The organism is Pseudotabrizicola sp. L79, from assembly GCF_036553525.1.
Lineage (GTDB): Bacteria > Pseudomonadota > Alphaproteobacteria > Rhodobacterales > Rhodobacteraceae > Pseudotabrizicola.
The window spans coordinates 113,029-224,743 of record NZ_JAZHDA010000057.1 but is presented as its reverse complement, the minus strand read 5'-3'; the positions used below and the strand labels follow the sequence as shown (position 1 = coordinate 224,743).

General features: G+C 62.4%; 109 protein-coding genes, 3 tRNA genes and 1 pseudogene (2 of these 113 running past the window's edge). 68 read left to right on the top strand and 45 right to left on the bottom strand.

The window, feature by feature from the left end:
• Positions 1-126: the 5' end (the start) of a hypothetical protein gene (locus V3C85_RS19325; RefSeq protein ID WP_331797217.1), read on the bottom strand. The gene continues 222 nt to the left of window position 1, outside the view; the window shows 126 of its 348 coding nt (coding positions 1-126); the start codon lies at positions 124-126; its stop codon lies beyond the left edge, outside the window.
• A 333-nt stretch (positions 127-459) separates the two neighbouring features.
• Between V3C85_RS19325 and V3C85_RS19320 the strand changes: the two genes are divergently transcribed.
• Positions 460-2,046, top strand: coding sequence for an adenylosuccinate synthetase (locus tag V3C85_RS19320; protein ID WP_331797215.1), 1,587 nt, complete (start codon positions 460-462; stop codon positions 2,044-2,046).
• Entirely contained in the window at positions 2,043-2,735 is a 693-nt protein-coding gene (locus V3C85_RS19315) for a DUF7002 family protein (RefSeq protein ID WP_331797213.1), read from the top strand. Before V3C85_RS19320 ends, V3C85_RS19315 begins: the two co-directional genes overlap by 4 nt.
• Before the next feature lie 4 nt (positions 2,736-2,739).
• Here V3C85_RS19315 and V3C85_RS19310 read toward each other — a convergent pair whose 3' ends face one another.
• The 4 genes from V3C85_RS19310 to V3C85_RS19295 all read right to left on the bottom strand — a co-directional run bounded on the left by V3C85_RS19310 (position 2,740) and on the right by V3C85_RS19295 (position 8,178).
• Entirely contained in the window at positions 2,740-4,119 is a 1,380-nt protein-coding gene (locus V3C85_RS19310; RefSeq protein ID WP_331797211.1) for a hypothetical protein, read from the bottom strand.
• A 341-nt stretch (positions 4,120-4,460) separates the two neighbouring features.
• Complete coding sequence (locus V3C85_RS19305; protein ID WP_331797210.1) at positions 4,461-5,675, bottom strand: hypothetical protein; 1,215 nt, start codon at positions 5,673-5,675, stop codon at positions 4,461-4,463.
• A gap of 200 nt (positions 5,676-5,875) precedes the next feature.
• Complete coding sequence (locus V3C85_RS19300) at positions 5,876-6,076, bottom strand: helix-turn-helix transcriptional regulator (protein WP_331797209.1); 201 nt, start codon at positions 6,074-6,076, stop codon at positions 5,876-5,878.
• Positions 6,077-6,510: 434 nt separating this feature from the next.
• Positions 6,511-8,178 (bottom strand): type I restriction enzyme endonuclease domain-containing protein, encoded by a 1,668-nt coding sequence (locus tag V3C85_RS19295; RefSeq protein ID WP_331797208.1) that lies wholly within the window; start codon positions 8,176-8,178, stop codon positions 6,511-6,513.
• A 23-nt stretch (positions 8,179-8,201) separates the two neighbouring features.
• On the opposite strand from V3C85_RS19295, the gene V3C85_RS19290 reads away from it, so the two are divergent.
• The gene (locus V3C85_RS19290) at positions 8,202-8,420 is read left to right on the top strand and encodes a hypothetical protein (RefSeq protein WP_331797207.1); all 219 of its coding nucleotides are present in this window, start codon (positions 8,202-8,204) and stop codon (positions 8,418-8,420) included.
• Between the two features lie 29 nt (positions 8,421-8,449).
• Entirely contained in the window at positions 8,450-8,665 is a 216-nt protein-coding gene (locus V3C85_RS19465) for a DNA/RNA helicase domain-containing protein (RefSeq protein WP_445942044.1), read from the top strand.
• Between the two features lie 48 nt (positions 8,666-8,713).
• Here the strand turns inward: V3C85_RS19465 and V3C85_RS19285 are convergent, their stop codons facing one another.
• Both V3C85_RS19285 and V3C85_RS19280 read right to left on the bottom strand, forming a co-directional pair.
• The gene (locus tag V3C85_RS19285) at positions 8,714-9,379 is read right to left on the bottom strand and encodes a HEPN domain-containing protein (RefSeq protein ID WP_165905395.1); all 666 of its coding nucleotides are present in this window, start codon (positions 9,377-9,379) and stop codon (positions 8,714-8,716) included.
• A 26-nt stretch (positions 9,380-9,405) separates the two neighbouring features.
• Positions 9,406-10,380 (bottom strand): helix-turn-helix transcriptional regulator, encoded by a 975-nt coding sequence (locus tag V3C85_RS19280; protein ID WP_331797206.1) that lies wholly within the window; start codon positions 10,378-10,380, stop codon positions 9,406-9,408.
• A 962-nt stretch (positions 10,381-11,342) separates the two neighbouring features.
• On the opposite strand from V3C85_RS19280, the pseudogene V3C85_RS19460 reads away from it, so the two are divergent.
• A pseudogene (locus tag V3C85_RS19460) lies at positions 11,343-11,546 on the top strand (hypothetical protein); the annotation flags it as partial.
• A 565-nt stretch (positions 11,547-12,111) separates the two neighbouring features.
• On the opposite strand, the gene V3C85_RS19270 reads toward V3C85_RS19460, so the two are convergent.
• The 3 genes from V3C85_RS19270 to V3C85_RS19260 form a co-directional block, all read right to left on the bottom strand.
• Entirely contained in the window at positions 12,112-13,362 is a 1,251-nt protein-coding gene (locus tag V3C85_RS19270) for an ABC transporter permease (protein WP_331797204.1), read from the bottom strand.
• Positions 13,359-14,165, bottom strand: a complete 807-nt coding sequence (locus V3C85_RS19265; protein WP_331797203.1) for a taurine ABC transporter ATP-binding protein — start codon at positions 14,163-14,165, stop codon at positions 13,359-13,361. Before V3C85_RS19265 ends, V3C85_RS19270 begins: the two co-directional genes overlap by 4 nt.
• A 73-nt stretch (positions 14,166-14,238) precedes the next feature.
• Positions 14,239-15,240: a taurine ABC transporter substrate-binding protein gene (locus V3C85_RS19260; protein WP_331797202.1), complete on the bottom strand. Its 1,002-nt coding sequence runs from the start codon at positions 15,238-15,240 to the stop codon at positions 14,239-14,241.
• Positions 15,241-15,569: 329 nt separating this feature from the next.
• Here V3C85_RS19260 and tpa point away from each other — a divergent pair, with 329 nt between their 5' ends.
• From tpa to V3C85_RS19220, 8 genes are all read left to right on the top strand, one after another.
• Positions 15,570-16,949 (top strand): hypotaurine--pyruvate aminotransferase Tpa, encoded by a 1,380-nt coding sequence (gene tpa / locus V3C85_RS19255; protein WP_331797200.1) that lies wholly within the window; start codon positions 15,570-15,572, stop codon positions 16,947-16,949.
• Positions 16,950-17,080: 131 nt separating this feature from the next.
• Complete coding sequence (gene pdxR / locus V3C85_RS19250) at positions 17,081-18,637, top strand: MocR-like pyridoxine biosynthesis transcription factor PdxR (protein ID WP_331797199.1); 1,557 nt, start codon at positions 17,081-17,083, stop codon at positions 18,635-18,637.
• 127 nt (positions 18,638-18,764) lie between these two features.
• The gene (gene xsc, locus V3C85_RS19245) at positions 18,765-20,537 is read left to right on the top strand and encodes a sulfoacetaldehyde acetyltransferase (protein WP_331797198.1); all 1,773 of its coding nucleotides are present in this window, start codon (positions 18,765-18,767) and stop codon (positions 20,535-20,537) included.
• Positions 20,537-21,274 carry a sulfite exporter TauE/SafE family protein gene (locus V3C85_RS19240; protein ID WP_331797197.1) on the top strand — a complete coding sequence of 246 codons (738 nt, stop codon included), beginning with the start codon at positions 20,537-20,539 and terminating at the stop codon, positions 21,272-21,274. Before xsc ends, V3C85_RS19240 begins: the two co-directional genes overlap by 1 nt.
• A 303-nt stretch (positions 21,275-21,577) precedes the next feature.
• Positions 21,578-24,355: a molybdopterin oxidoreductase family protein gene (locus V3C85_RS19235; RefSeq protein ID WP_331797196.1), complete on the top strand. Its 2,778-nt coding sequence runs from the start codon at positions 21,578-21,580 to the stop codon at positions 24,353-24,355.
• Positions 24,352-25,089 (top strand): 4Fe-4S dicluster domain-containing protein, encoded by a 738-nt coding sequence (locus tag V3C85_RS19230; RefSeq protein ID WP_331797195.1) that lies wholly within the window; start codon positions 24,352-24,354, stop codon positions 25,087-25,089. The genes V3C85_RS19235 and V3C85_RS19230 overlap by 4 nt, the downstream gene beginning before the upstream one ends.
• On the top strand, positions 25,090-25,959 hold the full coding sequence (locus tag V3C85_RS19225; RefSeq protein ID WP_331797194.1) for a dimethyl sulfoxide reductase anchor subunit family protein: 870 nt from the start codon (positions 25,090-25,092) through the stop codon (positions 25,957-25,959).
• A gap of 166 nt (positions 25,960-26,125) precedes the next feature.
• On the top strand, positions 26,126-29,506 hold the full coding sequence (locus V3C85_RS19220; RefSeq protein ID WP_331797251.1) for a PAS domain-containing protein: 3,381 nt from the start codon (positions 26,126-26,128) through the stop codon (positions 29,504-29,506).
• Here V3C85_RS19220 and V3C85_RS19215 read toward each other — a convergent pair.
• From V3C85_RS19215 to V3C85_RS19200, 4 genes are all read right to left on the bottom strand, one after another.
• Entirely contained in the window at positions 29,503-30,555 is a 1,053-nt protein-coding gene (locus V3C85_RS19215) for an ABC transporter ATP-binding protein (RefSeq protein WP_331797193.1), read from the bottom strand. The two genes, V3C85_RS19220 and V3C85_RS19215, sit on opposite strands and share 4 nt — an antisense overlap.
• Positions 30,555-31,337, bottom strand: coding sequence for an ABC transporter permease (locus tag V3C85_RS19210; RefSeq protein ID WP_331797192.1), 783 nt, complete (start codon positions 31,335-31,337; stop codon positions 30,555-30,557). The genes V3C85_RS19215 and V3C85_RS19210 overlap by 1 nt, the downstream gene beginning before the upstream one ends.
• Positions 31,334-32,206 carry an ABC transporter permease gene (locus V3C85_RS19205; RefSeq protein ID WP_331797191.1) on the bottom strand — a complete coding sequence of 291 codons (873 nt, stop codon included), beginning with the start codon at positions 32,204-32,206 and terminating at the stop codon, positions 31,334-31,336. The genes V3C85_RS19210 and V3C85_RS19205 overlap by 4 nt, the downstream gene beginning before the upstream one ends.
• 96 nt (positions 32,207-32,302) lie before the next feature.
• Positions 32,303-33,418 carry an ABC transporter substrate-binding protein gene (locus V3C85_RS19200; protein WP_331797190.1) on the bottom strand — a complete coding sequence of 372 codons (1,116 nt, stop codon included), beginning with the start codon at positions 33,416-33,418 and terminating at the stop codon, positions 32,303-32,305.
• A 341-nt stretch (positions 33,419-33,759) separates the two neighbouring features.
• Between V3C85_RS19200 and V3C85_RS19195 the strand changes: the two genes are divergently transcribed.
• The 16 genes from V3C85_RS19195 (at position 33,760) to ureC (ending at position 47,666) form a co-directional block, all read left to right on the top strand.
• A complete protein-coding gene (locus V3C85_RS19195; RefSeq protein WP_445942048.1) occupies positions 33,760-34,779 on the top strand; it encodes a BMP family protein in 1,020 nt (339 codons plus the stop codon).
• Entirely contained in the window at positions 34,776-36,290 is a 1,515-nt protein-coding gene (locus V3C85_RS19190; RefSeq protein WP_331797189.1) for an ABC transporter ATP-binding protein, read from the top strand. The genes V3C85_RS19195 and V3C85_RS19190 overlap by 4 nt, the downstream gene beginning before the upstream one ends.
• A complete protein-coding gene (locus V3C85_RS19185) occupies positions 36,280-37,323 on the top strand; it encodes an ABC transporter permease (RefSeq protein WP_331797188.1) in 1,044 nt (347 codons plus the stop codon). Before V3C85_RS19190 ends, V3C85_RS19185 begins: the two co-directional genes overlap by 11 nt.
• Before the next feature lie 88 nt (positions 37,324-37,411).
• Positions 37,412-38,359 carry an ABC transporter permease gene (locus V3C85_RS19180; RefSeq protein ID WP_331797187.1) on the top strand — a complete coding sequence of 316 codons (948 nt, stop codon included), beginning with the start codon at positions 37,412-37,414 and terminating at the stop codon, positions 38,357-38,359.
• Positions 38,359-39,630: a cytosine deaminase gene (locus V3C85_RS19175; RefSeq protein WP_331797186.1), complete on the top strand. Its 1,272-nt coding sequence runs from the start codon at positions 38,359-38,361 to the stop codon at positions 39,628-39,630. The genes V3C85_RS19180 and V3C85_RS19175 overlap by 1 nt, the downstream gene beginning before the upstream one ends.
• A 68-nt stretch (positions 39,631-39,698) precedes the next feature.
• Complete coding sequence (locus V3C85_RS19170) at positions 39,699-39,878, top strand: hypothetical protein (protein WP_331797184.1); 180 nt, start codon at positions 39,699-39,701, stop codon at positions 39,876-39,878.
• Positions 39,879-39,886: 8 nt separating this feature from the next.
• Positions 39,887-41,515, top strand: coding sequence for a cation:proton antiporter family protein (locus V3C85_RS19165; RefSeq protein WP_331797183.1), 1,629 nt, complete (start codon positions 39,887-39,889; stop codon positions 41,513-41,515).
• A gap of 105 nt (positions 41,516-41,620) precedes the next feature.
• Positions 41,621-42,544 (top strand): ribokinase, encoded by a 924-nt coding sequence (gene rbsK, locus V3C85_RS19160; protein WP_331797182.1) that lies wholly within the window; start codon positions 41,621-41,623, stop codon positions 42,542-42,544.
• 45 nt (positions 42,545-42,589) lie between these two features.
• Positions 42,590-43,018, top strand: coding sequence for an acyl-CoA thioesterase (locus V3C85_RS19155; protein ID WP_331797181.1), 429 nt, complete (start codon positions 42,590-42,592; stop codon positions 43,016-43,018).
• A gap of 127 nt (positions 43,019-43,145) precedes the next feature.
• Positions 43,146-43,799, top strand: coding sequence for a sugar transferase (locus tag V3C85_RS19150; protein ID WP_331797179.1), 654 nt, complete (start codon positions 43,146-43,148; stop codon positions 43,797-43,799).
• Positions 43,800-43,960: 161 nt separating this feature from the next.
• On the top strand, positions 43,961-44,779 hold the full coding sequence (locus V3C85_RS19145) for an urease accessory protein UreD (RefSeq protein WP_331797177.1): 819 nt from the start codon (positions 43,961-43,963) through the stop codon (positions 44,777-44,779).
• Positions 44,780-44,789: 10 nt separating this feature from the next.
• Positions 44,790-45,092 carry an urease subunit gamma gene (locus V3C85_RS19140; protein WP_331797176.1) on the top strand — a complete coding sequence of 101 codons (303 nt, stop codon included), beginning with the start codon at positions 44,790-44,792 and terminating at the stop codon, positions 45,090-45,092.
• Positions 45,093-45,102: 10 nt separating this feature from the next.
• The gene (locus V3C85_RS19135) at positions 45,103-45,267 is read left to right on the top strand and encodes a hypothetical protein (protein WP_331797175.1); all 165 of its coding nucleotides are present in this window, start codon (positions 45,103-45,105) and stop codon (positions 45,265-45,267) included.
• Positions 45,264-45,584 carry an urease subunit beta gene (locus tag V3C85_RS19130; protein ID WP_331797173.1) on the top strand — a complete coding sequence of 107 codons (321 nt, stop codon included), beginning with the start codon at positions 45,264-45,266 and terminating at the stop codon, positions 45,582-45,584. Before V3C85_RS19135 ends, V3C85_RS19130 begins: the two co-directional genes overlap by 4 nt.
• Positions 45,584-45,904 (top strand): antifreeze protein, encoded by a 321-nt coding sequence (locus V3C85_RS19125; protein ID WP_331797171.1) that lies wholly within the window; start codon positions 45,584-45,586, stop codon positions 45,902-45,904. The genes V3C85_RS19130 and V3C85_RS19125 overlap by 1 nt, the downstream gene beginning before the upstream one ends.
• A 40-nt stretch (positions 45,905-45,944) precedes the next feature.
• Positions 45,945-47,666, top strand: coding sequence for an urease subunit alpha (ureC, locus tag V3C85_RS19120; protein ID WP_331797169.1), 1,722 nt, complete (start codon positions 45,945-45,947; stop codon positions 47,664-47,666).
• Positions 47,667-47,673: 7 nt separating this feature from the next.
• Here ureC and V3C85_RS19115 read toward each other — a convergent pair whose 3' ends face one another.
• On the bottom strand, positions 47,674-47,859 hold the full coding sequence (locus V3C85_RS19115; RefSeq protein ID WP_331797168.1) for a hypothetical protein: 186 nt from the start codon (positions 47,857-47,859) through the stop codon (positions 47,674-47,676).
• 69 nt (positions 47,860-47,928) lie between these two features.
• Between V3C85_RS19115 and V3C85_RS19110 the strand changes: the two genes are divergently transcribed.
• From V3C85_RS19110 to V3C85_RS19035, 16 genes are all read left to right on the top strand, one after another.
• Positions 47,929-48,297 (top strand): hypothetical protein, encoded by a 369-nt coding sequence (locus V3C85_RS19110; RefSeq protein ID WP_331797166.1) that lies wholly within the window; start codon positions 47,929-47,931, stop codon positions 48,295-48,297.
• Positions 48,298-48,304: 7 nt separating this feature from the next.
• Positions 48,305-48,886, top strand: a complete 582-nt coding sequence (locus tag V3C85_RS19105) for an urease accessory protein UreE (protein ID WP_331797164.1) — start codon at positions 48,305-48,307, stop codon at positions 48,884-48,886.
• Positions 48,883-49,518 (top strand): urease accessory protein UreF, encoded by a 636-nt coding sequence (locus tag V3C85_RS19100; RefSeq protein ID WP_331797162.1) that lies wholly within the window; start codon positions 48,883-48,885, stop codon positions 49,516-49,518. The genes V3C85_RS19105 and V3C85_RS19100 overlap by 4 nt, the downstream gene beginning before the upstream one ends.
• On the top strand, positions 49,515-50,135 hold the full coding sequence (ureG, locus tag V3C85_RS19095; protein WP_331797161.1) for an urease accessory protein UreG: 621 nt from the start codon (positions 49,515-49,517) through the stop codon (positions 50,133-50,135). Before V3C85_RS19100 ends, ureG begins: the two co-directional genes overlap by 4 nt.
• Positions 50,136-50,530: 395 nt before the next feature.
• The gene (gene urtA, locus V3C85_RS19090) at positions 50,531-51,808 is read left to right on the top strand and encodes an urea ABC transporter substrate-binding protein (protein ID WP_445942043.1); all 1,278 of its coding nucleotides are present in this window, start codon (positions 50,531-50,533) and stop codon (positions 51,806-51,808) included.
• 114 nt (positions 51,809-51,922) lie between these two features.
• Complete coding sequence (urtB, locus tag V3C85_RS19085) at positions 51,923-53,818, top strand: urea ABC transporter permease subunit UrtB (RefSeq protein WP_445942047.1); 1,896 nt, start codon at positions 51,923-51,925, stop codon at positions 53,816-53,818.
• Positions 53,819-53,921: 103 nt separating this feature from the next.
• Entirely contained in the window at positions 53,922-55,154 is a 1,233-nt protein-coding gene (urtC, locus tag V3C85_RS19080) for an urea ABC transporter permease subunit UrtC (RefSeq protein ID WP_331797158.1), read from the top strand.
• Positions 55,151-55,891, top strand: a complete 741-nt coding sequence (gene urtD, locus V3C85_RS19075) for an urea ABC transporter ATP-binding protein UrtD (protein WP_331797157.1) — start codon at positions 55,151-55,153, stop codon at positions 55,889-55,891. Before urtC ends, urtD begins: the two co-directional genes overlap by 4 nt.
• Before the next feature lie 3 nt (positions 55,892-55,894).
• Positions 55,895-56,590: an urea ABC transporter ATP-binding subunit UrtE gene (gene urtE, locus V3C85_RS19070; RefSeq protein WP_331797155.1), complete on the top strand. Its 696-nt coding sequence runs from the start codon at positions 55,895-55,897 to the stop codon at positions 56,588-56,590.
• A 179-nt stretch (positions 56,591-56,769) separates the two neighbouring features.
• A complete protein-coding gene (idi, locus tag V3C85_RS19065; protein ID WP_331797153.1) occupies positions 56,770-57,312 on the top strand; it encodes an isopentenyl-diphosphate Delta-isomerase in 543 nt (180 codons plus the stop codon).
• Positions 57,313-57,376: 64 nt separating this feature from the next.
• On the top strand, positions 57,377-57,844 hold the full coding sequence (gene tspO, locus V3C85_RS19060) for a tryptophan-rich sensory protein TspO (protein ID WP_331797152.1): 468 nt from the start codon (positions 57,377-57,379) through the stop codon (positions 57,842-57,844).
• A gap of 103 nt (positions 57,845-57,947) precedes the next feature.
• Positions 57,948-58,943 carry a hypothetical protein gene (locus tag V3C85_RS19055; RefSeq protein WP_331797150.1) on the top strand — a complete coding sequence of 332 codons (996 nt, stop codon included), beginning with the start codon at positions 57,948-57,950 and terminating at the stop codon, positions 58,941-58,943.
• 3 nt (positions 58,944-58,946) lie between these two features.
• Positions 58,947-59,621 carry a hypothetical protein gene (locus tag V3C85_RS19050; RefSeq protein WP_331797148.1) on the top strand — a complete coding sequence of 225 codons (675 nt, stop codon included), beginning with the start codon at positions 58,947-58,949 and terminating at the stop codon, positions 59,619-59,621.
• A 144-nt stretch (positions 59,622-59,765) separates the two neighbouring features.
• Positions 59,766-60,419: a protein-L-isoaspartate O-methyltransferase family protein gene (locus tag V3C85_RS19045; protein ID WP_331797146.1), complete on the top strand. Its 654-nt coding sequence runs from the start codon at positions 59,766-59,768 to the stop codon at positions 60,417-60,419.
• Between the two features lie 92 nt (positions 60,420-60,511).
• Positions 60,512-61,876, top strand: coding sequence for a TolC family outer membrane protein (locus V3C85_RS19040; RefSeq protein ID WP_331797145.1), 1,365 nt, complete (start codon positions 60,512-60,514; stop codon positions 61,874-61,876).
• A gap of 149 nt (positions 61,877-62,025) precedes the next feature.
• A complete protein-coding gene (locus tag V3C85_RS19035; RefSeq protein ID WP_331797143.1) occupies positions 62,026-62,871 on the top strand; it encodes a hypothetical protein in 846 nt (281 codons plus the stop codon).
• Positions 62,872-62,954: 83 nt separating this feature from the next.
• Here the strand turns inward: V3C85_RS19035 and V3C85_RS19030 are convergent, their stop codons facing one another.
• The 3 genes from V3C85_RS19030 to V3C85_RS19020 all read right to left on the bottom strand — a co-directional run bounded on the left by V3C85_RS19030 (position 62,955) and on the right by V3C85_RS19020 (position 65,953).
• On the bottom strand, positions 62,955-63,281 hold the full coding sequence (locus V3C85_RS19030) for a DUF6280 family protein (RefSeq protein WP_331797142.1): 327 nt from the start codon (positions 63,279-63,281) through the stop codon (positions 62,955-62,957).
• 225 nt (positions 63,282-63,506) lie between these two features.
• A complete protein-coding gene (gene ygfZ, locus V3C85_RS19025; RefSeq protein WP_331797141.1) occupies positions 63,507-64,292 on the bottom strand; it encodes a CAF17-like 4Fe-4S cluster assembly/insertion protein YgfZ in 786 nt (261 codons plus the stop codon).
• Positions 64,289-65,953: an ABC transporter ATP-binding protein gene (locus tag V3C85_RS19020; RefSeq protein WP_445942046.1), complete on the bottom strand. Its 1,665-nt coding sequence runs from the start codon at positions 65,951-65,953 to the stop codon at positions 64,289-64,291. Before V3C85_RS19020 ends, ygfZ begins: the two co-directional genes overlap by 4 nt.
• Positions 65,954-66,220: 267 nt before the next feature.
• On the opposite strand from V3C85_RS19020, the gene V3C85_RS19015 reads away from it, so the two are divergent.
• A complete protein-coding gene (locus V3C85_RS19015) occupies positions 66,221-67,453 on the top strand; it encodes a pyridoxal-phosphate-dependent aminotransferase family protein (protein WP_331797137.1) in 1,233 nt (410 codons plus the stop codon).
• Here the strand turns inward: V3C85_RS19015 and V3C85_RS19010 are convergent.
• Both V3C85_RS19010 and copM read right to left on the bottom strand, forming a co-directional pair.
• Positions 67,450-68,106 carry an exopolysaccharide biosynthesis protein gene (locus tag V3C85_RS19010; RefSeq protein WP_331797135.1) on the bottom strand — a complete coding sequence of 219 codons (657 nt, stop codon included), beginning with the start codon at positions 68,104-68,106 and terminating at the stop codon, positions 67,450-67,452. The two genes, V3C85_RS19015 and V3C85_RS19010, sit on opposite strands and share 4 nt — an antisense overlap.
• A 117-nt stretch (positions 68,107-68,223) precedes the next feature.
• Positions 68,224-68,601, bottom strand: coding sequence for a CopM family metallochaperone (copM, locus tag V3C85_RS19005; RefSeq protein ID WP_331797133.1), 378 nt, complete (start codon positions 68,599-68,601; stop codon positions 68,224-68,226).
• A 217-nt stretch (positions 68,602-68,818) separates the two neighbouring features.
• On the opposite strand from copM, the gene V3C85_RS19000 reads away from it, so the two are divergent.
• Positions 68,819-69,607 carry a gamma-glutamyl-gamma-aminobutyrate hydrolase family protein gene (locus tag V3C85_RS19000; RefSeq protein ID WP_331797131.1) on the top strand — a complete coding sequence of 263 codons (789 nt, stop codon included), beginning with the start codon at positions 68,819-68,821 and terminating at the stop codon, positions 69,605-69,607.
• A gap of 62 nt (positions 69,608-69,669) precedes the next feature.
• Entirely contained in the window at positions 69,670-70,038 is a 369-nt protein-coding gene (locus V3C85_RS18995; RefSeq protein ID WP_331797129.1) for a c-type cytochrome, read from the top strand.
• A gap of 87 nt (positions 70,039-70,125) precedes the next feature.
• Here V3C85_RS18995 and V3C85_RS18990 read toward each other — a convergent pair whose 3' ends face one another.
• The 3 genes from V3C85_RS18990 to kynU form a co-directional block, all read right to left on the bottom strand.
• Positions 70,126-71,208, bottom strand: a complete 1,083-nt coding sequence (locus V3C85_RS18990) for a L,D-transpeptidase (protein WP_331797127.1) — start codon at positions 71,206-71,208, stop codon at positions 70,126-70,128.
• A gap of 355 nt (positions 71,209-71,563) precedes the next feature.
• The gene (locus tag V3C85_RS18985; RefSeq protein WP_331797125.1) at positions 71,564-72,031 is read right to left on the bottom strand and encodes a GNAT family N-acetyltransferase; all 468 of its coding nucleotides are present in this window, start codon (positions 72,029-72,031) and stop codon (positions 71,564-71,566) included.
• The gene (gene kynU / locus V3C85_RS18980; RefSeq protein WP_331797124.1) at positions 72,028-73,224 is read right to left on the bottom strand and encodes a kynureninase; all 1,197 of its coding nucleotides are present in this window, start codon (positions 73,222-73,224) and stop codon (positions 72,028-72,030) included. The genes V3C85_RS18985 and kynU overlap by 4 nt, the downstream gene beginning before the upstream one ends.
• 183 nt (positions 73,225-73,407) lie before the next feature.
• Here kynU and V3C85_RS18975 point away from each other — a divergent pair, with 183 nt between their 5' ends.
• The 3 genes from V3C85_RS18975 to V3C85_RS18965 all read left to right on the top strand — a co-directional run bounded on the left by V3C85_RS18975 (position 73,408) and on the right by V3C85_RS18965 (position 77,037).
• Complete coding sequence (locus V3C85_RS18975) at positions 73,408-73,869, top strand: methyltransferase family protein (protein ID WP_331797123.1); 462 nt, start codon at positions 73,408-73,410, stop codon at positions 73,867-73,869.
• Positions 73,870-74,003: 134 nt separating this feature from the next.
• Entirely contained in the window at positions 74,004-75,578 is a 1,575-nt protein-coding gene (locus V3C85_RS18970; protein ID WP_331797121.1) for a Re/Si-specific NAD(P)(+) transhydrogenase subunit alpha, read from the top strand.
• A 13-nt stretch (positions 75,579-75,591) separates the two neighbouring features.
• The gene (locus tag V3C85_RS18965) at positions 75,592-77,037 is read left to right on the top strand and encodes an NAD(P)(+) transhydrogenase (Re/Si-specific) subunit beta (protein ID WP_331797119.1); all 1,446 of its coding nucleotides are present in this window, start codon (positions 75,592-75,594) and stop codon (positions 77,035-77,037) included.
• Positions 77,038-77,089: 52 nt separating this feature from the next.
• Here the strand turns inward: V3C85_RS18965 and V3C85_RS18960 are convergent, their stop codons facing one another.
• Complete coding sequence (locus V3C85_RS18960) at positions 77,090-77,578, bottom strand: GFA family protein (RefSeq protein ID WP_331797117.1); 489 nt, start codon at positions 77,576-77,578, stop codon at positions 77,090-77,092.
• A gap of 155 nt (positions 77,579-77,733) precedes the next feature.
• Between V3C85_RS18960 and V3C85_RS18955 the strand changes: the two genes are divergently transcribed.
• Positions 77,734-79,023 carry a DUF3422 family protein gene (locus V3C85_RS18955; RefSeq protein WP_331797115.1) on the top strand — a complete coding sequence of 430 codons (1,290 nt, stop codon included), beginning with the start codon at positions 77,734-77,736 and terminating at the stop codon, positions 79,021-79,023.
• 199 nt (positions 79,024-79,222) lie between these two features.
• On the opposite strand, the gene V3C85_RS18950 is transcribed toward V3C85_RS18955, so the two are convergent.
• From V3C85_RS18950 to V3C85_RS18935, 4 genes are all read right to left on the bottom strand, one after another.
• Entirely contained in the window at positions 79,223-80,200 is a 978-nt protein-coding gene (locus V3C85_RS18950; protein ID WP_331797113.1) for an ABC transporter substrate-binding protein, read from the bottom strand.
• Positions 80,201-80,242: 42 nt separating this feature from the next.
• Positions 80,243-81,088, bottom strand: coding sequence for an ABC transporter permease (locus V3C85_RS18945; RefSeq protein ID WP_331797111.1), 846 nt, complete (start codon positions 81,086-81,088; stop codon positions 80,243-80,245).
• Positions 81,085-81,951: an ABC transporter permease gene (locus V3C85_RS18940; RefSeq protein ID WP_331797109.1), complete on the bottom strand. Its 867-nt coding sequence runs from the start codon at positions 81,949-81,951 to the stop codon at positions 81,085-81,087. Before V3C85_RS18940 ends, V3C85_RS18945 begins: the two co-directional genes overlap by 4 nt.
• A 66-nt stretch (positions 81,952-82,017) precedes the next feature.
• A complete protein-coding gene (locus tag V3C85_RS18935) occupies positions 82,018-82,815 on the bottom strand; it encodes an ABC transporter ATP-binding protein (RefSeq protein ID WP_331797108.1) in 798 nt (265 codons plus the stop codon).
• 62 nt (positions 82,816-82,877) lie between these two features.
• Here V3C85_RS18935 and V3C85_RS18930 point away from each other — a divergent pair, with 62 nt between their 5' ends.
• Complete coding sequence (locus V3C85_RS18930) at positions 82,878-83,030, top strand: hypothetical protein (protein WP_331797107.1); 153 nt, start codon at positions 82,878-82,880, stop codon at positions 83,028-83,030.
• A 3-nt stretch (positions 83,031-83,033) separates the two neighbouring features.
• Here V3C85_RS18930 and hydA read toward each other — a convergent pair whose 3' ends face one another.
• The 3 genes from hydA to V3C85_RS18915 are packed head-to-tail and all read right to left on the bottom strand — an operon-like array spanning position 83,034 to position 86,304.
• Positions 83,034-84,488 (bottom strand): dihydropyrimidinase, encoded by a 1,455-nt coding sequence (hydA, locus tag V3C85_RS18925; protein WP_331797106.1) that lies wholly within the window; start codon positions 84,486-84,488, stop codon positions 83,034-83,036.
• Between the two features lie 11 nt (positions 84,489-84,499).
• Positions 84,500-85,057, bottom strand: coding sequence for a hypothetical protein (locus V3C85_RS18920; protein WP_331797104.1), 558 nt, complete (start codon positions 85,055-85,057; stop codon positions 84,500-84,502).
• Entirely contained in the window at positions 85,054-86,304 is a 1,251-nt protein-coding gene (locus V3C85_RS18915) for a Zn-dependent hydrolase (protein ID WP_331797103.1), read from the bottom strand. The genes V3C85_RS18920 and V3C85_RS18915 overlap by 4 nt, the downstream gene beginning before the upstream one ends.
• A 138-nt stretch (positions 86,305-86,442) precedes the next feature.
• On the opposite strand from V3C85_RS18915, the gene V3C85_RS18910 reads away from it, so the two are divergent.
• Positions 86,443-87,090: a TetR family transcriptional regulator C-terminal domain-containing protein gene (locus V3C85_RS18910; protein ID WP_331797102.1), complete on the top strand. Its 648-nt coding sequence runs from the start codon at positions 86,443-86,445 to the stop codon at positions 87,088-87,090.
• A gap of 4 nt (positions 87,091-87,094) precedes the next feature.
• Here the strand turns inward: V3C85_RS18910 and epmA are convergent, their stop codons facing one another.
• Positions 87,095-88,138, bottom strand: coding sequence for an EF-P lysine aminoacylase EpmA (gene epmA / locus V3C85_RS18905; protein ID WP_331797101.1), 1,044 nt, complete (start codon positions 88,136-88,138; stop codon positions 87,095-87,097).
• Positions 88,139-88,247: 109 nt separating this feature from the next.
• Here epmA and efp point away from each other — a divergent pair, with 109 nt between their 5' ends.
• From efp to V3C85_RS18875, 6 genes are all read left to right on the top strand, one after another.
• A complete protein-coding gene (efp, locus tag V3C85_RS18900) occupies positions 88,248-88,817 on the top strand; it encodes an elongation factor P (RefSeq protein WP_331797100.1) in 570 nt (189 codons plus the stop codon).
• 95 nt (positions 88,818-88,912) lie between these two features.
• Positions 88,913-90,043 (top strand): tRNA guanosine(34) transglycosylase Tgt, encoded by a 1,131-nt coding sequence (gene tgt / locus V3C85_RS18895; protein WP_331797097.1) that lies wholly within the window; start codon positions 88,913-88,915, stop codon positions 90,041-90,043.
• 223 nt (positions 90,044-90,266) lie between these two features.
• Positions 90,267-92,672, top strand: a complete 2,406-nt coding sequence (gene lon / locus V3C85_RS18890; RefSeq protein ID WP_331797096.1) for an endopeptidase La — start codon at positions 90,267-90,269, stop codon at positions 92,670-92,672.
• A 210-nt stretch (positions 92,673-92,882) separates the two neighbouring features.
• Positions 92,883-93,314, top strand: a complete 432-nt coding sequence (locus tag V3C85_RS18885) for an HU family DNA-binding protein (protein ID WP_331797095.1) — start codon at positions 92,883-92,885, stop codon at positions 93,312-93,314.
• Between the two features lie 13 nt (positions 93,315-93,327).
• Positions 93,328-93,402: transfer RNA gene (locus V3C85_RS18880), tRNA-Val, on the top strand.
• A gap of 100 nt (positions 93,403-93,502) precedes the next feature.
• Positions 93,503-93,578 (top strand) — tRNA-Val (locus V3C85_RS18875).
• A 235-nt stretch (positions 93,579-93,813) separates the two neighbouring features.
• Here V3C85_RS18875 and V3C85_RS18870 read toward each other — a convergent pair.
• Positions 93,814-93,889, bottom strand: a tRNA-Ile gene (locus V3C85_RS18870).
• A 134-nt stretch (positions 93,890-94,023) separates the two neighbouring features.
• On the opposite strand from V3C85_RS18870, the gene purM reads away from it, so the two are divergent.
• Positions 94,024-95,085, top strand: a complete 1,062-nt coding sequence (gene purM / locus V3C85_RS18865; RefSeq protein ID WP_331797094.1) for a phosphoribosylformylglycinamidine cyclo-ligase — start codon at positions 94,024-94,026, stop codon at positions 95,083-95,085.
• A complete protein-coding gene (purN, locus tag V3C85_RS18860) occupies positions 95,082-95,672 on the top strand; it encodes a phosphoribosylglycinamide formyltransferase (protein ID WP_331797093.1) in 591 nt (196 codons plus the stop codon). The genes purM and purN overlap by 4 nt, the downstream gene beginning before the upstream one ends.
• 3 nt (positions 95,673-95,675) lie before the next feature.
• Here purN and V3C85_RS18855 read toward each other — a convergent pair whose 3' ends face one another.
• Positions 95,676-96,674, bottom strand: coding sequence for a Hint domain-containing protein (locus tag V3C85_RS18855; RefSeq protein ID WP_331797091.1), 999 nt, complete (start codon positions 96,672-96,674; stop codon positions 95,676-95,678).
• Between the two features lie 108 nt (positions 96,675-96,782).
• Entirely contained in the window at positions 96,783-97,145 is a 363-nt protein-coding gene (locus V3C85_RS18850; protein WP_331797089.1) for a YbaN family protein, read from the bottom strand.
• A 175-nt stretch (positions 97,146-97,320) separates the two neighbouring features.
• Between V3C85_RS18850 and rnd the strand changes: the two genes are divergently transcribed.
• Positions 97,321-98,478, top strand: coding sequence for a ribonuclease D (gene rnd / locus V3C85_RS18845; RefSeq protein ID WP_331797246.1), 1,158 nt, complete (start codon positions 97,321-97,323; stop codon positions 98,476-98,478).
• Between the two features lie 9 nt (positions 98,479-98,487).
• On the opposite strand, the gene V3C85_RS18840 is transcribed toward rnd, so the two are convergent.
• Positions 98,488-98,949, bottom strand: a complete 462-nt coding sequence (locus V3C85_RS18840) for a hypothetical protein (protein WP_331797088.1) — start codon at positions 98,947-98,949, stop codon at positions 98,488-98,490.
• Between the two features lie 122 nt (positions 98,950-99,071).
• On the opposite strand from V3C85_RS18840, the gene V3C85_RS18835 reads away from it, so the two are divergent.
• Positions 99,072-99,482, top strand: coding sequence for a SufE family protein (locus tag V3C85_RS18835; RefSeq protein WP_331797086.1), 411 nt, complete (start codon positions 99,072-99,074; stop codon positions 99,480-99,482).
• 10 nt (positions 99,483-99,492) lie between these two features.
• Here V3C85_RS18835 and V3C85_RS18830 read toward each other — a convergent pair whose 3' ends face one another.
• The 3 genes from V3C85_RS18830 to cobS all read right to left on the bottom strand — a co-directional run bounded on the left by V3C85_RS18830 (position 99,493) and on the right by cobS (position 104,290).
• Entirely contained in the window at positions 99,493-101,286 is a 1,794-nt protein-coding gene (locus V3C85_RS18830; RefSeq protein WP_331797084.1) for an aminopeptidase P family protein, read from the bottom strand.
• Between the two features lie 85 nt (positions 101,287-101,371).
• On the bottom strand, positions 101,372-103,243 hold the full coding sequence (cobT, locus tag V3C85_RS18825) for a cobaltochelatase subunit CobT (protein ID WP_331797083.1): 1,872 nt from the start codon (positions 103,241-103,243) through the stop codon (positions 101,372-101,374).
• 72 nt (positions 103,244-103,315) lie between these two features.
• Entirely contained in the window at positions 103,316-104,290 is a 975-nt protein-coding gene (cobS, locus tag V3C85_RS18820; protein ID WP_331797245.1) for a cobaltochelatase subunit CobS, read from the bottom strand.
• A 175-nt stretch (positions 104,291-104,465) separates the two neighbouring features.
• Here cobS and msrB point away from each other — a divergent pair, with 175 nt between their 5' ends.
• Positions 104,466-104,939, top strand: a complete 474-nt coding sequence (msrB, locus tag V3C85_RS18815) for a peptide-methionine (R)-S-oxide reductase MsrB (protein WP_331797081.1) — start codon at positions 104,466-104,468, stop codon at positions 104,937-104,939.
• Between the two features lie 15 nt (positions 104,940-104,954).
• On the opposite strand, the gene V3C85_RS18810 is transcribed toward msrB, so the two are convergent.
• A complete protein-coding gene (locus tag V3C85_RS18810) occupies positions 104,955-105,587 on the bottom strand; it encodes a DnaJ domain-containing protein (RefSeq protein WP_331797080.1) in 633 nt (210 codons plus the stop codon).
• An 84-nt stretch (positions 105,588-105,671) separates the two neighbouring features.
• Here V3C85_RS18810 and V3C85_RS18805 point away from each other — a divergent pair, with 84 nt between their 5' ends.
• Complete coding sequence (locus V3C85_RS18805; RefSeq protein WP_331797078.1) at positions 105,672-105,923, top strand: BolA family protein; 252 nt, start codon at positions 105,672-105,674, stop codon at positions 105,921-105,923.
• A gap of 157 nt (positions 105,924-106,080) precedes the next feature.
• On the opposite strand, the gene V3C85_RS18800 is transcribed toward V3C85_RS18805, so the two are convergent.
• From V3C85_RS18800 to V3C85_RS18790, 3 genes are read right to left on the bottom strand one after another with little or no spacing between them, the layout of a single operon-like run.
• Positions 106,081-106,608, bottom strand: a complete 528-nt coding sequence (locus tag V3C85_RS18800; protein ID WP_331797076.1) for a peroxiredoxin — start codon at positions 106,606-106,608, stop codon at positions 106,081-106,083.
• Positions 106,609-106,624: 16 nt separating this feature from the next.
• Complete coding sequence (locus tag V3C85_RS18795; protein ID WP_331797075.1) at positions 106,625-107,050, bottom strand: GlcG/HbpS family heme-binding protein; 426 nt, start codon at positions 107,048-107,050, stop codon at positions 106,625-106,627.
• Positions 107,047-109,215 carry a malate synthase G gene (locus V3C85_RS18790; RefSeq protein ID WP_331797073.1) on the bottom strand — a complete coding sequence of 723 codons (2,169 nt, stop codon included), beginning with the start codon at positions 109,213-109,215 and terminating at the stop codon, positions 107,047-107,049. Before V3C85_RS18790 ends, V3C85_RS18795 begins: the two co-directional genes overlap by 4 nt.
• 238 nt (positions 109,216-109,453) lie before the next feature.
• Between V3C85_RS18790 and V3C85_RS18785 the strand changes: the two genes are divergently transcribed.
• Entirely contained in the window at positions 109,454-109,921 is a 468-nt protein-coding gene (locus tag V3C85_RS18785) for an SRPBCC family protein (protein ID WP_331797071.1), read from the top strand.
• Positions 109,918-110,364 (top strand): SRPBCC domain-containing protein, encoded by a 447-nt coding sequence (locus tag V3C85_RS18780; protein ID WP_331797069.1) that lies wholly within the window; start codon positions 109,918-109,920, stop codon positions 110,362-110,364. Before V3C85_RS18785 ends, V3C85_RS18780 begins: the two co-directional genes overlap by 4 nt.
• Before the next feature lie 86 nt (positions 110,365-110,450).
• Here the strand turns inward: V3C85_RS18780 and V3C85_RS18775 are convergent, their stop codons facing one another.
• Both V3C85_RS18775 and V3C85_RS18770 read right to left on the bottom strand, forming a co-directional pair.
• Entirely contained in the window at positions 110,451-110,615 is a 165-nt protein-coding gene (locus tag V3C85_RS18775) for a DUF2256 domain-containing protein (protein WP_331797067.1), read from the bottom strand.
• A 3-nt stretch (positions 110,616-110,618) separates the two neighbouring features.
• A protein-coding gene (locus V3C85_RS18770; protein WP_331797065.1) for an FAD-binding domain-containing protein crosses the window boundary here: on the bottom strand, positions 110,619-111,715 show its 3' portion. It continues 412 nt past the right edge of the window; only the last 1,097 of its 1,509 coding nucleotides appear in the window; the start codon falls outside the window, past its right edge — the gene reads right to left on this strand; the stop codon is at positions 110,619-110,621.

Here is a 111,715-nt window from a genome sequence, read left to right as displayed (position 1 = left end):
ATCTTCGACATCTGCCTCAATCCGTTTGAACTCTGGCATGAGCTGTTTCAGCGGCCGCGTTACGTCGCCGATAAACGCCTCAGCCGCGTCATGAAGCAGTGCCTCGTAGGCATAGTCTTTCACCATGTCGCATACCAACAGGCTATGCTCCGCGACTGAGTAAAAATCTCTGCATTGCCCTGCGTAACGACACACATGTGCGAGTCCATGAGCCACATCTTCGATGTCAAAATCGCTGGCGTGGGGGTCTAGGAAGTCAAACATCTTGCCGCTAGACAGCATAATGCTGGGTCCCTTAGCGTAAGAGACTGCCACCACAGGCCTGAGCATGTTCATCCCGACGAATCCTAACTGATGTCAGTATTTTGTTGCACACCTTGCAGCAGATGACAATATCTGGTGTGAGGTGGTCGCTACGCTCAACCAGTGGAGGTGGATTCGTTGAAGTGCATTCTGGTGATGTCAGGGCCGATCGGGGCCGGTAAGTCTGAGTTTTCGGCTGCGCTTGAGCGTGATTTGGGAGCTGTCCGGGTCTCAACCCGCAAGTACATTTTGCACGTGACGCGTTGCGAGAACGAACGACGTGCACTTCAAGAAGCTGGTGATCGGCTGGACGTTGAGACAGAAGGTCAATGGGTCGCAGATGCGGTGGGAAAGGCAATGTCAGAGGGCTTCTCGGCAGACATCGCTCTCTTAGACTCTGCTAGGATAGCCCCGCAGGTGGCTGCGCTGCGCCAAAAGTTCGGGGATGCTGTCTTCCACGTGCATCTGACAGCTGATCGAGGTGAGTTGGAGCGTCGGTACAAGATGCGGCAGTCCGAACTCCGAGAATTTGCCACATATGAAGAAGCAGCGAACCACGGAACAGAGCGCGAGGTTGGTAACCTAGCAAAGATCGCCGACTTGGTTCTTCATACAGACCATGAAGATGCGCAAACGCTTGCGCGAGCAGCCGCAGCGTGGCGCGGCCTCACAACTGCAAAAAAGTTGGCGACGGGCTTAGTTGATGTAATCGTTGGTGGTCAATACGGAAGCGAGGGGAAGGGGAATATTTGCTCCCATATCGCCAAGGACTACAATGCTTTGGTGAGAATTGGCGGACCCAATGCCGGTCACCGTGTTGCGGAGCCAGCATACAAATATGTTCAGCTTCCTTCAGGAACAGGTTCAAACAAAAGCGCCGAAGTTCTTATTGGTGCGGGTTCGACAATTTGGTTACCTCAGATTCTGAAAGAAATAGAAGATCATCCCCACCTGCATGGAGGAAACTTATCAATAGACCCACAAGCAATGATAATTGATGAATTTGACCGAAATACTGAGTCAAAGGGGTTAAAGAGCATTTCTACTACTGGGCAAGGCGTGGGTTCTGCAAATGCACGAAAAATTCTCAACCGTGGAAACCAGACTTTTGGCCCAGAGGTTAAGCTTGCCGGCGAAGTAGCCGAACTGAAACCATTCATTCGGAATGTGCGAAAGCGCCTTGCCAAGCTGATGGAGGATGGCAGTAGGGTGTTGCTCGAGGGAACACAAGGCACCATGCTGAGCCTCCACCATGGGCTATTTCCTCATGTTACTTCCCGCGAGACATCTGTCGCAGGCTGCCTTGCAGATGCTGGCCTAGCGCCACAGCATGTCAACAAAGTCATCATGGTTTTGCGTACATATCCAATTAGGGTTGGAGGACCATCGGGCTGGATCGGTACAGAGCTAACGTATGAAGAACTCAGTGCTAGATCTGGGATAACTATGGCAGAACTTGAAGCGACAGAGAAGGGAACGGTGTCCGGAAAGCAGCGGCGCTTGGCCGAGTTTGACTGGGGCCAATTGCGTCGATCTGTAGAGCTTAATGGTGCGACCGAGATTGCCGTAACTTTCGCAGACTACTTTGGTATCGAAAACCGGTCGGCGACTCACTTTGGCGCACTGAACACAGGCGCTTTAGAGTTTATAGGTCGCATCGAACGCATTACCGGTATCCCGGTGACATTAGTGTCCAAAGCATTTGCAGTGGGCGGCGTACTACAGCGCGAGGGTACACTGTGACTGAAGAAGAACTGATTGAACAATACCCACGACTTTGGCACATGGCTCACCAAGGCGCTTGGCCAGCGATCAGAGAAAGGGGGCTCATGAGCGTGGCTGCGCTCCTTGACGACTATATGGTCGAGGGTGAGGAAAGGGATCGCTTGCTTCGAATGCGCCGACCTGCTTCCGTTCCTTTGGCACATCCTGATCGGATCGGTGCCGTGATCCGCGATCAAAAGCCGATGTCAGACAGCGCATTGGAGAAGTGCTTGCAAGGCGGGCTCACGCCGGGCGATTGGTATTCAAGACTTAACTCATACAGTTTTTTTTGGCTCTCCCGAAAAAGAATTTGGCGTCTTCTGAAGGCGCGAGCGTACCGTGACCTACCACAGACTGTTTTGACGATCGACACTGCTGGTTTGCTGCAAGCCTGTCGAGATCGAGTCTGGCTAAGTCCGATAAACAGCGGATCAACGATATTCAAACCTCAACCTCGCGGGATTGAGACTTTCAAGCGTATTGAGGATTTTCCATTTGCCGAAAGGTCGGTAACCCGCTCGCCTGCAAACAACGTTGTGGAATTTCTAGTTGAATACTCAGTACCAAATCTTCGCGACCACGTTTTGGCCGTCCACCAAGTCGAAAATGACCAAGTTACAGGAGAACTATGGCGCTCACCGCATGCAGTTGACACTGATCGACCGTGAGACATCACACTGATGTCGCTTGAACAATTCTAGAAGGCCCCCCCCTCTTTCTGAGCAAATCGGCGATGTGGCTCGTCACGCCCACATTGCCGATCAGCAGGACACCATTTTCCTTTGACAGCGAAGCCAGTTGCTCACGGATAGCTGAAAGGCCTTCATCAGCGCGAATTTCGACCCAAGTCGCGGCCTCGCCAGGCACAATCGTTGAGCCTTGCGTGTATGTTTGGCCGATGTGGAGTTGTACGCACCAAGTGCGTACGCCGTCATGAACCCACTCGATCCGAACATGTCCCAGAGTTCGTCGAAGGTCGCAATACATGTTTTCGACGTCTGAAATGACATTGCTGGGTAGCTGACTTGGACTCTCGAGGCCCAGCATGAGTCGGTCCCCCTCGCCGGGCACGCCCTCAATGGCTATCGCGCCGTCAGGTCCCGCTATTGCCGCACCGCTCCAGGCAGCATGTACGGCATCCTGCCTCAAAACAGAGCTGATTCCGTTACCGCTCGGATCTTCGAGTGCAAGGAGTTTAAATGGGTCGAGCCAGCCCTTAGCCGTAGTATAGAGTCCTGGTTGTGGCTCCCTCGGGCAGGTGCGGATCCAGACCTCACTTGACCCGGTATGCAGCCCAAAAGTGAAGGGCGCTACACGCCTTGAGATTACTAGGGTGCGGGGCACAGGAATACCAAGTCCGTCTGCCACCAATAGGCCAAATGCTTTGTCGCCAATGAAGCGACTAAAATTGTTGGGCCAGAGCGTTTCTACCGAGGATGGCGCAACAGTATTCTCTTCGTGCTCCCACAGCACCGTGTGATTTGACTTCCAGCCACGAACCTTCGGGTGAATACTGAATTCCGTTCGCTCTCCAGAATTATTCAAAAGGTCCGGACTAAAACCATATACCTTCTTGATTAATTCAATGCCCTGCGCAAACGCCAGGGAAAGCACCCCTGGCTTTTCGACGCAACGAGGCGTGTCGTCAGGACTAAACTCCATCGTGTCGCCCTGGACTACTCCGGAAACTCCTCCATCCGTGACGTCAATTGTCTCATTCACAATTGTTGAAAGACCCTCCTGACTTAGACGTTGGACGGCTTCCATCGCGGCCTCTGCGGTCTTCAGTCCGTAAACAAACTCCTTGCTACGCGGGTCTTCTGGCAGATAGCTGCGCACATTAACGCTTTTTTCTCCGCTCGCTTTGATTAGTGCAGAGATTGCCTCGGGAGTATTTTCAAACCTGTGATTCCGCTCATACCCGGCCACCCGAGAATAGCTCTGCTGCGGAAGCCTATGACTATCCGGGCGGAAAGCTACGAACTGTGCGACGTTGCCGCGGTCCGCCAACTTGTCGAGTATCTCATCCTTCTGGATAGTCAAACTTTTCATCTCCACTCTGGGTCAACTCGGCATTCCGACGTCGCCCCTTCATTCGCTTACTTTCTCATACAGGGCTTACTGCGACTCATTGGAGCTGTGCCAGCCCCGGCGGCGCATGTGTATCCCGATGTGCTTCGATGTTGAACCGCAAATGCGAGGGCTGACCGTCAGCCTGATCGACCGGACCCAAATGAAGTCCGCCGGGTGGCTGGCCCGCTCCCGATCGGAACCGACCATACCGAGAAGTCAGGGAATATCAATCGGTTGATCCTGTTCGCGCCCAGATGGGAAGGTTTGCCCTCAACGGTAGATCTGCTCCAGATGCTGGCCAACACACTCCGTTCGGGCCTTTAGTGGTCCCATACCGAACCAGGAAGCGGATCGCCTTCTGGGTCATGCAGTTCATCCACCCCAGGGAACAAGCCGTTCGTTCCAGCGAAGGACTGAGCGGCTTCGATTCCGGTTTGCCGATCAATTTCAGCAAGACGACGGCCAACCCAAGTTATCATACGAGCAAGATCGCTTTCCTCTGTGGGATTGATCTCATGCGGCAAGCTTGCCAGCCAATCTCGAATATCTCGGGCCTCACGCCGCAGGTCTATAATGTGCCTCAGATGTGCAAGGCGTTTCTCCTCCCGATCTTTTCGGGCTTGGGCAAGTTTTCGTCGGCGCTGCAGTTCTTGCCATTTCCGTTCGCGATCTTCACGTTCTTCGCGGCGCACGCGGATAAATTCGAGGACCAGTTCGATCCCGGCGACGATGTCCGGCAACAGGCGCTCGATCCGCTGAATCTTTCCGTCACCCCAGGTCTTCCGGAGTCCGTCTGCCCAAACATCAATCGCGAAGACCAGTTCGCCAGTCCACTCGGTGACATACTCCGGCCACGGAGGGCTGTACCCAAAAGGCGAGCTATCCCAGTCGTTTCGCCGCCATGATCGCGCCTGCTTTTCTTTGCGACGGTCTTCCCGGGCAATTTCTTCGGGCGATGGAACATACTTCACCCGCTTCGTCCGCTCGAGCAGAGTGAAGTTCACAGCGTCCGTGCCGCGCTTCAGGGACATTTTGTCCCCCTCAGGTATCAGTGTAAGGCCACTCCCTTCGAGACCTCGGGCCAGCCCATCGAGGATGACGACGGCACGCTCGGTGCACGTTGAACTGACGATGACGCCGCAGTGCCCGGGACCGGTGGCGCTGACCACGCCATCGCTGTCCGGCTTTTTTGTGCGAAGTGCTTTTGCGGTCTTTGCGACGGTTGGATGGGGGATTGTGACCATAGACAGGGGAACGTCGGAAGCTTCCTTTTCCGAAGTTCCGCGGCCTTGACGCTCGGCCTTACGCTTCATGGCAAGTTCGGCGATGCTGTCGGGGAGCGATGAAATCGCACCGCGAACAATGACCTGATCAAGGCTGCGATCCTTCCATTCAAGAAAGGGTGGCACCTTCGGTCGTTCTCCGGCAGCCACCTTCGCCCAATAGCCTCGCGGCGGCACGGGAATGCGGTGTCGACCGCAGACCTTGGCCAGACCTCGGTCGGAGATGCCGAACTCAATGGCCAGCGTCGACATCGGCTTGCTCCAAACAAGATCATACAGATCACGGCGGGTAATTGTTCGCGGTTGCTGCATATGCTGGTCCACCCAAGAGAGGCGTCCGAGAAGATCAGCCCGCCAAGCCAAATTCAAGATCGGTGCAGAATCGGAACGCCGATTACTGAACGATAACGGTGGCTTATGAAGGCAGACCAGAATACGCAATCATGTGGTGCTCAATCCTTTCGATACTGTTCTGCGGCAGCACTCAGCGCGGCGCGCTCGAACGCTTCCACGTCTTCAATCCTGTAGATCACACGACCGCCGATTTTTAGGAACCGAGGCCCGTCCCCAATCCAGCGCCACCGTTCCAGCGTCCTCGGGCTGATTTTCCAGCGTGCTGCCAACTCTGTCTGGTTCAAACAAGTTTCACGCATCTTCGACTCCTTTCGCGCGCCCCCACCTGGGCGCAGGGAAACGAAGGTGTCAGCGAAAACGATATGCAAGTCAGATAGTTACAAGTCCTCTAGTGGGCTCTGCCTATTCGGCCGGGCTCAGAGAAGGTTCGACCGCAGTCCCGTTCCCTCCGCCACTTGCCCCAGCGAAAGTGTTCTTCCCATCCGGCTGCGGCCGGTTTTTTACGTTGTTTTCGAGGGTTATGCGGGACGGGCAGTTAACCGGCCCCGGTGCCAAGAGCCTCGGAAGCAGTCTCTCAGGGCCAATATTCTCCGGACCTATTAACCGCGCGCGGTTCGGTTCAGAGCGCCATGCTACTGAAATCATTAGGCTTAGAGTGGGGGCGCACTGGGCGGGGTTCGCAGTTCCGTTCGCCAAGCCGCTGGAACCCGGATCGAACGATCAGCGAACGGCCCTATGCCGCCTGCGCGAAGCCACCGTTCACGGCCTGCTGCCACACATGGGCGTAGACGCTTGCTGCAAGCGCTTTCTTTTCATCGGGCGTGAACGGCGGTGACGGCAAACTTGCGAAGACTTCGTCCAATATGAAGACCTCGACGTCTGCCTTGGTCTGTTCCTTCTCCCAGAAGCGATCGAGCTCAGCCAGGCGCGCCTTTATGGATGCCAAGAGGTCGCGGCTCGCCTGCTTCACCCGCTCACGAGACGTCTTGTCCAGGTTATCCTTGAGCAGCAGGTCGAAGAGCGCGAGTTCATCCTCGCCAAGCCCCTCCTTCGTTGCGCGCTTCTGTTCCTGGTCCAGACTGTTCACGAGCTCGACCAGTCGACGGAATGTCTCCTCGATGGTGGTTCGGTCTTTCTCCCGATTGTAGTCGGCGATGATTGCCTCGTACTTCACCTGATAGTCCATTCTTGCGGGATTGCGCGCCAGCATCTCGGCGAGTTTCTGTTCGACGATGTCTCGAATGTCCTGAAGCGCGGTCGCTTTGCGTCTGACCTTCTTTGCAAATTCATCGCGCAGCTTCTCAAGATCGATCTGACTGAGGTCGAAGGTCAGTCCTTCGGCTTGGTCGTCTCCTGGCGCCTGCGTCCGGATGGCCTCGTTGACTATCCGGTGTAACTCCTTCAACAGCTCTGTCACGTCAGCCGTGTCGCGCCGCTCGGTCAGCTTCTTGTAGATTGCTTCGATGTTGTCGTGTCGTTCAGCGTATGCCCAGGCGCTAGGCTCCATCAGCAGCGCCTTGAAGCGAATGAACACCTGCCGTGCGAGAATCTCGAAGCGCCGCTTGGACTCATCCGTCGAATAGACGGCTTCCACGGCGTCCTTCAGACCCCTGATGCGCACAAAGCCCTTCGAGCCGAGCAGAACGCTTGGGTCGAAGCCGAGGCTCCTCAGATGCGCCTCGGTCGCCTCGATAGCTTCGAGCAGTGCCTGCACCCTCTCCTCGATGGGGGCGATGATCTCTTCTCCGCCTGTGCCATCATCACCGAGCGCGTACTGCGCGAGCGCTGCTCGCAGGCTGGCGAGCATTCCATTGTAGTCGACAATCAGGCCGAAATCCTTTCCAGGATACACCCTGTTCGCGCGCGCTATGGCCTGCATCAGCGTGTGGGCCTTCATCGGCTTGTCGATATAGAGCGTCGACAGGCATTCCACGTCGAAGCCGGTCAGCCACATCGCACAGACGATTGCGACGCGGAACGGGTGCTTGGGGTTCTTAAATGCCGTCTCGACATCGATCCGTTCGCCATTCCCGGTATGCTGATGGTCGCCGCAACCCCGATCGGCGCCCGCGTAGCGAGGCCGCAGCTCACTGATGTTGAGCTCTACGCCTGGATCGCGCAGGCCGAGGCTGGGGCCAGGATAGAGTACCACTGCGGCTTTCTCGGGATCGATGTCACGCCGGTGATTTCGACCTTGCCCGAGCCTGAGCGCCGTCAGCTTGCCGATCTCGGTCAGGCCGCGCTGGGCGCCTTCGAGAAGGGCCTCGTCCACCTCGTGCAGGAGCGCGTGGGCCCCGACCGCTTCGCCTACATCGCCATCGCGCGACCCAGACCCAAGGCCGCCAACGCCTCGCTCTCGGCGCTGCTCCTCGAAGAACGCGCCGCGTGATGGCACTGCCATTCCCTTCCAACGGAGACCCTGCCATGCCGCACCCTGACAACGCCCCCCGCCTCATTGATCTCGAAGGGCTCGCCCTCAGCGACATCGCGGCGCTGCCGCCCGAGATGCTGCTGGATCTGCAGACCACGGCGCTCGCCGAAACCGCCCGCGTGAAGCGGCTGCGGGACCGGCTCGAGGCCGGGATTGCGCAACGCTACGAGGCCGCCGTCGCGGCCGAGCGGGCTGCGCAGGGCAAGACCTGATCTGGACTGATCAGGGTTGGCTGCCCAGGATGATGCGTGCGCCTCGATGGCAGATTGCACGAGACACTGAGAAACAGCGTTTTCGGCTGAATGGCTATCGCGTGTTGCTTACCCGGGCCCGGGCCGGTCTCGTGCTCTTCGTGCCGCGGGGCGAGGCTGATGATCCGACCCGTTCCCCGGATGAGATGGACGCCTGTGCCGACGCTCTGATTGCAGCGGGGTGTGCGGAACTCACGCAGAACTAGAGTCGCCGCTGATTGAACTATTGAGCGTATGAACTTTGGACAATCTGGCTACTCGACCACCGGGTAGAAGGGACGCCCCCAATCCTCCTTCGGGTTGTCCATCATCAGGTCCACGAAGACCGGGAGAAGGAAGCCGAGTATCGCGGCGCCGTCACGTACCTGTGCTCGGTTCACGCCGCTGTTCCACGTCGATCCGCCATGCACCAGCTGATTGCGCAGCACGTAGAGCCGGTCGAAGACGAAGCTGAGAACGCGAACGCTGTCGCCGGCCTGGAACGCCTGTGCAAAGCTGCGCGAGGAGGTCCGGAACCTTTCCTCCCAATCCTCGAACCCGTCTATGCCGTTCTGATGCTGCCAGAATGGGTTAAATACGAAGCGGTTCTCCATGAGCATCCGAACTGGACCTGAGAACCTTTGCCATAGCGCCTTGTAAACGCGTCGCTCTTCATCCCGCGCCACCAGCTTGCCAAAATAATCGACGATAGCAGCCCTTTCCCCGGGTGCAACCCACTGGAATTCGCGCTCGTCCGCATAGGCTGCGTTGAAAGCGATCCAGAGGAAGATGAAGCGTGCATCGTGATCGTCGCCGCACGACTCGGCTCGTCCGATCCAGCTGATGGAGCGGTGTACGCGCAGGCCCATCGTCTCGGGGAAGCCTGCACGGATCGCGCGTTGCTTCTCCTTTAAGGCGCTAAACGACAGGCTGTCCGTCATCGAATTCCTCCGTTTCTAATACTCGTTCACGGCATCGCGCCGAAATCGGACCGGCGGTATCCGTCCACCATCGCCCGAAGCGCCTCCGGGGCAATGACCTCGACCTTGTTCCCCCACTGGTAGAGGTGCCAGGTCATCTCCAGCCAGCCTGCTGCCTCGAAACGCACGACAATGCTGCCGTCGTCTTGCGGCTCAAGCACTTGCCGAGGATGAAAGCGAAAGCCGGCGGCGCGCTCGGCTGCCTCAGGCGCGAAGCGCCAGATCACCTCGCCGTATTGTTCGGGATCCTGCCAGACCCCGAAGGACCGTGCAGCGTAATCCACGATGCTGAAACCCTCCTGAAGCGGGAAGCTCTCGTCGAGGACTTCCGCCGTGCGGATCAGGTCGATGCGGAAATTGCGTACCTCGTCTGCTTTGGCGGGGTCGCGTGCCGCTAGGTATGTCCGGTGGCCGAGCAAGACGCCATGTGGTTCCAGGATGCGGTTTGCGTCGTCCTGGTTGTAGCGCACACTCAGGCGAAACGGGCCGCGCAGTGCCTCGATGATGGCATCGAGCACGTCCGTTTCGACGCTGACTTTCGGGCCGGGGCGCGTGACCTGCCCCATGGCGGCCAGGACCGCCTCTGCGTCGGTTTCGATACGGGATCGGGAGGGCGCCTGAGCCAGCAGCCCCTCGCGCAGATCAGCCAAGGCTCGTGCATGTCGTAGCCGACCCTCGGCCTCCGCCCCACGAACGGCGATCTCCAAGGCTTCCACACCTGTTTCATGGCGAAGTTGCAGGCGGTCGAGGCCGGGATCGATCAGGCGCCAGCGCCGTTTGCGGTCCTCGCCATCCTCTACCAAGACGTTTCCAAAGGCTTCTTCCAGCGCGTCGGTCATCCGCTGCGCTGTCCGGTGGGACACTCCGAATTCCAGCGCGATCTCCTCGAGGCTGATCCCGCAGCGTCTTGCCGCAGCCAACTGTGCGAGCCGGATCAGATCCTGAGCCTTGGAAAAGGACATGCGCGCCTCGCAGCCTGCCAATTTTTGACACCCTTGGAGGCTAAGAAGGTATCTGTTGCCTGTCGACCTGATTCTCTCACCGCTGCAGAGGAACTGGCGAAAGGCAGACAGAAGCTTCGAAAGGAAGATGGATGGCCATGAGTGGGCGTGTGATCAGGATCGAACGAGTTTCTCCACGTGAGGGCGTTGTGGAAGAACCAGACTTCACGTCGAAAGGTTACCGCCTTGGCGACCCTGCGGCTCGCCGACTACGCCCATTATGCACGCGGCGCGCGGGCACGGCTCGAGGCGTTCGTGGCTGCCCCTTCGCTCACGCGCCCCGTCCCCTGCGCCGACTGCGCGCTGTGCCGCTGGGCCGACCACTGCGCCGGCATCTGGGTCGCCGAGGGCAGCCAGACCGCGAGAAGACCGGTGCTGGCGCCAACCTGTTCCTGCTTCCGTAGGGGTGCAGGATGCTAGCCCAGAGCCCAAGCCCCCGGCCTCCACAGAAGCAGCCGCCGAGATTTTTTCCGACGGTGACGTCTATGACGAAGCCAAGAACCTTTATGGGGACGATATGCCTGATATCGCGCCTGGAACCACTGACCCAGATGCGGGTGACAATGTGCGCACTGGTTCTAGCGGCGGGAGCAAAGGGCCAGGAAAAGGCGATAAGCGCGGTAACGTCGATGCCAACGGTCGGGGCAATGGCGTCAGGGATGCCGCGAGCGGAGGTGGCGGCAGAAGCGCTGGTGGGGCTGGCAAGAGCTCTGCGGGGCACGCTGCCGGACGCCCGTTCATATCCTATGTCGGAGCACATGTAGATGACGAGGAGCAGGATCCAGATGGTCTTGACCAAGAGCAGCGCATGCAGCTCGAGGCGGATGCAATTGACCTGATACTCGCGGCAGAGCCCGCACTCTGCAGAACACCAGCAGGTAATCCAGGCTTCGATCTTTACGAGGTCGATGAGAACGGCATTCGGCACGCTCGACGCGGTGGACCTGAGCCGGATCGACAACCCCTTCGAGGGGGGCGCGACGGCGGCCGGCACGGCAGCGGCCGACGCGTTTTCGGCGGCGCTGGCCCGGGCCTATGTAGCACCGCCCGATCTTGGTCTCGGCGCCATGGCAGATGACGCGCGCGCCTGGGCCGATGCCTATCGCGAGGCCGCTGGCATGCTGGCGCGGCCGGATCTGCTCTTCGCTTCGTATCGGTCGCTTCATTGTCCGGCCTCCAATCGTAGATGGAGGAAAAATCGCGTGGCAGGTCACCTCAGACAAGAACGACACGCGCCTGATGGCCGTAGTACGATCCCTTGCTGCAACGCAGCTATTCGAGCTTCGCAATTGCAGAAATGTGTGAAGTTGGCTATCCGCATCCTGTGCTGTCACAAGGGGGCAAACATGGCTTTTTTTCGTTATCTCGCTGAAACTTGGTCTTTTGGGGTGCGGGTTGCTGCCCTGTCAGCCCGGATTGAAGAGGGCACGTTGACGCCCGCTGAACAGGCTAAGGCGGTTCGGGAAATCTTGGTCCCTCAGGCGTCGCAGTCCAGTTTCAAGAAAGCCGTCCATGGCTTAGTTGCTGTCTGAGGACAAGATCAAAGGGGCCACGACCCGGCGATTGCGGATCACATATGACTGATCGCGGGCAGCCCCTGAAAGCCAGCCCGCGTTTTTGTTTTTCTGTTTGGTAAGTGTGGTGCCTTGTCAATGCGCAAGGGACGGTGCCCCTTGCGCCTTTGGGTTTGCCTTAGCCGCGGCCCTTCCAGGGCACCAGCTTTTTTTCGGCCAGGCGCATCAGGATATCCATTCCATACCCGATGATGCCGATCAGGATGATGCCCATCACCACGATGTCGGTCAGCTGGAACTTTGACGCCGCGATGATCATCATGCCCGCGCCTTTTTGGGCGGCCACCAGTTCTGCGGCAACCACCGTGCCCCAGCACACCCCCATTGCCACCCGTGCCCCGGTAAAGATATCGGGCAGCGAGTTGGGGATGATCACATGGCGCATGATCTGCGCCTTGCTGGCGCCCAGTGAATAGGCGGCATGGATCTTTGACAGCTTGACCCCCGACACACCCGACCGCGCGGCGATGACCATGATCCACAGGGCGGCCAGGAACAGCAGCACGATCTTGCCGGTTTCCCAGATGCCGAACCAGATGATCACCAGCGGGATCAGCGCCAAGGGCGGCACGGGCCGCATGAATTCGACGATCGGGTCGAACCAGCCGCGGAACCAGCTGGACAGGCCCATGGCATAGCCCAGGGGGATGCCGACCAAAGACCCCAGAAAGAACCCGGCCAGAACCCGGCCCAACGAAGCCGCCAGATGGCCCCAAAGCGAGGTGTTCTGATAGCCGGTGCTGGAAATCTCGATCAGGCGGGCCACCACGGCTTCGGGTGCGGGCAGCCAGATCGGCTCCATCTGCCAGCCGCCATAGGGTTGAAAGTTCAGCGACCCGCGCGAGGTCAGCACCACCTGACCATTCTCGACCGCAAGGGGGGTGTCAACGCTGATCGGTTGGCCGTTGACGGCCACGATTTCAGCGCCCGGCGCATCATTCGCCGCCGGCCGCAACAGCACCGACCGCCATGCGGCAACCACGTCGGAATCGCCCTTGGCAATGCCATCGCCTTCGGCCACTGCGGGGGCGGCGGGTTTGGCGCTGTCTTTGTAAACCAGAACCTTGACCTCGGCATCGCCCTGCGCCCCGGTGGCATCACGGGCGGTGTAGGTAAAGGTGGTTTCCCCGACAAAAGGCCCCGGCACATGCAGCGGCACGATCTTTGATCCGGTGAAGGCCCCCCAGATCAGAAAGATGGCCAGAAGGGAAATGATGCTGGCGACGCGATCTGGCACGATCGCGCTTTCATCGCCAAAGGTGACCGTTTTCAGCGACGTATAGTCATGCCGTTCGCGATGTGCCTTGATGCGGCCCCAGACCAGCATCGAGGCGACGAAAATCGCCACATAAAAGACAAGCACCATCATGCTGCGGTCTCCGATCTGCCCATGATTTCTTCTTCCATGCCCCAGATCATCGACAGGATTTCCTCACGCGTTTCGGCAAAGCCTTCGGATTTCTTGACCGCCCGCAAATCGCCGCCCACGCCGCGTTCGGCAAAGGGCAGGCGGTATTCCTTGAAGATGCGGCCCGGACGGGGGGCCATGACCAGCAGGCGTTCGCCCAGAAGCAGCGCCTCTTCGACCGAATGGGTGATCAGAACCACGGTCTTGCCGGTTTCCTTCCACAGCTTCAGCACCAGGCCTTGCATCTTTTCACGCGTCAGCGCGTCAAGCGCGCCCAAGGGTTCGTCCATCAAGATGACATCAGGGTCATTGGCCAGACAGCGCGCAAGCGCCACGCGCTGCTGCATGCCGCCCGAAAGTTCATAGACCGCCTTGTCGCCGAAATCCTTCAGACCCACGGTGTTCAGCAGATGGGCCGTGATCTTGTCACGCTCGGCCTGTGGCATGCCCTTCATGCGGGGGCCGAAATCAATGTTCTTGCGCACGCTCATCCATTCGAACAGCGCGCCTTGCTGAAAGACCATCCCCCGCTCGGCCGCGGGGCCCGTGACTTTCTTGCCGCCCAGAAGGATCTGGCCTTCGGTTGGGGCCAGAAAGCCCGCAAGGATGTTGAGAAGTGTTGTCTTGCCACAGCCCGAGGGGCCAAGCACGGACAAAAGCTCTCCCTCTTTCAGGTTGAGAGAGACGTTTTGAAGCGCCTGAACAGAGCCGCCATTGGGCAGATCAAAGCGCATCGAGATATTGTCGATGATCAAGTTGGACATTCTGACCCCGGGTGAAAAGTCCCAGAAAAAACGGGCGGCCCAAGATCGGGCCACCCGCCGGTTCGATATTGGCTTACATGCCCTTGGCCGAGGTCAGCGGGCCGACATTCACCTGTGCGGAATAGTCAGGCAAGGCAGCCGGGATCGAATTTGCCGTCACAAAGACATCCGCGACGCCCTTCATAAATTCCTGCGCGCCGCCGCCCAGCCATTTGGCCGAAAGCTGATCCTCCACGCTGGGGAAGACGAAGGTGGCGATGGTTTCGCCTGCCGCGGCTTCATCCATGCCCGAATCCTTGGCGATCACGGGCAGCATTTCGGCCTTTTTCGCATCGTCTGCCCACATCGCATTGGCATCTGCGGTGACTTTCAGGAATTTCGACACGACATCGCTGTTTTCAGCCAAGAACGAGGCCGAGGCGGTGGTGGCGTCAAACACCAGAATGCCCAGTTCTTCCTTTTCAGCGCCGGTCAGCAGAACGTTGCCGCCCTCCAACGCGCGGCGCAGCGAACCGCCCCAGCCGCAGAACATATCGACCGAGCCTTGGGCAAAGGCGGCCGAGCCGTCTGGCGGGGCCATGTCCACCACCTCAAGGCTGGCCAGATCCACGCCGAAATGCGCCATTTGCTTAAGGAAGTTGTAATGCGCGGCGGTGCCGAGGGGCACGGCCACTTTCTTGCCAGCCAGATCAGCGGCATTGGTCTTGTCGATTTCCAGATCGCTGCGCACAACGCAGTTGTCGTTTTCCGAATAGGATACGGCCACATCCACGATTTGCAGATCTTGCCCGGCGCTGGTGGCGACAACAAAGGGCGGCACGCCCTGGCTGACCGACAGATGCACATCGCCCGCCGCCATGGCCGCCGACATTGCGGTGCCGGTGTCAAAGGCCACCCAGTTCACCTTCATGCCCAAGGCTTCATCGTAAGTGCCCATTGCTTTGGCATATTGGAAAGGCATCGGCCATTCGAGGAAGTAACCGACGGTCAGTTCATCCATGGCAAAGGCCGCGCCCGACCCTGCCAGCAGGGCGGTTCCGGCAACGGCGCTCATCAGGGTTTTGCGTAGAGTCATTGTCATTTCTCCTTGTTGGGTGGTTTTGTTCTTGCTTATGCCCTTATTGGTTGGGGCATTTTGTCACCTGTCCAGCCGCATGACCGTGGTTCAGGAAAATGGAAACCGATATTCCACCGAAATTCCCCAGACCATAAGGCCGGCACGGCGATCTTTGCCGTGCATTTCATGGCGGCCAACTGATTTTTGATCTGGCACTATGTGGCCGGATCGTCTGGACCTACGATTGCGCGGTGCAAAGGCAGATGCTGTCTTGATCAGGGCCGAAAGCTGGTTGATCATCTTTCGGCAGATCGGGTTCAGTCTCTCAGCTTTGAAAGGGCTTCGCAATGGAAGGCTATGCTTCCGTCAATGATATCTCTGAAGTGGTCGAGGCTGACCGCGTTCATGTCTGGCACCATCTGAGCCAGCACAAGGCCTATGAAACCGTCGATCCGCGGGTGATCGTCGAGGGCAAGGGGATGAAGGTCTGGGATGCCAAGGGCAAAGAGCGTCTGGATGCCGTGTCGGGCGGGGTCTGGACAGTCAATGTCGGCTATGGCCGCGAAAGCATTGCCAATGCCGTGCGCGATCAGCTGATCAAGATGAACTATTTTGCCGGGGCCGCCGGATCGGTGCCGGGGGCCTTGTTCGCGCAAAAGCTGGTTTCAAAGATGCCGGGCATGACGCGCGTCTATTATTCGAACTCGGGGTCCGAGGCGAATGAGAAGGTTTACAAGATGGTGCGCCAGATTGCGCATCGTCACCATGGCGGCAAGAAGTGGAAGATCCTGTATCGTGAACGCGATTACCACGGCACCACCATCGGCACGCTGGCCACCAGCGGTCAATTCCAGCGCGCCATGCAATATGGGCCCTATCCTGATGGTTTTGTGATCGTTCCGCATTGTCTGGAATACCGCAAGCAATGGGATGTCGAGAATTACGGCGAACGGGCGGCGGCGGCGATCGAAGAGGTAATCTTGCGCGAAGGCCCCGATACCGTGGGCTGTCTGGTGCTGGAGCCGATCACCGCAGGCGGCGGCGTGATCGTGCCGCCCAAGGGCTATTGGGAAAAGGTGCAAGAGATTTGCCAGAAATATGACATCTTGCTGCATATCGACGAGGTGGTGTGCGGCGTGGGCCGGACCGGCACCTGGTTCGGCTATCAGCACTACGGCATCAAGCCCGATTTCGTGACCATGGCCAAAGGCGTGGCCAGCGGCTATGCGGCGATTTCCTGCACCGTGACCACCGAGCGCGTGTTCGAGATGTTCAAGGATGATGCCAGCGATCCGATGAGCTATTTCCGCGACATCAGCACCTTTGGCGGCTGCACCGCCGGCCCGGCGGCGGCGCTGGAAAACATGCGGATCATCGAAGACGAAGGCCTGTTGGACAACACGCTGAAGATGGGCGAGCACTGCCTGAACAACCTTCATGCGCTGATGGACAAGCACAAGGTGATCGGTGATGTGCGCGGCAAGGGTCTGTTCCTGGGGGCCGAGCTGGTTTCGGATCGCGCAACCAAAGAGCCGATGGATGAAAAGCGCGTGCAGGCGGTGGTTGCCGATTGCATGGCGCAAGGGGTGATCATCGGGGCCACAAACCGCAGCATTCCGGGCATGAACAACACCCTGTGCCTGAGCCCGGCCTTGATCGCGACGGCGGATGACATTGACCATATCACTAATGCTATCGACGGCGCACTGACCCGCGTTTTCGGCTGATCTGCGCCGCGTGTTCTGAAAATCCCCTGCCATGATGGCGGGGGATTTTCTTTTGCTGCGGTGCCCAGCCGCGCGGTGGGAGCCTCCGGCGGGGATATTTAAGAACAGATGAAGTTCGGGCTTAGGTCCAGATGATCCGGTCTTGCGGCCCGGATTTGCGGCAGGTCTTGCACATGGCGCGCGAATGGCGCTTGATCTGGACTTATCCTGACCGCCAGTGGGGCCGTGCCATGTCCATTCCCGCCGAAGCCTTCTTTCTGCCCGCTGGCGCGGCGGGCAGTTTGCAAAGCCGGATCCGGTCGATGGTGGTTCAGGGCATTCTGGCGGGGCGGTTGCGACCGGGCGAAAAGATGCCGTCCTCGCGCGGCCTGGCCGAGCATCTGGGGGTCAGCCGGATCACCGTGACCCTGGCCTATGCCGATCTGGTGTCGTCTGATTATCTGACGGCGCGGGGGCGGTCGGGATATTTCGTGTCAGAGACGGCCCCGCGTGCCCCGGTGTTTCCGCAGGCCCCGGCGCGGGACGAAGCGGTGGATTTTACCGCCCTGACGGGGGGGCGGTTTTCGCATCTGGCCCGCATCAGCAAGCCTGAAGACTGGGAAAGATACCCCTTTCCGTTCATCTACGGGCAGGCCGATGCCACGTTGTTTGATCATCAGAACTGGCGCCATTGTGCCTTGCGCGCCTTGGGCAAGCGCGACTTTGCGGCCCTGACCAGCGATTACTATGAGCGCGATGACCCGGTTCTGATTGAACATGTCTTGCGCACCATTCTGCCCCGCCGCGGGATTGCGGCGCGCGCAGATGAGGTGTTGCTGACCTTGGGGGCGCAGAATGCGCTGTGGATTGCCGCACAGGTGTTGCTGGGGCCGGGCAAGCGGGCTTTGGTTGAAAATCCCGGCTATCCGGGGCTGCGCACCATTCTGGAGGCTTCTGGCGCGGATGTGGTGCCGGTGGATGTGGACGACGGCGGGCTGCCGCCCGAGCACCTGACAGCGGGGGTGGATGTGGTGTTCACCACGCCATCGCACCACTGCCCGACCAATGCCACCATGCCGGTGGCGCGGCGAGCGGGGCTGATTGATGCGGCCAGCCGTGGCAATTTCGTGATCGTCGAGGATGATTACGAATTTGAAATGTCGTTCCTCAAGCCCGTGGCGCCGGCGTTGAAGTCGTTGGACCGCGAAGGCCGGGTGATCTATGCGGGGTCGTTTTCCAAAAGCATCTTTCCGGGCCTGCGCTTGGGCTATCTGGTGGCCAGCCCCAGTTTCATCGCCGAGGCGCGGGCGCTGCGGGCGATGGTCTTGCGCCACCCGCCCGGCCATGTGCAGCGCACGGTGGCCTATTTTCTGGCGGATGGGCATTATGATGCGCTGGTCAACCGGATGAAAACGGCGTTTCGGCGGCGGCGGCAGGTGATGGAAGACGCGATTGCCGAACATGGGCTGACGGTTGTGGGAAAAGGCGGCTTTGGCGGATCGTCGATCTGGATGCGGGCGCCCGAGGGCGTGGATACCGAGCAGCTGGCGCTTGTCTTGCGCGACGACGGGGTGCTGATCGAACCGGGCCGCGCCTTTTTTCACCCCGCCCGCAGTCAGGACAATTTCTACCGGCTGGCCTATAGCTCGATCGCGCCGACCAAGATCGCCGAAGGCATCGCGCGCATTGCGGCGCGCCTGCATGGCTAGGGTCTGGCCGTCTGTGCCGAGGGGTTTTTTCATCTGGCTATAAATTCGCGAACGCTCTGGCCCTAAGGCGCTGTCGCTGGGCGTGGTTAAGCTGGCGGCCACATCCAAACAGCCGGAGCCCGTCGCCATGCGCATGACCACCGAAGAAGCTTTTGTCAAAGTCTTGCAAATGCATGGCATTGAACATGCTTTTGGCATTATCGGATCGGCCTTCATGCCGATTTCCGATCTGTTTCCCAAGGCGGGGATCACCTTTTGGGATTGCGCTCATGAAGGCAGCGGCGGGATGATGGCCGATGGTTACACCCGTGCCAGTGGCAAGATGAGCATGATGATTGCCCAGAACGGTCCGGGCATCACCAATTTCGTGACGCCGGTCAAAACCGCCTATTGGAACCACACACCGCTTTTGCTGGTCACGCCGCAGGCGGCGAACAAGACCATCGGGCAGGGTGGCTTTCAAGAGGTCGAGCAGATGGCCCTGTTCAAGGATATGGTCTGCTATCAAGAGGAGGTGCGTGACCCGTCCCGCGTGGCCGAGGTGTTGAACCGCGTGATCTTGCAGGCCAAGCGCCAGTCGGCCCCGGCGCAGATCAATTTCCCGCGCGATTATTTTACCCAAGTGATCGACATCGATCTGCCCGCCATTGTTGAATTCGAACGCCCCTCGGGCGGCGAGGCGGCTCTGGCGCAGGCGGCAGACTTGCTGAGCACTGCAAAGTTCCCGGTGATCCTGAACGGCGCAGGTGTGGTGATCGGCGGGGCGATCCCGGCCAGCATGGCCTTGGCCGAGCGGCTGGATGCGCCGGTCTGCGTTGGCTATCAGCACAATGACGCCTTTCCCGGCAGCCACCCGTTGTTCGCCGGGCCCTTGGGCTATAACGGCAGCAAGGCCGGGATGGAGTTGATCCAGAAGGCCGATGTTGTGCTGGCTTTGGGCACGCGGCTTAACCCGTTTTCAACCCTGCCGGGCTATGGGCTGGATTACTGGCCGAAAGACGCCAAGATCATTCAGGTGGACATCAACCCCAACCGCATTGGCCTGACCAAGAAGGTCAGCGTCGGGATTGTGGGCGATGCCAAGGCGGTGGCCGAGGGCATTCTGGCGCGGCTGGCCGACACGGCGGGCGATGCCGGGCGCGCCGCGCGCAAGGCCCTGATTGCCCAGACAAAATCGGCTTGGGCGCAGCAGCTTTCCAGCATGGATCATGAACAGGACGACCCCGGCACCAGCTGGAATGAGCGTGCCCGTGCCGCCAAGCCCGAGTGGATGAGCCCGCGCATGGCCTGGCGCGCGATCGAGGCTGCCTTGCCGAAAGAGGCGATCATTTCCAGTGACATCGGCAACAACTGTGCCATTGGAAATGCCTATCCAACCTTTGAATCCGGGCGCAAATATCTGGCGCCGGGGCTGTTCGGCCCGTGTGGCTATGGCCTGCCGTCGATCATCGGGGCCAAGATCGCCTGCCCGGATGTGCCGGTGGTGGGTTTTGCAGGCGACGGCGCCTTTGGCATCGCCGTGACCGAGTTGACGGCGATTGGCCGCCCCGAATGGCCCGCGATCACCATGGTGGTGTTCCGCAACTATCAGTGGGGCGCCGAAAAGCGGAACTCGACCCTGTGGTTTGACGATAATTTCGTCGGCACCGAATTGGATGAGGGCGTGTCTTATGCGGGCATTGCGCAGGCCTGTGGTCTGCAAGGGGTGCAGGCGCGCACGATGGAGGAGCTGCGCGCTGCGCTGACGCAAGCCATTGCCGATCAGAAAGCTGGCAAGACCACCCTGATCGAGGCGCTGATCAATCAAGAGCTGGGAGAGCCTTTCCGCCGCGATGCGATGAAAAAGCCGGTCGAGGTGGCGGGGATTTCCAAGGCCGACATGCGGCCGCAGGTGGTCTGATGCCCTTTGGCCTTTCCGGTGGAGAGGCCTTGGTGGTGGCATTCGGCATGGTGGTCGCGGGCTATGTCCGCGGCTACTCTGGTTTTGGCTTTGCCGCACTGGTGATGAGCTTTGCCGCGTTGGTCACCGATCCCTTTCCCTTTGTCGCCGTAGTGCTGCTGGCCGATGTGGTGATGACGGCCAGTCAGGCGCGGGGCATCTGGGGCCATATCGACTGGGCGCGGGTGCGCAGCCTTTTCCTTGGCTGTCTGGTCGGGGTGCCGGTGGGGGTTTGGGCGGTGCAGGCGGTGCCGGTTGATCTGGGGCGGGCGGTTCTGTCGGGCTTTGTGCTGGCGATGTGCGGGCTGCTGTGGCTGGGCTGGGCCATCGGCCCGCGGGGCGGGCTGGCGCATGCCGGGGTGGGGGTTGTGTCGGGGCTGGCCAACAGCATGGCCGTGGGGGGGCTGCCGGTGGCGGTCTTCTTTACCGCACAGAGTGTAGCGCCCGCCGTCTTCCGCGCGACCGTGATCGCCTATTTCACCGCGCTGGACCTGTGGTCGTTGCCGGTGTTGTGGTCGGCTGGCATGGTGTCGATGGAAAGCGTTTGGGCCACCGCACTTGGGTTGCCGTTCATGCTGGCGGGGCTGTGGGCCGGGGGGCGCCGCTTTACGCGCACCAGCCCGCAGGATTTTCGCAGATTCGCGATCTTGCTGCTGGTTGGCCTGTCGCTGGCCGGGTTGTGGCGATCATTGGCCTGAATGTTCGAAAAGTGCAAGTTTGTGATCATTCTGATGGGGGTCCATGCAGGAAAGGTCGCAAATTGACATGGATAGATCCAATCCCGCATCGGGCCTGTGCCCCCGGAACATGGTCGGGGGCCGTGATCTGGGGCTTGGCGGGGGCACTGAGAATTGATACATGATTGATATAGGATTGCGACCAAGGCAAGCTGATCCGCGTCAAACGCATGGCAGGGGGTCTTCCGATCTTCTGAAGGTGATGGACAGCGGGGGGCCGGGCCGCAAGGGTAGGATGTGCAAGACCCGTAGAGAGGGGCAGGAATGAACCAGCCGCGAGTGAACCTGTCGCCGCCCGTGTCAGACGAGGTGCGCAAGACGACCTGCTATATGTGTGCCTGCCGGTGCGGCATCAATGTGCATCTGAAATCGGGCCGCGTCAGCTATATCGAGGGCAACCGCGACCACCCGATCAACAAGGGCGTTCTGTGTGCCAAAGGCGCCTCGGGCATCATGCAGGTGACGGCACCCTCGCGCTTGCAGACGCCGCTAAGGCGGGTTGGGCCGCGCGGGTCGGGTGCCTTTGAGCCGATTTCCTGGGATGAAGCGCTGGAAACGGCGGTATCCTGGCTTGAACCCCTGCGCGCGACTGCGCCGGAGAGGCTGGCGTTTTTCACGGGGCGCGACCAAAGCCAAAGCTTTACCGGCTGGTGGGCGCAGGCCTTTGGCACGCCAAATTATGCCGCCCATGGCGGGTTTTGTTCGGTGAACATGGCGGCCGCGGGGATTTACACGCTGGGCGGCGCGTTCTGGGAATTCGGGGCGCCCGATTGGGACCGCAACAAGCTGTTCGTGCTGTTTGGCGTGGCCGAAGATCATGACAGCAACCCGATCAAGATCGGCATCGGCAAGATGAAGGATCGCGGCGCGCGGGTGATCGGGGTGAACCCCATCCGCTCGGGCTATAATGCCGTGGCCGATGACTGGATCGGCATCACGCCGGGCACAGATGGCTTGCTGATCCTGGCGCTGATCCATTGCCTGCTGGAGGCTGGCAAGGTGGATCTGGACTATCTGGCCCGGTTTACCAACGCCGCCTATCTGGTGAATTCGACCGATGGCCCGGAAAAGGGCCTGTTCTTGCGCAATGCGGAGGCACAGCCCTTTGTCATCGACCGGCGCACGGGCCAGCCTGCCTCGTGGGATGCCAAGGGCGTGCAGCCTGATCTTGGCGCGGTCTGGCAGGGGCATCGGACGGTGTTTCAGCACATGGCGGAACGCTATCTGTCGCCCGATTACGCGCCAGAGGCAGTGGCGGGGCGCTGTGGCGTTTCGGCCTTGCGGATCAGGCAGTTGGCGGCAGAACTTGCGGCAGTTGCCTTTGATCAGGCGATCGAGATCGACCAGCCTTGGGTCGATTTCCGGGGCGATGCCCATGCGAAAATGGTGGGGCGCCCGGTGTCATTCCATGCGATGCGCGGAATCTCGGCGCATTCCAACGGGTTCCAGACCGCCCGCGCACTGCATCTGTTGCAGATCGTGCTGGGCGCGGTGGAAACGCCTGGCAGTTGGCGGATGAAGCCCCCTTACCCCAAGCCGGTCGAGGCGCATCCGGCCCCGCATTGGCAGGCCGTGCCGGGCAAGGCGCTGTCGGGCCCGCATCTGGGCTATGTGCGGGGGCCTGATCAACTGGCAATCAAGCCCGATGGCACGGCGGCGCGGATCGACAAGGGGTTTACATGGGAAAACCCGTTCTCGGCCCATGGGCTGATGCATATGGTCATTCCCAATGCCCATGCAGGCGACCCCTACAAGATCGACACGCTGTTTCTGTATATGGCCAACATGGCGTGGAATTCTTCGATGAATTCGGCGCAAGTGATGGAAATGTTGACAGAAAAAGGGGATGATGGGGAATATGTGATCCCCCGCATCATCTATTCCGACGCCTATGCCAGCGAAATGGTGGCCTATGCCGATCTGATCCTGCCCGATACCACCTATCTGGAGCGGCATGACTGCATTTCGATGCTGGACCGCCCGGTCAGCGAGCCCGAGGCCGCTGGCGATGCGATCCGTTGGCCCGTGGTGCAGCCTGACCGCGATGTGCGCGGCTTTCAATCGGTGTTGCTGGATCTGGGCGCGCGTCTGGGTCTGCCGGGGATGGTGGGCGAGGATGGAGCGCCCAAGTATCGCGACTATGCCGATTATATCGTTACCCATCAGCGTCGCCCCGGAATTGGCCCGCTGATGGGCTTTCGTGGCGATGGCACGGTCGAGGGCCGGGGCGATCCGAACCCCGATCAGATGCAGCGCTATATCGAAAATGGCGGCTTTTATCAGGCGCATGTCCCTGATGGTGCTGGGTTTTTCAAGCCGTGGAACATGGCCTATCAGGATTGGGCGGTAGAGGTGGGGCTGTTTGACAGCCCGCAGCCCTATGTCTTCAACATCTGGTCTGAACCGATGCGGCGCTTTCAACTGGCGGCCGAAGGGCACGGCCCCTATCAGCCCCCCGATGCCTTGCGCGCGCGCTTGAAGCAGGCAATGGACCCGTTGCCGCTGTGGTATGCGCCTTTTGGCGATGAGGGGGCCGAGGGCTATCCGGTGCATGCGCTGACCCAGCGGCCCATGGCGATGTATCACAGTTGGGGCAGCCAGAATGCGTGGCTGCGCCAGATCCACGGCAAGAATGCGTTGTTCGTGCCAACCAAGATCTGGCAGGCCGAGGGATTTGCCGAGGGCGACTATGCCCGCGTCACCTCGCCCCATGCGCAGATCGTGGTGCCGGTGGCGCATATGGCGGCGCTGAATGCCGATACCGTCTGGACATGGAATGCGATCGGCAAGCGCAAGGGGGCTTGGGCGCTGGATGACGGCGCGCCCGAGGCGACCGAGGGCTTTTTGCTGAACCATCTGATTTCCGAGCTGCTGCCCCCCAAGGGCGATGGCATGCGCTGGTCGAATTCCGATCCGGTGACGGGGCAGGCGGCGTGGTTTGATCTGCGGGTGCGGATCGAAAAGGTCGGGCGGCGGCAGCAGTCTGAACCCGCGTTTCCGCCAGTGACGCGTGTCGTTCCAAAGGGGGGGAAGCGGGCATGACCTGTTTGCCGGGCAAAACGGACAAGGCCCTGGGTCTGGTCATCGATCTTGACACTTGCGTGGGCTGTCATGCCTGCGTGACGGCCTGCAAGGGCTGGAACGACCAGGGCTATGGGGTGCCACTGTCGGATCAGAACCCTTATGGATCAGACCCTTCCGGGGTGTTCCTGAACCGGGTGCACAGCTATCAGGTGACACCTGACGCGGGGGCTGCGCAGGTGGTGAATTTTCCGCGGTCTTGCCTGCATTGCGCCGATGCGCCTTGCGTGACCGTCTGCCCAACCGGGGCCAGCTATAAGCGGGTCGAGGATGGGATCGTTCTGGTGAATGAGGATGCCTGCATCGGCTGTGGCCTGTGTGCCTGGGCGTGCCCCTATGGCGCACGCGAGTTGGATCAGGACGCGGGCGTGATGAAGAAATGCACGCTGTGCGTGGACCGCATCTATAACGAAAACCTGCCCGAGGAAGACCGCGAGCCTGCCTGCGTGCGCACCTGCCCGACAGGCGCGCGCCATTTCGGCGATCTGGCCGACCCGGACAGTGCGGTGTCAAAGCTGGTGGCGGCGCGGGGCGGGGTTGATCTGATGCCGGAACAGGGCACAAGGCCCACCAACAAATATCTGCCGCCACGGCCAAAGGACAGGCCGGATCAGGCCAGTTTGCTGGCCCCGCTGCTGGATGTGAAAGCCACCGGTCTTGCCGGCTGGCTGGACAAGGTTTTGGGGAAGATCTGAATGAATCCGGCACCTTCTGTCATTATCTTCACGGTTCTGTCTGGCCTTGGCTTTGGCTATCTGGCCCTTCTGGGCGCGGTATTGCGGCCCCAGGGCTGGATGGCCTTTGCGCAATGGGGCCTGGGCTATGGGCTGGCGGTTGTCGGGCTTGCGGCTTCGGCCTTTCACCTTGGCAATCCGCAGCGGGCGCTGCTGGCCTTTACCCAGTGGCGGTCAAGCTGGCTTAGCCGAGAGGCCTGGGCCGCGGTCTTGACGCTGGTGCTGTTGGCCCCGGTGGCGCTGTCGGATTGGCTGGGGCTGGGCTGGCCACGCTTTTTGGGCTTTGTCGGCGCGGCGATGTGTCTGGTGACGATTGCGGCCACCTCGATGATCTATACGCAGATCAAGGCCGTTCCGCGCTGGCATCACCCATCGGTGCCCCTGGTTTTTCTGGGGTTTGCGCTGTCGGGCGGGGCAATCCTGGCCTTTGGGTCAAGCCTGGTCCTGCTGCCCCTGGCGGGTCTGGGCGCGGCGCTGATCTGGCATTGGCAGGCGGGGGACGGGGCCTTTGCGCGGGCCGGATCGACCCTGGAAACCGCGACAGGTTTGGGCCGGATGGGCACGGCGCAGGTGTTTGAACTGCCGCATACGGGCGGGAATTACCTGCTGCACGAGATGATCTATGTCGTCGGGCGGCGTCATGCGCAAAAGCTGCGGGTGATCGCCTTAGGCGCGGCAGTGGTTGGGCCGACGCTGGTTCTGGCGCTGGCGCAGGGCCCGCTGGCGGCCATCGTCGCACTTGCGCTGTATCTGCTGGGGGCCTTTGCGCAGCGCTGGTTGTTCTTTGCCGAGGCCGAACATGTGGTCGGCCTGTATTACGGCAAGCGATAAAGGTGCAATTTTCCACTTTGGGTTGCGTCAGGCGGTGGCTTGCGTAAACTGCCGCTGGGCGGTTGGTTCGCTGCTGTAGAATGGACGCATGACGATGCCGGGCGCAGAGCATGGCTTGACGGGGCTTGCCCTCCAAAGTGCAGAGACATCGGCCCTGACTGTGATCATGCAGGCGGGGTTTGCCTTGTTGGGGGCGCCGGCGGGCGGGGCAGACCGGGTCATTGATCACGGCCTTGATGCAATTGGCGCGGCCCTGTCTGCGGAACTGGCCCTTGATCTGGGGGCAGGGGCGCGGTTTGGGCGGCATTCGGGCGCGGGGGCCTGTCTGTGCCAGGGTTCTGCACGGCTGTGGCTCAACCCCGAGCCGCCGCTGACCCTGGCCGTGACCGGGGCCTTGCAGCAGTATGTGCAAGCGGTGGTGGCAGCCAAGGCGCGCGAGGCCGAGGCCATGGTGCAGCGTCAGGCCGAAGCCATGGCCGTGGCGCGGGTCGGGCGTCGTGACGCCCTGTTGCAGGCCTTGTTTGACACCTCGCCCATTGGTGTCTTGCTGGTCGAACGCGAAAGCGGCGTGGTGATCGAGGCCAACCGTGCATTCCTGAATTTCGGCAACTGGACTGCGCCTGACGTGGTAGGGCAGACGATTGCCAGCCTTGTGCCCGGCCAGACCCTGCATTTACGCAAGGCAGCCGTTCAGCAATTGCGCCACCAGCAAGGTTTCGGGCCGATCGACGCCCAGTTTGAGCGACCGGACAAGTCGGTTTTTCCGGCGGTGGTGCGGGGTGTGACGCTGCCCGACAATCTGGAGAGGCGCATCGTCTGGGTTCTGGTCGAGGATGTCAGCGCCTATCACGAGGGATTGGCGCAGGTGCAGGCCCACCGGGATGAGGCGTTGCGCGCCCGGGCCGAGCTGGCCACCGCCTTTGAGGCCGTGCCGTATGGCCTTGTCATCTTTGATGCCGATGATCGCGTGGTCTTGTGCAACGACAATATGCGCCAGATTTTTCCCGGCTTGGATGATGTGTTCGTGCCGGGCGAATTGCACAGCAGCATTCTGGCGGCCGGCGTCAAGCGCGGCATGTTCCCCGAAGCCCGTGGGCGCGAGGCCGAGTTCATCGCCGAAATTGCGGCCAAACGCAAAGCGCCACGCTTTGAGCGGCTGACAAAGATGACCGACGGGCGTCTGGTGCGGGTGATCGAGGTGGCGATCCCGTCGGGCGGGCGCGTTGGTCTGCGGATTGATGTGACAGCCGAGCATGAGAACGCGCGCCGTCTGGCCGATGTGATCGAAGGCTCTCAGGCGGGCACCTGGGAAGTTGATCTGATCACCGGAGACAATGTGGTGAACGACCGCTGGGCCGAAATGCTGGGCTGGCGGCGGCAGGATCTGGAGCCGATCACAACGGCGACGTGGCGATTTTTGATCCATCCTCAGGATGCCTGCGAGGTGGTGGCCAGCGTCGAGCGGATGTTGCGCGGCGAGGTGGCCCAGTATGAACACACCTATCGGATGCGCCATGCCGCGGGGCATTGGGTCTGGATCAATGATCGGGGCCGGATCAGCGCGTGGGATTCCCAAGGCCGACCTACGCGGATGGCAGGGGTGCATGTCGATATATCGGTGCTGAAGGAAACCGAGCAGCGGCTGGAAGATATCATCGATGGGGCCGGGGTCAGCACATGGCAGTATAACAGCCGCACCGGGGAAAACCTGATTGACGACAAATGGGCCGAGATGCTGGGCTATCGGCGCGAGGAACTGGAGCCGATGGATACAGCCGGCTGGAAGGCTCTGGTGCATCCTGATGATTATGCAGCCCTGCTTGTGCAGCACGCCACCAATCTGCGCGAAGGCCAAAGCCGGTTTCGCAATGAAATCCGGCTGCGGCACAAGCAGGGGCATTGGGTCTGGATACTGTCGCGCGGGCGGGTCACCACGCGCAGCGATGACGGCCAGCCCCTGATCATGTCCGGGGTGCATCTGGACATCAGCGCCCGTAAGGCGTTGGAAATCGCATTGGTGGCCGAACGCGATTTTCTGGCGCAGTTGATGGAAACCTCGGTCTCTGGCGTGATGGCGGTGGATGCCGAGGGCCGGATCATCTTTTGCAATGCCGAGGTGTCGCGCCAACTGGAAGTTCCGATCGAGGATTTGCAGGGGAAAATCTGCGACCCCGTGCTGTTGGGGATCAGCGATTATGCGGGCGCCGCGATCACGCAAGAGGATATGCCCTGTCAGATCTGCATGAATTCGGAAAGCGGGTTGGTGCGGGATGTGCGGCTGCGGCTGACCCATCCTGACGGGCGGGAAAAGGTGCTGTCTGTCAATGCCGCGCGCACCCATGATCCGGCCCAATCGGCGCGGGTGGTGCTGACCATCACCGATATCACCGCCGCCGCCGAGGCCGAGGCGCGGTTGCGCATCGCCTCGGAACGGGCCGAGGCGGCAAACCGTGCGAAATCACAGTTTCTGGCCAATATGAGCCATGAGTTGCGCACCCCGCTGAACGGTGTTCTGGGCATGGCTGAACTGCTGACCGGGCAAGAGCCTGCCGAGGAACGGGCGCAGATGGTGGCCACGATCCGCGACTCGGCGGCGCATCTGCTGTCGATCGTGAATGACATTCTGGATCTGGCCAAGGTTGAAAGCGGCAGTCTGATCCTTGATCCGGTGGCACTGGATTTGCAGGAAATGGGCGCGCGCGTGCGAGAGATGCACCGCCTTGCGGCCTATCGCAAGCATCTGACGCTGGAGGTGACGGTTGACCCGGCGCTGTCGGGGCATCGGCTGGGGGACCGGCAGCGCGTGATGCAGATCATGCATAACATCATCGGCAATGCGTTGAAATTCACCATGCAGGGCAAGGTGTCGTTGCAGATCAGGCCGGGGCAGGGCGACCGGGTGGATCTGATCTGCACCGATACCGGCATTGGCATGACCCCGGATGAAGCCGCCCGCGTGTTTGAGGAATTTACCCAAGCCGATGGCACCATCACGCGGCGTTTTGGCGGCACCGGGCTGGGGTTGACCATCGTGCGGCGGCTGGTTGCCTTGATGCAGGGGGACATCTCGCTTCAAAGTGAAAAGGGCAAGGGCACCACCCTGCGAATTTCCGTGCCGATGCCGCAGGTCGCGCTGGCCCAGACACCGCCTGCGCCGATGGTGGCCCAGCATACCAAAGACTTGCGGGCGCTTGTTGCTGAAGACAATGCCACCAATCAGATCATCATGCGGTCCATGCTGGCCCGATTGGGGATGTCCGTCGATCTGGCTTCGGACGGGGATGAGGCGATCCGCCTGTGGGAACCGGATCGGTTCGATGTGCTGCTGCTGGATATTTCGATGCCGGGCAAGGATGGGCTCACGGCCCTGAAAGACCTGCAGGCCAAGGCCGGGCCGGGTGGGCTGCCCCCCGCCATTGCTGTCACCGCCAATGCCATGACCCATCAGGTTGCCAGCTATCATCAGGCGGGCTTTGTGGCGGTGGTGGCCAAACCGATCCGCCTGGATGATCTGACCCGCGCCATTGCCCTTGCCGTTAAGACCTAGCCGCGCAGCACGATGGCATCCTTGCCCGACAGGCTGATCTCAACGGCTTGCCCGTGGCGGGGGGGCGGCTGGTCGGCCCGATTAAAGGTGTCAAGCGACACACGGGTGCCCGCCAAAGTGGCTGACAGCCGAATGATCGACCCCATGAAATGCACATCGTCAATCGTGGCGGGCAAGACGGTTTCATAGCCATCGGCCCGGCCCAGCCGCAAGGCCTCGGGGCGCAATGCGATGGACAGGGTGCTACCACGGCTGGCCTCTATCGGGTCGGGCAGGGTCAGCGCGTGACCATCCAGCAAAACCTGTGACGGGCCGTCCACCGTCACCTCAAAGGTGTTCAGCGTGCCAACGAAATTGGCCACAAAGCGGGTGGTGGGGCGGTTGTAGATCTCGAACGGGCTGCCGACCTGATCGGCGATGCCGGCATTCATCACCACGATGCGATCGGAAATGCTCATGGCCTCTTCCTGATCATGGGTGACGAAAATGGTGGTGATCCCCAGTTCCTGCTGAATCTCGCGAATTTCGTTGCGAAGGCTGACCCGCACCTTGGCATCCAGCGCCGAAAGGGGTTCGTCCAGCAGCAGAACGCGGGGGCGGGGGGCCAAGGCGCGGGCAAGTGCCACGCGCTGTTGTTGCCCGCCCGAAAGCTGAAAAGGATACCGCCCCCCAAGATCGGACAGGCCGATCAGCGCCAGCATTTCGGTCACGCGGGCGTCACGCTCGGCCCGCGCCACCCCCTTGACCTTAAGACCGAAGGCCACGTTTTCGGCGACTGTCAGGTTGGGAAACAGCGCATAGGCTTGAAACATCATGCCGATGTTGCGGTTGTTGGGTTTCAGGCCGGTCACCTCTTGCCCGTCGATCGTGATGCTGCCGGCGGTGGGCGATTCAAACCCGGCAACCATCCGCAAGACAGTGGTCTTGCCGCAGCCCGAGGGGCCAAGCAGAGAAATGAACTCTCCCTTGTCGATGCCAAGGGTGAAATCCTTGACGACCCGGTTCTGGCCAAAGGTTTTTTCCAGGTGGCTGAGCATAAGATAAGACATCAGGCCTTGGCCCTTTCGTGTTTGGCAAACCGCGTGACCAGTTGCATCAGGCCCATACACCCCCAGGTGATGGCAAAGGCAATCACGGCAAGGGCGGGCGGTTCATAGGCGCGGTTGGCGCCAAGGAGTTGCATGTAGGGGCCAAAGGCCGGGCGGTTCAGCAGGGCCGCCATGGTGAATTCGCCCATCACGATGGCCAGTGTCAGAAACGCGCCAGACAGCACGGCCACCATGACGTTGGGCAGGATGATCTTGGCCAGAATGGTGATCCAGCCCGCACCAAGGCTTTGGGCGGCCTCGGTCAGGGTGGCAACATCAATGGTGCGCAATCCGGTATCGACGCTGCGATACATATAGGGCAGGGCCAGCGTGGTATAGCCCATGGTCAGCAAGATGTCAGTGCCAAGGGCGCTGCCCGTCATCGGAAGAAAGCTGGAGGTGTTGTAGAGCCGGATATAGCCGAAGACCACGACAATGGCCGGGATGACCAGCGGCAGCAGGGTGATGAATTCGACAATGGGCCGGGCCTGCGGCAGCTTTAGCCGCACCCAATAGGCCGTGGGCACCACCAGCACCACGCCCACCACGATGGTGGCGGCCGCCAAAGTCAGCGAATAGCCAAAGGTGGCCCAAAAGGCGGGGTCTTCGAACACCCGGCGATAGGCATCAAGGGAATAGACCCCGCGCCGCATTTTCAGGCTGAATTCGGTCATGCCGATCAGCGGCAGCAAGAAATACAAACAGCCGAAGATCAGGGCGATCCATGCGAAGATGCGGTTCATTTCAGCCACCTTTCCGACCGGATGCGCAGCCAGATATACAAGAAGTTGGCGAATGCCGTGATCAGGATCATGCCAAAGGCCAATGCATAGCCAAGGTTGGGGTTGCCCAGCACATCGCCCCTGATCTGGGCAAACAGCTTGATCGGCACGATATTCAACTGCGGGCCTGTCAGGGCAAAGGCGGTGGCCACAGCGCCAAAGGCATTGGCGAACAGCAAGGCAAATGTGCCCAACAACGATGGGAACAGGATCGGCAGGGCCACCATGCGCCAATATTGCGCGCCCGTCGCCCCCAGCACCGCCGCCGCTTCGCGCCATTCGCGCTTAAGCCCATCCAGCGCTGGCGTGATGATCAGGATCATCAGCGGGATCTGAAAGAACAGATAGGTGATGACAAGGCCCCAAAACGACAACAGGTTGAACCCCAGCGCCCGCAGGTTGATGCCAAATTCCGTGCGCAGCCAGACCGTGATCAAGCCGACAGGGCCCAGCGTGGCGATGAAGGCAAAGGCCAGCGGCACGCCCGCAAAGTTTGAGGCCACACCCGAAAAGGTCAGAAGCGGGCTGCGGATCCGGCCCGGCAACCCGCCAAAGACCACCGCTGCCGCCATGGCAAAGCCGACGGCCCCCCCCAACAGGGCGGTGACGAACGACAGCTTGATCGAGGTCCAATAGGCGCTGCGGATCGAGGCCGTGTTCAGGTCAAGCATGTTTTGCAGGGTAAAGCTGCCATCCTGCGCCTGAAAGGCCCCGATCACGATCTTCATGGTTGGCAAGATCAGGAACAGCAGCGCAAACAGCAAGAACGGCACAAGGCCCAGCCATTTCAATGGCAGGCGCAGGCCCGGCCCTTTGGGGGCTTGTGGCATCTGGTATTCCCCTGGTGATCCGGGCACTTGCCGGCCCGTTTGCAAAAGACAGACCCGCCCCCAAGTGGCCTTGGGGGCGGGCGTGATCAGATCAGCTTACTCAACGTTTGCGCCGACCGTGGCATCCCAGCCACCGGTGACGGCGACCTTGTTGGCATCCACTTCTTCCAGCGTCGGGAAATAAGCGTTCTTGTAGGCTTCGGCGGGTGGCATGGCGTCCAGCATCTCTTGCGGCACCTTGCCGGCGGCGACGAGTTCGCCAAAGCGGGCGGTCTGGCAGCCCCCGCGGATATAGCCAAGCTGGCCTTCATCCGAGAAGATATGCTCCATCCACAGCTTGCCTGCATTCGGCTGCGGCGCAAAGGCGCTGACGGCCTGCACATAGACACCCGCCAGGGCGGCCGACTGCGGGATCACCACTTCGACCGGCGGGTTGCCAGCAAGGGCATTGTTCCACGACAGGCCGTTGTAATCCCAGGCGATGACGATGGGCGTGGTGCCCTGCGCCAAGGTGCCGGCCTTGCCGATGACCGGAACGAAGTTGCCCGCGTCATTCAGCTGCTTGAAGAACTCAAGGCCCTTTTGGCCAGCCTCTTCGCCCGGGGCGCCGCCCATGGCCATGCCTGCGGCCAGAACCGCCAGAATGGCCTGGTTCGAGGCGCGCGGATCACCAGCCAGCGAGACCATGCCCGCATATTCCGGCTTCAACAGGTCAGCCCAGTCTTGCGGCGGGTTCGGCACCATGTCGGTGTTCACCGCAAAGCCCATCACGCCATAATAGGCGCCATACCAGTGGCCATCAGCATCCTTGATGCCATCGGGGATCGACTCCCAGACGGCAACCTTGTGCGGCTGCAACAGGCCCTCGGCCTGCGCTGACGGGCCAAAGGCCAGACCAACGTCAAGCACGTCGGGCGCTTGCGGGCCTTTGTTGTCCTTGTTGGCCTTGACGGCCTCGATCTCATCGGCCGAGCCCGCGTCAGGGTTCAGCTCGTTCACTTCGATGCCCGGATATTTGGCCTTGAAGTCAGCGATGATGCCGCCATAGCCACACCAGTCATGCGGCAGGGCGATGGTGGTCAGCATGCCTTCTTCTTTGGCGGCTGCGTAAAGTTCGTCAATGGTCTGGGCCGATGCCGCCGTGGTGGCGACAGTGGCCGACATCAGCATGGCAAAGCTGACGGTCGTGCCAAGCAGGTTTTTCATGGTCATAGGGTCTCTCCCGGTTAAAAGTTTTGGCCCGCTTGTCAGTGCCGCCCCAGATCTGTTCCAAGGGCGGCAAGCGCGGGCTTGTAACAGGAATGTAACGGTGAGTTTGCGAGTCTCGCAAGCTGATCTATCGTGACTTCGTAACAATTTTTTCACAGTCAAAGCCTCTGAAACGATTGGCACGAAATCGGGCAAATGAACGAATACGCGCCAAAGCTGCCTGTTCCTTGGGCAGGGATGCTGGCAATATGCCCGAAGACGGGGATGCCCATGCATTCCTTGTGGCGAATCGCCAAACGGTTTTACCGTCTGGTCAAACAAGCTTAGCAACGGGGATGACCATCATGACAATCCGTAAATTCGCCGTCACCCGGCGGGGTCTGATTTTGGGCGGTGGGGCCCTTGGGCTGGGGCAGGCGTTCATGCCACGCAGCGCATGGGCGCAAGAGCCGCTGAAAGTGGCGGGCATCTACACCGTGCCGGTTGAACAGCAATGGGTCAGCCGCATCCACGTCGCGGCCGAGGCCGCCAAGGCCGCGGGCGAGATCGACTACACCTTTACGGAAAATGTCGCGAATACCGATTATCCGCGTGTGATGCGTGAATATGCCGAAAGCGGCGTCAAGCTGATCGTGGGCGAGATTTTCGGGGCCGAGGCCGAGGCGCGCGAAGTGGCGGCAGAATACCCCGATGTGGCGTTTCTGATGGGGTCGTCCTTCCTGCCCGATGCGGCGGCCAACCCGAACCTGTCGGTTTTTGACAATTACATTCAGGATGCCAGCTATCTGACCGGCATCATTGCGGGGGCAATGTCGGCCAGCGGCAATATCGGCATGGTTGGCGGCTTTCCGATCCCCGAAGTGAACCGTTTGATGAATGCCTTTATGGCCGGCGTGCGCGAAACCAAACCCGAGGCGACCTTTCAGGTCAGCTTTATCGGATCATGGTTCGACCCGCCCAAGGCCAAGGAAACCGCTTTCGCGATGATCGAGGCCGGGGCAGACATGCTCTATGCCGAGCGTTTTGGCGTCTCGGATGCGGCCAAGGAAAAAGGCGTTCTGGCGATCGGCAATGTGATCGACACGCAGGCCGATTACCCCGATACGGTGGTCGCCTCGGCCCTGTGGCATTTTGAACCGACGCTGAATGCCGCCATCGCGGCGGTCAAGGCGGGCAGCTTTGCCGCGGAAAACTATGGCACCTATTCCTTCATGAAGGAAGGCGGCTGCTCGCTGGCGCCCCTTGGCAGCTTTGAGGGCAAGGTGCCGGCCGAGGTGATGGCCATGGTCGCCGCCAAAGAGGCCGCGATCCGCGACGGTTCGTTCACGGTGGTCATTGACGACAGCGAGCCGAAATCCTCGTGACCCCGACAGTGCAGAAGGCGGAGGTTGTCCTTCGCCTTGACGGCATCACCAAGCGCTTTGGCGGGCTGGTGGCGAATGACGCCATCTGCCTGACCTTGCACAGGGGCGAGGTGGTGGCCCTGCTGGGCGAAAATGGTGCGGGCAAGACCACGCTGATGAACATCCTGTTCGGCCATTATGTCGCCGATGCGGGCACGGTCTGGGTGCGGGGCGCGGCACTGCCGCCGGGCCATCCGCGCGCGGCCTTGCGGGCGGGCGTCGGGATGGTGCATCAGCATTTCACGCTGGCCGATAACCTGACGGTGCTGGAAAACATTCGTCTGGGCACCCAGCCGCTTTTGTCCTTGGGCGGTGCGGCCAAGGCGCGGGCCAAGGTAGATCAGCTGAGCCGCGATTTCGGGCTGGCGGTGCATCCTGATGCGCGCGTGGGCAGCCTGTCGGTGGGAGAGCGCCAGCGGGTCGAGATCCTGAAGGCCCTGTATCGTGATGCGCAGATCCTGATCCTTGATGAACCCACAGCGGTGCTGACGCCGCAGGAATCCGATGCCTTGTTCGCCACGCTGAAACAGGCCACGGCGCGCGGGCTGTCGGTGATCTTCATCAGCCACAAGCTGCATGAGGTGATGGCCGCCGCCGACCGCTGCGTGGTGTTGCGCCATGGCCGTGTGGTGGGCGAGGTGGCCACAGCGGCCACCAGCCGGGCAGAGCTTGCTGCGCTGATGATGGGCGAGGCGCTGGCCGAAACGCAGGTGGCCCCCGGCGTGGCTGGCGCGGTGCGACTGGCCTTGGACGCCGTTTCATCGCCCGGATTGCGGGGCGTATCGCTGCATTTGCGGGGCGGGCTGATCACCGGGTTGGCCGGGGTGTCGGGCAATGGACAGGCCGCTCTGGCCGACCTGATCGGCGGGGCGGTGCTGCCGACAGCGGGTGTGATCGCCTGCGACGGCGCGGCTGTGACCCAATGGTCGGCCCGCGCCGCGCTTGCGGCCGGGGTCGGGCGCATTCCCGAAGACCGTCACAAGACCGGCACCGTGGCTGATTTCACCCTGGCCGAAAACACCGCCCTTGAAACCTATGCCAGCCGCTTTGCGCGTGCGGGGGTGATGAACTGGGCGGCGGTGCGGGCCCATGCGCTATCCGTGATCCGCGACTATGACGTGCGCTGCGAAGGCCCCGATCAGCGCATCCGCCTGCTGTCGGGGGGCAATATGCAAAAGCTGATCCTGGGCCGGGTGATGGAAGAACAGCCCGGCATCCTGATCGCCAATCAGCCGGTGCGGGGCCTTGATGTGGGGGCGATTGCCTATGTGCATTCCCGCCTTGTTGCGGCACGCGATGCCGGGGCGGCGGTTCTTTTGATCTCGGAAGATCTGGACGAGTTGGAGCGATTGTCCGACGTGATCCATGTCATCAGTGCAGGCCGGTTGTCGCGCCCTTTTGACCGGGGCGCCCTAAGCCGGGCCGAGATTGGGCTTTTGATGGCGGGGCAGGGGTTCGACCATGCGGCTTGAGCCGATTGCGCATCCGTCGCTGGCGCGACAACTGGGCCTGCCGGTGGCGGCGATCATGGCCACTGTGGTTGTGGCGGGCGGGCTGGCGGCGCTGGCCGGGGCCAACCCCTTTGCCGTTCTGGGCCAGATCATCACCGGGGCCGTCGGGTCAAAATTCGCCGCGCTTGAGACATTGAACCGCGCCACACCCCTGATCTTTACCGGGCTGGCGGTGGCTGTCGCCTTTCGGGCCAAGCTGTGGAACATCGGCGCCGAGGCGCAGCTTTATGCCGGGTCGATCGTGGCGGTCTTGCTGGGCACGGGGGCCTTGGGCGGGCCTTTGGTTCTGCCGGTTTCGGCCGTGGCGGCCATGCTGGCGGGGGCGGCCCTGCTGTTGGTGCCAGTGGTCTTGAAGGTGCGCTTGGGCGTGGATGAGGTGGTGACGACGCTGTTGGTGAATTTCATCATGGCGCTGTTCGTCAGCTATCTGCTGGAAGGGCCGATGAAAGACCCGATGGGCATGGGCTGGCCCAAATCGGCGGCCCTGCTCAAGGAAGCGCGCTTGCCCCGCATCATTGACGGGCTGCGGCTGCATTGGGGCTTTGGGCTGGCCCTGATCGCGGCGCTGACGGTCTGGCTGATCCAGACCCGCACGACGCTGGGGTTCGAGATGCGGGCCGTGGGCCAGAACATCCGCGCCGCGCGCTTTGCCGGCATGCCCGTCAATGCGGTTCTGGTGAAAACCGCCTTGCTGTCGGGCGGGCTGGCCGCCCTTGCGGGCTGGTCCGAGGTGGCGGGGCTGAAGGGGCATCTGTCTTTGGATCTGTCGCCCGGTTTTGGCTATACCGGCATCATCGTGGCGATGCTGGCGCTGTTGCACCCCTTGGGCGTGGTGGTGTCGGCTTTGTTCGTTGCGGGCATCTTTGTCGGGTCAGATGCCATGAGCCGGGCCGCCGGGGTGCCGACCTATATCGCCGACATGTTGCTGGCCACGGCACTGCTGTTCATGGTTCTGGCCATCTTGCTGACGCGGTTCCGGGTGGTGCGCGGATGACGGTGCAATGGATGTGGCGCGCTGCCCCGGTGGCTTTGGCGCCCCGCAGCGCGACGGAAAGTCTGGACCAAGCCAAAAGGGGCACGGGATGGAGGCTGTGATCGACATTCTGCTTTCGGCCAGTTTCTGGGCGGCGGCGATCCGCATCGCCTCGCCGCTGATCTTTGCCACGATGGGCGAGCTGATCTGTGAAAGGGCCGGGGTGCTGAACCTGGGCATCGAGGGGATCATGGTGATCGGGGCCTTTGCCGGCTGGATCGCTGTTTATGCGGGCCTTCCGCTGTGGTGGGGCGTTGGCGTGGCCTTTCTGGCAGGGGCGGGCTTTGGGCTGGTGCAGGGCGTGTTGGTGGTGCCCTTTGGCCTCAGCCAGCATGTGGTTGGGCTGGGGGTGACGCTTTTGGCAACCTCAACCAGCTATTACGCCTATCGGCTGGCCCTGCCCGAGGTGACAAGCCCCCCCAAGATCGAGCCCTTTGCCATTTGGGAAGTGCCGGGCCTGTCGCGCATTCCCGTGCTGGGCGAGGCCCTGTTTGCGCAGACACCCTTGACCTATGCGGCCTTTGGCTGTGCGGCCCTGGTGGCGGTGGTTCTGTATCGCACCCCCCTGGGGCTGGCCCTGCGCGCCGCCGGAGAGAACCCGGCCGCCGTTGAGGCGCAGGGCCTGTCGGTCACGGCGTTGCGGATGGGCGCGGTGGTGGTGGGGTCGGGGCTGATGGCCGTGGGCGGGGCCTTTCTGACCTTGTCGGCCTTTTCCAGCTTCTTCTTTGAAATGGTGAACGGGCGCGGCTGGATTTGCATTGCACTTGTGGTGTTCGGGGCGTGGCGGCCGGGCAAGGCGGTGCTGGGGGCGCTGTTGTTTGCCGGATTTGATGCCTTGCAGATCCGCTTGCAACAAACCCCGATCGGGGCGGTGGTGCCGTATCAGCTGTTTCTGATGCTGCCCTATCTGCTGTCAATTCTGGCACTGATCCTGATGTCGCGGCGGGCCGAGGTGCCAGCGGCCCTGATGGTGCCCTATGCCAAGGGAGAGCGGTGATGTTCGATCTGATCGTGCGCGGGGGCAGTTTGCCCGATGGCCGGGTGGCCGATATCGGCATTCGCGGCGACCGCATTGTCGAAGTGGGGCGGATCGAGGCCGAGGCGGGCCGGGTGATCGATGCCACGGGCGATCTGGTCAGCCCGCCCTTCGTGGACCCGCATTTTCATATGGATGCCGTGCTCAGCTATGGCCTGCCACGGGTGAATGCCAGCGGCACGCTGCTAGAGGGCATCAGCCTGTGGGGCGAGTTGCGCGATCTGGCCACGGTCGAAGACATGGTGGCGCGGGCGTTGCGCTATTGTGACTGGGCGGTCAGCATGGGGTTGCTGGCGATCCGCACCCATGTGGACACCACCCCCGACCATCTGCGCGGGGTCGAGGCGATGCTGGAGGTCAAGCGGATCGTGGCCCCCTATCTTGATCTGCAACTGGTGGCCTTTCCGCAAGACGGGTTGTATCGCAGCGCCTCGGGCCGGGCCAATGTGATCCGGGCGCTGGATATGGGCGTCGATGTGGTGGGTGGTATCCCCCATTTCGAGCGCACGATGGAGGAAGGTGCCGAAAGCCTGCGCGATCTGGCCCGGATGGCGGCAGAGCGCGGCCTGATGTGGGATGTGCATTGCGACGAAACAGATGACCCCCTCAGCCGCCATGTCGAGACGATGGCGCGCGAGGTGACGCGGCACGGCCTTGGCGCGCGGGCGGCGGGCAGCCATCTGACCAGCATGCATTCGATGGACAATTACTATGTGTCCAAGCTGATCCCGCTGATCGCCGAAAGCGGGATGACGGCGATCCCCAATCCGTTGATCAACATCACCTTGCAGGGGCGCCATGACAGCTATCCCAAGCGGCGCGGTCTGACGCGGGTGAAAGAGATGCAGGCTGCCGGGGTGACAGTGGGCTGGGGGCAGGATTGCGTGCTTGACCCGTGGTATTCGCTGGGCACGGCCGACATGCTGGATGTGGCCTTCATGGGGCTGCATGTGGCCCAGATGACCCATCCCGACGAGATGGCACGCTGTTTTCGGATGGTGACGGCCGACAACGCGGCGATCATGGGGCTTGCGGATCATGGTCTGGCGCACGGCTGTCTGGCCTCGTTGGTGGTGCTGGATGCCGCCAACCCGACCGAGGCGCTACGGCTGCGCCCTGACCGCTTGGCCGTGGTTTCCAAGGGTCAGGTGGTGGCTGAAAAGGCCCGCAATGATGCGCGTCTGGCCCTGCCGGGGCGGCCTGCGCGCGTGCGTCGGCGGGTGGCTGGCTAAGCCTTGGCCTTGCGGGCCGTGCGCCCTTGGGGCATGACGGGGCCAGCACGTCTTGAAGGGGCATGGCAATGGATTACGGAAAATCAGGCAATCCCAAAGCGGGAAAAGGCACGCCCAAGCATCGGGAGCACAACCAGAAGGGGTCGCAAAAGAACCCGTTTGGCGCAACTCCGGCCAAGGATGAGTTGATCGCCCGCATGAAAGCGGCGGCTGAGGCGCGCGCCGAAAAGGCAAAAGATCAGGACTGACCGCGACGATGTTCGAGGTCATCTGCGTTTCCTTCGCGTTCTTTTTTGGTCTGGCCGTGCGCCAGTTTGGCCTGCCGCCGATGGTGGGCTTTCTGGCGGCGGGCTTTGCCGTGAATGCGGTGGGCAGCCGGATTGGCCTGCCCGAGGAAACGCATGAGATTCTCAGCCATGTGTCGCATCTGGGCGTCTTGCTGCTGATGTTTGCCGTGGGGCTTAAGCTGAAGCTGGCGCAGGTGGCGCAGCCGCAGGTGCTGGGCGGGGCCCTGTTGCATTTCACCATCACCGCCACGGTGCTGGGGGCCGGGCTGGCGGTGATCAGTGGCCTTGCGCCGCAAGGCGCGGTGCTGCTGGCGGTGGCGCTGTCGTTTTCCTCGACCGTGTTTTCGGCCAAGTTTCTAGAGGCCAAGCGCGATCTGGGCACGTTTTACGGGCGCACCGCGATTGGCATCTTGATCGTGCAAGATCTGATCGCGCTGGTGGTCTTGGCGGTCTGGGCGGGACAGGCCCCTACTGTCTGGGCCTTGGGCGTCTTTGCCTTGCCACTGATCCGGCCCGTGTTGCATTGGCTGCTGGACTTTACGGGCCACGATGAATTGCTGGTGCTGATGGGCATGCTGCTGTCGCTGGTCTTGGGCGGCATGGGGTTTCAGGCGGTGGGATTGTCGTCTGAAATCGGGGCGCTGGTGATGGGGTTGATGCTGTCGGGCCATCGCCGGGCCAAGGAACTGTCGGAAAGCCTGTGGGGGCTGAAAGAGGTGTTCCTTGTCGGCTTTTTCTTGCAGATCGGCATGTCGGGCCTGCCAGATTGGGCTGATCTGGGATGGGCCTTGCTGTTTTTGGCAGTGTTGCCTGCCAAGGGCATTTTGTTCTTTTTCATCCTGATCTTGTTCCGCTTGCGCGCGCGCAGCGCCTTTCTGGCGGCGGTCAGCCTGACGGCATACAGCGAATTTGGGCTGATCGTCGCCTCGCGCGCCTTGCCCGAATGGCTGGTGCCGCTTGCCCTGTCGGTCAGCCTGTCCTTTGTGCTGGCCTCGCCCGTCAATCACGCAGCGCAAACGCTTTTTGATCGGTGGGAGCGTCGGTTGCAACGGTTCGAGCCGCGCCGGATGCACCGCGATGAACAGCCGACCAACCTTGGCAATGCGACGGTGATGGTCTTGGGCATGGGGCGCACGGGCACGGCGGCCTATGACAGCCTGCTGGCGGCGACGGATCGGGTGGTGGGCATTGATGCGGATACCTATCTGGTGCAGGCGCGGCGGGACGAGGGGCGCAATGTGCTGTTTGCCGATGTCGAGGATGCAGGCTTTTGGCGCGGGCTGGATGTGACAAACCTGCAGGCCGTCATTCTGGCGATGGACCATCTGGAGGCCAAAGAGGCCGCCGCCCGCGCCTTGCGGCACAAGGGGTTTGACGGGCCGATCGTTGGGCACGCCTTGTATGAAAGCGATCTTGACCGGCTTCATGCCGCTGGGGCCACGCATTGTTATCTGACGATGTATCAGGCAGGGATGGGGCTGGCCGAGCATGCGGCCCGGGCCATGGGGCTGGATGGCCTGCCCGACGCCACCGCCGAAGCCACCGCCGCCGCCGCCACCACCGCCGCCGATGGTGCCGGGCCGGCGAGCCGCGGCTGATCGGCGCCGCTTCCTTCTGCGATGCCTCTTGCGATGCGCTGGGGCTTTGGGCAGGGTAGCCCCGCACGCCGTCAAGGGAAATGCCGTCAGGGGGGACGCGACGCAATGGCCAAGCCGATTGTAATTCTGGGCATTTTCAACGCCGATACGGCCTATCGCGCCACGCGCCTGCCGCGTCTGGGCGAGACGATCATGGGCCTTGGCTTTCACCTTGGTCCGGGTGGCAAGGGATCAAATCAGGCGGTTGCGGCGGCGCGGGCCGGGGGGGATGTGCATATGATCACCCGGCTTGGGGCGGATGATTTTGCCATGATGGCACGGGGCATCTGGGCCGAGGCGGGGGTGACCCCGCATGTGATCGAGGATGTCGAAAGCCACACCGGGTCGGCCTTTATCTTTCTGGAAGAAGGCACGGGCCAGAATGCCATCATCGTCTGCCCCGGTGCTGCGGGCGGTTTGTCCAAGGCGGATGTGCAGGCCAACAGCGCGCTGATCGCGGGGGCGGGGGTGTTTCTGACCCAGTTGGAACAGCCGATGGAGGCCGCTTTGGCCGGATTGCAGATCGCACGGGCCGCGGGCGTGACCACGATGCTGAACCCGGCCCCGGCCGCGGCACTCAGCGACGCGTTGCTGGCGCTGGTCGATATCATCACCCCCAACGAGTCAGAAGCCGAGGGGCTGACCGGCTTGCCCGTGACCACGCTTGCCGAGGCCGAAGCGGCGGCAGATGCGCTGATCGCGCGGGGCGTCGGCGCCGTGATCGTGACCTTGGGCGAAAAGGGTGTGCTGTATCGCAAGGGCGGGCACAGCCTGCATGTTCCCGCGCGGGCCCCTGGCCCGGTGCGCGAAACCACTGGCGCGGGGGATGCGTTCAACGGCGGCTTTGCCGCCGCCTTGGCCGAGGGCCAGCCAATCGAGGCCGCCTTGCGCTTTGGCTGCGCCGTGGCCGGAATCTCGGTCACGCGGGCAGGGGCGGCCGCCGCCATGCCCAAGCGCGCCGAGGTCGACAGCTTTCTGGCCAACCCCTGATCGGCTTTGCCGGTTCCCCCGCAGTCAAGACAGGATACCCCAACCGTGATCTATCATCGCCCGATCCAGATCGAATTCAATCATTGCGACCCTGCCGGTATCGTCTTTTACCCGCGCTATTTCGAGATGACGAATTCCGTCGCTGAAAACTTCTTTCGGGACATCGTCGGCCATTCTTACGCGGCGATGATGGCGGCGGCCCAAGGCGTGCCGACTGCCCGGCTTGAGGCTGATTTTCATGCCGCATCGCGGCTGGGGGAAACACTGGACTGGCAACTTTCGGTCACGCGGCTTGGCCAAAGCTCGGTCAGCCTGACGCTAGAGGCGTGGTGTGACGGCGAAAAGCGCGTCACGGTGCGGCTGGTGCTGGTTTTTGCGGGGGCGCAGAATGGCAAGCCCGCATCGCAACCCTGGCCCCCCGCCTTGCGCCAGCGACTGGCCGCCTTCATGGCGCAACCGGCCAATGCCCCCTGACCTGTGACGTTACGTCATTGGTCCGAGGGGAATTTTGGCGCGGGTTTCCCATCGGTTTCAAGCGCTTCGCTGATATAGAACCCGAGTCGCCGCCTGGGGCTTTTCCGGGCTGGGCTGGGGTAATGCGATGTCTGCCGTTTCCATTCTCTGGGTTGGTCTTTTCGTGGGGCGACCGGTCTATACCGCGCGCAGCCGCAAGCGTCTGTTCGATCTGGTGCTGATCCTGCTTGCGTTGCCGGTTGTGCTGCCGGTGGTTGCGTTGCTTGCGCTGGCGGTCAAGCTGGGCTCACGGGGGCCGGTGTTTTTCGTGCAGACTCGGGTGGGCAGGGATGGCCGCACCTTTCGCATGGTCAAGTTTCGCACCATGTTTCCCGATGCCGAGGCCCGTCGTGCGGCCCTTGTCGCGCAGTCAGAGCGAGCGGGCCTGTGCTTCAAGCAGCGCAATGATCCGCGTGTCACCCGTGTGGGCCGGTTCCTGCGTCGGTCGTCGCTGGATGAATTGCCGCAATTGTGGAACGTGCTGAAAGGCGAGATGAGCCTTGTCGGCCCGCGCCCGGCCCTGCCCGAAGAGGTGGCGCAGTATTCCCCCCATGCATTGCAGCGGCTGAAGGGCCTGCCGGGGCTGACCGGGTTGTGGCAGGTTTCCGGGCGTGCCGACCTTGGCTTTGACGAAATGGTCGAGCTGGACATCCGCTATTTGCGGCAGGCCGGTCTGGTGACCGATCTGGCCTTGCTGTGGCGCACCTTTGGGGCTGTGGCCCTGGCGCGCGGGGCCTATTGATCGACCCGTCACGGCAGATTTCTGTCCTGCCTGTTTTCTGATCATACCGGCGTTTTTGTGGGCAGGCGTTGGGTGGCGGCTGCCCTGAACCGCTTGCGCTTCAGGCATGGCATTGAGCTGTGCGGGGCCGCAGGCAAGGGTCATTTCCAAATGGGGAAGTGATGAACGCCGCAGCCGAACCAATTGTGATGCAGCGCAGCCGGGGCGAGGCGCGGGTGGCGCTGGGCCAGGCCGCCGGGCGCATCACCCTGTGTGGCCTGCGCCAAAGCGGCAGCGCCAAGGTGATCTTGCCCCATGTCGGCGCCTGCCCCGAGGCGGTGTTTCTGAACACTTCGGGCGGGCTGACGGGCGGCGATGCCCTGTCTTATACCGTGGATCTGGACCCCGGCGTTGTGGCTGTGGCGACAACCCAAACCGCCGAGCGGGCCTATCGGTCCTCGGGCGGTATGGCGCGGGTGCGCGTAGATCTGTCGGTGGGTGCGGGTGGCTTTCTGGATTGGCTGCCGCAAGAGACCATTTTGTTCAACGGGGCGGCGCTGGACCGGCGCACCGTGGTGCAGCTTGGTGCAGGTGCGGGCTGTCTGGTGCTGGAAATGGTGGTGCTGGGCCGGCAAGCAATGGGCGAGACGGTGGCGCAGGTTGCCTTGCGCGACTGGCGTCAGATTTCACGCGCGGACAGGCCGATCTGGGTCGAGCCTTTGGTTCTGTCTGACCGGGCCTTGCAAACCGGCGTTGCGGGCATGGGCGGTATCCGCGCCTTTGCCAGCCTGTGCCTTGTGGCCCCAGATGCGCCCGACCTGTTGGCCCCCCTGCGCCGGTTGCTGGACGAACCGGGCGTGACGGCGGGGGCAAGTGCCCTGCCGGGGCGGTTGATGCTGCGCGCCCATGCCGCCGATGGCTGGCCTTTGCGCCGTCAGATCGCCCGTTGTCTTGGCCTGCTGCGCGAGGGGCGGCCGTTGCCCGGCGTCTGGCAGATGTAAAGGAGAGATCATGAACCTGACCCCCCGCGAAAAGGACAAGCTGTTGGTCAGCCTTGCCGCGATGGTCGCCCGCGCCCGGCTGGAGCGGGGCGTCAAGCTGAACCACCCCGAAGCCATTGCGCTGATCACCGATTTCGTCGTGGAGGGCGCGCGCGATGGTCGCAGTGTGGCCGATCTGATGGAGGCGGGGGCCAGCGTCATTCGCCGCGATCAATGCATGGAGGGGATCGCCGAGATGATCCACTCGGTGCAGGTTGAGGCCACTTTTCCCGATGGCACCAAGCTGGTGACCGTTCACCACCCCATCCGATAGGAGCCCCGCAATGCACCGTATGTCTGTTCCTGCCTTGCTGATGTTGGCCACGCCCGTGGCTGCGCATGACGGCCTGCACCATCACCCCCACGGGATCGAATATGGCTGGGTGGCCTTTGCGGTGCTTGCAGCCGCTGCCGGATGGGTGGCGGCGCGCTTTTGGGGCCGCAAATGACCCCGGGCGAGGTGTTGTGCGCCGCGGGCGATCTGGTGCTGAATGACGGCGCGCCGGTAACGGTGCTGATGGTGGCCAATACCGGGGACCGGCCCGTGCAGGTGGGCAGCCACTACCACTTTGCCGAAGCCAATGCGGGGTTGCAGTTCGACCGCGCCGCCGCACGCGGGCAGCGGCTGGATATTCCCGCAGGCACCGCTGTGCGGTTTGAACCCGGTCAGGCACGCGAGGTGCGGCTGGTGCCCCTTGCGGGGGGGCGGGTTGTCCATGGGTTCAACCAGCAGGTCATGGGGCCGCTGGATGGCGGGGGGGCGTGATGATGTTCTTCTCTCCGGCTGAAATGCTGCGGCTGTCGATCCGCACGGGCCTGATGCTGACCGAGGCGCAGATGATTATCGCCATGCGGATGATGGGCATGGCGGGGCTGTGGTCGGTGCGGCCCGGTGAAAACCGCCGGATGATGACCGAAAAGCTGGTGGCGGCCCAGCAAAGCGGCATGGCCGCATCAAGCGCCATGATGGCGGGCAAATCCGCGACCGAAGTGGCCGAGGCGGCGCTGGCCCCGGTGGCCCGCCAGACCCGCGCCAATGTGACCCGTCTGGCCCGTGCCCCACGGCGCAAACCCGCCAAGGGCTGACGCCGCCCCCTGTTTCTGACCGATCTTCGGAGATTTTCTCATGGCCTATTCCATCTCTCGCGCCGCCTATGCCGATATGTATGGCCCCACCACAGGCGATCGTCTGCGCCTTGGCGACACCGATCTGATCATCGAGGTCGAGCGCGATCTGATCGCCGAGCGGGGCGGCTATGGCGAGGAAGTGAAGTTCGGCGGCGGCAAGGTTATTCGCGACGGCATGGGCCAAAGCCAGATCACCCGCGCCCAAGGGGCGATGGATACGGTGATCACCAATGCGCTGATCGTTGATCACGCGGGCATCTACAAGGCCGATGTCGGGCTGCGCGACGGGCGCATTGCCAAGATCGGCAAGGCTGGCAACCCCGATACCCAGCCGGGGGTGGATGTGATTGTCGGGCCGGGCACCGAGATCATCGCGGGCGAAGGCAAGATCCTGACTGCAGGCGGCATGGATGCGCATATCCATTTCATCTGCCCGCAGCAGATTGACGATGCGCTGCATTCGGGCCTGACCACCATGCTGGGCGGTGGCACCGGCCCCGCGCATGGCACGCTGGCCACGACCTGCACGCCGGGGCCTTGGCATCTGGGGCGGATGTTGCAGGCGGCAGATGCCTTTCCGATGAACCTTGCCTTTGCGGGCAAGGGCAATGCCAGCCTGCCTGCCGCGCTGGAAGAGCAGGTGCGGGCGGGCGCATCCTGCCTGAAACTGCACGAGGATTGGGGCACCACGCCCGGTGCTATCGACTGTTGCCTGACGGTGGCCGATGCGATGGATGTGCAGGTGATGATCCACACCGACACGTTGAACGAAAGCGGTTTCGTCGAGAACACGCTAAAGGCCATCGCGGGCCGCACCATCCATGCCTTCCACACCGAGGGCGCGGGCGGGGGCCATGCGCCTGACATCATCAAGGTCGTGGCCAGCCAGAACATTCTGCCCAGTTCGACCAACCCGACGATGCCCTATACGGTCAACACGATCGAGGAACATCTCGACATGCTGATGGTCTGCCACCACCTTGACCGCAAGGTGCCCGAGGATGTGGCCTTTGCCGAAAGCCGTATCCGGCGCGAAACCATCGCAGCCGAGGATATCTTGCATGATCTGGGCGCGTTTTCCGTTCTGTCCTCTGACAGTCAGGCCATGGGCCGGGTGGGAGAGGTGATCACCCGCACCTGGCAGACCGCGCATAAGATGAAGGTTCAGCGCGGCAGGCTGGAGGGCGAGCAGGGCGAGAATGACAACCTGCGGGTGCGCCGCTATATCGCGAAATACACCATCAACCCGGCCATCGTGCATGGCATTTCGCAGCATGTGGGCAGCATCGCCGAAGGCAAGCGCGCCGATCTGGTGCTGTGGTCGCCCGCCTTTTTTGGGGCAAAGCCCGAAATGGTGCTGCTGGGCGGTTGCATCGTTGTGGCGCAGATGGGCGACCCCAATGCCAGCATTCCCACGCCACAGCCCGTGCACACCCGCCCGATGTTCGGGGCCTATGGCCGCAGTGTGGAACGCAACGCGGTGACCTTTGTCAGTCAGGCCGCGCAGGATGATGATATCGCGGGCAAACTGGGTCTGGCGAAATCAACCCTTGCGGTGCAGGGCACACGCGGCATCGGCAAGCGTGACATGGTGCTGAACGACGCCACGCCCGAAATCTCGGTTGATCCCGAAACCTATGAGGTGCGGGCCGACGGGGTGTTGCTGACCTGCGAGCCTGCCAGTGAACTGCCGCTGGCGCAGCGCTATTTCCTGTTCTAGGGGCTGGTCAATGCGCGGTATGCCCCTTGTGCGCACCGGGCGCCAAACGCTGGATCGGCCATCCGGGCCGCAGCGCGCCCTGCAGCGCGGGGGTGCTTTGCAACCGCGCCTCGATCATTTCTTCGCGGGCCTTCAGCCGGGCGATCTGGCGGCGCAGGGTCAACAGTTCTTCGGCAAGTCTGGGTTCGGTCATGCGGGCCTCATGCTGGCGGGGTGGGTTCGGTCAGGCTGCGGCATAAGGGTTAAGCAATCGTGCATCCCGATGCCCCAAGATGCCCTGTCGCCTTGCAGGCGGCGGCGGATGGTGGCCCGCGCGCGGGTGCTGCGTAAATTTGATGCTGGATTTGGGGAAAACCGGGCTATCATGGCCTTTGGGAGGGATATTGCCACCGCAACGGAGGCCCTTGTGATGCAGCGCCCCGCCAATTCGCCCCTCTCACCCAAAGCCGCCCATGCGCTTGACCTGTTCTTTGCCACCGAGGCAACGGGCCTGAATGGCTATGCCTTGCGCCGCGCGCGTGAGGCGCAATTTGCCCGGCTTTACGCCTTGCCCGATCCTGCCCTTGCAGCCATGGGCCTGTCGCGCGACACTCTGGCCCGATGGCTGTTTGCCGATCTTTTCACCCATTGAGGCCAAGATGACCCAAGACCTTGCCCCCGCCCACACCCTGCTGACCACAGCGCCCGCCGAATGCTATGATTGCGTGGTGCTGACCTATGAAGAGCGTCTCGTTCGGCGCAAACGGCTTGTGACCGTGCATGACGAAGGCTTTCTGGTTGATCTGCCCGAGGTGACCAACCTTGATCTTTACTGGGGCTTTCGGCTGGAAGATGGCCGCGCCATTCAGGTGATCGCCGCCGAGGAAGAGGTGCTGAGCGTGACCGGCCCCGATCTGGCGCGTCTGGCCTGGCATATCGGCAACCGCCATACGCCCTGCCAGATCGAGGCGGGGCGGCTGGTGATCCGGCAGGACCATGTGCTGAAAGCGATGCTGGAGCAGTTGGGGGCCACGGTGGTGGCCGGGTCAGAACCCTTTACGCCCGAACTTGGGGCCTATGGTCTGGGCCGCCCGATGGGGCACGACCATGGGGGGCATGATCACGGGGGCCACGACCACGGCAAGCATGACCATGATCACAGCCATCACGGCCACAAACATGTGCATCACCATTCGTCGCACGGGCCAACCGAAACCGATGAGGATGATGCCGAGGCATGACGCAGGGCCTGCTGACACTGGTGCAGTGGTTGTCCCCGGCCTTTCCGACCGGGGGCTTTGCCTATTCGCACGGGTTGGAATCGGCCATAGCGGCGGGCGAGGTGGAGGGGCAATCCGCGCTGCGCCAATGGCTGGCCGATGTGCTGGAATTCGGCGCAGGTCGTCAGGATGCGATCTTGCTGGTGGCGGCCTTGCGCGACGATGCCGATCACGCCGCGCTGGATGATCTGGCCCGCGCTTTGCAACCCGGTTCCGAACGCCTGCGCGAAACGCTGGATCAGGGCACAGCCTTTGCCCGCACCGTGGCCGCCCTGACAGGGCGCAACCTGGCTGCGCGCTGCCTGCCGGTGGCGGTGGGAGAGGCAGCAGCCCCCCTGGGGCTTGCGCCTGAACAGGTGGTTGGGCTGTATCTGCACAGTTTTGCCAGCAATCTGGCGTCGGTTGCGATGCGCTTCATGCCCTTGGGGCAAGAGGCCGGGCAGGGGGCCTTGGCGGCCTTGCACCCGCTGATTTCCGATCTGGCGCAGCAGGCCACGGGCTGGACGCTGGATGATCTGGGCACAGCGGCCCTGGGGGCCGATATGGCGGCGCTGGCCCATGAAACGATGGATGTAAGGATTTTCAGAACATGAGCGGAAACGGACCATTGCGCGTTGGCATCGGCGGGCCGGTGGGGGCGGGCAAGACCACGCTGACCGAACATCTGGCCCGCGCGCTGGCCGCCCGCTGTTCGATGGCGGTGATCACCAATGACATCTATACCCGCGAAGATGCCGAATATCTGCTGCGCGCCCAAGTGCTGCCTGCCGATCGCATCCGCGGCGTTGAAACCGGGGGCTGCCCGCATACGGCCATCCGCGAAGATGCCAGCATCAATCTGGCAGCCGTGGCCGATCTGCGCGCCTTGCACCCCGATCTTGACCTGATCTTGATTGAATCGGGGGGCGATAATCTGGCCGCGACCTACAGCCCCGAACTGGCTGACCTTACGATCTATGTCATCGACACCGCCGCCGGGCAGGATATTCCGCGCAAGCGGGGGCCGGGGGTGACGCGGTCAGATCTGTTGGTGGTGAACAAGACCGATCTGGCCCCGCATGTCGGGGTTGATCCGGTCTTGCTGGAGGCAGACACACAGCGTGCGCGCGGCGCAAGGCCCTATGTGATGGCCCAGTTGCGCAAGGGCCAAGGGCTGGACCAGATCATCGCCTTTCTGCAACGCGATGGCGGGTTGGCCCTGCGCGATTGACGCAACGGCACCGCGCCTGCGCACCGGCGGCTGCCCCCGTGGCGGCCGCCGTTTCGTTTGTTTTTTGATCAAACGCCGAAATGATTCTCTTTGCGCCAATCAATAACTGCATCAATTTTGCGCATTCGCCCGATTTTTGCGCGCATATGGCCGGCAACCCAAGGCGCGCCCCGAAAAGCGCACTCTGGTGATTGCCGCAGTGCGGCGTGACCGCTTCTCTTGCAATTGCGACGTGGCAAAGACCCGTTGCGACAACAGGATGTGCGGCAGGGGCCAAGATCTGGAAGTCCGCCCCCACCGCACGGGGTGCAACCAAAGTTGCCACCCGACCATAGGCCCGCGCCTTGCGCGCGAAAAGGCCTGTCGTCTGGGGTGGCCCCGAAAGAGGGATGAAAATGACTCAGTTCAAGGGAATGTGTCTGGCCGGTGCCGTGGCCCTGTCGGCTGGCATGGCGCAGGCGCAGGACGACACGATCAAGGTGGGCGTTCTGCACTCGCTGTCGGGCACGATGGCGATTTCGGAAACCACGCTGAAAGACACCATGCTGATGCTGATTGCCGAACAGAATGCCAAGGGTGGCGTTCTGGGCAAACAGCTTGAGGCCGTGGTGGTGGACCCGGCCAGCGACTGGCCGTTGTTTGCCGAAAAGGCACGCGAATTGCTGACCGTGTCGGATGTCGATGTGATGTTCGGCTGCTGGACATCCGTCAGCCGCAAGTCGGTGCTGCCGGTGATCGAGGAGTTGAACGGCCTGCTGTTCTACCCCGTGCAATATGAGGGCGAGGAAAGCTCGAAAAACGTGTTCTACACCGGCGCCGCGCCGAACCAGCAGGCCATTCCCGCCACCGATTACTTCCTTGAAGAACTGGGTGTCGAAAAGTTTGCGCTGCTGGGCACCGACTATGTCTATCCGCGCACCACGAACAACATTCTGGAAAGCTATCTGGCGTCCAAGGGGATCGCGCAAGAAGATATCTTCGTGAACTACACGCCCTTTGGCCATTCCGACTGGTCCAAGATCGTGGCCGATGTCGTGGCGCTGGGCGCCGATGGCAAGAAGGTGGGCGTGATTTCCACCATCAACGGCGATGCCAACATTGGCTTTTACAAAGAACTCGCCGCGGCAGGCGTTTCCGCCGATGACATCCCGGTTGTCGCCTTCTCGGTTGGCGAGGAAGAACTCTCGGGCCTTGATACCTCAAACCTTGTGGGCCACCTTGCGGCCTGGAACTACTTTCAGTCGGCCGACACCCCCGCCAATGCCGAATTCATCGCCAAGTGGAAGGCCTTTGCCGGTGAAAACCGCGTGACCAACGACCCGATGGAGGCCCATGTGATCGGCTTCAACATGTGGGTTCAGGCGGTCGAAAAGGCCGGCACCACCGATGTCGATGCGGTGCGCACGGCCATGTATGGCCTTGAGGTGCCGAACCTGACCGGTGGCACCGCCAAGATGCTGCCCAACCACCACCTGACCAAGCCGGTGCTGATTGGCGAAATCCGCGCCGATGGCCAGTTTGACATCATCAGCCAGACCGAGCCGGTGGCCGGTGACGCCTGGACCGATTTCCTGCCGGAATCGGCGGTGCTCGAGTCGGATTGGGCCGCCCTTGATTGCGGGATGTATAACACCGAAACCAAGACCTGCGTGCAGATCAAGTCGAACTACTGATCTGGCCTTGGGCGGGGGCACTGTCCCCGCCCGCTTCCTCCTTTTCCCTTGGGTTCTGCCGTCATGCGCCTTTTTCTTGCCGCTGTTCTTGCCTGTTGCGTGGCGCTTTGGCCGATGGTCGCAGCCGCCGAACAGGCCGACGAGATCCTGTCCGAAAACAAGGCCCTGGTCGAAAAGGCCTCGCGCACGACGATCGGGCCAGTGATCGCGGCCCTCGCGGCATCGGGCGACCCACAGGCCGCCACGATCCTGATGGCCTGGGCCGACAAGGGCCTTGGCATCCGCAAGACCGACGGGCAGTTCTTTCTGATCACCGCCAATGCCCAGGGCTATGCCTTGCGCGCCCTGGATGGCACCGCAGCCGGGCAAGCCGCCAAGGCCGAGATCACCGAGCTGCGCCCCAATGCCGGGGTGCGGGGGCTGATCGCCACGGCGCTGGTGCAGTTCCAGCTGTCCGATCCTGATCCGATACAGCGTCAGGCCGCGCTGACCGCCATCGCCCGCGATCCTTCGCCTGACCATCTGGCCCCGTTGCGCGCCTCGCTTGCGACCGAGGCGGATGCAACGATCCTTGCACAAAAGCAGCGCCTTGAACGGCTCTTGACCCTGCGCTTTGATGCCGATTCCGCCGCGCGCATCACCGCCATCGAAAGCTTTTCAGGCGATCTTGGGCTTGATCTGCGCGCCGTGCTGAACCCGCTGCTGGTCACCACCCGGCGGGCCATGCCTGCCGGGGCCCAGCCCCAGGGCAATGTCGCACGCAACCTGCTGCCGGGCCGCGATCTGTCCGAAGCCGAGGCCTATGATCTGCTGGTCGCCACCAATCTTGCCCCCGCCCGTCTGACGCGGGCCGAGTTGAAAGCGGCCCTTGTGGCCAATATCGTCCAAGATCAGGTGGCCGGCATCCCGGTGGCGCAATTGAACACCCCCGCCGCCCGCGACCGCGCCTATTCCGCGCTCGAAGCTGCGGGCACCGTTCCCCTCGCCGCCACCGATGACGAGGTATCGGCCGCCGTCGCGGCGCATGACTTTTACGAAACCTATGCCGAGCCGGATGCCGCCGTCACATCCGCCGCCCGCACCGCCCTGACGGGCATCGAGGTCAAGCTTGGCGCGATGCAAACCGTCGATCTGGCCCTCGATGCCCTGTCGCTCGCCTCGATCTACTTTCTCGCGGCCATCGGCCTTGCCATCACCTTTGGCGTGATGCGGGTCATCAACATGGCGCATGGCGAATTCATCATGATGGGGGCCTATACCGGCTATGTGGTTCAGCTTTTCATCACCAATTACACCCTCTCCATCCTCATCGCCCTGCCATTGGCCTTTGCCGTCACCTTTGCCGCCGGCGTCGCGATGGAACGTCTGGTGATCCGCCATCTCTACAAACGCCCGCTTGAAACCCTGCTGGCCACCTTTGGCATCTCGATTGCCCTGCAACAATTGGCCAAAAACATCTTCGGCACCCAGGCCCGGCCCCTCACGGCCCCGTCCTGGCTGGATGGGGCGCTCAGCTTCAACGATGTCGTCTCGATCAGCTACATCCGCATCGCGATCTTCGTGCTGGCCCTGGCCTTCCTGCTGTTGTTCCTGTGGCTGATGCAACGCACCCGCCTCGGGCTCGAGGTGCGGGCGGTCACGCAAAACCCCGGCATGGCCGCCTCCATGGGCATCAACCCCGACCGGATCAACATGCTGACCTTCGGCCTTGGCTCGGGCATCGCGGGGGTGGCGGGCGTCGCCATCGGGCTCTTTGCCAAGGTCACGTCAGAGTTGGGCAGCGATTACATCGTGCAAAGCTTCATGACCGTGGTGGTCGGCGGTGTCGGCAATATCTGGGGCACGCTTGCCGGGGCGCTGATGATCGGCGGCCTGCAAAAGGGGATCGAATGGCTCAACCCATCCAACACCCTCGCCGCGCAAACCTACATGATCCTCTTCATCATCCTCTTCATCCAGTTCCGCCCCCGGGGCATCATCGCCCTCAAGGGCCGCGCGGCAGGAGATTGACCATGCTCATCCCCTCTTCACGGCATGTCCCGCCTTCATCTTGGCCCAAATACTCCACGGGGGTGCGGGGGTGTGAAACCCCCGCCCCGGGCGGGGTCACGCGATGACAAAGCCCTTTCTCGCCCGCAACCCGTCGGTGCTGATCTTCCTTGCCACGCTTGCCCTCTTCACCCTCGGCGTCACCCTGTTGTCCGAGGCTTACGGCGTGGCCTTCCTCTCCACCTCTTTCGTCAAGACCCTGGGCAAGACGCTGTGCCTGTGCCTTGTCGCCCTCGCGATGGATCTGATCTGGGGCTATGCGGGGATCTTGTCCTTGGGCCACATGGCGTTTTTCGCCATTGGCGGCTATATGATCGGCATGTGGCTGATGTATGCCCGCACCGAAGACATCGTGCTGGCGGCCCTGTCGAACGAGTCCTTGCCCCCCACGGTCGAAGAGATCCGCAACGGCATTGCCGGGCAGATCTTTGGTGTGGTCGGGGCATCGGAATTGCCGCCGGTCTGGGCTTTTGCCCATTCACTGCCGATCCAGCTTTTTCTGGTCGTCGCGGTGCCCGGCCTTCTGGCGCTGGTCTTTGGCTGGCTGGCCTTTCGCAGCCGGGTGACGGGGGTGTATCTGTCGATCCTGACACAGGCGATGACGCTGGCGCTGGCGCTGTGGCTTTTTCAAAACGATTCCGGCCTGCGCGGCAACAACGGGCTGTCGGGGCTGCAAAACATTCCGGGGCTGGGGCAGGTGGGGCAAGACCGTCTGTCGGTCTGGTTCCTCTGGGCGTCGGCTGCGGCGCTGGGGGCGGTCTATCTTTTGCTGGCCTGGCTTGTGTCGGGCAAGTTCGGCTCGGTCATTCGTGCCATTCGTGATGATGAACAGCGTGTCCGGTTTCTTGGCTATTCGGTCGAAGGCTACAAGCTGTTCCTGTTCACCCTGACAGCCATCATCGCCGCCATCGCGGGCGCGCTCTACTATCCCCAGGCCGGCATCATCAACCCGGCCGAGCTTGCGCCGATTGCCAGTATCTATCTGGCGGTCTGGGTGGCGATCGGGGGGCGCGGGCGGCTTTACGGCGCGGTCATCGGTGCGGCCTTCGTGTCGCTGTTGTCATCATGGTTCACCGGGGGGCGGGCGTCGGCCATCGACCTTGGTTTTTACACCGTGAACTGGGTTGACTGGTGGCTGATCCTTCTGGGCCTGTCGTTCGTTCTGGTCACGCTTTTTGCCCCCAAGGGGATCGGCGGTCTGGTCGATGCGCTGGCCCGCATCCGCACCGCCGACCGCAAGGGCGCCCCGCTTGGCCCAGATGACGGCGCCCTGATGGAACGGGAGAGCCGCAAATGACATCGCTTCTCGAAGTCTCTGGCGTGTCTGTCACCTTTGATGGCTTTCGGGCGATCAACAACCTGTCCTTTTCCATCGGTCCTGCGGAACTGCGGGCGATCATCGGGCCGAATGGGGCAGGCAAGACCACATTCATGGATATTGTCACCGGCAAGACCCGCCCCGATGAAGGCCGGGTGCTGTGGGGCGATTATTCGCAATCCCTGCTTAAGATGACCGAGGCACAGATTGCCCGCGCAGGCATCGGGCGCAAGTTTCAGCGCCCCACGGTGTTTGAAGATCAGACCGTTGCCGAAAATCTGATGATGGCGCTTCGGGCCGCGCGCAACCCCTTTGCCGTGCTGCTGTGGCGGCCCAAACCCGCCGATCACGACAGGGTGCAGGCCCTGGCCGAGGAGGTGGGTCTGGCCGATGCCCTGCCGCGCCTGTCGGGCGAATTAAGCCATGGGCAAAAGCAATGGCTGGAAATCGGCATGCTGCTGGCGCAGGAACCGCGTCTTTTGCTGGTGGACGAACCAGCCGCCGGCATGACCTTGGCGGAACGCGAGCACACCACCGCGCTGTTGGTTGATCTGGCCCGCAGCCGTGCCGTTGTGGTGGTGGAACACGATATGGATTTCGTGCGGCGGCTGAATTGCAAGGTGACCGTGCTGCACGAAGGCCGGGTGCTGGCCGAGGGCAGCTTGGACCATGTGACGAAAAACCCCGACGTCATCGACGTCTATCTGGGACGCTAGGCCATGATCGAAACCGAAAACCTGACCCTGCATTACGGCGGCAGCCAAATCCTGCACGGCATTTCCATGCAGGCCAGGGCGGGCGAGGTGACCTGCATCATGGGCACCAATGGTGTGGGCAAGACCTCGCTGCTCAAGGCGCTGGCGGGCAGCCATCCGCGGTCGGGCGGGCGGGTGCGGATGGATGGGCAAGACGTGCCGGTCTGCCCGCCCCAGGCCATGGCGCGCCGTGGCCTTGCCGTGGTGCCGCAGGGCCGCATGATCTTTCCCTTGCTGACGGTCACGGAAAACATGCAAACCGCCTTTGCCTTGCTGCCCCGGTCGCAGCACCGCATCCCGGATGAAATCTATGATCTGTTTCCCGTGCTGAAAGACATGGGCCAGCGCCGGGGCGGTGATCTGTCGGGCGGGCAGCAGCAGCAACTGGCGATTGCCCGCGCGATGATCATGCAGCCCAAAGTGCTGTTGATGGATGAACCGACCGAGGGCATCCAGCCCAATATCATTCAGCAGATCGGGCGGGTGATCGACTATCTGAAATCCAAAGGCGATATGGCGATCATTCTGGTCGAGCAGTATTTCGACTTTGCCTATGGGCTGGCAGACCAGTTCTATGTGCTGAAACGTGGCGCGGTGGAGTTGGAGGGCGCAAAGACTGCCCTTGCCAAAGACACCCTGCGCGCGACGGTATCGGTCTAGCCGCGACATTGCGGCAGGCGACAAAGGGCACCGGTTTTGCCACAGTGGCCCCGTGCGCAAGGGCATGCCGGTCATCACGCAGTGGCATTCCCTTATGCCTCGTTGGTCTTTATGAACACGGGCTCGGGGTCGCTTTGACACCCGGTCTGGCACGGAAAGTGGGGCGCATGGGTGGTGTGGTGACACAGGATGAAACGATCCCGGCATGGGTTGACGGCCGCCTGACGCGCGTTGACAAGCTGGACGTGCATCGCCGGGGCCTGCGCCACAAGGCCGTGTCGGTCTTTGTGCTGGATGGCACCCGCCTGCTGATCCAGCGCCGGGCGCTGACGAAATACCACACGCCGGGTCTGTGGGCGAACACCTGCTGCACCCATCCACGCTGGGACGAAGACCCCGCCACCTGCGCCGTGCGCCGTCTGCGCGAAGAATTGGGGATCACCGGGCTGTTTCCGTCGTTTGTTGACCGCATCGAATACCGCGCCGATGTGGGGGCCGGGCTGATCGAGCATGAATTGGTCGATCTGTTCGTGGCCGAGGCGGGGCCAGACCTGCGGCTGGATCTGAACCCTGATGAGGTTGTGGAAACCGCTTGGGTCGATGTTTACGATCTGGCGGCCCAGGCCCTGCGCCAGCCCGCACGCTTTACGCCCTGGCTGCGCATCTATCTGTCCCAGCATATGGACCGCATCTTTGGCGGCACTTTGGCCAGCAAGGGCTAGGCGGGGCTTGCGCCCAAGCCCGCTTTGACAGATCACCACCACTGAACTTACAGGCAGGTGCCCCATGGATGTCGTTCTGTTTCTGGCTTTTCTGGCCGCCTGCGTTGCGGCGGCCTCGACGGGGGCGCTGTTTGCGCCGGGTGCGTGGTATGACGGCCTGACCAAACCATGGTGGACACCGCCGCCGCTGGTGTTTCCCATTGTCTGGACGGTGCTGTATCTGGCCATGTCCTATGCCGCCAGCCGGATCGGTGCGCAGGCTGCAACGGCCGGTGCGCCCGTGGCCCTTGCGCTGGCGCTGTGGGCTGTGCAGATCGCGCTGAACACCCTGTGGACCCCGGTCTTTTTCGGCCTGCACCGGATGCGGGCGGGGCTGGTGATCATCGTGCTGTTGTGGCTGGCCGTGGCGGCGACGACGGTGCAGTTCTTGCGCCTGGATCTGGTCGCCGGTCTGCTGATGCTGCCCTATCTGCTGTGGGTGACCATCGCGGCGGCGCTGAATGCCTCGGTTCTGCGTCTGAACCGGGCCTAGGCGCAGGGGTGGGGGATACCCTACCTGACGCAAGGGAAAGAAGACTTGCTACAGCGGCTCGTTGCGGGAACTCTGGTGGCCATAGGTCAACTGGGGTGTGCAGATGTGGGATTTCTCGATTGGTCAATCACTGGGCTTGCTGCGGCGCACCGCGCCCTTTGTTCTGTTCCGGGCTGTCGTCTATTTCGGCATCGCCCTTGCGCTGATCCTGGCCACGGGCACCGGGGCAGGGGTGGGCTATGGCGTCGGTGGCTTTGGGGATGCTGACTTCCAGGCGCAATCCACCGCATGGGGCGCGATCGGTGGATTTGGCCTGACGGCTGGGATCGTGTTCTTTTTCCGCGACTGGCTGCTGTATATTGTCAAGGCCGGGCATATTGCGGTGATGGTCGAATTGATGCAGGGCCGCGACATCCCCGCAGGCCGGGCGCAGATCGCCCATGCCCGGCAGGTCGTCGCGGCCCGCTTTGGCACCGCCAACGCCCTGTTCGGTCTGGATCGGCTGGTGCATGGTGTCGTGCTGGCGGTGACGGGGCTGATGCAAGGGCTGTTGTCGATCCTTCCCGTTCCGGGCCTTGACCGGCTGATGGCGCTGGTGCGGGCCTATCTGCGGCTGGCCGTCGGGCTGGTGGATGAGGTGATCCTGGCCCATCTTATCGCGCGCAAGGTGCAGAACCCCTGGCAGGGGGCGCAACAGGCGCTGGTGCTTTATGGCCAGAATGCCCGGCCCATGCTGGTCAATGCCGCGTGGCTGACCGCCATCGTCTGGGGCCTGTCGCTGGCTGTGTTTCTGGTCATGCTGGCCCCTGCCGCCGCTTTGGCCTGGGCCATGCCGGGCCAGATGTCGGCAGGCGGGGTGGTCTTTGCCATCGTGCTGGCCTGGGCAATCAAGGCTGCGGTGATCGAACCCTTTGCCGTCGCCTGCATGATGCAGGTGTTTTTCAAGCTCACCCAAGGCCAGGTGCCCAACCCCGCGTGGGAAGAAAAGCTGTCACGTGCATCTGGCAAGTTCCAAGAGCTGGGGAAACGTGCCATGACATGGGCCAGCGGCCCGGCGAAATCGGGGCCTGCGCGAACGGATCAGATTCTGGGGGCATAGACGATGCGGGTTCTGGCGGCGGCGGTGTTTGCCTTTGCTATGGTGGCACGGATGGCAGGGGCACAAGAGGTGCAGGTCACCTTCTCGCTGCCCCCTGAACACAGTGCCCTTGGCGTCTCATGGGCCGCCACGCCGATGAACCTGCCCGCCGATGCCGATGTGCTGCAAGCCATGGTGATGGAGCCGGAAACCAGACCCGGCCCCTGGACCGTGACGCTGGAACCCGGCCCCTATATCGTTTCGGCCTTTTCCGAAGCCGATCTGTTTGAGTTGGAGGTGACCATCACCGCCGAAACGCAGCAGGCCTATGAAGTGCCCGCCCTGTCGTTTTCCGCCGTCATTCCCTATCGGTGTGCCGATCAGGATCTGTGCGCCTTTCAAGACCCTGCGACCGGCCTTGCCTTCAGCCTGCCACGGGGCTGGGCCGCCGAAGAACCCTATCGGTTCGACGAAGGTGACGGCACTGTGGCCACGTCTGTTTCGGCTGTCTTCTTTCAAGACACAGATGGCGACGGCGCTGATGTCTGGTTTCTGAACCCCCCCGAATGGGAGGTGGATGAAAACGGCCCCTGCCGCGATGTGCCGCTGGGCGCGCTGTGCACCTTTGATCTGACCGCCGGGGCCGAAGCGGCCTTTGCCGTGCTGTCGCCATCGTTGCAGATCAGCGCCGCGCCCTAGGGGCATGCCCGGCATTTGGGCAGCCTGTGGCCCCCGCGTCGAAAAAGCGCAAGCCGCAGGCGGGGTGGCCTCTTTGTCCCGTTGCCCCGGCCTGCTGAATGTGGCAAGACGAAAGAGACCGGAACTAGACTGAAGAGTTCAGACATGACCGACTTCGCCACCCGCCGCGTGATGATGGTTGACACCCAGGTGCGCCCCTCTGATGTGACCAAGTTCCCCATCATCGAGGCCATGCTGTCTGTCCCGCGTGAGGTTTATGTGCCCCGCAGCCTGCGTGAGGCTGCCTATATGGGCGAAAACATCGTACTGGGCGGCGGTCGCGTCGTGCTAGAGGCGCGCACCTTGGCCAAAACGCTGGATGCGCTGGATATTCAGCCCAGCGAGACAGTGCTGGATCTGGGCTGCGCGCTTGGCTATTCCACCGCCGTGATCGCTCGTCTGGCCGAAGCAGTGGTGGCGGTCGAGGAAGACGAAGCCATGGCCTCTGAGGCGCAAAGCCTGCTGTCTGCGGAATCCGTTGATAACGCCGCTGTCGTCGTCGGCCCCCTGGTGGCGGGCGCGGCAAAGCACGGCCCCTATGATGTGATCATTCTGCAAGGCGCGGTTGAAACCGTGCCGCAGGCTTTGCTGGATCAGTTGAAAGACGGTGGCCGGATCGGTGCGCTGTTCATGGAAGGCCAGTTGGGCGCGGTTCGGATCGGCCACAAGCGCGATGGCCGCGTGGACTGGCGCTTTGCCTTTAACGCGTCGGCCCCGGTCTTGCCGGGCTTTGCGGCGGAACGGGCCTTTGCGCTGTAACCAGATGCGCCGGGCCTAAGGCCCGGCGGCACGTCAAGGGCTGGCATCCCGCACAATCGGATGGGCTGCCAGCGAAACAAGGAAGACATTGAATGCGCACTATTCTTGGCATGACCATGGCTGCGGCGATTGTGATCTCGGCCCCGATGGCACAGGCAGAAACGCTGACCGATGCATTCATTGCGGCCTATCGCAATTCCAACCTGTTGGACAAACAGGCCGCCGTCCTGCGTGCCGCGGATGAAGATGTGGCCCAAGCGGTGGCCACCTTGCGCCCGGTGGTCGAATACACCCTGACCTCGGGCTGGGGGCGGGCCCAATCCACCAACAACGGGCCGTTCTTTGACGCCTGGGCCAGCACCTTTGAACTGTCGGCCAGCATGATGGTCTATGATTTCGGGCGCCGGAACCTGAACATCACCTTGCTTAAGGAAACCGTCCTTGCCACGCGTGAGGCGCTGCGCTCGGTCGAGCAGCAGGTGCTGTATGATGCCGTGTCGTCTTATGTCGATGTGCAGGTCAAAGGCCAGATCGTCAGCCTGCGCCAGTCGAACGTGCGTCTGGTGACGCAGGAATTGCGCGCAGCCCAAGACCGGTTTGAAGTGGGCGAAGTCACCCGCACCGATGTCTCGATTGCCGAGGCCCGCTTGGCGGCTGCCCGTGCAGCGCTTGCCGTGGCCGAAGGCGATCTGATGATCGCCCGCGAAGCCTATCGCGCCGCCACCGGGGCCTATCCTGGCAGCCTGAAAAGCCTGCCGCGCGCCCCCGGATTGCCCAAGTCGATGGAGGCCGCGCAATCGGTGGCGCTGAAAACCCATCCGTCGATCTTGCAGGCGCAGCGCGGTGTGACCATTCGTGAACTGGCCATTGATGCCGCAAAGGCCAATTTCATGCCCACCTTGTCGGGCAGTGTGTCGGCCAGCAAGAACAGCGATGGCACGAATGAGCAAAGCTTTGGCCTAAGCCTGAATCAGGAACTGTATTCGGGTGGTGCCAAGGCCTCGGGCCTGCGGCAGGCGATTGCCAACCGCGATGGCGCGCGGGCTGATTTGCAACAAGCCGTTGTGTCGATCTCTGAGGCGGTGGGCAGCGCCTGGGCGGGCCTTGCCATGGCCAATGCGCAGGTGCAGGCCGGGGATCGCCAGATCGCCGCGGCCCAGACCGCCTTTGACGGTGTGCGCGAAGAGGCCAGCCTTGGCGCCCGCACCACAATCGACGTGCTGAATGCCGAGCAGGAATTGCTGGATGCCCGCGTCACCCGGATCGAGGCCGAGGCGCAGCGCTATCTGGGTGTCTATGCTGTCTTGCAGACCATGGGTTTGCTGACGGTGGAACATCTTGGCCTTGGCATCCCCACCTATGACCCGGCCCAATATTACAACGCCGTCAAGAATGCCCCCGTCCATTCGGCCCAAGGCAAGGCTTTGGATCGCATCATGGGCAAGATCGGCAACTGACACGCCCCCCGTGGGACTGTGACAGCTTCGTTAACGCAAATGCGCCAATTCCTTGTGAATTGGCGCTTTGTTCATTAGACTGGATGTAACCAGACCGGCGAAGCGGGCTTTCCATCGCAACGACCGGCGCAAACCATGGGCAGGATGTGATGTCTGAACCGATGAGCACGCATGAGATCGAGGATGTTCTCTCCTCTATCCGCCGTTTGGTGTCCGAAGATTTGCGGCCCTCTCCCCATCCTGCACCCAAGCCCGACACAACCGCGACAACTGCGCCTGCGCCAGATTCGCCTGAACCAAGCCCGCAAGCGGCCCCAGCAAGCAAACTGCTGCTGACCCCGGCCCTGCGCGTGGTGGATGACGCTGCCGAGGCCGCCGCGGCCCCGGCAGACGCGATCACTGACGACAGCCAGGCCGCCTTGGCTGACCGGTCGCCTGATCCGGCCGATATGGTCTCGCGTCTGGGGGCGGCGGTCGGTGATGATGACGAAGATTGGGAATCGCCCGTGGGCGACCCCCCCGCTTGGGATGATGCCGCCCGCGACCACGACGCCGGCCCCCATGCGCGCCTGCATTTCCGCGCGACCGGGGAAGATCTTGACGGCCCGCCCTCCACCTTCCTTGATACGGCCCCACCCGGCTTTGCAGATGAGGCCGGGGCAGCACCAGAGCCGGAGTATGATCTGGACGAGGCGGAAGAGGTGGCCGAACCTGTCGCCGCCCCCCGCCGCACTGTGGCGCCCCCCAGCGATGATTGGGCCGATGCTGCCGAGGCAGAGGTGCGCGCATCGCTGGAGCGTGAGATCCCCGAAGAAGCGGCAAGCATGTTTTCCGAAGCAGAGGCCAGCTTTGACGAAGAGGTGCTGCGCGATCTGGTGCGCGACATCATCCGCGAAGAGCTGGCCGGCAGTCTGGGCGAGCGGATCACCCGCAATGTGCGCAAGCTGGTGCGGGCAGAAATCGCGCGGGCCATGGCCGTGCGCGACTTTGAATAGGGCGCCCACCACGCCAAACACCCAGCCCTGAAAAGAAAACGCGCCCCAAGGGGCGCGTCAGGCATTGGTCGGTGCCGATCAGATCAGGCGGCTTCGCCCATCTCGGCTTCCAGCGCATTGCGACGCTCGGATTCTTCGCGCGACAGCGCCACCGAGGTGCGGATGCCCTTGGAGACAAATTCCATCAGGCCTTTGACAACGCGCTCATTCGGGTCGATCCCGGCGCAGGACAGCACTTCGCGCCCATCGCGCGACCGTGCCCAGCGGGCAATCTGCTCGGGGCCGTTGCCATATTTCTTGTCGTCGGCGATGGCATCGTCGAGCGCAGCCAGAACCACGGCGGCAAAAAGCTTGCGTGCGCGCTGGCCCTGTTCAAAATTGAAAGCGGTGCTGTCAACGAAACCCGTCATGTGGCAGTCCTTGATTTTGTGCTCTTGTGTTTTCTAGTGTTGGCGGAACCTATACGTTTCGAACCGATTCGGCATTGCCCCTTTTGCATAGTCGCCATGCGTCTGGTGCATGGCTTGGCGCGGCGTGCCACAGGATCTAGTTAGGTTTCGACGCTAACGTAAACGAAATATGGGGGCGATGGGTAAAATTTCAACCGATTGGTCAGGAATTGCCGCGACGTAACGTCACTGTGCCTCGGGCAGGGCCCACAGCCGCGCATCCCCCGCCGTCAGGGGGGCTGCCAGCCGGTCAAACCGCAGGTGCGCCAGTGCCAAGCCGTTGCTTTGGGTGAATAAAACGCCCGCATCCTTGCCATCGGCGGCAATCACCGTGCCCGGCGGGGCGCTGCCCGCGATGCCAAGGGTGATCAGGCCCTTGCGCAACTCGGTCTTGTGCTTCATCCGCGCCGTCACCTCTTGGCCAACATAGCAGCCCTTGCGGAAATCCACGCCATGCAGCCGCTCGAACCCCGCTTCCAGCAGATAGGTGTCATTCGGCACCAGTTCGATGCCGGATTCGGGAATGGCATGGGCCACGCGGATGGCATCCCAGTCAATCAAGGGTGGCCCACCCGCCACATCCGGGGCCAGACCATAGCCGCGCCAGCCCAAGGCCGGGTGGCGGGGGTCGTCAAAGCCCTGCGCAGGGCAGGGGCCAAGGCCGCGCGTCACGGGCAGGTCACAGGGGGTGATCTGCACATCGGCGCGCAACCGATACAGGCCAAGCCGCTTCAGCGTATCTGCCGCCAAGGGGGCGGCAATGTCGATCAGCAGATCGTCGCTGTCGGCGCGGCGGATCACGAAGAAATCGGCCAGATACTTGCCCTGCGGTGTCAACAGTGCGGCCCACCGAATTCCGGGTGCCTTGGCCAGCGGCAACACATCATTGCTGACCAGACCTTGCAAAAAGGTGAACCGGTCTGCCCCGGTCACCCGCCAGACCACGCGGTCGGTCGCGGTTTCGCCCGTCATGCCTCAGCCTCCTGATCCTGAAATTGCAGCGCATACAGCCGGGCATACAGCCCGCCCTTGGCCAGCAAGGTCTCATTCGTTCCGGTTTCCACCACGCGGCCAGCATCCATGACCACGATCTGGTCGGCATTGCGGATCGTGGCCAGCCGATGCGCAATGACCAAAGTGGTGCGCCCCCGGCCAGCGGTTTCCAGGGCCAGCGTCAGCGCCTGTTCCGAGGCCGCGTCAAGCGCGCTGGTGGCCTCATCCAGCAGCAGCACAGGCGCGTCCCGCAGCAACGCGCGGGCGATGGCGATGCGCTGGCGTTGCCCACCCGACAGGGTGGCCCCGCGCGGCCCCACGGGCGTGTCCAGCCCCTGCGGCAGGGCCTGCACGAAATCGCGCGCCTGCGCCGTGGCCAGCGCGGCCCAGATCTGCTCATCGCTCAAGCCTGCGCGCCCCACGGTCAGGTTGTCGCGCAGCGGTTCATCAAACAGGGCAGAATCCTGCGTGACCGTGGCGAACAGATCGCGCTGATCGGCCAGCGCCATCTGGGTCGAGGCGATGCCGCCAATCGTCACCTCTCCGGCACCGGGGTCAGACAGGCCGGTCAGCAAGTGAAACACAGTGGATTTCCCCGCCCCCGAAGGCCCGACCAGCGCCGTCACCTTGCCGGCCTGGGCGGTAAAGCTCAAGCCGTTCAGCACCCGCGCCTCGCCATAGCCAAAGTCAACGGCATGAAAGGCCAGGTCCGGCGGCAGATCCTTGGGCAGGGCCGGGCTTGTGCTGGGCCGGTTTTGCGCCGGGTGCAGGGCGTGCAGCGCCACAATCCGGTGCAGGCTGGCCGAGGCCACCTGCCACAGCCCCGCCAACTCCCCCAACCGCCGGATCGGCTGAAAGGTCAGCACCATGGCGGTAAAGAACGACATGAATTCACCAGTGGTGCGCGTGCCTTCGGCCACTTCACGCCCGCCCAGGATCAGCACCGCCAGAAACCCAAGGCCGGTCACCAGATCAACCAGCGACGGCAGCACCGCGCGCCCTGCGGCGGCCCGCGTTTCGGCGCGGACAATCCGGCGCAGAATGGCGCTGAACCGATCTTCCTGATGCGCCTCCATCCGGTTCAGCTTGACCGCCTGGATGCCGTGGAAAATCTCGTCCAGCCGCGTGGCCCTGTCGCCCGCCTGCTGCCGCGCCAGTCGCGCCTTGCGCACCAGATAGGTGCGCAGCACCGCCGCAGGCACGATCAGCAAAGGTGTGCCCATCACGGCCGCCAGCGTCCAGATCGGATCAATCGAGATCGCCACAGCCATCAGGCCGATCAGCGAAATCACATCCCGCCCCAGCCCGGCCACCAGCGTGATCCAGATGCCCTGCACCGCCAGCGTATCGCCCTGCACCCGCTCGATCAGTTGCCCGGGCGAGGTGGATTGAAAGAACTTCAGATCCAGCGTCAGCAAATGGCGCAACAGGTCGGTCTGCATGGCGGCGGCGATGGTCTGGCTGATATGCGCCATCAGCGATTTTGACACCAAAGAGGTCACACCGCGCAGGGCAAACAGGCCCAGAATAAGCATCCCCACGGGCCACAGCGCCGCCGTACCGCCAGCGGCAAAAACCTTGTCGAACAACGGCTCCAGCATATACGACAGCGCGCCAAGGGTAGATCCCTCGATCACCATGACCCCAAAGGTCAGCCCCAAAAGCCCCAGTTTGCCGCGCAGATAGCGGTGCCAGAACCACAGCGCCAGCGACCCCTGCGGTGGGATGGCATCCTGTTCTTCAAGGGAATTGTGCGTCGTCAAGGAAAGCCCTTTGCCGTTGCTCTGCGGCGAAATCGCCCGCGCCACGATCTAGCGCAAAAGTCAGCCCAATCGCAAGGCAAGGCGGATTGACGCGGGCCAAAGCCGGGCCTAGCCATAGCGCATCAGATGCAATCCGAGGCCCCCATGTCCCAGCCCACTCCGCCCAAGGCCGATCTGTCACGCGGCCGCCCCTATCTGGCCATTCCGGGGCCGTCGGTGATGCCCGACCGGGTGCTGAACGCCATGCATCGGGCCGCGCCCAATATCTATGCGGGTGATCTGACCCAGATGGTGGCCGAGATGTGGCCCGATCTGCGGGCCGTGGCTGGCACCACCCAGCATGTCGCGGCCTATATCGCCAATGGCCATGGCGCGTGGGAGGCCGCGAATGCCAATCTGTTCAGCCGGGGCGATCAGGCGCTGGTGCTGTCCACCGGCCGGTTTGGCATCGGCTGGGCCGAAAGCGCGCGCGCCATGGGGGTGCAGGTCGAGATCATGGATTTCGGCACATCCTCGCCCGTTGACATGACCCGCGTCGAAGACCGCCTGCGCGCCGATCCCACGGGCAAGATCAAGGCCATTCTGGTGACCCATGTCGATACCTCCAGTTCCGTCAAGACCGATATCCCGGCCCTGCGCGCGGCCATGGATGCGGCCAACCACCCCGCACTTCTTTGCGTCGATTGCATCGCCTCGCTGGGCTGTGATGAATATCGGATGGATGATTGGGGCATCGACCTGACGGTGGCGGCCAGCCAAAAGGGCCTGATGACACCGCCGGGCATGGGCTTTGTCTGGTTTTCCGAAAAGGCCCGCCAGCGCAGTCTGGGGTCTGATCTGCGCAGCCCCTATTGGAATTGGGGGCCAAGGGCCGAGCCTGCCGAGTTCTGGCAATATTGGGCGGGCACCGCGCCCACGCATCACCTTTTTGGCCTGCGTGAGGCGCTGACCATGATCCTGCACGAAGAAGGGCTGGACAACATCTGGGCGCGCCACCGGGTGCTGGCCCGCGCGGTCTGGGCGGCCTTTGACGCCTGGGGCGCGGGCAACCCCCGCATTGCGCTGAACGTGGCCGATCCGGCCTATCGGTCCTGCGCGGTGACTGCGGCCCGTCTGGGCGCGCCCGATGCCACCCGCCTGCGCGAATGGACCGAGCATAAGGCCGGCGTTACCCTGGGCATCGGTCTGGGCATGGCGCTGCCTTCCGATCCGGCGTGGCACGGGTTTTTGCGGGTGGCGCATATGGGCCATGTGAATGCTCATATGACCTTGGGCGTATTGGCCACCATGCAGGCTGGCCTTCAGGCCCTGAACATCGCCCACGGCCCCGGCGCGCTGGAGGCGGCAGCAACCGCGATCGCGCAAGGGGCGGCCTAAAACGTGTTCATCAACACGAACAGCGCCGATTTCACCAGCGCATAGCCCAGGGCCGAAACATAGGTCAGCGCCGCCAACCCGGCGATGGCCCCCACCAGAACAGACAAGCCATCCCGTTCCAGAATACCCAGGCCAATGATGCAGATCGCCACCGCCGGGGCCATGTTGGCAAAGGGAATGGGCAGCGCCAAGGCCACCGCCAAAACCAGCACAAAGCCCCCCAGCACCCGTTGCGCCGGGGCCGAGGCCAGCGGCTGCAACCGCACCCGCAGCAACCGCTCGGCCCGGTGCAGCCAGGGCGTGGCGCGTGTGACCATCGCCTGAAACGTGCCGCGCGGCAGAGATCTTTTGGCGATGAACCGGGGCAGCCACGGGCTTTGGCCCAGCATCATCTGGCTGGCCAGAAACAGCAGCGGCAACCCCAGCACCCCCGCCAGACCGGGCGGCGACGGCAGGATGTTGGGAAAGGCAAAGACCAGCAGCAGCGCGCCAAAGGCCCGCGCCTTCATCACCACCAGCAAGTCCTCGAGGCTGATGCGCTCGCGGCTTTGGTCTTCGGCGATCTGGCGCAACAATTCAGACAACCGCAGCGGGGCACCAGACGGGCTGGGCAGATCGGCAGCGGGGGGCGTCAGCTCAGGCGGGGCGCTCATGGTCGGGCATCCGGGGCGGTGGCATCCGGGGCGGAACGCTCCGGCTTTGCCCTGTCACACCGCCCCAGATAAGGGCCCCCCGCCCGCGTTCAAGGGGAGCGCGCCCGCGCGTCCTTGTTACTGGCCGTTCTTGGCCAGCCAATCCTGCATCCAGGCGATTTCGGCCTCTTGTGCGGCGACAATGCCTTCGGCCAGTTTGCGCACTTCGGGGTCGGTGCCATGCTCCAGCACGATCTGGGCCATGGCCACGGCCCCCTGATGATGCGGGATCATGCCCTTGATGAAATCGACATCGGCATTGCCGGTATAGTCGATCGCCATATCCGCATGCATGGCGGCATTGGCCTCCATAAAGGCGATGGTGGCGGGGCTTTCGGTGCCAGCCATGGTGTGGCCTGCATGGCCCGAATGGTCGGCCATCTGCGCCAGGGCGGGCAGGGCCACGGCAGGCAGGGCCAGTGCGCCAAGAAGGGCAAGGATCAGGGCAGGTTTCATGTCATCCTCCAGGGTGTTGCACCAAATCCATCAAACCTTCCCCCAACAGGAGGGCAAATCACGCCTGCTTGATCGCAGCATCCCCCGTTCTGGCCCGAACCGCCCGGAAAAGAGGCACCTTTTCCCGCTGCGGGGCCAGTGTGCGCGGCTGCAGACTATACCTTGGGGCCAATTCGTCCTAGATTCCCCCCATGGATCACAAGACGCGCCCCTTCTCATGACTGCTTTTCGCAAACGCCCGGTTGTCGGCATCATCGGCAACATGAACCTTCTGAACGAAAGCTACCCGGTGCATGCCGGGGGCACCATGAATTCCGAGGCGGTGGCCGAGGTGGCCGACTGCATGCCGATCATCATTCCCTCTGATCCGCGCTATGTCTCGGTGCCCGAATTGCTTGACCTGTGCGATGGCTTTTTGCTGACAGGCGGGCGGCCCAATGTGCATCCGCAAGAGTATGGAGAGGATGAAACCCCCGCCCATGGCGATTTCGACCGGTGCCGCGATGCCATTGCCTTGCCGCTTGTGCGCGCCTGTGTTGACCGTGGGCAGCCGTTCTTTGGCATCTGCCGTGGCTTTCAGGAAGTGAACGTGGCGATGGGGGGCACGCTTTACCCCGAAATCCGCGATCTGCCGGGCCGGATGAACCACCGCATGCCGCCCGATGGCACGATCGAGGAGAAATTCGCCCTGCGCCACAAGGTCAGCTTTACCCCCGGCGGGGTGTTCGCGCGGCTGATGGGGGCTGATGAGGTGATGACAAACACCTTGCACGGCCAAGGCATCAAGACGCCGGGCGCGCGGGTGGTGATTGACGGCCATGCCCCCGATGGCACGCCCGAGGCGATTTTCATTAAGGATGCTCCGGGCTTTACCCTGTCGGTGCAATGGCACCCCGAATACCGCGCGGCCCTTGACCCTGTCAGCCGCCCGCTGTTTCAGGCCTTTGGCCGCGCCGTTGCCGATTTTGCCAGCCGCCGCGACGCGGGCCTGCGCCGCAGCGCCTGAACCGGCTTGACCTTCCCGCGGGGCAAGGCTGTTCAAACGCAGGGCAACACGGGAGAGCGTTCATGAAACATGCCATAGTCTGTGCATGGGCCCTTGCCAGCCCCGCGCTGGCCGAGCCGATGGTCGATGTCACCCTGCCCAGGCTGACGGGGGATGCGATCATCGGGGCCAAGGTTTTTGCCGCACGATGCGCCACCTGCCACGGCGAGGCAGGGGCAGGTCACAGCGCCAAGGGGCCACCGCTGATTCACAAGATCTATGAACCGTCGCACCATGGCGATGTCGCCTTTCTGCTGGCTGCCGAAGCCGGGGTGCGGGCCCATCACTGGGATTTCGGCAATATGCCTGCGGTCAACGGGATCACGCGCGGCGAGGTGGCGATGGTCGTCGATTACATCCGGCAGGTGCAGCGCGCCAACGGCATTGATTAAACGCGGGCATCCGGCCCCACCGATCGTCCCACAGAAAAAGGCCGCCCAGATCGGGCGGCCTTTTCGCAGGATCTGCGGCCCCGGGCCTTAGCCCTGCGGGCAAACCCCGTTCACCAAGGGCACCGCACAAACCGGGGCCGCAGCCGCTGGGGCCGCAGCCGCTGGGGCTACCGTCACGGGCGCTACCGTCACGGGCGCCAGCGACTCGGGCGCGGTCATTGCCGCAGGGGCCGTCGATGCCGGGGCCGGAACCACAGGGGCAGAAACCACAGGGGCGGAAACCACGGGGGCCGGAACCACGGGGGCTGTCACGGCGGCCGGGGTGGTCGGCGCCCCCGAAGCCGCAGGCGCAACCGGCGTTGACATCGGGCCATCGGCGGGCGCGGTCACGGCGGCGGGCACCACCTCGGCCACAGGCTCTGCCGTCGTCACCACAGCCGGGGCAGGGGCGGGCTTTTTCTTCTTGGGCGCGGGCGGCGGCAGTTTCAGCCCCGTCGGCATCTGCCCGTCGCGCGTCAGAACGATCACCTTGGCGCCCTCAGGCACGCGGGTATAAAGATCCATCACATCCTGATTGATCATCCGAATGCAGCCCGACGAGGCATTCTTGCCAATCGACCACCAATCAGGGGTGCCGTGAATGCGATAGCCATAGTCGCGACCATTGGTCGTCAGATACAGCGCGCGCGCCCCCAGAGGGTTGGTCGGCCCCCCCGGCTGCCCCTTTTCCCATTTCGACAATTCGGGCTTGCGCTCGATCATCTCGGGCGGCGGGGTCCAGGTCGGCCAGGGCCTGCGGTCGGTCACATTGGCCACGCCATGCCACTCAAAGCCCTCTTTGCCGACCGCAATGCCATAACGAATGGCCTTGCCCTTGCCGGTCACGAAATACAGATGCTTTTCTGCCGGGTTGATGATGATCGTGCCCGGCACTTCGTCGCTGGCAAAATCAACCACCTGCCGTTCAAACTGATCGGGCACCTTTTCCACCGGCACGGCAGGCACGGTAAAGCCATTGTCCGAGCTGGCCAGATACACCCCCTCGGCCGGCACGTCGGCCTTCAGCGCAGCAGGTTCCTTGGTGGAAGTGGTGGTGGTGGTCGGCACACAGGCCGACAATCCCGCAACAGCGGCAACCGCGACCATTACCCGCACCGTAACATAAGACATCGTCACACTCATCCTTCCCGGCAGCGCCGTGGTGCCGTTTATACGTCTGGTCAGGGTAGCCGAGCCATCGGGGGGCGTCAAAGGGGCAAAGCCGGGATGGGCAGGATGGTGCGGATGCACCCGCTGCAAAGGGGCACTAACCGCAGCCTTTTGCCGTGGGGGCGGCCAAACCGGGCTTGTTTTTGGGCAATGGCCACAGATCTGATCGGTTTGCAGGCATATCCGGCCCGAAACCAAGGCCGTGCCCCACTCGCCGCCCGCCGCACTCATCGGGGCAGGGCACGCCCCACAGCGCAACAACCTCGCCCCGTGCAGCCGGGCAACCGCGCTGATTCCCACCCCCGCCACGCCGCTGTCAGTCCACCACCACCACCATGGCAAAGCGCGTCAGCACCGCGCCGTCCCGCTCATAGGCGTCCTGCGCTTTAACCTGCCACCCCCGCCGCGCCAGAAACGGGCGGGCCAGATGGCTGGCATGCGCGCTCAGCCGCGCCAATCCCGCGCGCCGGGCCTGTGCGATCAGCACCTCATACAGCGCGCCGGCCACCCCCGTTCCCATCACCTCGGGCAGCACAAAGGCCATGTCCAGATAGCCATCCCGGCGCAACGACATAAAGCCGGTGATCCGCCCCTCGGCCTCGGCCACCCAGGCCCATTGATCCAGCAGCTTGTCGGGCTGGTCTGGGTCGGGCAGGGGCGACGGCGCCCAAACCGCCAGTGCAGACGCAGGGTAAGCCCCCGCCGCCCCTTGCCGCACCGCCCGATAAAACACCCCCTTGCAGGCCGCCCGGTCGCCTGCGCGATAGGCGCGGATCGTGGTCACGTCACCCGGGCCTTGGCCATGAACTCGGGCCGGTCCCAGGCGCTGGTCGCCATGATTTCGTCCAGCGCCGCCACGGCCCCGGTCACATCCTCCATCGTCGTGTAAAGCGGCGTGAACCCAAAGCGCAGAATATCGGGCGCGCGGAAATCACCGATCACCCCGCGCGCGATCAGGGCCTGCATGATTGCATAGCCCTGCGGATGACGGAAACTCACCTGACTGCCGCGCGCCGCACCCTCGCGCGGGCTGGCCAAGGTCAGCGTCGGGCAGGCGGCCTCGATCCCGGCAATAAAGGCATCCCCCAAGGCGATCGAGCGCGCCCGCACATCGGCCATCTCAACCTGATCCCAGATATCCATGCTGGCCTCCAGCGCGGCCATCTGCAGAACCGGAGGTGTGCCCACCCGCATCCTCTCGATCCCCGCGCCGGGGCGATAGGCCAGATCAAAGGCAAAGGGGGCCTCATGGCCCAACCAGCCCGACAGCGCCGGGCGCGCGGCCTCGGCATGGCGGGGGGCGACATAGATAAAGGCCGGGCCACCGGGGCCGGAATTCAGGTATTTATAGGTGCACCCCACCGCAAAATCGGCCCCCGTGCCCCGCAGATCCACCGGCAAGGCCCCCGCCGAATGCGCCAGATCCCAAACCGTCAGCGCGCCTGCGGCATGGGCGCGTGCCGTGATCGCCGCCATGTCATGCTTGGCCCCGGTGCGGTAATCCACCTCGGTCAGCATCACCACGGCCACGCTGTCGTCAATCGCCCCGGCCACCTGATCGGGGGCCACCGTGCGCAGCGCATATCCCGCCCCCAGCGTGCGCACCAATCCGTCCGCCATGTAAAGGTCAGATGGAAAATTCCCGGTATCCGACAAAATCACCTTGCGCCCCGGCACCATCTCCAGCGCCGAGGCCAGCGCCTGATACACCTTGATCGACAAGGTATCACCCAGAACCACCGTGCCCGGTTCCGCCCCGATCAGCCGCCCGATACGATCGCCCAGCCGCGCGGGCTGATCCATCCAGCCCGCAGCATTCCAGCCCCGGATCAGCAGATTGCCCCATTCTTCGGCCACCGTGCGCGCCACGCGGGTGCTGGCGGCGCGCGGCAGCGGCCCCAGAGAGTTGCCATCCAGATAGATCACGCCCTCGGGCAGATGAAACAGGGCACGGGTTGCGGTGAAATCAGTGGTCATCGGGGCCTCCATTGCGCGGTCAGGCTGCCCCGAAATCTGGCCCGGCTCAACCGCATTCCGCAGCCTTGCGACGTGCGCGCCCCGGCATTGCCCGTTGGCCCTGGGCATATGGCCGCTTGCACTTTGCCAAGATTGACGGAAAAGTGCCCCCAAACAGCGCGTTTGCACGTCAAGGGGGGGATGATGCCAAAGCTGACCGATCTGCCGCAGGTCTGGCTGGCCCTGTCGCTTGGCCTGGTCTGGGGGCTGGATGCGCTGGTGCCGTGGGGCCTGTTTGGCCCATCGGGCCAATGGGTTGGCGCGGCGCTGATCGGCCTTGGCCTTGCGCTGATGCTGGCGGCGGCGGGCCAGATGATCCTGCGCCGTACCACGGTGATTCCCAAGACTGACCCGGCGGTGCTGATGACGGGCGGGCTTTTCCGTCTGTCGCGCAACCCGATCTATCTGGGCGACGCGCTGATCCTTGCGGGGGCCATCCTGTGGTGGGACGTGCCCCATGGCGTGCCGGTGCTGATCGGCTTTATGGCCTTGATTCAGCACCGCTTTATCATGGACGAAGAGACCCGCCTGCGCCGCGCCTTTGGCCCGGCCTATCAGGCATGGTCGCAAAAGACCGGGCGCTGGATCGCCTGGCCCTTTGGCTAGGGGGCAGGCAGAATTGCCGCAGGGCGGCATAAAACTTTGAAATGAAGTTGCGCAATGCTATGTGGGCCGAACACTTTTATTGCCGGGCGCTGCCCGGACCAGAATTCAAGACCTGACCAAACGGGGGAGAGACAGTGAAGATCGGGGCACCGAAAGAGATATTCGAGGGCGAAAACCGCGTCGCAATGACGCCGGATTCCGCCACCCAGTTGCAAAAACTGGGCCATAGTTGCGTCATCGAAAGCGGGGCGGGCCTCAAGGCCGGCTTCTCGGATGCGCTGTATCAGGCCGCCGGTGTCGAGGTGGTGAAGACCGCCAAGGCGCTGTATGAGGCCGCGGATGTGGTGGTCAAGGTGCGCGGCCCCGAGGCCAAGGAAGCCAAGCTGTTGAAATCGGGCCAGACCCTGATTTCCTTCTTCTGGCCCGCGCAGAATGCCGATTTGCTGGATCAGATCGCCAAGCAGGGCGCCACCGTCGTCGCCATGGATATGGTGCCGCGCATTTCGCGCGCGCAAAAGATGGATGCGCTGTCGTCGATGGCCAATATCGCGGGCTATCGCGCCGTGATCGAGGCCGGGAACAACTTTGGCCGCTTTTTCACCGGTCAGGTGACGGCCGCAGGCAAAGTGCCGCCCGCCAAGGTGCTGATCGTCGGCGCCGGCGTGGCAGGCCTTGCCGCCATCGGCACCTCTACCTCGCTGGGGGCCATCACCCTGGCCTTTGACGTGCGCCCCGAAGTGGCCGAGCAGATTGAATCGATGGGCGCTGAATTCGTCTATCTCGATTTCGCCGAAGCCGCCCAGGACGGCGCCGCCACCGGCGGTTACGCCGCCCCGTCCTCGCCGGAATTCCGCGAAGCCCAGCTCAAGAAATTCCGCGAGCTGGCGCCCGATATGGACATCGTCATCACCACCGCCCTGATTCCGGGCCGGCCCGCGCCAAAGCTGTGGACCGAAGACATGGTCAAGATGATGAAGCCGGGCAGCGTGATCGTTGACCTTGCCGCTGAACGCGGCGGCAACTGCGATCTGACCGTGCCGGATCAGAAGATCGTCACCGACAACGGCGTGACGGTGGTCGGCTATACCGATTTCCCCAGCCGGATGGCGGCCCAGGCCAGCACGCTGTATTCCAACAACATCCGCCACATGCTGACGGATCTGACGCCCAAGAAAGACGGCGTCATCAACCACAACATGGAAGATGACGTGATCCGCGGCGCCACCGTCACCCATGCCGGCGCCGTGACCTTCCCGCCGCCCCCGCCCAAGGTGCAGGCGATTGCCGCGGCCAAGCCCAAGGAAAAGGCCAAGGAACTGACGCCCGAGGAACGCCGCGCCCAGGAAGTGGCCGCGTTCAAGGCCCAGACCCGCAACCAGTTCACCCTGCTGGGGGTTGGCGGGGGCCTGCTGTTGCTGGCGGGCCTGTTTGCCCCGGCCAGTTTCATGCAGCACTTCATCGTCTTCGTGCTGGCCTGTTTCGTCGGTTTCCAGGTGATCTGGAACGTCAGCCATTCGCTGCACACGCCGCTGATGGCCATCACCAATGCCATCTCGTCGATCATCATTCTGGGCGCGCTGATGCAGATCGGGTCGGGGTCCGTCCTCGTCGTGATCCTTGCGGCCCTGTCGGTCTTCATGGCAGGAATCAACATCTTTGGTGGCTTCATGGTCACCCGGCGCATGCTCGCCATGTTCCAGAAGTCGTAAGGGGGCCAGCACGATGGAATACGGATTTACCACGGCGGCCTATGTGGTCGCGGCTGTTCTCTTCATCCTCTCGCTGGGCGGCCTTTCGGGGCAGGAAAGCGCGAAACGTGCCGTCTGGTATGGAATCGTCGGCATGGCGCTTGCCGTCGTTGCCACGCTGATCGGCCCCGGCGCGGGCAATTGGCTGGTGTCGCTGGTGATGATCGTCGTCGGCGGCGGCATCGGTTGGGTCGTGGCACAGCGCGTGCAGATGACCGAAATGCCGCAACTTGTGGCGGCCATGCACAGCCTTGTCGGCCTTGCGGCGGTCTTTATCGGCTATAACGCCGAGATCGAAATGGTGCGCGTGGCGGCGATGCAGATGGCAGGCGATGCCGATGCCTTGCAGGCGCTCAAGGGCTTTGCGCTGAAAGTGTCGGAAAAATCGGCCTCGGAAATCGCGATCCTCAAGATCGAGGTCTTCCTTGGCGTCTTCATCGGGGCTGTCACCTTTACCGGCTCGGTCATTGCCTATGGCAAACTGGCGGGCAAGGTGGATGGCAAGGCCAAGAAACTGCCCGGCGGCCATATGCTGAACGCAGGCGCCGCGATCCTGTCGCTGATCCTGTTGGTGATGTATTTCCAGGGCTTCGGCACCTGGACGCTGATCCTGATGACGCTGGCCGCCTTCTTCATCGGCTATCACCTGATCATGGGCATCGGCGGTGCCGACATGCCGGTGGTGGTGTCGATGCTGAACAGCTATTCCGGCTGGGCCGCCGCGGCCATCGGCTTTTCGCTGTCGAATGATCTGTTGATCGTCGTGGGCGCTCTGGTCGGCTCGTCGGGCGCGATCCTGTCGTATATCATGTGCAAGGCGATGAACCGCAGTTTCATCAGCGTGATCCTGGGCGGCTTTGGCGGCACCACGGGCCCCGCAATGGAAGTCACCGGCGAACAGATCGCCATCGACACCGATGGCGTTGCCGCCGCGCTGAACGACGCCGACAGCATCATCATCATCCCCGGTTACGGCATGGCCGTGGCGCAGGCCCAGCAGTCGGTGTCAGAACTGACCCGCAAGCTGCGCACCAAGGGCAAGACCGTGCGCTTTGCCATCCACCCGGTGGCAGGCCGCCTGCCGGGCCACATGAACGTGCTGCTGGCCGAGGCCAAGGTGCCCTATGACATCGTTCTGGAAATGGACGAGATCAACGAGGACTTCCCCGAAACCGATGTGGCCATCGTCATCGGCTCGAATGACATCGTGAACCCGGCCGCACAAGAAGACCCCAACAGCCCCATCGCCGGCATGCCGGTGCTGGAATGCTGGAAGGCCAAACAGGTCTTCGTGTCGAAACGGGGGCAGGGCACGGGCTATTCGGGCATCGAGAACCCGCTGTTCTACAAGGATAACACCCGGATGTTCTACGGCGATGCCAAAAAGTCGCTCGATGCCTTGCTGCCGCTGATCGACTAAGCACCGCGCACAAAACCCCAAAGGCCCCGGTTCACCCCGGGGCCTTTTTCGCTCAGGCTCCGCCAATGATATGGCAGGTCTCGAACACGGTGGGTGCCTCAGGCGTGCCATCCTTTGCCAGAACATGGGCGGCAAAGGTGGGTATCCCCGCCGGGATCACCGTATCGCGCCGCGCTTCATTCAGGAAAATATGCTTCGACGTCTCTGGCGGAATGGCGAACCAGCAGGGGTCGTCAAAGGTGCCCGCATAAAGCCCCAGCTTTCCCGGAAACCGCTCAAAACTCAGCCACAGCTTGGTGCCGCAATCGGCGCAGAAATGAACATGGATCACCTTGCCCGATCCGGCCGAGATTGCGTCAAACACACGGGGCGTGCCCGACAGCAGGCGAAGATCCACGTCGTCAAACACGGGCTGCACCATATAGGCCGATCCGGTCGCCCGCTGACAAAAGCGGCAATGACAGACCGTGACACGCGCTGGTGCTGTCACTGTTTCATACCTGATCGCCCCACACAGGCAGCCGCCTTGATGCCGTTCCATATCCTGGTCCCGTTTGCAGTTCAGAGGACAGTCATCAAGCATGGGTTTGCTTTTCCCGCAACACCTTTGCGGCATGCCAAGGTATTCCGGCATTTCGCTTTTTCTTCCTCCGATCCCGCCTTAACTTTTGAATTTACACGGTCCGGACGAAAACAATGCCCCAGATGATCGACCACCCCCAACGCTATGCCATCGTGAACGAACTTCATGCCCGGCCCTATCCGGCGCTGAACGTGCCGTGCCATGCCGTGCATCTGGCGATCAAGGAACCGGTCGAGGCCGCCAACCGCGACCGCGCGCTGGACCGTGATCACCTGATTGCCCTGCTCGATCGCCACGGCGCCGGCCATCCGCAGCCCGAGGCCAACCATTTTTCCGACACCATCGGCAAGCATATGCTGAAATGGGAAAGCCATACCGAATTCGTCACCTACACAGCCTTTGGTCAGGGCCTCTCCGCGCGCGCCTTTGATCCGGCCGAGGCCGAGATCTTTCCCGAAGACTGGGTCGAGGCCGCGCCGGGCAAGCGTCTGGTGTCGCTGGTCATCCGGGTCGAGGAAATGCCGCAGGATGAAGCGCTGATCCAGGCCAAGCTGGAAGACTGGTTCGTGGGCGAAAGCCTTGCCGTGTCACGGGTTGTCGATGGCGCGGCCATCGTTGCGGGTGATTTTCGGATTGACGCGTCGGGGCTGATGCGCTTTGCCGTCTTTGTCCGCCCCGGCACGGGCAAGCGCCGCGTGGGCCGCATCGTGCAACGCCTGTGCGAGGTGGAAACCTATCGCTCGATGTCGATGCTGGGCCTTGTGCGCGCCCGTGCGCTCTCGGCCAAGCTGAACGCCCTTGATCCGCAACTGTCCTCGCTGGTCTCGGCGCTGGATACCACCGAACGCAGCCCGGAAACGGCCCTGCATCAACTGCTGCAAATCTCGGCCGAACTGGAAAGCCTGGCGGTCAAATACACCTTTCGCTTCGGCGCCACCGGGGCCTATGAGGCGCTGGTGAACCAACGCATAGAGGTGATGCGCGAACAGCGGGTGAACGGGCGGCAAAGCTTTGGCGAATTCATGATGCGCCGCTACGATCCGGCCATGCGCACCGTGAAATCCGCCGAATCCCGCCTGCGCAGCATGGCCGAACGCGCCCAACGCGCCGCCGAACTCTTGCGCACCAGGGTGGATGTGGAACGCTCGGCCCAGAACCAGAAACTGCTGGAAAGCATGGACCGCCGCGCCGACCTGCAACTGCGCCTGCAACACACGGTCGAGGGCCTGTCGGTGGTGGCCATCAGCTATTACGCCGTGTCGCTGGCCGGCTATGTCGCCTATCCGCTGGCCCAGTCGATGGCGATCAGCAAAGAGCTGATGATGGTCGGCCTGACGCCGCTGGTCATCGGCCTTGTCTGGCTGATGGTCCGCCGCATCCGCGCGGGGTTTGAACAACGGTGATCTGGCGGTGCGCCGTTCCCGTGTCCGGGAACAGCGCAAGTCTTTTTACCTCGTCCTCGGCCTTCGGCCTCCTCCTCAGGCTGCCTCCGGCGGGGATATTTAAGAACAGGCGAAAACATCTTCATCTGTTCGAAAATATCCCGGGGGTAAGGCTTTCGCATGTGCGAAAGCCGCAGGGGGCAGAGCCCCCTGTCGCCGGTTACTGAAGGGCCTTGTCGCTGATCTGGTGGGTCCAGGCCCCCTCGGGCGCCTTCGAGATCACCGGATCAGATCCGGGCGACAAAAGCGAGGCAACCGTCCGCTCATAATCGGCCGGGTCAAGGGCGCCGTTCGATCCGGCGGTCAGCTTGGCGATTTCGCCCATCATCCGCTTTTGGTGGGTTTCGGTCTGGGCGCCGGTTTCGTCATTGTCCAGAACGATCATTGCGGCTTCGTCCGGGTTGGCTTCGGCATATTTCCAGCCCTTCATGCTGGCGCGCACGAATTTCACCATCTTGTCTTCAAAGGCCGGGTCTTTCAGGTTCTCTTCCAGAACGTAGAGGCCATCTTCCATCGTGGCCACGCCTTCATCCTGATATTTGAAGGTGACCAGATCATCCGGGCTGATGCCGGCGTCGATCACTTGCCAATATTCATTATAGGTCATGGTCGAGACGCAGGCCGCCTGCTTTTGCAGCAGCGGATCGACGTTGAAGCCCTGCTTCAACACCGTCACCCCACCGGCCGACCCATCGGTCTTCAGGCCAAGCTGGCTCATCCACGACAGGAACGGATATTCATTGCCAAAGAACCACACGCCCAAGGTCTTGTCGGCAAAATCTGCCGGAGAGGTGATGCCGCTTTCCTTGAGGCAGGTCAGCATCATCCCCGAGGATTTGAACGGCTGCGCGATATTGACCAGCGGCAGGCCCTTTTCGCGGGCGGCCAGCGCGGCGGGCATCCATTCCACGATCACATCGGCACCACCGCCCGCAATCACCTGGGTCGGTGCAATATCAGGGCCGCCCGGCTTGATCGTGACATTCAGGCCTTCCTCTTCGTAAAAGCCCTTTTCCGCGGCAACGTAATAGCCCGCGAATTGTGATTGGGTCACCCATTTCAGTTGCAGCGTCACATCCTCGGCGCTGGCCGTGCCAGCAACCAGGGCCAGAACGCTGGCGGTAAGAAGTGTCTTCATTGCCGTACCTCCGTGTTGGGCCCCAATATCGCGGGGGGCCGTTTAGCCGCGTTGCGACGGGTGCCAGAACGTCACCCGCTTTTCGATGGCCGAGATCACCCCATAGAACAGCGAGCCCGACAGGGCCGCCACCACAATTTCGGCCCAGACCATGTCAAGGCCCAGCCTGCCCACCTCGGTGCTGATGCGAAAGCCCATGCCGACGATGGGGCTGCCGAAAAATTCAGCAACAATCGCCCCGATCAGGGCCAGGGTTGATGCGATTTTCAGGCCGTTGAAGACAAAGGGCATGGCAGCGGGCAGGCGCAGGCACCACAGGCTTTGCCAATAGCTGGCCGACCAAGTGGCCATCAGGTCGCGCTGCATCCGGTCGGCACTGTTCAGCCCGGCCACGATATTGACCAGCACCGGAAAGAACACCATCACCACCACCACGGCGGCCTTGGATTGCCAGTCAAAGCCGAACCACATCACCAAGACCGGGGCAAGGCCGACAATCGGCAGCGCCGCCACGAAATTGCCCACAGGCAACAGGCCGCGTTGCAAAAACGGGCTGCGGTCGATGGCCACGGCCACCACAAAGGCCGCAGCAACCCCGATCAGAAATCCCGACAGCGCCCCCTTGATCACCGTTTGCACGAAATCGGCCCACAGCGTGCCCAGCGAGCCTGCAAATTTTGCCGCAATCGCCGTCGGGGCGGGCAAGATCACCGGGCTGATGCCAAAGCCGCGCACATAGCCTTCCCACAGCACCAGCACGGTTATGCCAAACAGCGCCGCCACCGCGATCCGCCCCCCGGCACTGTGGCTGGCCGGCCCCGTGGCCAGCCGCACATTCCCCCACCAGGCGCCGATCCAGAACAGCAGGGCGCCAAAAAACCAGATCATGGCCGCACCCCCATGCGTGTATTGGCCAGCCGTTCGATCACCCCCACGGTCACGATCAGCATTCCCGCCAGAATGGCCGCCGCAAACAGCGCCGCCCACATGATCAAGGGCTCTCCGAACTGGCTGCCGATCAGCATGCGGGCGCCCAGGCCCTCGATGGCCCCGGTGGGCAATTCGCCGACAATGGTGCCGATCAGCGCCGCCGCGACCGCCACTTTCAGCGAGGCAAAGAAATAGGGCATCGACGCCGGAAGCCGCAGCTTCCAAAAGGTCTGGTTTTCGCTTGCGCCATAGGTTTTCAACTGGTCCAACTGCATCTGATCGGGGCTGCGCAGGCCCTTGACCATGCTGACCAGCACGGGAAAGAACGACAGATAGGCGCTGATGATGGCCTTTGGCACCTCGCGGCTGTCGATCCCCATTTGGTTTGACAGGGTCAGGATCATCGGGGCCAGTGCGACAATGGGAATGGTCTGGCTGATGATGGCCCAAGGCATGACCGACAGTTCCATCACCCGATAGCGCACGATCGACACGGCCAAGGCCACCCCCAGCACGATGCCAAGCGCAAAGCCCATCATCGTGCCGCGCAGCGTGATCAACCCATGGTAAACAAGGCTGCGCTTCGAGGTGATCTTTTGCCCGGCCACCCCTTTCCACAATTCGGCCGCCACCTGATGGGGGGGCGGCAACAGCGGGCGGGCCTGCGCCATGGTCTGCGGCACCACCTCGGCCCAGGTCACGCTTTGGCCCGCGCGCTCGGCCTGATCAAACACCCAAGTCGCATTCATCCAGACGCTGGCCGCATACCAGATCGCGACCAGCGCAGCCAGAACGGTCAGAACGGGGCGGGCCGAGGTCATGGCCACCCCCGCAGACTGTCTGCACGGGGGGTGTACAGGGGGTGCACCACAGGTGACAGGCTGGCGTCAGTCATCAATATGCCCCGCCCGCAATCCTTCGCGCACCCGGTGGGCGATGTCGATAAAGGCCTGACTGTCCCGAATATCCAGCGGGCGGTCCTTGGGCAGAGGGCTTTCGATCACATCGGTGATCCGTCCGGGGCGCGGCGACATGACCACGATCTTGGTCGACAGATACACCGCCTCGGGAATGGAATGTGTAACGAATCCAATGGTTTTCCCGGTGCGGGCCCACAGTTTCAGCAGCTCTTCGTTCAGCCGGTCGCGCACGATTTCATCCAGCGCGCCAAAGGGTTCGTCCATCAACAGGATGTCGGCATCAAAGGCCAGGGCGCGGGCAATACTGGCCCGCTGCTGCATCCCCCCCGAAAGCTGCCAGGGGAACTTCTTGCCAAAGCCCGAAAGCTCCACCAACTCCAGCACCCGCTCGACCCGCGCCTCTTGGTCGGCCTTGGAAAATCCCATGATTTCAAGGGGAAGCTTGATGTTTCCGGCAATTGTGCGCCACGGATACAGCCCCGCCGCCTGAAACACATAGCCATAGGCCCGCTTCTTGCGCGCCTCATCCGGGGACATCCCATTCACCGTCAGCGTGCCGCCCGTGGGATGTTCCAGCGCCGCGATGCAGCGCAGAAAAGTTGTTTTCCCGCAACCACTTGGCCCGATAAAGCTGACGAAATCGCCTTTGTCGATCGTCAGGTTCACATCGCGCAGCGCATGCACCGGGCCATCTGCGGTCTGAAAGGTCAGATCCAGCCCCTTGGCCTCGATCACCGCCCCGCCCAGGTTCAACGTATCCTTCATGCCGTCACACCCCTGTTACGGCCCGCAGCTATCAACAACACAGGCCGAGGGAGGCACCGACCATGTTCCAACTTTTCCCGATGACCTTTATCCCGCAAGGGATTCCCTTTCTTTTTCAATTCATTACGCCCCTTCGGCCAACCGCCCTGCCAGGCACCCTGTCGCTGTGCCCCGATGCCGACCCCGAAGATGATCCGGGGCAGGCCGAGGGATAGGGGCTAGACACCGGTGGCCGGAATGCCGCTGCGTTCCACCGGCCGGGGGGCCGTCAGCTCTTTCCACTGGCTAAGGGCACGGTTGACCGCTGGCCGGGCCTCACGCGCCACGAACTTGCCATGGCCTTCCTCGGTCTTGACCGCGCCATCATCGACCGCGACCTTGCCGCGCGTCAGCACGAAACGCGGCAGGCCTTTCACAGCTTTGCCCTCGAACACGTTGTAATCAATGGCAGATTGCTGTGACGTGGCGCTGATCACCTTTTCCTTTTCCGGGTCCAGCACCACGATATCGGCATCCGCCCCCACCAGAATCGCGCCCTTTTTCGGATAGCAGTTCAGGATCTTGGCGATATTGGTGCTGGTCACCGCCACAAATTCATTCGGCGTCAGCCGCCCGGTGCCCACGCCCGTGGTCCACAGCATGGGCAGCCGGTCTTCCAGCCCGCCGGTGCCATTGGGGATCTTGGAAAAATCGTTCAATCCGAACCGCTTCTGGTCCGTTGTAAAAGCACAGTGATCGGTCGCCACAACCGAAAGACTGCCCGACATCAGCCCGGCCCAGAGGCTGTCCTGATGCTGCTTGTTGCGGAACGGGGGCGACATGACGCGGCGCGCGGCGTGGTCCCAGTCGGGGTGGAAATATTCGCTTTCGTCCAGCGTCAGGTGCTGGATCAACGGCTCGCCCCACACCCGCTTGCCCTGTTGGCGCGCCCGGCGGATCGCCTCATGCGAGTCTTCGCAAGACACATGCACCACATAGAGCGGCACGCCCGCCATATCGGCGATCATGATGGCGCGGTTGGTCGCCTCGCCCTCGACCTGCGGCGGGCGGGAATAGGCATGGCCTTCGGGGCCACGGTTGCCTTCGGCCAGCAATTTCGCGGTCAGCTCGGCCACGATATCGCCGTTCTCGGCATGCACCATGGCAAGGCCGCCCACATCCCCCACGCGGCGGAAACTGGCGAACAACTCATCGTCATTCACCATCAGCGCGCCCTTATAGGCCATGAAATGCTTGAAGCTGGTGATCCCGGCCTTGGCGCTTTCTGCAATGCCATCCCAGACCTTTTCGCCCCACCAGGTGACGGCCATGTGATAGGAATAATCGCAATTCGCGCGGGTCGATTTGTTGTGCCACATCTGCGCGGCATCCATCAGCCCCTGACCCTGGCCCGGCAGGATGAAATCCACCACCATCGTGGTGCCGCCCGACAAGGCCGCCCGTGTGCCGCTTTCGAAATCGTCGCTGGAGTAGGTGCCCATGAACGGCATCTCCAGATGCGTATGCGGATCAATGCCGCCGGGCATGACATAGCACCCCGAGGCATCCAGCACCTTGTCGCCTTTAAGGTTCGGCCCGATCTCGGTGATCACGCCGTTTTCAACCCGCACATCGGCCTTGTAGGTGAGGTCCGCCGTTACAACAGTGCCGTTCTTGATGATGGTGCTGGCCATTCATGCCTCCCTTAAGCTGTTATCCGTGAGTAGGCATCATCTAGCCCGCCGATTAAACTCCTTGCGACGGGCTTCTTGAATATCTGATCGTCACCGGTCGTTACGCGAATGCTAAGTGTCCTTCGAACAATAAAGCGTCCAAGCCATCCGCGATTTCCAAGCATTTCGTGAGCAAAGTATTCGAGCCAGTCTCCCGAAGGGCCAAACCGGTCGATGTAGAAAGAGCGAGACTCTGAAAAACCAATCTTAAATGGGAGCTTGGCCTGATCCATATAATGCCCCGGAAAGTGTACGGCGCGGGCTGATCCAAGGAAGTAGTGATGCCAGGCAATCTCTCTTACAACCACGTCACGGTTGCCACTGTTGGTAACTGTTAAGATGATCGCATCTTGGTTGGAGCCGTTAGTCAGCACAAACCATCCCAAGGACGCCGACGGCTGCAGCTGCACACGCACTTGGTCACTAGCGATCCGTAGAGCAGTGCGGGCAGCGTAATAGGTTGCAAACGCCGCCGCCCAAACTCCTAGCACTTCGGCCAAACGCCAGTAATCCATGTCGGCAAAGTTCACCCCACCACCTCCGCCACCTCAAGCACCGTGTGCAGCATCACATCGGTGCCCGCCGCTGCCCATTCGGGGGAAATCTCTTCTGCCTCGTTGTGGCTAAGCCCGTCCACGCAGGGGCACATGATCATCACGGTGGGGAACAGGCGATTGATCCAGCAGGCATCATGGCCCGCGCCCGAGACGATATCCATATGGGAATAGCCCAGCTTTTCAGCCGATTGCCGGACGATCTTGACCAGCCCGTCGTCAAAGGTGACCGGGTCGAAATGGCCCACCGACTCCACCTCGCAGCCAAGGCCCAGTTCGCGGGCCTCGGCATGGGCGGCGCGGATGACCTCGGCCTTCATCGCGTCCAGCTTGGCCTGATCGGGGCTGCGGATATCGACGGTGAACACCGCCTTGCCGGGAATGACGTTTCGGGAATTCGGATAGACATTCGCATGCCCCACGGCCCCGACGGCATTGGGCTGATGGCTCATGGCGATGTGGTGGACGCGCTCGGTGATGCGGGCCATGCCAAGGCCCGCATTCACCCGCATGTGCATGGGCGTGCTGCCGGTATGGGCATCCTTGCCGGTCAGGGTGATTTGCAGCCACCACAGGCCCTGCCCATGGGTCACCACGCCGATGTCGCGGCCCTCGGCCTCAAGGATCGGGCCTTGCTCGATGTGCAATTCGATCATGGCTTTCATCTTGCGGGCGCCGACGGTTTCATCGCCCACCCAGCCGATCCGCTGCAATTCGTCGCCAAAGCGCTTTCCCTCGGCATCGGTGCGGGCATAGGCGTAATCCTGGCTGTGCATCCCGGCAAAGACGCCGCTGGCCAGCATGGCCGGGGCAAAGCGGGTGCCTTCCTCATTGGTCCAGTTGGTGACGACGATCGGGTGTTTGGTCTTGACGCCCAGGTCATTCATCGTGCGCACCACTTCCAGCGCACCCAACACCCCCAGAACCCCGTCATATTTGCCGCCTGTTGGCTGCGTATCCAGATGGCTGCCCATGTAAACGGGCAGGGCATCGGGGTCGGTGCCGGGGCGGGTCATGAACATATTGCCCATGGTATCGACGCCCATGGTCATTCCGGCGGCTTCACACCACGACTTGAACAGATGGCGGCCTTCGTTGTCGGCATCGGTCAGGGTTTGGCGGTTGTTGCCGCCCGCAATGCCGGGGCCGATCTTGGCCATTTCCATCAGGCTGTCCCACAGCCGCGCAGAATTGATGCGGAGGTTTTCTCCGGGTGCTGGCATCAGCTGGCTCTCCCTGTGCTTTGGGGCATCTGGCGCACCCCTCTCTGCCGGCCTTGCGCCGACTCGTTTTCTGACCGTATGGTCAAGATGCAGCGCAACACAAGCTGACCAACCGGTCAACAAATTTCAGACGTCGGAATGAACGAGAACGCCCAAGTTTCGCGCATCGGCAAAGGAAAACGCACGGAAATCCGGCGCGAGAATGAGCGTGTGATCCTGCGATCAGCTGAAAAGGTGTTTGCCGAGGCCGGGTTCGGCGGGGCGACGATGCAATTGATTGCCGATATGGCCGGGCTGCCCAAGGCCAATCTGCATTACTATTTCGCGACGAAAGAGGATCTTTATCGCCGCGTTGTGCAGAACATCTTTGAAATCTGGCTGCATGCGGCGGACAGTTTTGACACGGCTGCCGACCCGGCAGAAGGGATCGGCGCCTATATCGATGCCAAGCTTGAGATCTCGCGCCATCATCCCTTTGGGTCAAAGGTCTGGGCCAGCGAGGTGATGCATGGGGCGCCGGTGATTCAGGATTATCTTGAAATCACGCTGCGCAACTGGACCGAGGGCCGGATCGCGGCCATTCAGCGTTGGGTCGATGAGGGCAAGATGGCCCCGGTCAACCCCCGGCATCTGCTGTATATGATCTGGGCCACAACCCAGCATTACGCCGATTTCGGGCATCAGATCGAAACGCTGAATGCGGGCAAACCCCTGAGTGACCGCCAGTGGCGCGAGGTCAAGGACAGCGTCAAGACCATCATCCTGCGCGGCATCGGCGCTGTGTGATGCCTTAACCCGCGACGGGCACCCACATGACATCGTCGATCCGGGGCGCGCCTGTGGCCAGCATCACCAAACGGTCAAAGCCAAGGGCGATGCCGGATGACGGTGGCATATGGGCAAGGGCAGCGAGGAAATCTTCGTCCACCGGATAGCGCTCTCCATAGACGCGCTGTTTTTCATCCATTTCCGCGGCGAAACGGCGGCGTTGTTCGTCGGGGTTGGTCAACTCGCCAAAGCCATTGGCCAGTTCCACCCCGCAGGCATAAAGCTCGAACCGCTCGGCCACGCGCGGGTCATCGGGGCAGGGGCGGGCCAGGGCAGCCTCGGCCACGGGATAGCGGTCAAGGATCGTTGGGCGACCATGGCCCAGATGGGGTTCGACCTTTTCCACCAGAATGCGCGACAGCATGTCTGACCATGTATCATCGGGCGCAAACCGGATGGCCTGCGCCTGCATCTGCGCCGCCAAGGCCGCTGCCGAAGGCGTGCCGTCGGCGGCAAGCGTAGCCAGCAGGTCGATCTGGGCATAGCGCAAAAACGCCTGCGCCACCGACAGCCGTTCGGGCGTGGCAAAGGGGTCGCAGGAGGAGTCGCGAAACCGAAAGGCGCGCGCCCCGGCAGCGGTGGCGGCAAGCGCCAGAAACGCCGCGCAATCGTCCATCAGCACAGTGTAGTCTTCGCCCACGCGATACCATTCCAGCATGGTGAATTCAGGGCTGTGCAGGGCACCGCGTTCGCGGTTGCGCCAGACATGGGCAAAGGCATGGATTCGGGTTTCGCCCGCTGCCAGCAGCTTTTTCATCGCAAATTCCGGGCTGGTGTGCAGATACATCTGCTGCGGCTGGCCGTCATTGCCGATGGCGGTGGTGGCAAAACCATGCAGATGCGCCTCGTTGCCGGGGCTGATCTGCAAGGCGACCGGGTCTACCTCGGTGAAATCCCGTTCGGCCAGCCAGCCCCGGATCGCCGCCTGTATCCGGTTGCGGGCCAGCAGCAGGGGGCGGCGGTCGGCGTGGCGGTGGGCAGACCAAAAGGGGGTATCGGCGGGCATTGCACGGGCCTTGTTGCAAAGGGGGTGGAAATTCGCGCGAGGATGGGTTAGGCGCGGGGCCAATCATCGCGGCGGATATGTCGCCTTCTCGCAAACTGCAAGGTCAACAATGGTTAAAGTCATCGCCTCTACCCTTCGCAAGGGCAATGTCGTCGATATGGACGGCAGGCTGTATGTCGTGCTGACATCACAGAACATTCACCCCGGCAAGGGCACGCCTGTCACCCAGGTCGATATGCGCCGCATTTCGGATGGCACCAAGGTCAGCGAACGCTGGCGCACGACCGAGCAAGTCGAGCGGGCCACGGTGGATGAGCGCGGGTATAACTTCCTTTATGCTGATGGCGAAGGCTATCACTTCATGGACCCCGAAACCTATGAGCAGCTGGCCGTTTCGGAAGATGTGATCGGTGACGGCAAAGTGTATCTGCAAGAGGGCATGAACTGCTATCTGAAGACTCACGAAGGCATCTGCATCGCCATCGAATTCCCGCAGAAGATCACGGTTGAGATCACCGAGACGGAACCGGTGGTGAAGGGGCAGACGGCCTCGTCGTCCTACAAGCCTGCAATGACGGATTCGGGGCTGCGCGTGATGGTGCCGCCGCATATCGGGCCGGGCACGCGCATCGTGATCAACACCGAAGACAATTCTTACGTCGAACGCGCCAAGGATTGATCCTTGGGGCGATAGGATGGGGCAGGGGGTGGCATCGTGCCGCCCCCTGTTCATTTTGAAGGCCCGCAATCGGGGCGCAGAAAAGGGGCAGGGCAATGGCAACCGGCTTTGGCTTTGAACTGAAGGCAGTTGATGGCGCGGCGCGCACCGGGGTGATCACCACCCCGCGGGGCGAGATCCGCACGCCCGCCTTTATGCCTGTGGGCACGGCGGCCACGGTCAAGGCCATGCTGCCCGAAAGCGTGCGCGCAACGGGGGCCGACATCTTGCTGGGCAACACCTATCACCTGATGCTGCGCCCCACGGCCGAGCGCATTGCCCGTTTGGGCGGTTTGCACAAGTTCATGAATTGGCAGCGCCCGATCTTGACCGACTCGGGCGGGTTTCAGGTGATGAGCCTTGCCGGTTTGCGCAAGCTGACCGAAGAAGGCGTCAGGTTTTCGTCGCATATCGACGGATCTAAACACATGCTCAGCCCCGAACGCAGCATGGAGATTCAAAAGCTGTTGGGCAGTGACATTGTCATGTGTTTTGACGAATGCCCGGCCTTGCCCGCGACCGATGCCGAGGTGGCCAAGTCGATGGCCCTGTCGATGCGTTGGGCGCAACGGTCGCGCGATGCCTTTGGCGATCGCCCGGGCCATGCGCTGTTTGGCATCATGCAAGGCGGCGTCACGCGCGATCTGCGCGAAGAAAGCGCCAAGGCGCTGACTGCGATCGGTTTTGATGGCTATGCCGTGGGGGGTCTTGCCGTGGGCGAGGGCCAAGAGGCGATGTTCGGCGTGTTGGACTATGCCCCCGGTTTTCTGCCCGAGGACAAACCGCGCTATCTGATGGGGGTTGGCAAACCCGATGACATCGTCGGGGCGGTCGAGCGCGGGATCGACATGATGGATTGCGTGCTGCCCAGCCGGTCGGGGCGCACGGGTCAGGCCTGGACGCGACGGGGGCAGGTGAACATCAAGAACGCCCGGCATATGGATGACCCGCGCCCGCTGGATGAAGACTGCACCTGCCCGGCCTGCCGCAACTACAGCCGCGCCTATCTGCACCATGTGTTTCGCGCGCAGGAAATGATCAGCGGCATGCTGCTGACATGGCACAACCTGCATTATTATCAGCAGTTGATGCAGGGCCTGCGGGATGCGATTGCGGCGGGGCATCTGTCGGCCTTTGTGGCGGATTTCCATGCCAGGCGGGCCGAGGGCGACATCGAGCCGCTGTAGGGCGGCACCGCCTGAAAACAGACATTTGCCCGGATTTCCGCCCTTGCGACTGCTGCGCGCTGGGGTCACAATTGCCTGATCGCAGGGCAGACTGATCTGACCTGATCGTTGCGCTGGTTGACTTGCCCCGGATGCCCCCCCAGATATAGGGGGCGAACAGGGGAAGGCCGGGATGCTGCCGATGATCGGGGCCGTGGCTTTCCTGCTAAGAAAGGATACGCGAATGAGCGAAGTGCTTGCCCCCAGCTATCCCGTGTTGCCGCTGCGCGACATCGTGGTGTTTCCGCATATGATCGTTCCGCTGTTTGTCGGGCGCGAAAAATCGGTGCGGGCGCTGGAAGAAGTGATGCAGGATGACAAGCAGATCTTGTTGTCCAGCCAGATCGACCCCACCGTCGATGACCCTGAAACCGATGGAATTTACCGCGTTGGGGTGCTGGCCAATGTGCTGCAACTGCTGAAATTGCCCGATGGCACCGTCAAGGTGCTGGTCGAAGGCAAGACGCGGGTGAAAATCACCGAATTCCTGCCCAACCCCTCATTCTTTGAGGCGCGGTCGGCCGAGTTGACGGAAAATCTGGGCGACAAGGCCGCCATCGATGCGATGCTGCGCGCCGTGGCGGATGAGTTCGAGAAATACGCCAAGATCAAGAAGAACATCCCAGAAGAAGCCCTGTCTGCAGTGGCCGAAGCGCGTGAGCCTGCACGGCTGGCTGACCTTGTTTCGGGGCATCTGGGCATTGAAGTCGGCCAGAAGCAGGCGCTGCTGGAGACGCTGGATGTGTCTGAGCGTCTGGAAAAGGTCTATGGCCACATGCAGGGCGAGATGAGCGTTCTGCAGGTGGAAAAGAAGATCAAGAGCCGCGTCAAATCGCAGATGGAGAAGACGCAGCGCGAATATTATCTGAACGAACAGATGAAGGCGATCCAGCGCGAGTTGGGCGATGGTGAGGATGGCCAGAACGAGGTCACCGAACTGGAAGAGCGTATCGCCAACACCAAGCTGTCGAAAGAAGCCCGTGAAAAGGCCGATGCCGAAGTCAAGAAGCTGAAGACCATGAGCCCGATGAGCGCCGAGGCGACCGTCGTGCGCAACTATCTGGATTGGTTGCTGGGTGTGCCGTGGGGCGTGCGGTCCAAGGTCAAGAAAGATCTGGGTCGGGCGCAAACGGTGCTGGACGCCGATCACCATGGTCTGGAAAAGGTCAAGGAGCGCATCGTCGAATATCTGGCCGTGCAGGCCCGCTCGACCAAGCTGAAAGGCCCGATCATGTGCCTTGTCGGCCCTCCGGGTGTGGGTAAAACCTCGCTGGGGCGGTCTGTGGCCAAGGCGACGGGGCGCGAATTCATTCGCATTTCGTTGGGCGGGGTGCGGGACGAATCTGAAATCCGCGGTCACCGCCGGACCTATATCGGGTCGATGCCCGGCAAGATCATTCAGGCGCTGAAAAAGGCCAAGACGACCAATCCGCTGATCTTGCTGGATGAGATCGACAAGATGGGCCAGGATTTCCGGGGTGATCCGGCCAGTGCGCTGCTGGAGGTTCTGGACCCGGAACAGAACAGCACCTTCGTGGACCACTATCTTGAAGTGGAATACGATCTGTCGAACGTGATGTTCCTGACCACGGCCAACAGCTACAACATGCCGGGCCCGTTGATGGACCGGATGGAGATCATCCCGCTGGCGGGCTATACCGAAGACGAAAAGCGCGAGATTGCGCGCAAGCACCTGCTGCCCAAGCAGATCGCGGCCAATGGCCTGAAAAAGGGTGAGTTTTCGGTGTCGGACGAGGCGCTGACCCATGTCATCCGCTATTACACGCGCGAAGCGGGGGTGCGGAACCTTGAGCGTGAGATTGCAAAACTGGCGCGCAAGGCGGTGACGGATATTCTGAAAGGCAAGACCAAGGCGGTGGATGTCGATCCGGCCAAGGTAGAGGAATATCTTGGGGTGCAGCGCCACCGCTATGGTCTTGCGGAAAACGAGGATCAGGTGGGTGTTGTCACTGGCTTGGCCTGGACCAGCGTGGGCGGCGACCTGCTGCATATCGAGGCGCTGAAACTGCCGGGCAAGGGCCGCATGAAGACCACCGGCAAGCTGGGCGATGTGATGAAGGAATCGATTGATGCGGCGTCAAGCTACGTCCGCTCGATTGCACCGCAGATCGGGGTCAAACCGCCAAAGTTTGACACGATCGACATCCACGTTCACGTCCCCGATGGTGCCACGCCAAAGGATGGGCCGAGTGCCGGTCTGGCGATGGTCACGTCGATTGTTTCCGTGCTGACGGGCATTCCGGTGCGCCGTGACATCGCAATGACAGGCGAGGTGTCGTTGCGGGGCAACGCCATGGCCATCGGCGGGCTGAAGGAAAAGCTGCTGGCGGCCTTGCGCGGGGGCATCAAGACGGTGCTGATCCCACAAGAGAACGAGAAAGATCTGGCCGAGATTCCCGACAACGTGAAGCAGGGCCTGAAGATCATTCCCGTGACCCATGTGCGCGAGGTTTTGGCACAAGCACTGGTTCGGCAGCCAGAGGCTGTGGAATGGGACGAGGCGGCCGAAGAAGCCGCCGCTGCGGCCCGCCGTGCCGCGCCCGAGGCCGCAAGCCCGATGGCGCACTGACAGCGCCATTGCCAAGAAGACGAGAGAGCGCATCCTGGTGATGCGCTCTTCTCGATTTGGGGCGACGAAACGCGTTGCGCAGATCTGCCACAGGCTGGCCCCTTGGCCCCGAAGGCCCTGCAAAGGCCCGTCTTTTCTCGTGGTATTGTTGACAAAGCGGGGATAATCTAACCTCAAGGCGTAACAATCGCTGTGATGAGGGAGTTTTTCATGTCGACCAGAAGCAAGTACAAGTCGGGCCCCAAAGGCATTCCAGCCCCAAAGCCGCAAGATGTGGCAGCGGCCCCGATTGTGGATGCCGGCGCTGATGTCGACACTCTGGCTGCCGATCAGGCAGAGGATGCAGAGGCCAGCACCAAGGACAACGGGTTGAAGCTGCGCGACTTGGTGAACCGGGTGGTCGATGCCACGGGTGCCAAGAAGAAAGATGTGAAACCCGTCGTCGAGGCCACGCTGGAACAACTGGGGGCGGCATTGGCAAAGGGTGAGGAGTTGAACCTGCCGGGCATGGGCAAGGTGCGGGTTGCGCGATCCATCGACAAGGATGGTCGCACGATGATGACTTTGAAAGTGCGTGGCCCGGGCGCGCCCAAAGAAAAAGAGGCAAAAGAAGCCCTTGCGGATACCGAAGAAGCGGTCTAATAGACCCGCCATCGGGCGATTAGCTCAGCGGTAGAGCGCTTCGTTCACATCGAAGATGTCAGCGGTTCAAATCCGTTATCGCCCACCATCATTTTGAAAAAGCGCATCCAACTGGGTGCGCTTTTTCTTTTCCTGACCGCGAACAGGCCTTGCCCAAGCCGAAGCGAGGCGCTAGAGGATGCGCCGTCGGGTGATTAGCTCAGTTGGTAGAGCGCCTCGTTTACACCGAGGATGTCGGGAGTTCGAGTCTCTCATCACCCACCATCCAACCTGCTTTGTTTCTTGGTTCAACGGATTGGTTCCTGCGCCAGCCGCGCGTTAAGTGCGTTGCTGCCTGCGGACCGATCTTCGTAAACGCCTGTGAGAGTAGCCAAGGATTTTGGTGGGTCAGCACAAACCAAAGTTCGACAATGCATGGACAGCATCCTCAGCATCGGCCGTCCCGAAAGCTGGGCTTACGTTGCCGGGGCAAGGCGGTACAGCGCCCGCGCGGGTTTGGTGGTAGGCCCGGAGGGACTCGAACCCCCAACCAAGGCGTTATGAGCGCCCTGCTCTGACCATTGAGCTACAGGCCCCTACCGCGCTTGTGGCTAGCAGATCGTCATGTGCAGTCAAGACGCGTCTGTGCAAAATGCCCTGCCTTTGTTGCACCGCGCGGGCGAAAGGCGTATGGGGGCGCAACTGGCAGAGTCCTTTCAGGAGACGGGCGATGAGCGATGGTAAAACCGCGGGCCATAATGGCCTGACCTATGCCGATGCAGGCGTTGATATCGACGCGGGCAATGCCCTTGTCGAACGCATCAAACCGGCGGCCAAGCGGACCTCGCGGTCGGGCGTGATGGGCGGCTTGGGGGGCTTTGGCGGCTTGTTTGACCTGAAGGCTGCAGGTTTCACAGATCCGGTTCTGGTGGCGGCGACCGATGGGGTGGGCACCAAGTTGCGCATCGCGATCGACACCGGGGTGGTCGATACAATCGGCATCGATCTGGTGGCCATGTGTGTCAACGACCTGGTGTGTCAGGGGGCCGAACCTCTGTTTTTCCTCGATTATTTTGCCACGGGCAAGCTGGATGTCGATCAGGCCACGCGCATCGTCGAAGGCATTGCCGAGGGCTGTGCCCAATCGGGATGCGCCTTGATCGGCGGCGAGACGGCCGAAATGCCGGGCATGTATCACAAGGGTGATTTCGATCTTGCAGGGTTTGCGGTTGGCGCGATGGAGCGGGGGCAAGACTTGCCGCGCGGCGTGCAGGTGGGCGATGTGCTGCTGGGGCTGAAGTCATCGGGCGTGCATTCCAACGGCTATTCCTTTGTGCGCAAGGTGGTAGAGATGTCGGGCCTTGGCTGGGATGCGGCCTCGCCCTTTGGTGCGGGCAGCCTGGGCGAGGCGCTGCTTGCGCCGACCCGGCTTTATGTCAAGCAGGCCCTTGCCGCTGTGCGGGCGGGTGGGGTGCATGGTCTGGCCCATATCACAGGTGGCGGCATCACCGAAAACCCGCCGCGGGTACTAAGCGAAGGCTTGGCCTGCGAGATCGACCTTGGCGCATGGGAGTTGCCGCCAGTGTTCCGCTGGCTGGCCACCACCGCCAGCATGAGCGAGCCGGAATTGCTGAAAACCTTTAACTGCGGGATCGGCATGATGCTGGTCGTGGCCGCCGACCGGGCCGAGGCGATTGCCGGGGTGCTGGCCGAGGCGGGCGAGGATGTGGTGCATCTGGGCCGCATCATCGAAGGGCAGGGGGATGTGGTCTATAAGGGTCGGCTGCTGTGACTCGTGTCGCGCTCCTGATTTCTGGGGGCGGGTCGAACATGCTGCGGCTGGTCGAGGCGATGCAGGCCGAGGGCTTTGCCCGCCCGGTTCTGGTCGCCTCGAATGACCCAGAGGCTGCGGGGCTGGCCAAGGCTGCTGCCCTTGGCATTCCGGTTGCGGCCGTGGATCATCGCAGCTTTGGCAAAGACAGGGCGGGCTTTGAGGCCGAGCTGTTAAAGCCCATTCTGGCCGCCCAACCCGATGTTTTGTGCCTTGCCGGGTTCATGCGCGTTCTGACGCCCGATTTCGTTCGCCGGTTTGAGGGGCGGATGCTGAACATTCACCCGTCGCTGCTGCCCAAATATCCGGGCCTGCACACCCATCAGCGCGCGCTGGATGCGGGTGATACCCAGGCGGGCTGCACCGTGCATCAGGTGACGGCAGAACTGGATGCAGGCCCCATTCTGGGCCAGGCGCGTGTTCCGGTGTTGGCGGGCGATACGGCCGACACTTTGGCTGCGCGGGTTCTGGGGCAAGAACACCGCCTTTATCCCGCTGTTTTGCGCCGATTTGTCGCCGGTGACCGCAGCCTTTTGCAGTTGGGCTGACGATCAGGCAAGCACAAGTCCCGCTGCGGGTTTTGGCATCATGGGGCGGGCAAGCCCCAGACCGGTGCCGCGCTCGGGGCACAAATCGGGAAACAGGCGCGTGATCTCATGGCGTGCCTGCCGGTCAAAGGCTTGCATGGCAAGGCCGCCGGGAAACAGGCTTTCGCTGGCAGATCCTTCGGCCAGGATCACCTGATGGTTTTCGCACAGCAGATGAACATAGGTGACAAAGGGGCGGCGCACCCTGCGCACGGTGGTTCCATTCACCAGATGCGCGGCGGTGGCAAAGACTTCGGGTTCGCCACAGGTCAGTTGCGCCATGGCCCCGGTCACCAGCATGCGATGCTGCGGAGAGACAAGCAATTTGCGCCGGTTGCCCAGAGTGCCCGACGAAATCCGCACGGGGGCCATGCTGGCCAGACCGCAGACCTTGCGTCGCCCTGCCCAAAGAATGGGTTGCAGGCCATTGTCCAGTGTCTGCAATCTGTCACCCGGCCCCAGGGTTTCAACCGGAACGGCGCCGCGCGCTGTTTGGATCAAGGTGCCAGCGACAAAGCACGGAATGGCGGGGGGTGTTGCGGGAAAGCTGGAAAAGGGCAGTTGTTCTGAACGCGGCGGATCGATGCCCGGCCCAATTTGCACCGTGCCCGCGGTGATCGGTGTGGTTTGAATCAGAATGCGCGCCGGGTTTGTGATGATCTGATGCCCGGCCGAGGAGGCACGGCCCTGAAACTGGTCATGCTGCGGGTTCAGGCTTGAATAAATCGGGGGGCTGGGCGGTGTTGTATCGGGCCAGACATAGATATCAATGAATTGGCCATTGGTCAGGCTGGTTTGACCGCTCGACACCTGCCGGACGACCACGCGATAATAGGTGTTCTCATCGCCCAAGGGCTGCACACCCGTCATGACGATCTTCACGCCATTCGAATTCCCTGACGTTGACAGGGAACTGTAGGTCGCGATTTGATCGCCGCGAATGTAGAATTCCTGGGTGGGCATTGACGCCTCTGGCTGCTCAGTGCCTTGATTACAGCAATTTTTATGCAAATTACAGGGGAAAGTCCGCCTGATGTGCGGCTTGCCGCCTTTGTGCCAGCGGGCGCTTTGTTATTGTGCGGGGGCCGAGGGGCGGGTGGCGATCCACAACCCCATGACGCACAGCACCGTGGCCTGTATCCCCAGCACCAGGGGCGCCACCCCCAGCCACAGGCTAAGGGCGAAGGCTGCGGCCATGGCGACAATGGCCGCTACCTTGGCCTTGCGCGGGATCGCCCCGTGTTCGCGCCAGTTGCGGATCGCAGCGCCAAAGACCGGGTGGCGCCACAGCCAGTCATGCAGGCGTGGCGATGATTTGGCAAAACAGGCCGCGGCAAGGATCATCATCGGTGTGGTTGGCACCAGGGGCAGCACAACCCCGGCCAATCCCACGGCGACAGATGCCAATCCCAAACCCAGCCACAAGGGGCGCATGTCATCTTCCTTGCATCGCACATTCCCCGCAAAGATAGGCCCAGATGGCCCCGTGGGAAAGCGAAAGGGGCAAATTTCCTTCCCTTTCGGCGTTTTGGCCCATATAGCGGTAGTGATGCGGGATGCCCCCGCGCTCCGGCCTGCGATGCCGACAAGGATGCCGCCAAAGATGCCCATGCGTACGATCACCACGACCGAAGACCTTGCCGCCTTTTGTCAGGCTGCCAAAGCCGCCCCCTATGTCACCATCGACACCGAGTTTCTGCGCGAGCGCACCTATTGGTCCAAGCTGTGCCTGATCCAGATGGCACTGCCGGGCAAGACCGGCGAGGCGGTCTTGATCGACCCGATCGAGGGCGAGGGCATGAGCCTGGAGCCGCTTTACGACCTGTTCCGCCACAAGGGGACGGTCAAGGTGTTCCACGCGGCCCGGCAGGATCTTGAGATCTTCTTTGTCGAGGGCAATGTCTTTCCCGACCCGCTGTTCGATACCCAGATTGCCGCCATGGTCTGCGGCTTTGGCGAACAGGTCGGCTATGAAACGCTGGTCCGCAAGATTGCCAAGGAAAATCTGGACAAGACCAGCCGCTTTACCGATTGGTCGCGCCGCCCGCTGTCAAATGCGCAAAAGGAATATGCGTTGGCCGATGTCACCCATCTGCGGGTGATCTATGAATGGCTGGCCGCGCAGTTGGAAAAGAATGGCCGCGCCCGCTGGGTGGCCGAGGAATTGGGGGTTCTGACCGACCCCGAAACCTATACCGTCCGCCCGGTAGAGGCGTGGCAGCGCATCAAGACCCGCACCACCTCGGGGCGGTTTCTGGCGCTGGTCAAGGAACTGGCACAGTTTCGCGAAGATTATGCGCAGCGCAACAACGTGCCGCGCAGCCGCGTGATGAAGGATGATGCCCTGCTGGAACTGGCCTCGACCCGGCCGCAATCCACCGAAGAATTGGGGCGGTCGCGGCTGCTGATGCGCGAGGGCCGCAAACCCGAGATCGCCGAAGGTATTCTGGCCGCGATCAAGGCCGGTATGGAAACGCGGCCCGAAGACATGCCGCGCGTGGACAGCAGCAAGGAACAGTTGCAGGTGAACCCGGCCCTGGCCGATCTGTTGCGCGTGCTGCTCAAGGCCAAGTCGGAAAGCCTTGGCGTGGCGCCGCGCCTGATTGCCTCGTCCAGTGATCTGGATGCCATCGCTGCCGGACAGCGGGAAGTGGATGCCCTGAATGGCTGGCGCCATGAGGCATTCGGCGAAGATGCCTTGCGCCTGTGCCGGGGCGAGATTGCCCTGTCGGCCAAAGGATCAGAAGTGCGGGTGGTGCGGTTGTAGGCCAGGCGCTTAGCGCCGCGCACTGCTGGTGCGGGCATTCTTTGCGCCCTGCACCGTGATCTTGGAAATCACCTCAAGCCGTTGCACAGACAGGGTCTTGGCCACCACCACTTCACGAGAGCGGGGCGTGTTCACGCCGGTTTCGGTCAGCGGGGCCAGCAGCCGGAATTCCAGCACCAGATGGGTCGGATCGTCGGTTTCCGTTTCCACCAGTTCGGCATCCCACCAGCCTTGGGTCGGGGTGATCCCTTTGGCCCGCACAATGACACCGCCCGAATAGGGCTCGATCGTCATCGACACGACATCTTCGACCAGAAAGCGCGGGTCTTGTGCCGTTGCGGGGTTCACAAAGGCCTCGGTCGGCTCTGACGGGCCAAACCAGTTGAACGGGTTCAACCGCGAGTCGCGAACCGAACCGCAACTGACCAGAACCAAAAGCGTGGCAAGGGCAACCGAAAGCGAACGTGTCATCGGGGCATCCATCCTGATTTCCCCTTGGGTATCCGATGAAGCGGTCTTTGAAAAGGCCGCGATGGGGGTGGACCTGTGGCTTTCGGCGCATTACCTGCATGGCAAGACAAGGAAAACGCACCATGGCCAACGAAGCCTTTGAAGAACTCGTCGAAACCTTTGCCTTCCTGGACGACTGGGAGGACCGCTATCGCCATGTGATCGACATGGGCAAAGCCATGCCGGCGCTGGACGACAGCTTCAAGGTGCCTGCCTACAAGGTTGACGGCTGCGCCTCTCAGGTCTGGCTGCGGCCCAGCATTTCGGCGGGCAATTTTGAATTCGAAGGTGATTCCGACGCAATGATCGTGCGTGGCCTGATCGCTGTCTTGCACGCGCTTTATGCCGGTGTGCCGGTGGCCGATGTGGCCCAGATCGACGCGCCCGCCGAATTGGCGCGTCTTGGGTTGAACGAGCATCTGTCTTCGCAACGCTCGAACGGGCTGCGCGCCATGGTCGAACGCATCCGCCTGACGGCTGCCCAATCCGCTTGACGCAGCCCGCTTAAAGCGGCTGGCAGGCTGCCCCAAGCCAGTCGCGCGCCGCATCGCCGACGCGCGCGGCCAGCTTGTCCCAGACACTGGCATGATAGGCATCCAGCCATGCCCTCTCATCCGGCGACAGCAGATCTGTCAGGATCAGGCGGCGGTCAAAGGGCACAAAGGTCAGGGTTTCAAAGGCAAATTGCGCGCGATTGTCCCCCAAGGCCGGGGCCTCTTCGACCGCGATCAGGTTTTCCAACCGAATGCCAAAGGCCCCTTCGCGGTAGTAACCCGGCTCGTTCGACAGGATCATCCCCGCCTGCAACGGCACCTCTGACACCCGGCTCAGCCGCTGCGGCCCCTCATGCACCGAAAGAAAGGCCCCAACCCCATGCCCGGTGCCATGATCGAAATCCTGCCCCGCAACCCACAGCGGAAAGCGGGCCAAGGGGTCAAGGTCGCGCCCCGCAAGGCCCTTTGGGAAACGCACGCGCGAAATGGCGATCATCCCCTGCAACACACGGGTATAGCAGGCCCGCGCCTCATCGCCCGGATCGCCAAGTGCTACAGTGCGGGTGATGTCGGTGGTGCCATCGCGATATTGCGCCCCGGAATCAACCAGCAACAATTCATCCTTGTGCAGCGCCCGGTTCGTCTCTTGCGTCACGCGGTAGTGCATGATCGCCCCATTCGGGCCGGATCCGCAGATCGTGTCAAAGCTGATGTCATGCAGGGCATTGGTGGCGCGGCGAAAGCCTTCCAGCGCTGTCACCACATCGATTTCAGTCAGGGTGCCGGGGGCCTTGGCCTCTAGCCAGCACAGAAACTCGACCATCGCGGCCCCGTCGCGCAAATGCGCCTCGCGCATGCCGGCCAATTCCCCGGCGGTCTTGCAGGCCTTGGGCAAACGGCAGGGGTCGTCCCCCCAGACCAGCGGCACGCCAGCCTCCTCCAACTCACGGCTGACAGCCAAAGGGGCGGTGCCCTTGTCCACCCGCACCGGGCCAGGCAGGCTGCGCAGGGCTGGTACAAAGGCCGCAGGCGGGCGCTGCGTGACATGGGCCCCCAGATGCGCCCTGACGGCATCATCCAGCTTGGCCGCATCGGTAAACAGCGTCACGCGCGCATCATCGTGCAGCACGGCAAAGCCCTGCAGCACCGGGTTGCGCGGCACATCGGCCCCCCGGATGTTCAACAGCCAGCACAGCGAATCCGGCAGGGTGATTACCGCGGCCCGTTGCCCGGCCCGGCGCAGCGCTTCGGCCAGCCGCTGCCGCTTGGACTCGCTGGTTTCGCCGGCCAGATCATCGCCATGCGCAAAGGCACGGCCCAAGGGCGCGGCGGGCTGGTCCGCCCAGATGGCATCAACCATATTCGCACAGGCCCGCAAGGTGACACCCGATCCGGCCAAGGTTTCCTCAAGCTTTTCAATTTCCTCGGCACTGTGCAGCCAGGGGTCAAAACCAACCTCGCCCGCCGCCAGATGATCGCGCAGCCACGCGCCGGGCTTGATCTCGGGCCAGGGCACCGGCGTGTAATGGGCCAGATCGACCTGCGCCTTGACCTGCACCCGATAGCGCCCGTCGATAAACACCCCCGCCACATCCGGCAACACGATGCAAAACCCGGCCGAACCGGTAAAGCCGGTCAGCCATTGCAACCGCTCATCCCGGGCGGCCACATATTCGCCCTGATGCGCATCGGCGCGCGGCACGATGAACCCCGCCAAGCCCGCTTGGGCCAGTCGCGCGCGCAGCGCTGCCAGACGGGGGCCGCCCTGCGCCGGATTGGCATGGCTGTCAAAGCTTTGGAACATCACTTGGCCCCTTCATCTGTTCAAAAATATCCTCGGGGGTGAATGGGCCGCAGGCCCAGGGGGGGCAGACAGCCCCCCTTCTGTCTTACCCCACCTTGCGCATGCCCAGAACACGGGCGCGCTTGCGCGGATCGCTGTCAAACAGCCCGGCCAGCTGTTCGGTCATCGCCCCGGCCAGTTGCTCGACATCGGTGATGGTCACGGCGCGCTGGTAATAGCGGGTCACGTCATGGCCGATGCCGATGGCGATCAGCTCGACCGCCTTTTTGCGTTCGACCATGGCAATCACATCGCGCAGATGCTTTTCCAGGAAATTCGCGGGGTTCACCGACAGGGTCGAATCGTCCACCGGTGCGCCATCGGAAATCACCATCAGGATCTTTCGCGCCTCGGGCCGGGCCAGCATGCGCCGATGCGCCCATTCCAGCGCCTCGCCGTCGATGTTTTCCTTCAGCAGGCCTTCTTTCATCATCAGCCCCAGATTGGGCCGTGCCCGCCGCCAAGGCGCATCGGCGGATTTATAGATGATATGCCGCAGATCGTTCAGCCGGCCCGGTTGCTGGGGGCGGCCCTGCGCCAGCCAGCGTTCGCGGTTCTGGCCGCCTTTCCAGGCGCGGGTGGTAAAGCCCAGGATCTCGACCTTGACGCTGCAACGCTCCAGCGTGCGGGCCAGAACATCGGCGCAGATGGCCGCAATCGAAATCGGCCGCCCGCGCATCGAACCGGAATTGTCCAGCAGCAGCGTCACGCAGGTGTCGCGGAATTCGGTATCCTTTTCCTGCTTGAACGACAGCGGGGTGGTCGGGTTGGCCACCACGCGCGCCAGGCGGCCCGCATCCAGCGTGCCTTCCTCCAGATCGAACAGCCAGCTGCGGTTCTGCTGGGCCTGCAGGCGGCGTTGCAACTTGTTGGCCAGCCGGCTGACGGCACCTTTCAGCGGATCAAGCTGCTGGTCCAGATAGGCGCGCAGCCGGTCCAACTCTGCCGGTTCGGCCAGATCCTCGGCGCGGATCTCTTCGTCAAATTCGGTCGTGTAAACCGTGTAATTCGGGTCGGCCGCCGAATGCGGGGCAGCGGGCGGCGGCTCCAGCGGGGCCTCGCCTTCGGGCATCTCCTGCTCGTCGCCCTGTTCCATATCGGCGCTGTCATCCATCGAGACCTGCGCCTGACTTTGGTCCTGCTGCTGCTCTTGGCTTTGTTCGGGGCTGGCCTCGGCCTCGTCCTGATCCGACTGATCGTCGCCGTTGCTTTCCGGCTCTTGCTGGTCTTCCTGCGCTTCGTCGTTCAGATCGTCTTCATCCGGCGCATCCGGGTCATCGCCCAACTGATCCCCATAGCCCAGATCCGCAATCACCTTGCGGGCCAGACGGGCAAAGGCGGCCTGATCGGCCAGAACATGGTCGATATTTTCCAGCGTGTCGCTGGCCTGTTCCTCGATAAAGCCGCGCCACAGGTTCATGACATTGGCCGCACTGGCAGGCAGATCACGCCCCGTCGCCAGATGCCGCACCAGATAGCCCGCAGCCACCGGCAAAGGCGCATCTTGCGTGCTGGTGATCTGACCATAGCCTTTGCGGTCGGCCTCATGCCCGATCTTGGCGTCGATATTGCCCGCCGTTCCCGGCATCTCGCGGGCACCGACGGCTTCGCAGCGCGCGGTTTCCATCGCCTCATAGATGTCACGCGCCAATTGGCCGCTTGGGGCATAGCGGTTGTGCGTGGCCTCGTTGTGGAACTTGCGGCGCAGCGCAAAGGCATCGGCCGTGCCACGCGCCAGCAGCACTTCGTCCCGCGTCATGCGGCGGCTGACCTGTGGCAGACGCACGCCTTCGCGGTTCATCCCCGGCGGATCGACCGAGTATGACACCGTCATCTCGGGATCGTTGGCCATGGTCTTGGTGGCCTCGGCAAGGGCCTTTTTGAACGGATCAGCGGGGTTGTCGGTGGGTTTTGTCATGTCTCGCCCCGGTCGGGCGGGCAGCATCGCCCGCCATTGTGGCAGCAGCGGCGGGGCATGCCCCGCCTGCGCTTATCTCATCGCCATGCTGGCCGCTGACTCGGGCAATTCCTCGGCAAAGCAGCGCTGGTAGAATTCGGCCACGGTCTGGCGCTCCAACTCGTCGCATTTGTTCAGAAAGCTAAGCCGGAACGCATAGCCGACATTGCGGAAAATCTCGGCATTCTGGGCCCAGTTCAGCACGGTGCGCGGACTCATGACCGTGGAGAGATCACCGTTCATAAAGGCCGTGCGCGTCAGATCGGCCACGGTGACCATCTGGTTGATCACCTTGCGGCCTTTTTCGGTGTTGTAATGGGGGTTCTTGGCCAGAACGATCGCCGCCTCGGCATCATGCGACAGATAGTTCAGCGTGGCGACCAGCGACCAGCGGTCCATCTGGGCCTGGTTGATCTGCTGGGTGCCGTGATACAGGCCGGTGGTATCACCAAGGCCCACCGTGTTTGCCGTGGCAAACAGCCGGAACGACGGATGCGGGGCGATGACCTCGTTCTGGTCCATCAATGTCAGCTTGCCATCATGTTCCAGCACGCGCTGGATGACAAACATCACATCGGCGCGGCCGGCATCATATTCGTCAAACACGATGGCGCAGGGGTTGCGCAGGGCCCAAGGCAGGATGCCTTCCTGAAATTCAGTCACTTGCTTGCCATCGCGCAGCTTGATGGCATCCTTGCCGATCAGGTCGATCCGGCTGATGTGGCTGTCAAGGTTGACGCGCACACAGGGCCAGTTCAGGCGGGCGGCCACCTGTTCGATATGGGTCGATTTTCCGGTGCCGTGATAGCCCTGGATCATCACCCGGCGGTTATAGGCAAAGCCTGCCAGAATGGCCAAGGTGGTGTCGGGGTCGAATTTGTAGGTGGGGTCGATTTCGGGCACGCGTTCTGTCCGCTCGGCGAAGCCCTTGACCTTCATGTCGGTATCAATGCCGAACACATCGCGCACAGAGATTTCTTCGGTCGGTTTCATCGCGTGATCCAGCATCGTCGTCATCCATCCTTGCCCCAAAGGGCCTCATCAACCCGTGAGTTGTGGAACATATCACGGGGGGGTGCAAGGGGAAGGGCTGTATCCGAAACAACCTTTGCCGCCTGGTGAAACCTTTTGCCCTGTGCCAGCGTAATGCAAGGCAAGACCAACCTTTGATGAGGAGCAGATCATGGAACGCAGGGCTTTTGTCTGGGGCGGGCTTGCCAGTCTGGTGGCGGCGTCGGCACTGGGGCGCAGGGCCGGGGCTGAGGGCACGTTTGAGGTGACGCTGACCGAGGCGGAATGGCGCAAGCGCCTGACAGATATGCAATTTGCGGTCTTGCGTCAGGAAAAGACCGAGCGCGCGGGCACCAGCCCGCTGGACCGTGAAAAGCGCAAGGGCACCTTTCACTGTGCCGGATGCGATCTGGCCGTGTTTTCGTCAGACCACAAATATGACAGCGGAACCGGGTGGCCCAGTTTCTGGCAGCCCTTGCCGAATGCGATTGGCACCAAATCCGACAACAGCCTGTTTGTCACCCGCACTGAGGTGCATTGCCGCAGATGTGGCGGGCATTTTGGCCATGTGTTCAGTGACGGGCCAAAGCCCACGGGCAAACGCTATTGCATGAATGGGGCGGCTTTGGTGTTCAAACCTGCCTAAGCCTTTGAAGGGCAGTCATTCCTTGAAAAAACGGCTGTCCTTCAACTGATCCCAGGCCCAGACCACCTCTTGCAATTGTTCTTCATGCGTGCGGTCGCCGCCGTTCATGTCGGGGTGAAGAACCTTGATCAAACCCTTGTAAGCCTTGCGGATTTCGGTTTTCGACATGGTGTCGCGGCAATCAAGGATTTCCAGCGCCTTGCGTTCGGTCGAGGGCAGTTTGCGGGTGGCGAGGGCTGCGACGCGGCCGGGGTTCTGGGTGGCTTTTTCGCCCAGCAATTCCATCGGATCATCCACCCCAAGGCGGGCCCATGCATTGCCATCCCCTTGACGCGAAAAGGGTTTTGTCTCGCGGCCCCAAAGGCGGTCCTTGTCCAGAAACTTCTGGAATTCATCATCCGTGGTGCCTTCGAAGAAGTTCCATTTCAGATTGTATTCGCGAATATGATCTTTGCAGAACCAGAAGAATTCATCCAGCAAATCAGGGCTTTTGGGGGCCCTGTATTGGCCGTGCTCGCTGCATCCGGGGTATTCGCACGACCGGGTAGAGGTGTCGTAAGCCCCTGAAAAGCCACGGCGATTTGTCTTTTTCTTCTTTTTGTCCGCAGAGACACGCATGTCAAAGTCAAACGGGGGTTTGGTAACCATGAAGGGGGCCTTTCCCTGGCTTTCCGACTCGGGCGCTACAGTTTAGGGATTTGGCCGAGAAGGTGAAAGGGGAGGATGATAAAAATGCCCGTGAAGGATGAGATGGAGGCGCGGCTGCGTCAGGCGTTTTCGGTGCAACTGCTTGAAATTGAAAACGAAAGCTACAAACACGCGGGCCATTCGGGCGATGATGGCAGCGGTGAAAGCCACTTTCGCATCAAAATTCGCAGCCCCGATCTGGCCGAATTGGGCCGGGTGCAGCGTCACCGGGCGGTGCTTGCGGCGCTGGGGGATATCAACACCCGCGTGCATGCCATCGCGCTGGACCTTGGCTGACGCCCCCCCCCCGCTGCCGTGGGTTTTGCGTGGGATAGGCGTGGTTTTTGCGTGCCACATCTGTGGTCACAGCCGTCACCACAGCGCAAAGCGGCCAAAGCCCCGCGCGCCGCGGGCGGGGCTGGGTTGCAAGGCGGGGCTTTGATCGGCGATTTGCCTAGCGGGCGCGCAGATGGGCCAGCATGGTGGCGGCATCCGAGACCTGCACCGGCACGCCGGGCGGATTGTCGCCAAAGCCCGGTTCGGCAAACAGGGCCGTGATCTGCCGATCTTCGACCAGCATCGAATAGCGCCATGAGCGCATCCCCATGCCCGTGGCCGACCGATCCACCAGCATCCCCATCTTGCGGGTGAATTCGCCATTGCCATCGGGCAGCATCCGCAGCCGCGTGATGCCCTGGGACTTGGCCCATTGGAACATCACAAAGGCATCGTTGACCGAAAGGCAGATCACCTCATCCACGCCAAGGGCCGCGAAATCATCCATCGCGGCTTCATAGCCCGGCAGGTGGCTGTCGGAACAGGCCGGGGTAAAGGCGCCGGGCAGGGCGAACAGCACCACCCGGCGGCCTGCGAACAGATCGTCGCTGGTGACGGCCCGCCATTCATAGGGGTTGGGGCCGCCCAAGGCATCGTTGCGCACGCGGGTGTGAAACGTGGCCTGCGGCACGGTTTGCGGTGTCATGCGCGGCCCCCCCAGATCAGGCATTGGGCACAAGGCCTGCGGCCTCGATCCCGGCGATGGCGGCGAGGGCGTCATTATCCGACGTGTCGCCCGTAACACCCACGGCCCCCAGCGTATTGCCCTTGGCATCCTGCACCAGAACGCCGCCTTTGACCGGCACGAAATCGCCGCCATAGATGCCGTTCATGGCCTGCACGAAATAGGCCTGCGTTTCGGCACGGGCATGGATGGCACTGCCGGGCAGGCCCATCATCACGCAGGCATTGGCCTTGCCATGGGCCAGCGCATAGCGGCCCACGGCCGCCCCGTCCTGCCGTTCAAAGGCGATGGTGTGGCCGCCGGCATCGACAACGACAACCGACAGCGGCTTCATGCCCAGTTCCTGCCCCTTGGCGAGGGCGGTGGAAATGATCTTGCGGGCCTTGCGAAGGGTAATGCTCATTTTGCGGCGACCTTTGACAGTTGGGCTTTCTTTTCCAGACGGCGGGCATGCAGCACCGGTTCGGTATAGCCCGAGGGCTGTTCGCGGCCCCGGATCACCAGATCGCAGGCAGCCTTGAAGGCCACGCCATCAAAGGCCGGTGCCATCGGTTCATAGGCCGGATCGCCCGCATTCTGGCGGTCAACCACCTCGGCCATCTTCTTCATTGTGGCCATCACCTCTTGCTCGCCCACGATGCCGTGGTGCAGCCAGTTGGCAATATGCTGCGAGGAGATGCGGCAGGTGGCGCGGTCTTCCATCAGGCCGACATCATTGATGTCTGGCACCTTGGAGCAGCCCACGCCCTGATCGACCCAGCGCACGACATAGCCCAGAATGCCTTGGGCGTTGTTTTCAACCTCGGCCAGGATCTGTTCGGGTGTCCATTTGCGATAGCTGGCCAGGGGCACATCCAGGATCGAGTCGACATAGGCACGGCGGCCGCCCTTTTTCAGCTTGGCCTGAACGGCGAACACGTCGATGCGGTGGTAATGCAGCGCATGCAGGGTGGCGGCGGTGGGCGAGGGCACCCAGGCGCAGTTGGCGCCCTGTTTCGGGTGATCGACCTTTTGTTCCAGCATCGCCGCCATCAGATCAGGCGCGGCCCACATGCCCTTGCCGATCTGGGCCCGGCCCGAAAAGCCGCATTCCAGCCCGATATCGACGTTCTGGTTTTCATAAGCCGTGATCCAGCCCTTGCGCTTGATGAAATCCTTGCGGCTGAAGGGGCCTGCTTCCATCGAGGTGTGGATTTCATCGCCGGTGCGGTCAAGAAAGCCGGTGTTGATAAAGCAGACGCGGGCCTTGGCGGCGCGGATGCATTCCTTGAGGTTCACCGATGTGCGGCGTTCTTCATCCATCACGCCCAGCTTGACCGTGTTCCTCGGCAGGCCAAGGGCGGCTTCGACGCGGGTAAAGATCTCATCGGCAAAGGCCACTTCTTCGGGGCCGTGCATCTTGGGTTTGACGACATAGACCGAGCCTTGGGTGCTGTTGCGCGGACCTGCGGTCTTTTGCAGGTCGTGCCGGGCGATCAGCGTGGTGATCATCGCATCCATCAGGCCCTCGAACACCTCATGCCCCTGGGCATCAAGGATCGCGGGGTTGGTCATCAGATGGCCCACATTGCGCACCAACAGCAGGGCGCGGCCCTTGACGGTGACAGTGCCGTTGCCATCGGGGGTGGTATAGCTGCGGTCGCCCGACAGCGCGCGGGTCACGGTCTTGCCGCCCTTGTCAAAGCTTTCGACCAGATCGCCCTTCATCAGGCCCAGCCAGTTGCGATAGGCCAGAACCTTGTCCTCGCCATCGACGCAGGCCACGCTGTCTTCGCAATCCATGATCGCCGACAGCGCGCTTTCCAGATGCACCGCGGCCAGCCCGGCCTGATCGCGCGCGCCAATCGGATGGGTGCGGTCGAACGCCAGTTCGACATGCAGGCCATTGTTTTTCAGCAAGATCGTCTCGGGGGCCATGGGATGGCCGCGATAGCCCACGAATTTGGCCGGGTCTTTCAGCGGCAGGTCATCAGCCAGAAGCTGGCCCTTGCTGATGTGATAGCGCCGCACATCGGCATGGCTGGTGCCGTCCAGCGGGAAAGCCTCGTCCAGAAACACGCGGGCGCGGGCCACAACGCGGGCGCCGCGGCCCCGGTCATAGGCGCCTTTGGGCGGGGCTGACCCCATGGCATCGGTGCCGTAAAGCCCGTCATAAAGATTGCCCCAGCGCGCATTGGCGGCGTTCAGCGCATAACGGGCATTGGTGATCGGCACCACCAGTTGCGGGCCGGCGACAGTGGCAATCTCGGGGTCGGTATCGGCGGTTTCAATCTCGAACGCGCCCCCTTCGGGCACCAGATAGCCGATCTCGGCCAGAAAGGCCTTATAAGCCTCATGGTCATGCGGTTTGCCGCGGTTGGCGATGTGCCAGGCATCAATCTGGGCCTGCAGCTTGTCGCGCTTGGCCAGCAGGGCGCGGTTCTTTGGCGTCAGATCGGTGAGGATCTGGGCAAAGCCGGCCCAAAAGGCCTCTGGCGTGATCCCGGTGCCGGGCAGGGCCTCTTGGTCGACAAAGGCTTTCAGCCGGGCATCCACGCCCAGCCCGTTGATGGTGATCCGGTCGGTCATCGCTCTTCCTCCCTTGGCCGCGCGCAAGGCCTGCCATCGCGGCGCTGTATGCTGTGGGATACGAATAGACCGAAAGTTTCCGATAGGCAACAAACGTGGTCAATTAACTTGACCAGTTTTTCTGCAGCTATTTCAGGCGCAACCGGAAAATCCCCGCACCGGCCCGCGATGCGTTAAACTGGTCCAAAACCGGGCCAAGACTGGCACTATGAGTCGCTGGTGCAAGGGGGGAAGTCGCATGCCGCAAGATCCGCAGACAGACCTGGACCTGAGGGTGCATCTGGCCGCGCCACCGGACAAGGTCTGGCGCGCCCTGACCGAACCTGCCCTGCTGGAACAGTGGTTTGCGCCAAAGCCGGTGGTGACACGCGACGTGGTGCTAGAGCTGTGGCCGGGGGGCAGTTTCAAGACCACGATGGATGTGCCGGGCCATGGCACGGTTCACGGCCATGGCTGCGTGCTTGAGGTGGTGCCCAACCACCGGCTGGTCTGGACAGATCTGATGCAGGGCGGTTATCGGCCCAATTCTGGCGGGTTGGGGTTCACCGCCCTCGTTACACTGTCGCCCGACGCCACTGGCACAGTATACCACGCACGGGCCATGCACCGCACGGCTGACCAATGCGCGCAGCATCAGGCGATGGGCTTTCACGACGGCTGGGGCAAGGCCGCACAGCAACTGGATGAACTGGCAGGGCAACTATGAGCGGACGGACAATCCTGATGACACAGGTGGTGCAGGCCACCCCGGCGCAGATCTGGGCCTGTTGGACAGACCCCGATCTGTTGCCGCGCTGGTTCGGGCCCAAGGGGCATAGGTGCGTGACCCATGAAATCGACCTGCGCCAAGGGGGGCATTGGCTGTTTGACATGATCGGCCCCGCGGGCGAGGTCTATCCAAACCTGCACCGCTATGATCTCTATCTGCCACAGACGCGGCTGGAATACCGCCTGTTCGACCCGCGCAGCGATGATCTGCATGCCGAGGCCGAAGTGACCCTGACCCCTGTGGCCGGGGGCTGCCGCGTGACCTTGGAGATGACGTTTCCCAGCCGCACCATCCGCGATGCGGCGGTGAATTTCGGCGCGGTTGAACTGGGGCAGACCAGCTTGCAAAAACTGGCCACCCTGGCCCAAGCGCAGGCGTGATGGTCTTCATCTTGGCCCAAATACTCCGGGGGTGAATGGGCCAAAGGCCCAGAGGGGGCAGCGCGCCCTCCCTTCTTTCCAGACCGTCAGCCCTTGCTGCCCTTGCCGCCCTTGGCCGCGCCCCGGCAGCGATCCGAGCAATATCTGACCTGATCCCAGACCTTTTCCCATTTCTTGCGCCAGGCAAAGGGGCGGCCACAGGTGGCGCAGGTTTTCTGCGGCAGATCGCCTTTTTTCACCATCTTTGCCATGGTTTACAGATCAAAGCTCAGTTGGGGTGATGGCGCGCTGCGGCGCGGGCGCGGGGTGCGGTCATTGACAAAACGGGGGTCGGCGCGGCTGGCATGACGCTCGACAATGGCCGAGATATCGCGGCGGTCGGCGGTTTTGCGCAGGCCAAAGATGGCGTCGCGGGCGGCGCGCTGGCTGGCGGCGACATCGACGATCGGTTCGGGGTAGCGCCGGCCCAACAGGCTTTGTGCGCCCTCCCACCGCCAGGGGCTTTGCAGATGTTCGTCCGGCACCGGGGCCAGTTCGGGCACCCAGCGGCGGGTAAAGACGCCGGTCGGATCCTGATCATGGCCCTGTTTGACCGGGTTATAGATGCGCGGGGTGTTGATGCCGGTCACGCCCGATTGCATTTGCACCTGCGGCCAGTGGATGCCGGGTTCATAATCGGTAAAGCGGCGGGCCAAGACCGCGCCTGTCGCCCGCCAATCCAGCCACAGATGATACGAGGCCACGGCCATCACCATGCTGCGCATCCGAAAATTCAGCCAGCCCGTCGCCGCCAGATAGCGCATGCAGGCGTCCAGAAACGGCAGGCCGGTTTCGCCCACGCTCCAGGCGTGCAGGCGCAGCGGGTCGGGGATGCGGGGGCGCAGGTCATCGGCGGCGCGGTGCAGGGCGTGGATTTCGATCCTGGGCTGATCTTCCAGCTTTTGCATGAAGTGGTCGCGCCAGGCGAGGCGCGATTGAAAGCTGGTCAGCGCGCCCGTCCAGCGCCCGCCGGGGCGTTCGGCCTGCCGCGCCTCGGTGGCCTGCACCACAGCGCGCAGCGACAGGGTGCCAAGGGCGATATGGGGCGAAAGCCGCGAACAGGCGCGCTCGCCGCCCAAGGGCGAGGACATGGCGGCGCGGTAAGGTTCGCCCCGTTTTGACAAAAAGCTGTCCAGCAAGGCGCTGGCCTGGGCGTGACCGCCGATCTGGCGATGCGGGCAGGGGTCTTCGGCCAGTTTCAGCGCCCGGGCCGAGGGGATCTGCCCCGCCTCGACCCCCGGCACGGCCTGCAAGGCCGGGGGCGGCAGGGGCGGCTGCGCCATAAAGGTATCGCGGCGCCGTGCCCAGCCAT

Excerpts from the sequence above, each read along its gene's own strand:
- V3C85_RS19185 (WP_331797188.1), top strand. The coding sequence starts at position 36,280 with ATGCGGCTTGAGCCGATTGCGCATCCGTCGCTGGCGCGACAACTGGGC.
- rnd (WP_331797246.1), top strand. The coding sequence starts at position 97,321 with ATGCGTACGATCACCACGACCGAAGACCTTGCCGCCTTTTGTCAGGCT.
- V3C85_RS19210 (WP_331797192.1), bottom strand. The coding sequence starts at position 31,337 with ATGAACCGCATCTTCGCATGGATCGCCCTGATCTTCGGCTGTTTGTAT.
- V3C85_RS18975 (WP_331797123.1), top strand. The coding sequence starts at position 73,408 with ATGCCAAAGCTGACCGATCTGCCGCAGGTCTGGCTGGCCCTGTCGCTT.
- V3C85_RS19000 (WP_331797131.1), top strand. The coding sequence starts at position 68,819 with ATGACTGCTTTTCGCAAACGCCCGGTTGTCGGCATCATCGGCAACATG.
- V3C85_RS18915 (WP_331797103.1), bottom strand. The coding sequence starts at position 86,304 with ATGCCAGCACCCGGAGAAAACCTCCGCATCAATTCTGCGCGGCTGTGG.
- V3C85_RS19230 (WP_331797195.1), top strand. The coding sequence starts at position 24,352 with ATGACCTGTTTGCCGGGCAAAACGGACAAGGCCCTGGGTCTGGTCATC.
- V3C85_RS19260 (WP_331797202.1), bottom strand. The coding sequence starts at position 15,240 with ATGACTCTACGCAAAACCCTGATGAGCGCCGTTGCCGGAACCGCCCTG.
- V3C85_RS18885 (WP_331797095.1), top strand. The coding sequence starts at position 92,883 with ATGTCGACCAGAAGCAAGTACAAGTCGGGCCCCAAAGGCATTCCAGCC.
- V3C85_RS18805 (WP_331797078.1), top strand. The coding sequence starts at position 105,672 with ATGCCCGTGAAGGATGAGATGGAGGCGCGGCTGCGTCAGGCGTTTTCG.
- urtC (WP_331797158.1), top strand. The coding sequence starts at position 53,922 with ATGACAAAGCCCTTTCTCGCCCGCAACCCGTCGGTGCTGATCTTCCTT.
- V3C85_RS19105 (WP_331797164.1), top strand. The coding sequence starts at position 48,305 with ATGACCCAAGACCTTGCCCCCGCCCACACCCTGCTGACCACAGCGCCC.
- V3C85_RS18965 (WP_331797119.1), top strand. The coding sequence starts at position 75,592 with ATGGAATACGGATTTACCACGGCGGCCTATGTGGTCGCGGCTGTTCTC.
- V3C85_RS19265 (WP_331797203.1), bottom strand. The coding sequence starts at position 14,165 with ATGTCCAACTTGATCATCGACAATATCTCGATGCGCTTTGATCTGCCC.
- V3C85_RS19310 (WP_331797211.1), bottom strand. The coding sequence starts at position 4,119 with ATGAAAAGTTTGACTATCCAGAAGGATGAGATACTCGACAAGTTGGCG.
- V3C85_RS18785 (WP_331797071.1), top strand. The coding sequence starts at position 109,454 with ATGCCGCAAGATCCGCAGACAGACCTGGACCTGAGGGTGCATCTGGCC.
- V3C85_RS19165 (WP_331797183.1), top strand. The coding sequence starts at position 39,887 with ATGTTCGAGGTCATCTGCGTTTCCTTCGCGTTCTTTTTTGGTCTGGCC.
- V3C85_RS18840 (WP_331797088.1), bottom strand. The coding sequence starts at position 98,949 with ATGACACGTTCGCTTTCGGTTGCCCTTGCCACGCTTTTGGTTCTGGTC.
- V3C85_RS19115 (WP_331797168.1), bottom strand. The coding sequence starts at position 47,859 with ATGACCGAACCCAGACTTGCCGAAGAACTGTTGACCCTGCGCCGCCAG.
- V3C85_RS18790 (WP_331797073.1), bottom strand. The coding sequence starts at position 109,215 with ATGACCGACCGGATCACCATCAACGGGCTGGGCGTGGATGCCCGGCTG.
- tgt (WP_331797097.1), top strand. The coding sequence starts at position 88,913 with ATGGCAACCGGCTTTGGCTTTGAACTGAAGGCAGTTGATGGCGCGGCG.
- V3C85_RS19215 (WP_331797193.1), bottom strand. The coding sequence starts at position 30,555 with ATGTCTTATCTTATGCTCAGCCACCTGGAAAAAACCTTTGGCCAGAAC.
- V3C85_RS19030 (WP_331797142.1), bottom strand. The coding sequence starts at position 63,281 with ATGACGGGTTTCGTTGACAGCACCGCTTTCAATTTTGAACAGGGCCAG.
- ureG (WP_331797161.1), top strand. The coding sequence starts at position 49,515 with ATGAGCGGAAACGGACCATTGCGCGTTGGCATCGGCGGGCCGGTGGGG.
- V3C85_RS19040 (WP_331797145.1), top strand. The coding sequence starts at position 60,512 with ATGCGCACTATTCTTGGCATGACCATGGCTGCGGCGATTGTGATCTCG.
- V3C85_RS19055 (WP_331797150.1), top strand. The coding sequence starts at position 57,948 with ATGTGGGATTTCTCGATTGGTCAATCACTGGGCTTGCTGCGGCGCACC.
- V3C85_RS18855 (WP_331797091.1), bottom strand. The coding sequence starts at position 96,674 with ATGCCCACCCAGGAATTCTACATTCGCGGCGATCAAATCGCGACCTAC.
- V3C85_RS18810 (WP_331797080.1), bottom strand. The coding sequence starts at position 105,587 with ATGGTTACCAAACCCCCGTTTGACTTTGACATGCGTGTCTCTGCGGAC.
- V3C85_RS18835 (WP_331797086.1), top strand. The coding sequence starts at position 99,072 with ATGGCCAACGAAGCCTTTGAAGAACTCGTCGAAACCTTTGCCTTCCTG.
- V3C85_RS18935 (WP_331797108.1), bottom strand. The coding sequence starts at position 82,815 with ATGAAGGATACGTTGAACCTGGGCGGGGCGGTGATCGAGGCCAAGGGG.
- msrB (WP_331797081.1), top strand. The coding sequence starts at position 104,466 with ATGGAACGCAGGGCTTTTGTCTGGGGCGGGCTTGCCAGTCTGGTGGCG.
- rbsK (WP_331797182.1), top strand. The coding sequence starts at position 41,621 with ATGGCCAAGCCGATTGTAATTCTGGGCATTTTCAACGCCGATACGGCC.
- copM (WP_331797133.1), bottom strand. The coding sequence starts at position 68,601 with ATGAAACCTGCCCTGATCCTTGCCCTTCTTGGCGCACTGGCCCTGCCT.
- lon (WP_331797096.1), top strand. The coding sequence starts at position 90,267 with ATGAGCGAAGTGCTTGCCCCCAGCTATCCCGTGTTGCCGCTGCGCGAC.
- V3C85_RS19130 (WP_331797173.1), top strand. The coding sequence starts at position 45,264 with ATGACCCCGGGCGAGGTGTTGTGCGCCGCGGGCGATCTGGTGCTGAAT.
- hydA (WP_331797106.1), bottom strand. The coding sequence starts at position 84,488 with ATGGCCAGCACCATCATCAAGAACGGCACTGTTGTAACGGCGGACCTC.
- V3C85_RS19125 (WP_331797171.1), top strand. The coding sequence starts at position 45,584 with ATGATGTTCTTCTCTCCGGCTGAAATGCTGCGGCTGTCGATCCGCACG.
- V3C85_RS19135 (WP_331797175.1), top strand. The coding sequence starts at position 45,103 with ATGCACCGTATGTCTGTTCCTGCCTTGCTGATGTTGGCCACGCCCGTG.
- V3C85_RS18850 (WP_331797089.1), bottom strand. The coding sequence starts at position 97,145 with ATGCGCCCCTTGTGGCTGGGTTTGGGATTGGCATCTGTCGCCGTGGGA.
- epmA (WP_331797101.1), bottom strand. The coding sequence starts at position 88,138 with ATGCCCGCCGATACCCCCTTTTGGTCTGCCCACCGCCACGCCGACCGC.
- V3C85_RS19100 (WP_331797162.1), top strand. The coding sequence starts at position 48,883 with ATGACGCAGGGCCTGCTGACACTGGTGCAGTGGTTGTCCCCGGCCTTT.
- V3C85_RS19465 (WP_445942044.1), top strand. The coding sequence starts at position 8,450 with ATGATGCGTGCGCCTCGATGGCAGATTGCACGAGACACTGAGAAACAG.
- V3C85_RS18910 (WP_331797102.1), top strand. The coding sequence starts at position 86,443 with ATGAACGAGAACGCCCAAGTTTCGCGCATCGGCAAAGGAAAACGCACG.
- V3C85_RS19195 (WP_445942048.1), top strand. The coding sequence starts at position 33,760 with ATGACAATCCGTAAATTCGCCGTCACCCGGCGGGGTCTGATTTTGGGC.
- V3C85_RS19200 (WP_331797190.1), bottom strand. The coding sequence starts at position 33,418 with ATGACCATGAAAAACCTGCTTGGCACGACCGTCAGCTTTGCCATGCTG.
- V3C85_RS18960 (WP_331797117.1), bottom strand. The coding sequence starts at position 77,578 with ATGGAACGGCATCAAGGCGGCTGCCTGTGTGGGGCGATCAGGTATGAA.
- V3C85_RS19220 (WP_331797251.1), top strand. The coding sequence starts at position 26,126 with ATGCAGGCGGGGTTTGCCTTGTTGGGGGCGCCGGCGGGCGGGGCAGAC.
- V3C85_RS19305 (WP_331797210.1), bottom strand. The coding sequence starts at position 5,675 with ATGTCGACGCTGGCCATTGAGTTCGGCATCTCCGACCGAGGTCTGGCC.
- V3C85_RS19320 (WP_331797215.1), top strand. The coding sequence starts at position 460 with ATGTCAGGGCCGATCGGGGCCGGTAAGTCTGAGTTTTCGGCTGCGCTT.
- V3C85_RS18800 (WP_331797076.1), bottom strand. The coding sequence starts at position 106,608 with ATGACACCGCAAACCGTGCCGCAGGCCACGTTTCACACCCGCGTGCGC.
- V3C85_RS19140 (WP_331797176.1), top strand. The coding sequence starts at position 44,790 with ATGAACCTGACCCCCCGCGAAAAGGACAAGCTGTTGGTCAGCCTTGCC.
- V3C85_RS19050 (WP_331797148.1), top strand. The coding sequence starts at position 58,947 with ATGCGGGTTCTGGCGGCGGCGGTGTTTGCCTTTGCTATGGTGGCACGG.
- V3C85_RS19205 (WP_331797191.1), bottom strand. The coding sequence starts at position 32,206 with ATGCCACAAGCCCCCAAAGGGCCGGGCCTGCGCCTGCCATTGAAATGG.
- tpa (WP_331797200.1), top strand. The coding sequence starts at position 15,570 with ATGGAAGGCTATGCTTCCGTCAATGATATCTCTGAAGTGGTCGAGGCT.
- V3C85_RS19015 (WP_331797137.1), top strand. The coding sequence starts at position 66,221 with ATGTCCCAGCCCACTCCGCCCAAGGCCGATCTGTCACGCGGCCGCCCC.
- V3C85_RS19035 (WP_331797143.1), top strand. The coding sequence starts at position 62,026 with ATGTCTGAACCGATGAGCACGCATGAGATCGAGGATGTTCTCTCCTCT.
- V3C85_RS18940 (WP_331797109.1), bottom strand. The coding sequence starts at position 81,951 with ATGACCTCGGCCCGCCCCGTTCTGACCGTTCTGGCTGCGCTGGTCGCG.
- V3C85_RS19010 (WP_331797135.1), bottom strand. The coding sequence starts at position 68,106 with ATGAGCGCCCCGCCTGAGCTGACGCCCCCCGCTGCCGATCTGCCCAGC.
- V3C85_RS19145 (WP_331797177.1), top strand. The coding sequence starts at position 43,961 with ATGAACGCCGCAGCCGAACCAATTGTGATGCAGCGCAGCCGGGGCGAG.
- V3C85_RS18830 (WP_331797084.1), bottom strand. The coding sequence starts at position 101,286 with ATGTTCCAAAGCTTTGACAGCCATGCCAATCCGGCGCAGGGCGGCCCC.
- V3C85_RS19175 (WP_331797186.1), top strand. The coding sequence starts at position 38,359 with ATGTTCGATCTGATCGTGCGCGGGGGCAGTTTGCCCGATGGCCGGGTG.
- V3C85_RS19180 (WP_331797187.1), top strand. The coding sequence starts at position 37,412 with ATGGAGGCTGTGATCGACATTCTGCTTTCGGCCAGTTTCTGGGCGGCG.
- ygfZ (WP_331797141.1), bottom strand. The coding sequence starts at position 64,292 with ATGACGGGCGAAACCGCGACCGACCGCGTGGTCTGGCGGGTGACCGGG.
- V3C85_RS18990 (WP_331797127.1), bottom strand. The coding sequence starts at position 71,208 with ATGTCTTATGTTACGGTGCGGGTAATGGTCGCGGTTGCCGCTGTTGCG.
- V3C85_RS19150 (WP_331797179.1), top strand. The coding sequence starts at position 43,146 with ATGTCTGCCGTTTCCATTCTCTGGGTTGGTCTTTTCGTGGGGCGACCG.
- efp (WP_331797100.1), top strand. The coding sequence starts at position 88,248 with ATGGTTAAAGTCATCGCCTCTACCCTTCGCAAGGGCAATGTCGTCGAT.
- pdxR (WP_331797199.1), top strand. The coding sequence starts at position 17,081 with ATGATCCGGTCTTGCGGCCCGGATTTGCGGCAGGTCTTGCACATGGCG.
- V3C85_RS19020 (WP_445942046.1), bottom strand. The coding sequence starts at position 65,953 with ATGGTGATCGAGGGATCTACCCTTGGCGCGCTGTCGTATATGCTGGAG.
- cobS (WP_331797245.1), bottom strand. The coding sequence starts at position 104,290 with ATGCTGGATCACGCGATGAAACCGACCGAAGAAATCTCTGTGCGCGAT.
- V3C85_RS18795 (WP_331797075.1), bottom strand. The coding sequence starts at position 107,050 with ATGAGCATTACCCTTCGCAAGGCCCGCAAGATCATTTCCACCGCCCTC.
- V3C85_RS19170 (WP_331797184.1), top strand. The coding sequence starts at position 39,699 with ATGGATTACGGAAAATCAGGCAATCCCAAAGCGGGAAAAGGCACGCCC.
- V3C85_RS19270 (WP_331797204.1), bottom strand. The coding sequence starts at position 13,362 with ATGATGGTGCTTGTCTTTTATGTGGCGATTTTCGTCGCCTCGATGCTG.
- V3C85_RS18780 (WP_331797069.1), top strand. The coding sequence starts at position 109,918 with ATGAGCGGACGGACAATCCTGATGACACAGGTGGTGCAGGCCACCCCG.
- V3C85_RS19225 (WP_331797194.1), top strand. The coding sequence starts at position 25,090 with ATGAATCCGGCACCTTCTGTCATTATCTTCACGGTTCTGTCTGGCCTT.
- V3C85_RS19045 (WP_331797146.1), top strand. The coding sequence starts at position 59,766 with ATGACCGACTTCGCCACCCGCCGCGTGATGATGGTTGACACCCAGGTG.
- V3C85_RS19300 (WP_331797209.1), bottom strand. The coding sequence starts at position 6,076 with ATGCGTGAAACTTGTTTGAACCAGACAGAGTTGGCAGCACGCTGGAAA.
- V3C85_RS18995 (WP_331797129.1), top strand. The coding sequence starts at position 69,670 with ATGAAACATGCCATAGTCTGTGCATGGGCCCTTGCCAGCCCCGCGCTG.
- cobT (WP_331797083.1), bottom strand. The coding sequence starts at position 103,243 with ATGACAAAACCCACCGACAACCCCGCTGATCCGTTCAAAAAGGCCCTT.
- V3C85_RS19110 (WP_331797166.1), top strand. The coding sequence starts at position 47,929 with ATGCCCCAAGATGCCCTGTCGCCTTGCAGGCGGCGGCGGATGGTGGCC.
- kynU (WP_331797124.1), bottom strand. The coding sequence starts at position 73,224 with ATGACCACTGATTTCACCGCAACCCGTGCCCTGTTTCATCTGCCCGAG.
- urtE (WP_331797155.1), top strand. The coding sequence starts at position 55,895 with ATGATCGAAACCGAAAACCTGACCCTGCATTACGGCGGCAGCCAAATC.
- V3C85_RS19235 (WP_331797196.1), top strand. The coding sequence starts at position 21,578 with ATGAACCAGCCGCGAGTGAACCTGTCGCCGCCCGTGTCAGACGAGGTG.
- ureC (WP_331797169.1), top strand. The coding sequence starts at position 45,945 with ATGGCCTATTCCATCTCTCGCGCCGCCTATGCCGATATGTATGGCCCC.
- tspO (WP_331797152.1), top strand. The coding sequence starts at position 57,377 with ATGGATGTCGTTCTGTTTCTGGCTTTTCTGGCCGCCTGCGTTGCGGCG.
- V3C85_RS18930 (WP_331797107.1), top strand. The coding sequence starts at position 82,878 with ATGTTCCAACTTTTCCCGATGACCTTTATCCCGCAAGGGATTCCCTTT.
- urtD (WP_331797157.1), top strand. The coding sequence starts at position 55,151 with ATGACATCGCTTCTCGAAGTCTCTGGCGTGTCTGTCACCTTTGATGGC.
- urtA (WP_445942043.1), top strand. The coding sequence starts at position 50,531 with ATGACTCAGTTCAAGGGAATGTGTCTGGCCGGTGCCGTGGCCCTGTCG.
- xsc (WP_331797198.1), top strand. The coding sequence starts at position 18,765 with ATGCGCATGACCACCGAAGAAGCTTTTGTCAAAGTCTTGCAAATGCAT.
- V3C85_RS19280 (WP_331797206.1), bottom strand. The coding sequence starts at position 10,380 with ATGTCCTTTTCCAAGGCTCAGGATCTGATCCGGCTCGCACAGTTGGCT.
- V3C85_RS19285 (WP_165905395.1), bottom strand. The coding sequence starts at position 9,379 with ATGACGGACAGCCTGTCGTTTAGCGCCTTAAAGGAGAAGCAACGCGCG.
- V3C85_RS19290 (WP_331797207.1), top strand. The coding sequence starts at position 8,202 with ATGCCGCACCCTGACAACGCCCCCCGCCTCATTGATCTCGAAGGGCTC.
- V3C85_RS18775 (WP_331797067.1), bottom strand. The coding sequence starts at position 110,615 with ATGGCAAAGATGGTGAAAAAAGGCGATCTGCCGCAGAAAACCTGCGCC.
- purM (WP_331797094.1), top strand. The coding sequence starts at position 94,024 with ATGAGCGATGGTAAAACCGCGGGCCATAATGGCCTGACCTATGCCGAT.
- V3C85_RS18950 (WP_331797113.1), bottom strand. The coding sequence starts at position 80,200 with ATGAAGACACTTCTTACCGCCAGCGTTCTGGCCCTGGTTGCTGGCACG.
- V3C85_RS19295 (WP_331797208.1), bottom strand. The coding sequence starts at position 8,178 with ATGGCAGTGCCATCACGCGGCGCGTTCTTCGAGGAGCAGCGCCGAGAG.
- V3C85_RS18945 (WP_331797111.1), bottom strand. The coding sequence starts at position 81,088 with ATGATCTGGTTTTTTGGCGCCCTGCTGTTCTGGATCGGCGCCTGGTGG.
- V3C85_RS19240 (WP_331797197.1), top strand. The coding sequence starts at position 20,537 with ATGCCCTTTGGCCTTTCCGGTGGAGAGGCCTTGGTGGTGGCATTCGGC.
- V3C85_RS18955 (WP_331797115.1), top strand. The coding sequence starts at position 77,734 with ATGCCCCAGATGATCGACCACCCCCAACGCTATGCCATCGTGAACGAA.
- urtB (WP_445942047.1), top strand. The coding sequence starts at position 51,923 with ATGGTCGCAGCCGCCGAACAGGCCGACGAGATCCTGTCCGAAAACAAG.